Below are 115,343 nucleotides of genomic sequence, written 5' to 3'. Positions count from 1 at the left end.
ATTAATTTGAACTAAGCTTGCGTTGTTTTCGAAAGTTAATGTACCACCAGAAACTTTTAATTCATTAGTCAAGGTCAAGGTCTTATCAGACCTAACAATTACATTTCCCAAAGTCACCTCACATGAACATGCAACTAAATCTGTAGTCTGGCTATAATTTGCATTAAAAATAAGCTTTTTATCACTATTTGGCAATCCATTTGACCAAGCACCATTCCAAACAGTTTCTTGTAAAGAATCAATTTTTACTAATACTGGATTAGAAGCAGAACAACCATCAATTGATACCGAAAAAGTATATGTGCCCGGTGCCAGTCCTGAAACAGTTGCTGAAATCCCTGTACCAGTAATTGTTGCTGTAGAAGTACCACTTTGCATCAAAGTCCAAGTCCCTGCTGACGGTAAGTTATTTAAAATTACACTAGCTACAGGAACGTTGCACGTTACCGGCGTAATTGTTCCTCGTGTTGGTGCGGCTATAATTGTTGAACCAATGTTTATTGGAGAACTTAACGAACAACCTATTGCATCTGCATAATTCAAAATATATGTAGCCGAATCTAAACCGGTTCTATTTAAAGTGGTTGCACTATCTGTCCAAGAAACATCCAAAACGTTGACATTAACGGGTATATTTGCTCCTGATTGATACAAATCAATTGTTTTTGAATAGATTAAATTATCAGATGAGTCAAACAACTCCAATAGCATATTTTGCCCTCTTTGTGAACAACAATCAGTGCGATTGTAGATTCTTATATTATCTAAATTTTTTCCTGATTGCAAATCAACCTTAATCCATTCGTTTAAGTTTGGAGTTGCACTATGCCAAAAATTATTGTTCCCTGAATTATTTCCGTCGATTGCTATTGGAGCAGTATATTGAGAACTATAGTTCGATGAAGACGTTGCTGAAGTTCCATTAGTAGATTGAGCTACATTAGCGCCTGTAAAAATTTCAAAAGCTTCAATCTCTGCAACTTGTTGCCATGCATCTGCATTCACATATTTTTGGGTTAGTTTTATGTAGCGCACATTGGTTAATCCTCCGGAAAGTGTCGGTGAAATTGAACCATCATTAGCTGTGGCGCAGGTTTCGTCGACCTTATTTGGAGTGATTGTTGGAGCGCTATTTACCGTTATTGCTACCGGAACTGAATAAACTTCTGCACAAGAACCACTTTTGACAACTGCCCTAAAATAGGTAGTCGTACTTATGTTACCAATGGTAGCACTTGTCAATGTGCTACTGGTATTAGCAATAGTTTCTAAACCTGCAGTGAAGATACTATTCGTTGATTTTTCCCATCTCACAACTGCTCCAGTATTCCCACTTAGCACTAAGCTAGCAGGTTGATTTCCAGAACAAATAGTTTGCTCCTGAGTTATTACCCCACCTACTGTCCCTGTTGTGGAATAAATTATTGTATTAGAATAAGAAGATATAGCACAACTATTATAAGCTCTTAATCTATAATACAAAGTACCTCCGGGAAGTCCAGAAGCAAAAAAATTAGAAGTTTGATATCCAATATTATAATTATTATACCCTGAAACAAAAGCTGTAAAAGCAGAATCAGTAGCAATATCCAAAAAATATCCTGTTGCATTTGCAGCAGAATTAAGATTTACAGTGAAAAAATCACAACCAGGATTACTACCCGCTGTTGCTACTGGAATAGTTGGTACTTGATTAGTGGTAAAAGTCATCGTTCCTGAATTTGGACTAATCCCACAAACACCTGATGCGCGAACCCTGTAGTAATAAGAAGTATTTGGCACTAACCCTGTAATGGCATAGTGAAGAACATTACCAACATCCAAGTTTGAATAAGCACTTATCATAGAAGAAAACCCAGCATCTGTGGAAACATCTATAAAATAGTTTGTTGCATTATTTGAATAACCCCATTGTGCTGTATATCCAGTACACGTTGGTGAAAAACCAGAATTAGTTCCTGGAGTGGATGGAGTTGGGACTGTTTGAATATTTTTTCCTGATTGAGTATAACTTTCTCCACATCCGTTAACTGCTTTAACTTCTACATTACCCGAAGCGCCTACTGTAACTGTAATTGAATTGGTACCCATTCCTGATGTTATGACCCAGCCAGATGGAAGAGTCCAGTTATAAGAAATAGCATTATCGACAGCAGTAATACTATAAATTTCACCTGTAGCCCCTACACATGGAGTATTAGATCCTGATATTGCACCAGGAGTTCCTGGTCTCGATGGGCTAGTAGTAACTTTAATTACATTGGTATTAAAACTACAACTGGCTGCATTAGTTGCAAAAGCTTTTAACATTCTTCTATAATATCGAATAACGTTTACCGTACTTGTTGTTACTGTTGGGGGAGTATAATCTTCAGCTGTTGCCCCTGAAACATCAGTAAAGTTTACATTATCAGTTGAAACCTGCCACTGGTATGTTGTATTGGTCGCTCCACAACCTGAATAGGAAGAACCATTTAAAAGTCCTGAAGAAGATCCCGAACAAATATTGATTTCCGTGTTTCCTGCTATATTGTTATTAGAAGGGACAAAAGGAGTTAGAGAAAATCCTAATACATTACCTCCTCCATTTTCATAATAATCTAAAATAATATCACTATTACCATTCAGATAAATCAAGTTATTACAATACGTTGTGTTGCTTTGCTCTTTCCATTGATTAAATACCAAAACTCCGTCAACATAAACACGTATTCCGTCATCACCATTTACATTTAGAAAATAACAACCTGTCTTAGTTGATTTCATGCGATAACGTACGGCAAATTGTTCGGTTCTTACATTTACCCTATTCACTCCGTTAGAAAAAACAGGGAAACAAACATCATCCCCTCCAAAACCTTCATTAATACTCTCAGAGGCAACATTATAATACCCTACGTAATTTGAATTAGTAAAAGGAGTCGTTATAGCTGGAGCAGCAGGCGATGTTCCTCCAGGCGGTGTAGTTCCTGTCCAATTATAAACATGTCCTACCCAAGTATTTGTTCCAAATGCAGTTTGAGAATCTTGTGTATTACCAATAGAATTTAAAGTTAGAGTTAATCCACCTGAACCACTAACTGAACAATTACCAGTTAACAATACTCTTATAGCTCCTGAAACGGTAGCTGTCCAAGTAATGGAGGTCCCGTTATTACCAGAAGCGGTAATTGGTGGTGAAACATTATTATTAGAATCATCCAATATTGTCAAATTTTCCTGTGATGAAAAAGCATTACCAACTGAAAAAGTATAATTAAATCCTTTAACTACATTAACAGTTGCATATCTTCCTGAAGTTACGCTCGCAGTCGTTAACGTATTAGAATTATCTATACAAAAAGTATAAGTCCCCACAGAAGATGAAGCAATTGGTGGTGTAAATCGATAAATTTGACCTGTAGCAGGTCTTGAATTTATAGAAGTTGTAAAAGTAGAAGACGATGCTGTTGGCGTAGTGCCTGAATTGCTCAAAGTTAGATAGGTATCAGCTGCATCATAAATACCAATTGTTGCAGCACCAGATCCATTTATATTTGCAGTTCCTCGGTTATAAATATATTCAATAACATTACTTGTTTCATGCAGCCACACCTGAAATGAAACAACGTCCGCTAGTGATTGAAAATTCCATTTCTGTCCAGACCACTCTATTTTAAATATCCTGTTAGGGGCTGATCCGGTTACAACATATCTTGGTACATTAGTATTCGCTAAATCATCCCATAAAGGTACCAAAAAGGGTTTTCTGTCAGAAATATCCGCAGCTGTTTTACCATAAAAAGGCTCGCTTATAGCTGTATTTTTAAATGACATCAACCCATTACTTGAAACTTGTATTTGAGAATAATTTACTCCTCCAAAAACAAAATTAAATGGGGTTGTCGCATCTAATGGAAAAATTGAAGAAAAACCATCATCTTTAGTAGATGTTAATCCAAGTACATCTGTTGCTCCTGTTAATGGAACATAAGTTCCATTAACAGGAGCAAAACAATAACTACTTGCAACTTGTCCGTAACTCAAAAAAAAACTAAAAAAGAATGCAATTAGTAAAAGTAATTTTTTATTCATGTGGTATTATTTTATATATCTTAACACTAAATTCAAAAACTTCTTTTTGAATTTTTATCAAAAAAAATAAAGAAATTAGCTAACATGGCAATATCGTTCCGTATTTTAAATAAAGCCCAATTTAATCGACCAAATACAAAATAATCTGTCAAAACACACTTTTATAGCCAGGCGAAATCTTTTGAAACTCACCTTGAAAACAAATTATTTCTTAGCCTGAACTTCCTCTACGGCAAGCTCTTTTGCTGAAAACTTAATTTCCTTTTTTATCATAAGAAACAACAAAAAATAAATTCATGTTTACCGCTTGTATCACAATGGATTTAAAGCCTTATTTTTGAAATTGAATTCCGTATCTATTTTACAAATTGAAGCACAGAGAATCATTTTAAAATCAAAAAAATGAACCCAGTTTACTCCATAAAAGAAGCCATACATAAAATAGAACATTTTTGCGCCTATCAAGAACGCTGTCATGAAGAAGTTGTACAAAAATTAAGGAGCATGAAAATGGATCCTGATGAAATCGACACGATTTTAGTCCATCTTATAAGTGATAATTTTCTGAATGAAAGTAGGTTTGCCTGCAGTTTCGCACGAGGGAAACACCGCATCAAATTTTGGGGAAAAATCAGAATTGTAAACGAATTGAAATTTCGAAAAATTACACAATACAATATAAATCTGGCACTCAAAGAAATCTCAACAGAGGAGTATTTATCGACTTTTCATACCGTCGCGGAAAGACAATGGGAAACCATAAGCGAAACCAACAATCTGAAAAAACGAAAAAAATTCTGTGATTATCTATTGCGCAAAGGATTTGAGAGCAATTTGGTTTATGAAAAAATTAAAGAGCTGAAGAATTTGAACACAGATGACACGGATTTAACGGATTAGTACCCATTTTAAACTTTTTAATTCTTACAAACTTAAAAGAATACTCACCGCATTACCACCAAAACCAACTGCATTAATCAGTACTTTTTTAATAGGTTTTGTTTGTATTTGTGCTTCCGCAAAAGGAACTCCGATAAATCTATTGTGCTGCATCATTAGGATAGCGAGTTCCATGCTCAATATACCCGAAGCACCAAAAGTGTGACCAATTTTCCATTTATTAGTAGTCAACAAAGGAAGGCTTTCGCCAAAAACTTTCCGTATCGCTTTATACTCTGTCAAATCTCCTTTTATAGTTCCTGGAGCATGCATGACAATAACATCAACTGCAGCTAAATCTGTATTTTGCAACGCCATTTTCATGGATTTCTGAAAACAACTCGCTTCTGCCGAAATAGAAATATTATGTTCCAATATCTCTGTAGCATAACCGATTCCCTCGATGTAAGCTAATGCGTTTTCTTTTTTCCCTATTTCGAGACAGCACACTCCAGCGCCTTCGCCAAGAATCATGGTGTTTTGCTTTTTGTCTAAATCAAGTGCCCGATTCGGATATTCTTCTGCACTGTTCGAATAAATTTTCAAAGCGCGCATTTGGGCAATCGTAAAATCAGTTAAAGGTGCTTCACTACCACCAACAAGAAATTTATCCGCCATTCCTGCTCTGAGCCAAGCCACTCCGTTTAATACCGCGTGCAAAGCAGTAGAGCACGTGATAGAATGAGATATTTCAGGACCTGAGCTTTGCAAATCATGAGCAACCCAAGAAGAAATATTCCCCAAAGTAGTCGTTGGAGAAGCCAAAGTTTGTGCTTTTCCAGTTTTTAAATACTCCTGATAATGTTTTTCGAATAAATCTGTTGCGCCGCGAGAGGAACCAATATTGATTCCGAAAACGTCGTTTGAAGTCCAACCCGCATTTTGCATAGCTTTTCGCGAAGCCCCCATTGCATACAAAACTGATTTATCTAAGGATTTATATTTGGAATCTGACGCTCGGAAAGCGCCAACAACTTGCTCTGAATTAGCGTCTAAAGTCGCTACAAAGGTTTTTTTATGGTCTAAAATATGTTCCGAAAAACAATGATTTTCATTAAGATAATTTTCCCAAATAGCCTCATGCGCATTTCCTAAAGGGGAAATGGAAGCTATAGCAGTTATAGAGATTGTTTGTTGTTGCAAGTGGATAATTTTTTATTTTGTTTCACGAAAATTCAGAAAGAAAACTCGATGATGCGCTACGTTTTACTATTACTAAAGAAAATTTTTAATCCTCTTTCTTTGTGAATCTCTACATTTCTTTGCGAATCTTTGTATAATCACTTTGGAGGCAAAATTAAACTATTTCTAAAGCATTTTGGACTACTTGATATACTTTTTGTAGTTGCTCATCCGTAATAATGTAGGGAGGTAAAATGTAAACGATATTCCCAACAGGACGCAGAATCACTCCGTTTTCGATAAAAAAATCATACAGTTTATTACGCAAAGTTCCATAGTAACTGGCTGAACTTTCGGTTTTTATTTCTAAAGCAAAAATGACCCCCAGCACTCGTGTTGTAATAACTTTTGGGTGATTTTTAACGCGCTCCTGAAATTCCAAATGACTTTTATTTACTCGAAATATATTCGCTTGCATTTCATCGGTTTGCAACAATTCTAAACTTGCCAAAGCTGCTGCACAACCTGTAGGATTTGCTGTAAAAGTATGTCCATGAAACAAGGCTTTATTAATATCGTCATCATAAAAAGCATCGAATAAATCCTGTGTAAAAGTCGTAATCGCCATAGGAATAGTTCCTCCAGTCAAGGCTTTGGACAGACACATCATATCTGGTTTTTCTACCAAATAATCCGTTGCAAATGTTTTTCCCGTTTTCCCAAAGCCCGTCATCACTTCATCCGCAATGGTCCGCACATTATTATCCTGACAAATTCGCATTAATTCATCTAACGATTCCGGTTCATACATCACCATTCCCGCCGCTCCTTGAACCAAAGGCTCAAAAATAAAACCTGCACAATTGTTGTTTTCTATAACCGATTGTAACGCATCATAACTCTCTTGCTCCATTCCTTTAACCGGAACCGGAATCCGCACCACATCAATAAACATTCCTTGAAAAGCTTGCGTATAAAATGAAATTCCGCTCGCTGCCATGGCTGCAAAAGTATCGCCGTGAAAAGCATTTTCGAAAGCAATTATGGTAGTTCTCTTTTCTCCTTTATTGAAAAAATATTGTAACGCAACTTTAATCGCTACTTCAACAGCCGTAGACCCATTATCAGAAAAGAATATTTTTTGTTGGTTTTTCGGTAAAATTTCCATCAATTTCTCGGCTACCAAAATAGCGGGTTCATGTGTAAAACCCCCAAACAATACATGTTCTAATGTCGTGAGTTGTTTGTAAATGGCATCGGCAATAAATGTATTGGAATGTCCATAAGGATTGACCCACCAAGAGGCAATTGCATCAATATATTCTTTATTGTTTTCATCCCAAAGCAAAGTGCCTTTGCCTTTTTTTATGGCAATTGGTAACGCAGCGGTTTTATGTTGGGTATACGGATGCCAAAGATATTGGCTGTCTCTTTCTGTTAAAGTCATTTTAAATAATATATTTCACAAAGATACACAGAGAAAGCACAGAGTTTTACAAAGATTTTATAAACTCAATAGCAGTTTCCGAAACAAATCAGCATATTCTTTGATTACATTTTGATCAAAATAGGGTTCTTGTTCTATTCGCCCAATGCATTTTACACCCGTTTTACTCAGAATTATTTCTTCTGTAGCTTTATTTTCAGCACCCGAAAAAACTATTCCCGCAACTGCTATTTTTCTATTTTGTAAGGCTTCAATTGTGAGCAAAGTATGATTGATGCTTCCTAAATAATGCCTAGAAACCACAATTACTTTATAATCAGACTGAATCAAATCAACAACACAATCCTTTGAATTTAGCGGAACAAAAACACCTCCCGCACCTTCAATGACCAAATGATTCTCTGTTTTGGGTTCAGTCATTTTCTGTAAATCAATAGTAATTCCGTCTCGTTCAGCAGCGAGATGTGGACTTGCCGGCGTAATCAAAGCATAACTATTCGGATGAATTACCGTCTTTTTATTAGATAAAAAACATTTGATTTTATGACTGTCCGAATTATCTAAATCGCCGGCTTGGATTGGTTTCCAATAATCAGCTTCTAGTGCTTCGGTGATTATGGCAGATACAATGGTTTTGCCGACATCGGTTCCTATTCCGGTTACAAATATTTTCATAGTAATTAGATTTGACACAAAAGTAAAAAACCCATCGGTAAGATGGGTCATTTATTATTCTTCTTTTAGTTCGTCTAAAACTTTTCTAATTTCTTTTGCATACTTTCCGTAGAAAAAATGAACCCACCATTCTGCCATTAATCCCATAAACAAAATAAGAACGGAAATTATCACGAATATAGCAATCATTAAAGTATTACTTAAATCTGATATTTTCATTCCAGGTGTTGTGGAAGCCACATAAAAAGTAAATCCTACTAAAAAAAGAACTACAAACGGTGTAAGAGCAAACGTAAATGTTTTATACAATTCCATGTTTAATCTCACATCAAAATACGTTTCATACAAACTGTCTTTTGTTCTTAAAGTGATATTATTAAGTCTTTTATAAAACAAATACAACTTCACCAAATAGTAGACGCAAACTGCAAAAAACATACTATACAATAAGTAAAAAGGAGCCAACCATTTTTCAGGAAAATGATATATGATAGGTGCAAACCCACAAAGAATAACAGTTAGCGATTGATAAATGAGTTCTTTTTTAAGATTTTTTTTAATCTTATCCAAGGGCGTATTTGCCGTTTGAATTTTTTCTAAATTATTAGGGAGAACAACATTCTCATTGTTATCATTATCCCATGCTGATTGTATATCGTTAAAATCCATATCCCTGATTTTTAATTATTTCTCTTAATTTTTCTTTTGCTCTATTTAATTTCACTCTGGCATTCCCTTCTGAAATACCTAAATTGTCTCCTATTTCCTTATGCGAAAAACCCTCTAATTGATAAAAAATGATAGCCTTGTCTATTTTTTCTAATTTCTGAACTGCTTTGTAAAAATGTTCAATTTGGCTTTCCTTAATTTCTGAATCGTCAGTTTCTTCTTTAATATTTTCAGATGCTATTTCATATTTATCGACTTTCCTTTTTTCTTTCTTTAGAAAAACGATAGCTGTATTAATGGCCACCCGATACATCCAAGTCGAAAACTGGCTTTCGTTTCTAAACGAATCATACGATTTCCAAAGTTGACAGACAATCTCCTGAAACAAATCCTGTTGATCATCATGATTGTCCATATACATTTTAGAAACTTTATATAAAATCCCTTTGTGTTTTTCAATCCGGTTTAAAAATTCTGGTTCTTTCTCTTTCAAAATGGTATTAGTTCAGAATAGGTTTAACGATATACCCTTTTTTTCTCAATAAATTGATCACTCCTTGTTCATCTAATAAATGAGCGGCTCCTACTGCAAAAAAAGTGCTTTTATCTTTCATCATATCTGGCATTTTTACCACCCAGTTTTCATTTCTGACATCTAACAACCATTTTCTGGCTTTTTCATTCATCACTTTTGGAGCCGTAATATCTTTATATAATTCCGGAAGGTTTTCTTGAATGTAATTTTGAACCATCTTTTTTGTAGTATCGTCATTTGATTCCTGTAACATTGTTATCATCTCCGCATCAGAATAACCTTTGCTTAAGAAATCCATTTGTGCTTGAAGTGTTTCAAATCCAGTAACACTTTTATCAGATTCTTTAGCCATTGCAATAAATTCCATTTCATAACTTTTTATATCAACACACCCAAAAGATTTCATCGTAATTAAACTGATTACTGTCATTAAACTAAACTTGTCAACTTGTTTGACTGTCATTCCAGTTCGCTTTTGTAATAAAGCATCAAGGTCATTCAATTGTTCTGGGCTCAATGTTTTACTTAATGGTTCTTTCCCGTATGCCAGTTGTTGGGCAACGCTCAATTCCTTTGGGTCTGATAAATTAACCTCTAAGACTAAATTATCAGAAGCCGTAAAAGCTTTTTTGGTTTTATCAGACAGTAAATAATCATTCCCACAAATCATGTGAATCGTGCCATATAAATACGAAGATTTCGATAATCCATTTCCTGAAATTTCCCATAAAAGAGATTTATCGTTTGAATTTATTGATTCAACTTTTTTTGCTTGCGCAAAAACTCCACTGGACATTAACAATACTGCTACTATTGCAATTGATTTAAATAATTTTTTCATAATAATTTGATTTTTGATTGATTTAGATGATTGAAACTCGTTAGATTTACTTACTATATTTTGATCTTATGACCGAAAACACTCCCGCCAAAAAGAAGCATGACATCATCAATAGCATATCCAAATTTGGCTTTTCATAAACATATTGGTTTATTATAGCGTAGCCAAGTCCAATTGAACTGATAAAGATCATAACAGGTCCGAAATCATTTCTCTCGCTAAATTTTTTTGTGGTTTCTGTTTTCATAATGGTTTTATTTATTTGATTACCATTCGTAAGTAATTAAATAAGCAAAACGTTACAAAAAAAATTATTTTATTTAAAGAAGTGAGTAAATACAATGCATGACAGCCGAAATTTCTTCTGGCGAATTATAACTGTGTAAACAAAAGCGCAAACGTTCCTGGCCTTCTGAAACAGTTGGCGAAAGTATCGCTTTCACATCAAATCCTTTTTCTTGCAATTGATTGGCTATGGATTTAACCTTTTCATTTCCAGGAATAATGGCAGATTGTATCGCTGATTTGCTTCGGACAAAAAGTGGTTTTAAACTCAACAGATTTTTCTGCTGATTAAAAAAAACAATGTTTTCTCTTAATTTTAAAATTGAAGTAAAATCTTTTTTTAAATGCTGGTAAGCAATCAAAATCGTGGCAACAGAATGTGGCGAAAGCCCCGTGGTATAAATAAAACTTCGGGCGAAATTCACCAAATAATCCTTCAATTCAACCGAACCTAAAATCGCGGCTCCATGACAACCCAATCCTTTCCCGAAAGTCATAATACGGGCAAAAACGTGATCTTGCAAACCCAGCAGTTGAACGAATCCTTCTCCTGAAGAACCAAAAACTCCCAAAGCATGCGCTTCATCTACAACTAAATAGCAATGGTATTTATCTGAAAGCAAAACTAATTCTTCCAGATTTGGACAATCACCATCCATAGAAAAAACAGATTCGGTAACAATATAAGTAACGGTGTCTGGATTCCGTAAAATCAACTTTTCTAAATCTTCAAAATCATTGTGGTCGAATTTATAGGCTTTGGCATTCGACAGTTGAATTCCGTCCCGAATGGAAGCATGACACAATTCGTCGTATAAAATCAAATCGCCTTTTTGAGGAACTGCACTAAAAAAACCAACATTAGCATCGTAACCCGAATTAAAAATCAATGCCGCTTCTGATTGATGGAACTTAGCGATAAAGGCTTCTGTTTCTTGATACAGTTTATGGTTCCCGGATAATAATCTGGAACCTGTTGCTCCGTTATGAATAAAATTATTATCTATTAAATACTGATGCGTCTCATTAAAAATAATTTCTGATTGTGAGAAACCCAAGTAATCATTAGAAGAAAAATCAATCATTTTACTCGGCAAAGACAATTGTCGCAAAGCATTATTTTGCTTTCTGATCTCAAGTTTAGAGGATAGAGAAGATGGGAATCGTTTCATAGTTAACAAAAATACTAAAGTTGGATGAATTTAGCCCAGATTGCAATGGAAAGCCTCGCAGAAGGATACACTATTTTTTGTAGAAGTGACACAGCAACCGAAGGAAGCTCGTGGCGGTTATAACAAAAAAGTGTTTCCTTTAAGAGTTTGTAATGGAAAGCTGGATTAGCTCCAAAAAAAAAGCCTAACAGTTACGTTAGGCTCTATTTATATTCTGAATTGTCTTAGTCAACTAAAACAATAACTTTATTGTCTTTCATTTCAATTGTTCCTGAATTGATAGCAAGTGTATAGTTTTGAGCATCAAGTTTGGTGAATTTACTGGCTACTTCTTTTGCAAAAGCAAAGTTTGAAGCAGTAATTTTCACTACGCCTTTTTCTAAAATAGAAACAATTGGCGCGTGGTTATTCAAAATCTGAAAGCTTCCATCAACTCCTGGCAGTGTTACCGAAGTTACTTCTGCTGAAAACAATTTTGCTTCTGGTGAAACTATTTCTAATAACATATTTCTTTTTAGTTTAAAGTTTAAAGTTTAAAAGTTTAAAGTTACGAGTGAACCTTAAACTTTAAACTTATAAACTAATTTTAAGCTTCCGCTAACATTTTTTCTCCAGCTTCGATTGCTTCTTCAATAGTACCTTTAAGGTTAAAAGCAGATTCTGGCAAGTGATCTAATTCACCGTCAATAATCATGTTAAATCCTTTGATCGTATCTTTGATATCAACTAAAACTCCTTTTAACCCTGTAAATTGTTCAGCTACGTGGAAAGGTTGAGATAAGAAACGTTGCACACGACGTGCTCTTGAAACAGATAATTTATCTTCTTCAGATAATTCTTCCATACCAAGAATTGCGATAATATCTTGTAGTTGTTTGTATTTTTGTAAAATTTCTTTCACTCTTTGTGCACAGTCATAATGCTCATCACCTAAGATTTGAGGAGTAAGAATTCTTGAAGTTGAATCCAATGGATCCACCGCTGGATAAATACCTAACTCAGCAATTTTACGAGACAATACAGTTGTTGCATCAAGGTGAGCAAAAGTTGTAGCCGGAGCTGGATCCGTTAAATCATCCGCAGGTACGTAAACCGCTTGTACAGATGTAATAGAGCCTTTATTTGTTGAAGTAATACGCTCTTGCATAGCACCCATTTCAGTAGCCAATGTTGGTTGGTAACCTACCGCAGATGGCATACGACCTAAAAGTGCAGAAACCTCAGAACCTGCTTGTGTAAAACGGAAGATATTGTCAACGAAAAACAAAACGTCTTTCCCTTGATCAGTTCCTGCTCCATCACGGAAATATTCAGCGATAGATAATCCAGAAAGTGCTACACGAGCACGAGCTCCTGGAGGCTCATTCATTTGACCGAAAACGAAAGTAGCTTTAGACTCTCTCATTCCTGGCATATCTACTTTAGATAAATCCCATCCTCCATTTTCCATAGAGTGCATGAATTCATCCCCGTATTTTATAATTCCTGACTCTAACATCTCACGGAGTAAGTCATTCCCTTCACGTGTTCTTTCTCCTACTCCTGCGAATACTGAAAGTCCACCGTGACCTTTTGCGATATTATTAATCAACTCCTGAATCAATACTGTTTTACCAACTCCAGCACCACCGAACAATCCAATTTTACCCCCTTTTGAGTAAGGCTCAATCAAATCGATTACTTTAATACCTGTGAATAAAACTTCAGATGAAGTTGAAAGGTCTTCGAATTTTGGTGCTTGTCTGTGAATAGACATACCGTTTTCACCTGTTTTTGGCAAGTTTCCTAAACCATCAATGGCATCTCCAATTACGTTGAATAAACGACCGTAAACATCAGCTCCAATTGGCATTTGAATAGGATTCCCTGTTCCAACTACTTCATAACCTCTACTCAAACCATCTGTTGAGTCCATCGAAATGGTACGTACTGTGTTTTCACCAATGTGAGATTGCACTTCAAGTACTAGTAAAGTACCATCTTTTTTTGTGATTTCTAACGAATCATAAATTTTTGGAAGTTCAACATCCTTACCGTTGAAAACTACATCAACTACTGGTCCAATGATCTGGGCAACTTTTCCTATTACTTTCGACATTACTTATGTATTTATTAAATAGCTATTTAGGTTTATGAAATAGTACCAACCGAAACGTATCGATTAAATGCTTTTTTCAGTGTGCAAAGATAATTTTTTAAAATATAAAATCAATTATTTTTTATAAAAAATGGATATTTTTACTTCCTACCGAAGAAAAGACTTTAAAACAATCCAATACCAGCAATATCCTCAAAAAAATAACCACCTGCATAAGCAGATGGTTATTCGTTATTATTTACTTTTAAATCTTATAAAGTAGCTGGATACAGTATTCGATACAAGCTTACATCTTTATTTTTGAAATTAGCTCCAAATTTTGCATTTATAGCATCCGTAAACAGATTAGCTATAATTGCATATCCTCTTGGACTTGGATGCACGCCATCTAACGAGAACATTCCACCTGTTACAAAGGCCGAAGTTACTCTGTAGTTATTATAGATTATTCCACCATTTGCTAACTGATCCGTTACAGATTTCAATTCAACGAATGCCAACCCTTTTGTATCAGCTATGGATTTAATAGTAGCATTGTAAGCATCTGTAGCTACTTTAATTTCCAAAAACTCTGCAGCAGTCAAGGCTGTGCCATCACCCATTGGAAACGTTACACCAATAGTATTAAAACCAGCAGGCGCTCCAGCTTGAGTGGTACCAATAACTCCTCTTGCCGTTAATAGAATGAAGTCTTGTTTAGCGGCAGCACTACTTGCGTGTCTTGCTTGACCATAAAGACCTCCTAAAGCAGCAGCAGTTCCAGCTCCTAAAGTAGGAGTTAAAGCAACTGTAATTTGTGCAGATATATTGGGCAAAGATTCATCTAAAATAAGAAGCGGATTGCTTTCTGTCGTTCTCGGGTTTCCATCATCAGCAAGAATTGTCGCAAAACGAGCTGGCAAACTTGCTCCAGCCAATGCCGCGTTTATACCTCCAAATAACTGATTAAGCTGACCAGCTTGTGATGGGCTTAATCCAGGAATGGCATTTGTAGGTACCGTTGTAAAAAAAGGTAAAGCCGTTACATACGGTAAATTTGCTACTACTCCTTTGGCACCTTTGGCAGTCATTACATTAACAATATTGTTGTATGCACTTGCAAAAACAGTTGGATCCGTAATGTCATTACTGCCATAGGTTGCAGGATTCATATTACCTGTTTGGTTTCTTCCCGCTCCACCAGAGGTAGCATACCCAAGCACATCATTCCCTCCTATCCACAAAGAGAAAAAAGTAGGATCTTGAGCGACAGCATCAGCTACTACTGTTGTTGTAGTGGATGTTGCAAATCTCGCAAAGTAGGGATTAGCCTGACCAGTTGCTACACCAGCCGGATTCCCATAACCTGGAGCAAGTAAATGGTAACTTTTTGCCCCTGGAACTCCTAAATTACTAAAAGGTCCCGTAAGTTTTGTAGTAACTTCTGTAGAAGGCCTTCCTGATACTGGAACAGGTGCTGATCCATTAAAAAACAAGCGTTGTCCTAGAATTACATTACCACCTAATAAAAGTCCTCCAACATTATCAGCCATTAAAGGAGTCTTAAATTCTCCTCCACCCTTTAATGTAAATTGTTGTCCTATAATATTAGCATACGAACCTTTTTGCCCTTCAATAAACAAGGCATTATCACTAAAACCCGCTGCATAAGAATCTCCTAATGCTACATATTTTGTTACTACTGCCGATCCAGCAGTTAGAGGCTGCCCATCAGATGAGTTAGCATCAGCTATTACTTCATCTTCATTATTACACGCTACAAATGCCAGTGAAGCAAATAGTAGCCATTTGAAATTTTTTATCATTGTTCTTTGATTTTAGTTTTAATAAAGTCTTACGGGTTGATTGTCCAAGATGCAAAATATTGTTGACCAATTAGACCAGCTCCTAATACTTGACCATATTCCTTACCTCCAATATTTGACGCCCCTATTTTTAAAGTTGATTTTAAAGAAGGGAAGTTATAATTTAATTGTGCGTCTATAACTGTCGCCGCCTCAATGGTACCATCTGCGAAGGATGATTGCCACAAGTATTCACTGTTCCATCTACCACTTACATTAAATCCAAAATTTGGAAATAATTTTTCATTACCAAATGACGCTTTGATACGGTGTTTTGGAGTATTGAATCCAGCTTCAAAACTAGGATCTTTAGATTGATCAAACTTAAATTCAGCATAATTGTAATTAGCTCCTATTTCAAATTCTTTGTAGACTTTTCTTGACAAACCAATACCAAAACCGATAGATTCAATTTCAAGTGGTGTATTTGTGTACAATTGAAAAACTCTTGTGTTGCCATTTTGCAAAGCATGAACCGATTGTTGCCCTCCAGCCGTTGCTAAACCACCTTCGTCTGTAGCTGTTCCATAAAGCGGAGCAACAACATTAAGGTTACCAATAAAGTTGTTGTAAATATTATAGTACCCGTTAATATCAATAGAAGTTCTATTGATAAATGAACGGTATCCAAGTTCAATAGCTTTCACTTCCTCAGGCTTCACTAATCCAGCATTTGTTTTTCTTAGCAATGCTGGATTGGCTGCCGCTGCAAAAGACGCTACTGAAGACGCTGTATAAGAATTGTCATAAGCGTTCAAACCATTTATAGTCACCGTGCTTCCACCAGCAAAAGCTTGACCTACTGCACCATTTATTGGTAAAGTTTCTACAAATCGAGTTAGGTTGTCTGGTGCTGAACCTAATAAGATAGCACTACCAACATTGAAACCTATGTATTGATCCTGTGTAGTTGGGTTTCTAAAACCAGTTTGGAAAGAACCTCTAAAATTATGGTTCTTATTTTGACCGCCTGAATAAACAAGCGAAACCCTTGGAGAAATATTCCCATCAAAATTTTGCGCTTTATCATAACGAATAGATCCTGTAAATTTCAAACGATCGTCAATCATTTTTTTCATCACTTGCGTGTACGCTCCGTATTCATCGTATTTGATAGGCCCATTAGCATCTGTATAAATACGACCAAATGAATTTAACTCATATTGTCTGTAAGAACCTCCAACCTGAATTTCAGCAAATTTGATTAAATCTTTAAAATTATAATTTACATCTGAGTGATAAATTCTCGAATTGTCCACTAATTTAGAACCTGTTAACACACTTGCTTCGTTTGTAACTTGGTTAAAAGCATTTCTAAACTCAGGAGTTCCTGGTAAGAACCTTCCTTGATCTGCTCTTGCTCTAGCCGCTCTGTGCGCATCTGCTGGCAACATACCACCCAATGTTGATTGAGCAAATGTAGTTCCATATTCTGTAAACCATTGTTGATCTGACTTCCATTTACGATTTATATTGATACCTGTAAACAACATGTCATAAGATTGCCCACCATCCTCAGTAGTAGTATATCCCCTCAAGAAGAAGTTTTTTCCTTTGAATTCGATTTTATGTTGCTGCATAAAAAAGTTGTTCAAATAGTAACGATTGGCACCTTGATATACCGTATTACCATAACCAAATTTACTTTGCCAAATAACTTCTAATCTTTCGTCACCGAAAGGACGAACATGCAATGACAAGTCAATTTTTGTGTTTGAAACTTTATTATCAGTTAAATCCACCTCATTATACCCTGTTCTTGAAACTTTATCACTAGGTAAAGTAGGTGCGGGAATAACTGTGGACACTTCGTCACCATAAACATTGATACCATCATACCCATAATGAGTTCTATCTCGACCTGCTACAGTTTTATCATCATAATTCACAGCATGCCATTCTGTACCTCTCATATAAGCAAAATTAGCTTTACCTGCTATATACTTGTTGAATGCTTTAGCCATACGGACTCCATAATCTAAATAATCATTTGTACCTGCAGCCTTTTGAGTGGTTTGCCCAAATTTTGCGTAAGCTCTTATTCCTTGGCTAGTAAACGGACTCTTACTAGTCATAAACAAAATTCCATTGAAAGCATTTGCACCATATAAAGCTGAAGAAGCTCCTGGTAATAATTCTACACTTTGAACATCTATTTCAGACACCCCAATTAAATTTCCAAGCACAAAGTTCAACAATGGCGAGGAGTTATCCATACCATCAACTAATTGCATAAAACGAGTATTTGCAACTGTTGCGAATCCACGCGTATTAATCGATTTGAAAGACATACTTGAAGTATTCATTTGTACTTCTTTCATGTTTTCTAATCCATCATAAAAAGAAGGAGAAGCTGTTTTCTTAATTTCAACTATTCCCATTCTTTCAATAGTCACGGGAGACTCCAAAACCCTTTCAGGTGTTCTTGAGGCAGAAACTACTATTTCATTTAATTTTGTCTCTTCCCCTTCAAGTTGCACAAGAACTTTTTGAGTACTGGACGAAACACTTACTTTTTGAGATTCAAACCCAACACTCGTGACTTCTATCACGTAAGGGGGCTTTCTTGATGATTGCAAGGTAAAAGAACCATCAAAATCGGTAGTTGTTCCAGAGCTTTCGCCAACAATCTTAATATTGGCACCCGGAACCGGTTGATTGTTACGGTCTGTAACTGAACCTGAAATTGTATTTTGAGCGAAAGATATGCCGCAAAAAAACAATGTCATAAAAAGTAAATACATTCTCATTTGGTTGATTTTTATTAGTTAATGATGCCAAAGTACAAATATTTTTGATATCAATAAAAAATCACTGAAAAAATTTAATATTTATCATTTATTTTGCCTCTTTTACACTTATTATACATTTTGTATTTCATTTATTTATGTTAAAAAACAGAGTCAAAAAAATGAATATCATTATGCATGCATATAAAAAATACATATATCTTAAAATAATTATTAATTTTTAGATATTTGATAAAAGTGATGTAAATGGCGAAATTTATTCTTTTTTTAGGCTTTTTATAAGAATAAGAGAGTCTTTATGAACTAAAAAAGCCTCGAAAGAAAACTTTCGAGGCTGATTATTAAACGATGTGGTTCCGTAAAAATCTCTTTAACAGAAAACTAGACCATAAACTCAAATTATTCTACGGTAACTGATTTTGCCAAATTACGAGGTTGATCAACATTACAACCGCGCATAACAGCAATATGATAAGACAACAACTGCAATGGAATAGTGGTTATCAATGGAGATAAAGCATCTGAAGTTTCCGGAATTTCAATCACATAATCGGCTAATTCACGTACTTGAGTATCACCTTTAGTTACAACTGCAATAATTTTTCCACTTCTCGATTTGATCTCTTGAATATTACTTACGATCTTATCATAATGCCCTTGTTTTGGAGCAATAACCACTACAGGCATATGCTCATCAATCAATGCAATCGGACCGTGTTTCATTTCCGCTGCAGGATAACCTTCAGCATGAATATAGGAGATCTCTTTAAGTTTTAAAGCCCCCTCAAGAGCTACTGGAAAATTATAACCTCTTCCTAAATACAAACAATTAGGAGCATCTTTGAATACCGAAGCAATTTCTTTTGCTCTTTGGTTTGTCTCTAAAGCCTCTTTCACTTTTTCAGGAATTATTTCTAACTCTTGTAAATACATATGAAAGTCTGACACAGACATTGTACCTTTTGCTTTCGCTAAACGCAAAGCAATCATTGTCAGAACAGTGATTTGAGTAGTAAACGCTTTTGTAGAAGCCACACCAATTTCAGGTCCCGCGTGAGTATATGCTCCTGCATGAGTTTCTCTGGAAATAGAAGAACCCACTACATTACAAACACCAAACACAAAGGCTCCATTTTCCTTGGCCAATTTTATTGCGGCCATCGTATCAGCTGTTTCGCCCGATTGTGATATTGCAATGACAATATCCTTACTGTTTATTATCGGATTTCTATATCTAAATTCTGACGCGTACTCCACTTCAACTGGGATTCGAGCAAACTCTTCAAATATATATTCTGCTACTAAACCTGCATGCCATGACGTACCACAAGCTACAATTATTATTCTGTCAGCATTTAAGAATTTTTCCAGATTATCTTCTACACCTGCCATTTGAATGATACCGTCATTTGCATGAAGTCTTCCACGATAAGTGTCTTTGATAACATCTGGCTGTTCGTAAATTTCTTTCAGCATGAAATGATCATATCCGCCTTTTTCAATTTGTTCCAGATTCATTTTAAGCTCTTGAATGTAAGGATCAACTAAAGTATCATCTTTAATCTTTCTAACCTTCATTGCTTTATGCAATCTTATATTTGCCATTTCACCATCTTCCAGATAAATAGCATTCGAAGTATATTCAATAAATGGAGAAGCATCTGAAGCAATAAAATATTCTCCTTCTCCAACACCTATTGCTAATGGGCTTCCTAAACGAGCCGCTACAATTTCATTTGGTGTTTTTTTATCAAAAACAGCAATAGCATAAGCTCCAACAACCTGGTTTAAAGCCACCTGCACAGCTTTTCCAAGCTTTAAATTATCTTTTTTCTGAACTTCTTCAATAAGATTTACCAGTACCTCAGTATCTGTATCAGAATGAAAAATGTATCCTCTTTTTATCAACTCCGCTTTCAACGGTGCATAATTTTCAATAATTCCATTATGAATTATTGCTAAATCCCCTGAATTTGAAAGATGTGGATGAGAATTCACATCATTAGGAACACCATGAGTAGCCCAACGTGTATGACCTATTCCAATTGTTCCGTTTGTTGTAATTTCTTCAGAGGCTCTAAGCTCAAGGTCTGAAACTTTTCCTTTAGTCTTACAAAGTTTTAGATTTTCACCGTCAAATAACATGACACCCGCACTATCATAACCTCTATATTCAAGTCTTTTTAATCCTTTAATTACTATAGGATAAGCTTCTCTATAACCGATATATCCAACGATTCCACACATAGTTTTGCCTTAATTAGGTTTTGTATAATAGATTTCTAATTTCAATCTTTTGTCATAATTAGCTGTACCAATAGGAATATTAGTACCAAACAAAATAGTTCCTAATGGATTCATGACTGATGCTTTTGGCGCTTGAGAAGTAAAAGCGTTTGCGGTTTTTAATTTATACGAAATCATTTTATTTATATCTTCAGTTACAACAACTCCTAATTTTACATTAGTTGAATCAGCATTTCTTATCAGATTTCGTACTTGATTTGTAATTCTGATTTTATAAGTCAAACCTCTGCCATTGGCACCAGTGGCTTTGTTTAAAACTCCATCAAATATTAATTTGGATTTTTTCGTATCTAAACTTTCTGTTTGATCATTAAAATAATCTACAACAGGTCGGTTATTATTTAAATCATACAAATAGATTCTATTAGGCTCGTAACTACCCGCCATTGCACTGGCATCAACATGAAAAACCAAATTAGCCTCATTAATCAACCAACCATTATTTCTAATTGTTTCTAATTCGCCTGCAGTACTGAAAAGGTCAAGTATAACCATTGAACCTTCACCACCTTTTACATACAATTTTTCATCTCCTAATGTTACATTTGGACTATTTGTAGCATTTGTATAAGCCGTATTTACATTACTTTGATCCAGCAAACTCACTGTATTTCCAGACATATTAAGCAGTATAGATTTCTCTACTCGGCTAACAGTGGTAACTCCTGAGGTCGTAGTAGACAAATCTTCTTTGTACTTTATAGTAATTTGTCCAGATGCAAAATTCAACACTGCTAAATTACTTGGACTGCTCCCTGACTTCTCTACTTTAAAATATAACCCTCTGAAATAATCTTTAAAAACATCGTTGGTCGCTAATTTACCGGACGCAACAGCATCAATAATTTTTGTTTTGAAAAAAGCTTTATTCAAATTCAAACGCATTCCAGGAACCTTTCTTGTCTTTGTAACCTTGCCATCCGCATCGGTTGTTGACTCAACATATTCAGCTTTATCAAAGAAAAAAGCATCATTTTGAATGGCATCAGCAGCATCATTCAAACGATTTCCAACTTTACGATCGTTAAAATCACTATTCTGATCGGTAAAATATTTTTGAGCTTGTTGAAATCCACCTACGGGATCCAAATCTCTCATAAAATAACCGGATTCATAAACACTAAGTTTGATTTTAGCATCGCTTGGTCCATAAATAGAATCTAATTCATATACATTATTCCCATCAGTGTCTGTTGATTTCAAAGTACTAAAATACGGGATGGTCAACACTACACTTTCAATTTCGGGATTTGCTCCGATAGTTGGATTAACACTTGGCAACACTAATTGTGTTGCAAAATTCGCAGTCGTAGTTCCAAAGGCGGCATCATCCAGTATTCCCAATGCATTTACTTCAAGACCATTGGACTGAATAGGATCAATCTTCTGATTATAGGCAATTACGTTTGAAGTATATTTATTAAAATCAAAATGATTTTCACCGATTAATTCATCTCCAATGCCATTATATTCTTTGTCACATGAACAAAGAAGAACAATACAGGATAAGACCAGTGTGCTTTTTAAAAAAAAATTATTGTGCATATTTAAAATAAAAGTTTAATTTACAGAACCTCGTTTTTATAGAAATTAGTGTACGCCTCAGCGAATCTATCTTTTGGGGTGAAAGGTAAAAAAGGTTTACCCGAAGACTCTATAAATTTTGTTAAACTTGGAGATAGGTTTTCTGAAGCAATAATAACCGCGTCAGAATGCATTACCGTTGTTCTGATGATATTTTCGTAATCTGGAATAGCCAGGTCTACAATTGCTTCATCCGGCACGCCGTCAAATTTAACTTTATTAATCATTTCGACATCCAAAGTCCCTTCGAAAGACTGACTGTAAACAGAAGTAACAATTTTAGTTTCTGAGAATAAGGCTTCATTTTTATAAAAATGTTTCATGTAAATAGGCAACATAGCCGCCATCCAACCATGTACATGAATAATATCAGGAACCCAATTCAATTTTTTTACAGTTTCTACAACTCCTTTTGCAAAAAAGATAGCTCTTTCATCATTATCCGGATACATAACGCCCTCTTCATCCGCGAATGTAGCCTTTCTTTTAAAATATTCTTCGTTGTCAATAAAGTAAACCTGAATCCTTTCTTTAGGAATCGATGCTACTTTTATTATCAAAGGCATATCTAAATCATTTACCACCAAATTCATCCCAGAAAGCCTAATTACCTCGTGCAACTGGTGTCTTCTCTCGTTAATATTTCCATACCTTGGCATAAAAATTCTTATCTGTCCACCTTGATCATTAATCATTTTTGGCACGTCATAAGACATTAAAGAGACCTCATTTTCAGCGAGATAAGGCACCACTTCAGATGATACATATAATATCCTCTTATCTTTCATATTGTAATTTACTTAATTTATTGGCAATAAAAACCAAGCAAAATTACAAAAATTTATGCAGTTATTAACTAAAATATTAAGTTTGCATCTAATTTAAACAATACCACCATGAATATTTTCTATGGAAAAGCGGCTTTGAGAGAGTATTTGAAATCGATCAAAACTTCAAATTCCACCATTGGATTTGTTCCAACTATGGGTGCTTTACATCAAGGACATTTGGCTTTAATGCAAAAATCCCTTTCGGAAAACGAATATACTGCTGTGAGTATTTTTGTAAATCCAACTCAATTCAACAATCCCGAAGATTTGGCAAAATATCCAAGGACATTAGCCGAAGATGTAGAAAAACTTACTGCTTTAAACCCAAAGATCATTTTATATGCTCCAACTGTTGAAGATATTTATGACGGTACACCACAATCTCAATCTTTCAATTTTGATGGACTTGAAAATCAGATGGAAGGAAAATTCAGGCCGGGTCATTTTGACGGAGTTGGCACTATAGTAAAACGCCTTTTTGAAATTATTGAACCTACAAGAGCCTATTTTGGCGAAAAAGACTTTCAACAATTACAAATTGTCAAAAAAATGGTGGCAAAGAACAAGTTGAAAGTAACTATAATTGGCTGTCCCATTTTCAGAGAATCCAACCAGCTTGCAATGAGTTCCAGAAACGAACGTTTATCAGCATTAGAAAGAGATGAAGCAGCAATTATCTATAAAATCCTCACCCAAGTAAAAGAAAAATTCGCATCTGATAGTCCTTTGACAATTTCAGAATGGGTCCAAAAAGAATTTGAGAATAACCCTAACTTTGCACTGGAATATTTCGTAATTGCTGATGAGGAAACGCTCTTAGAATGTACACTAAAAAATAAAAATAAAAAATACCGTGCTTTTATTGCCGTATTAGTCAACAATATTCGTTTGATTGACACCATTTCATTAAATTAATTTACTTTTGTAGCATGCAAATTCAAGTATTAAAATCAAAAATTCACCGAGTAAAAGTAACAGGCGCCGATTTAAATTATATCGGAAGCATTACCATTGACGAATCATTACTAGACGCTTCTAACATTATTGAAGGCGAAAAAGTCTCTATTGTTAACATCAATAATGGCGAGCGTTTTGAAACCTACGCTATTAAAGGCGAAAGGAATTCAGGCACCATAACGCTTAATGGACCCGCAGCAAGAAAAGTACAAAAAGATGATATTATCATTATCATTTCTTACGCCACAATAGAATTTGAAGAGGCTAAAACATTTAAACCTTGGGTTATTTTCCCAAATGAAAATGACAATTCTTTGACGTAATTTTAATAATTACGATAGAATTCATATCGAAAATCAATGTTGCGATAATCAAAAAAGTACAAGCTTATATCTAAAGCTTGTACTTTTTTGATTATATAATAAAGGGAACTCTGGAAAAATAAATATGAATCCTACATAATTTTCAATGTATAAATTTTAATTAATTCGTTTATGTAAAGAAAAAGAGATTCATCTGTAGAAAAAATTATTTACTATATTGGTCATCTATTTAACAACCTAAATTATTAAAAAATATTCATTTCACATGAAAAAATTCCTCCTCATTCTATCATTATTATTCTGCGTAACCACATTTTCTCAAATAAGTACAGACACTATAGCATCACAGAGTTTAGGTGAAAATCGGATAATCACAGTTTCATTACCAGCTTCTTACCAAAAAAATAAAGAGAAAAAATACCCCTTACTTGTTTTACTCGATGGCGATTATCTTTTTGATGCCTTTAACGGGGCACTTTCCTATGGGAATTATTGGGATGAAATGCCCGAAACCATTATTGTGGGAATTCATCAAAATAAAAACAAGGAACGGGAATCTGATTGCGAAATTGACGATGCAACTGGATATCCCATAGAAAAAGGCACTAAATTTTTTGATTTTATTTCTACCGAACTATTGCCTAATTTAGAAAAAAAATACAGAATCACCCCCTTTAAAACCATAGCTGGGCATGACCTCACTGCCAGCTATTTAAATTTTTTTTTATACAAAGAAACCTCTCCCTTCAGAGCATATATATCATTAAGTCCAGAACTGGCAACCGGAATGGAAGTGCAAATTGCAAAACAATTATCTAAAGTAAGTTCCCCAGTCTTTTATTACCAGTCCTACTCTGACAAAGATTTAAAAGAATACCAAGAAGGAATTAAAATACTACATTCCAATATATTAACTATAAAAAATGAAAATTTACATTATAAACAGGATCAATTTATTGGCGCCTCCCACTACTCTTTAGTACTGCATTCCATACCAAATGCCTTATACCATTTATTTGAAACCTACAAAGCAATTTCTACCTTGGAATACAATGAAAAAATCGTAGTGTTGCCAAGTGATTATGTTTCTTATTTGACAAAAAAATATGATGACATGGAGAAATATTATGGCGTAAGAACTCCTGTTAGAATTTCAGATTTTAATGCTATAGAATCCGCAATTTTAAAGAACAAAATGTACAATGAACTTGAAGAATTGTCTATTTTAGCCAGAAAAAATTACCCAAAAACAATGCTTGCTGATTATGAATTGGCACTGATGTTTGAACAAAAAGGCGACTTAAAAAGAGCCGCAAAATACTATCAAGACGCTTTTTTGAAAAATGAAATTGGACAGCTTACCAAAGATATGATGTTTGAAAAAACGGATTCTTTAAAGAAATCCTTTGCCAAAAAAGGAAAAGAAACAGAGCAATCCGAAATAACAGATGCCGTAGAAGAAAAAAAATAAGACAATGTCAAAAGTAAAAACAACTTTTTTTTGCCAAAACTGTGGCGCACAATATGCAAAATGGCAAGGACAATGCAATTCTTGTAAAGAATGGAACACCATAGCTGAGGAAATCATCCAAAAACAGGAAAAAATAGCTTGGAAAAGCGAAACTACCTCAAGCAGTAAAGCACCAAAACCGTTACGAATAAACGAAATCGATTCTGCTCAGGAAATCCGAATGGACACCACAGATGCGGAGCTTAATCGCGTGTTGGGTGGCGGAATCGTTCCTGGCTCCTTGATTCTTTTGGGCGGTGAACCCGGCATTGGAAAAAGTACGCTTTTACTTCAAATTTCTTTAAAGTTACCGTATAAGACCCTTTATGTTTCAGGCGAAGAAAGTCAAAAGCAGATAAAAATGCGTGCAGAAAGAATCACGCCAAGCGGAGACAATTGCTATATCCTGACTGAAACCAAAACACAAAATATCTTCAAGCAAATTGAAGCCATCGAACCAGAAATCGTGATTATCGATTCCATTCAAACCTTGCATACGGATTATATTGAATCCACTCCCGGAAGTATTTCTCAAATTAGGGAAACCACCGCCGAACTAATCAAATTTGCCAAAGAAACCAATATTCCGGTAATCCTGATTGGTCATATCACCAAAGACGGAAACATTGCCGGACCAAAAATATTGGAGCACATGGTTGATACCGTTTTACAGTTTGAAGGCGATAGAAACCACGTGTATCGCATTTTACGTTCGTTAAAAAACCGTTTCGGTTCCACTGCCGAAATTGGTATTTATGAAATGCTGGGCAATGGCTTACGCGAAGTTTCAAATCCTTCGGAAATATTGATTTCACACAAAGACGAGGAATTATCTGGAACCGCAATTGCCTCAACTTTAGAAGGCATGCGTCCTTTGATGATTGAAATCCAAGCATTGGTAAGCACTGCAGTATATGGAACACCACAACGCAGCACCACGGGTTATAATGCCAAAAGACTCAATATGATTCTGGCCGTTTTAGAGAAAAGAGCCGGTTTTAGGCTTGGCGCCAAAGATGTTTTCCTCAACATAACCGGAGGAATTTCAGTAGATGATCCGGCGATAGATTTGGCTGTTGTAGCCGCCATTTTATCTTCTAATGAAGATATTGCAGTCAATAAAGATTTTTGCTTTGCCGGTGAAGTGGGACTTTCGGGCGAAATACGTCCTGTAAACCGCGTGGACCAACGCATTCAGGAAGCGGAGAAATTAGGTTTTTCGACCATTTTTGTATCCAAATACAATAAAATTGCGCTGAAAAATACCGGAATCAAAATTCGATTGGTAGCCAAAATTGAAGATGTGGCGAGTGAGTTGTTTGGGTAATTTTAAAAACACAACGAAAAATGAAATCGTATCCAGAACTCTTACAAATCGTCAATACCTATCATGAACTTGGAGGAACCATTGCTGCTGCCCAGTTTTTAATACAAGAATATGGTTTAGAAAACCCCAATTTCAAAGGTTTCGAATTAAGGGAAAAAGCCAAACCGGAATTTATCCTGATGACAACTGAAGGCGCGTTTGGCGAACCTCAAATCATCCGTATTCCTGAAAACACTTTCGAATATCCGCTACACTTAATGCTCAATCTACTGATGCATGAAATGATTCACGTGAGTCAAAAAACACAGGAAAATTGGATTGAAGACAAAAACGAAAGAGAATGGCAAGCGTATTATGAAATGCTTTTTCATAAAAAATTTCCTCAAATTCCTGAACTTCCAGATTTCCATAAACGCTTCTTTGCAAAAAAAGCGTTGGAATACTGCAACAGAATGAGCGAAAGTTCAGAACTTCAATTAAAATACGCCAATCAAAAACTGGAAACAGACAATCTGCTTTCTTTACTGGAGGCAAAAATAAAATAACACTTTTCTTATTTCCAAGATTGCACTCCTGTGTTTCTTATTTTAAATAAAAACAACAAATCAGGAAAGGAAATCATTATTTTTTGTAACTTTATGTTTTACAATACTTTACGAAAATAAAATGAAACCCTCTCACCAAACTATGACTCATTTATACGAACACTTAGGCAAAGTGTTCTACTCTATTGCGGCCATAGACAAAACAATTCGCGAAGAGGAAATCGAAAAACTGAAACAAATCATAAAAACGGAATGGCTTCCGCTTGAAAAGAGCTTCAATGAATTTGGGGATGACACTGCTTATGAAATCGAAATTGTTTTTGACTGGCTTGTCGCCAATGAATGGGAATTGGAACAAGTGATTCCCGACTTTAAAATTTTCAGAGAAGAACATCAACACTTGTTCACTCCAGAAATTAATGTCCTAATTCTAAAAACTGCCAATGCCATAGCTTCTTCATTTTCAGGAAAAAACAAATCAGAACACGTTTTAATAAGTCAACTAAGCGCGATTCTTTTGCAATAAAACAGTAAAAAATAATCTACTTTAATTTAAATAGCAAAGACATGAAAAGACAAACTGGCATTTGGATAGACTCCTCAAAAGCAATAATAGTTGCTCTTGATGGTGATACAGAAAAAATTACCGAAATAGATTCTGAGGTTGAAAACAGCGTACATCATAATGACGAAGGTAATAAAGGAACTTTCTCAGGAGTTCATCATGGCAATAGCGACAAAAAATTCGACGACCGAAAAAAACAAGAGCTGGATTATTTTATAAAATCAGTTCTTTCGTACGTAAAAAAATCAGATGAACTTATTGTTTTTGGCCCGGCACAAACCAAAACTAAACTGGAACAAAAATTAATGACGGATCATTTGATTGAACCGGGAAAACTAAAAGCAGTAGAAACAGCTGATAAAATGACCTTAAACCAAATTGTGGAAAAAGTAAGACGGTTTTATAATCCGTTTGAGTATAAAGAACCAAAGCCATAAAACTAATTTAGCTGCTATACCATAATTTAGAAACTACAACGCTTTACAGGTTGTAGTTTTTTTATTTAAAAAAATCATTTCCCACAATCAAAATGCTAAAGAAAACCATAAAAATCTTTCCTTTAGTAATATTTTCCTTTTCTTTATGGCCGAGATTCCAAACGCATTGTATTTTAGATTGTATTACTTATTAAACTGTTTATGAAAACCGGAAAACAAAAACTAATTCTAGCGGCAAAAATACTTTTTGTATTATTTGTAACTATAATTATTGCTTTTTATATATTTCGAGATGCCGTTTTACAACAAACGATAGCGAAAGTTTCCAATGAAATGCAAGTGGATTACAACAGTACTTTTACGATAAAAAAAGCTTCTTTTAACGGATTATCCGGACTGAATCTTACTGAAATAATACTGGTTCCAAAAAATGCAGACACTCTTTTTAAAATACAAAAATTAAAAACCAGCGTTAATTTATGGCATCTCATAACGGGCGATGTCCAGCTTGGAACTTTGGAAGTCCAGAATGGTTTTGTCCAGTTAGTAAAAAAAGGAAAGGTGAGAAATTTTGATGCTTTTCTAAAAAAAGACAATCAAACAGAAATACGAGACGAGAAAAGAGATTACGCCCAGTTTGCCTACAGAATAATCTCAAAAGCACTGAATTTAGTACCTACGGATATGATTTTAGACAATCTGTCTTTTCGACTTAATGATAACGGGAAAAAAGCAACCATCAACTTCCAAAAACTGCGATTGGTCAATAAACAACTCGAAACTTCAATAAAAGTTCAAACCAATACCATTTCACAACGATGGAGAATCAAAGGATTTGCCGATCCAAGAAATAAAAAAGCCGATATCCGTTTTGTTAATATTGATACTGGCGCAATCAAAATACCCTATTTAGACGAGCGTTTCAACCTGAAATCAAGCTTTGACTCCATTCGATTAAATATTCAAAACATAGATAAAGACGGTGGCGAATTGCATATTGATGGTTTTATGGCTATTGCCAATTTAAAAATCAACCACCCAAAAATTGCCAGTAAAGATGTCATCCTCAAGAATGCCAAATTTGATTACCGATTCTTATTGGGTTCTGATTTTATTTCGATTGACAGTAGCTCAACGGTTCAGTTGAATAAAATAAAATTTCATCCCTACTTGGCTTACGAAACGGAAAAAGATACGATTTACAAGCTCAAAGTAAACATCACAAAAATGAAAGCGCAGGACTTTATTACTTCGCTTCCAGACGGTTTATTTACCCACTTTCAAGGAATGGAAGCTACTGGTACTTTTGATTACAAATTGGATTTTGCCTTCAACCAAAACAGACCCAATCAGTTGGTTTTTGACAGTAAATTGAAGAAAGAAAATCTAAAAATCACAAAATACGGCGAAGCCAATCTCAACAAACTTAATGGCGAATTTGTCTATCGGGCACTTATAAAAAATGTGTTGCAACGTCCGATTTTGGTTGGTTCTGCCAATCCAAATTATACGCCGTTAGACCAAATCTCACCATATTTAAGAAAATCGGTTTTGACTACAGAAGATCCATCTTTCTTTTCGCACCGTGGTTTTATCACCGAAGCATTCAAACAATCCATCGTGAAAAACATAAGAACCAAAAAATTCTCCCGCGGTGCCAGTACCATCAGCATGCAACTAGTAAAGAATGCTTTTCTGAGTCGGGAAAAAACAGTTTCGCGCAAACTGGAAGAAATTTTACTGGTTTACATTCTGGAAAACAATCGGATTGTGAGCAAAGAACGCATGCTTGAAGTTTATTTTAATATTATTGAATGGGGTCCAAATGTATATGGAATTGGCGAAGCAAGTCAGTTTTACTTCCAAAAAACACCTTCGGAATTATCGCTGAATGAATGCTTGTATCTCGCCCGAATTATTCCAAGTCCTAAAAAATTCATGTATCAGTTCAACGATCAAGGAATGTTGAAAGATTTTGCTGTAAAACAAGAATCTTTTCTAACGAATATTATGTTTCGAAGAGGGCTTTTGACTCCTGAAGACACTATTTACAAGTCCTTACCAATATTGATTTCAGGACCTGCAAAATCTTTTATCAAATTCAAAGTGCAAGATTCAACACAAATAAAAGTGGATTCCTTAGCCGTTGATGATGAATTTGATCTTTAATTAAAAACAACCCTATCAGAGTTTTGAACTCTGATAGGGTTTATTACTTTACGGAGCCGGATCAGGAATTATAGCCTGAACTTCATCAATTGCTTTTAGAATTTCATCCGAAAGTGTAACCTGAATCGTATCAATATTTTCCTTTAATTGTTCCAAAGTGGTAGCGCCAATAATCGTGCTCGTTACAAACGGTTGTTGATTTATAAATGCTAAAGACAATTCCGTCAAGGTCAGTCCGTTTTTCTTGGCTATTTCTTGATACAATCGAGTGGCTTCGGTACTTTGTGCGCTGTTGTATCTGGAATACTGCGGAAACAACTTGATTCTGGCATTTGGATGAGCTTTACCAGTAAGGAATTTCCCGGATAAAACCCCAAAAGCCATAGGCGAATACGCCAATAGACCTACATTTTCTCTCAGGCAAATTTCAGCGGAACCGTTTTCAAAAAGTCGGTTCAATAACGAATATGGATTTTGAATCGTTTTTACTCTTGGCAGATTATTGTATTTGCTTTCTTCCAGAAAACGCATGATTCCCCAAGGATTTTCATTTGAAAGTCCGATGTGGTTTATTTTTCCTTCTTTGACAAAACCACCTAATGTTTCCAATACATTGTGAATGTTATCTTCCCAAGCATCATCCTGGACTTTAAAACCTCGTTGTCCAAAATAATTGGTTTTGCGTTCCGGCCAATGCAATTGGTACACATCAATATAATCCGTTTGTAAGCGTTGTAAACTTTGATCCAATGCAAACTTGATACTGGCTGGTGAGAAATCTAATTTCTCCCTCATATAACCAAAATTAGGATTGGGTCCTGCAATTTTGGATGCCAAAACTATTTCTTCTCTTTTTCCTGTTTTTTTGAACCAGGTTCCAAGTATTTTCTCTGTACTTCCGTAGGTTTCCTGACGCGATGGAATCGAATACATCTCAGCGGTATCAAAGAAATTGACTCCGTTTTCTAAAGCATAATCCATTTGGGCATGACCATCAGCTTCTGTGTTTTGTTGCCCAAAAGTCATGGTTCCAAGGCAAATTTTGCTGACTTTTACATCAGTATTTGGTAAAGTAGTGTATTTCATATTTACGGAAATTGTATTTTATTTTCGAAAACAAAGATAAAATTAGTTTGTTGTTTAAATTTACCGTTAACAGAAAATTGAGAAACGTTTATTTAAGACTAAACGAGATATTTAAAAAAATAAAACCGCTAATTCGCCAATTAAAAGCCCTCAATCGAAAGATAAAATTAGCGAATTAGCGGTTAAAATTTATTCTTACCAAAAAAGGTCCAAAGTAAAACTTTGAACCTTTCTATCTTTGAAACTTTGAACCTTAATTAATCTCATTCAGCATTTTAGAAATTTCGTCTAATCTTGGTGTAAGGATTATTTCGATTCTACGGTTTTTTGCTTTTCCTTCTGCGGTTGAATTGCTAGCTAAAGGAGAAAATTCTCCTCTTCCGGCGGCCGTTAAATTTTGTTTACTGATTTTCTTGTTTTCGCTCAAAATAGCTACAATTGCTGTCGCTCTTTTGGTTGATAAATCCCAGTTATCGGCAATTGGTCCTGAAGCTGTAAAAGCATCATCATCCGTATGACCTTCAATCAGAACTGATATGTCTGGGTTGTCACCCAAAACTTTACCAACTTCAATTACTGCTTTTTTCCCTTCGGAACCTACAGCCCAACTTCCCGAATTGAAAAGTAATTTGTTCTCCATAGAAACATACACTTTCCCGTTTTTTTGTTCTACCGTCAACCCTTTGCCTTCAAAACTGTTCAAGGCTTTAGATAAGGTTTCTTTTAGTTTTTTCATGCTCGCTTCTTTGGCGGCAATCAAATCTTCCAATTCTTGCAGACGTTGCGCGCTTTTGCTCAATCGGTCTTGTTCTAATGCCAATACTTTTCCTTTCTCGTCTAATTGCTCCAGTAAATCACGATTTTTCTTCATGTTACTTTGTAAAGCATCTCCGCTGTTTTTTTCTAAAGCAGCATACGAATCCTGTAAAACTCTAAATTTATTTTGAGCCGCGGCGTAATCTGCTTTCAATTTTTCCAGTTCTGCTTTGAATTTACTCAAATCAGTTTTTAAACCGTCGCGATCTAATTCTAATTGGTTTTTAGCTTTTAGCAAATCGGCATTTTCATCTGCTAAACTTCTGTTTTCTTTTTTGGAATCGGCGTACTTATTTTCTAAGTCGTTGTATATTTTCTTGGATACACAGGAGGTTGAAAGTACTAGCACTAATAATCCGATGGAAACTCTTTTAATCATTTTGATAGTATTTATGTTGTTTCTAATGTTGTTTTGAAAGCAAAAAATCAAATAGTATTCGAATGCCCTAGCCCCGATTGAAACGAAAATCCTTGTTGTCTTTTGTTTAAAAACAACAAGATTGCAGTGCAAAGCGGGAAATAGCTCCTGAAAATGTTATTCGATTTCTACCAAAATTGGGCAATGATCCGAATGCACGGCATCTGATAAAATAACGGCTCTTTTCAATTTATGTTTTAAAGAATCGGCAACTAAATTGTAATCGATGCGCCAACCCTTGTTGTTTCCTCTGGCTCCGGCGCGGTAACTCCACCACGAATATTGGTGCGGTTCATTGTTGAAATGGCGAAAACTATCTACAAATCCAGACTTCATGAATCCATCAAGCCAAGCTCTTTCTTGTGGCAAAAATCCAGAAACATTTTTGTTTCGGATGGGATCATGAATATCGATTGCCTCGTGGCAAATGTTATAATCCCCGCAAATAATGAGGTTTTGCGTTACTTTTTTGAGTTCGTCAATGTAGGTTTGAAAATCATCCATGAATGTGAATTTATGGTCCAATCGATCGATATTTGTCCCCGATGGCAGGTACAAACTCATCACTGAAAAGTCATCAAAATCAGCACGAAGGTTTCTTCCTTCGAAATCCATGTGGTGAATTCCAGTTCCATGAACGACATTATTGGGTTTGATTTTAGAAAGAATAGCCACGCCGCTATATCCTTTTTTAGTCGCGGAATAGTAATATTGGTACGGATAACCCGCTTTTGCAATATCCTCGACTGGGATTTGATCTTCGGTTGCCTTAATTTCCTGAAGACAAATAATATCCGGATTTGCGTGTTGCAACCAGTCAATAAATCCTTTTGAAATGGCTGCTCTGATTCCGTTAACGTTGTATGAAATAATTCTCATTAAATTTTTTTTTAAATTTCAAATGTAACAAAAAAGTAGAAGTTTGATAGAGAAAAATAGAGAAAATGGAGTTTTTTGCTATCTTTGTTTCTTGCTCTAAAAAAACAAAAAATACATGGGTTTAGTAACCGCGAAAGAAGTTGCAAAAGCAATAAATGCAGACAAGTACGGAGTTCTGGGAACTTTTTCCGGATGGATGCTGATGAAGGTGCTAAAAATATCGACGTTAAACAAAGTATACAACAGAAACAAACATTTGAAAGATGTTTCGTTTTTGAATGGAATATTGGATGATTTACAAATAAAATTCGAAATTCCGGAAGAAGATTTAAAACGATTGCCAAAAGAAGGTGCTTATATCACGATTTCTAATCATCCGCTAGGAGGAATTGACGGTGTTTTATTGTTGAAATTAATGCTCGAAAGAGAGCCTAATTTCAAAATTATCGCAAATTTCCTTTTGCATCGCATTGCCCCTCTTAAGAAATACATCATGCCGGTGAATCCTTTTGAAAATCACAAGGATGCTAAATCAAGCGTGGTGGGAATAAAAGAAACATTACGCCATTTAAGTGATGGAAAACCATTAGGAATGTTTCCTGCTGGAGAAGTTTCCACGTATAAAGATGGGAAATTAATGGTGGACAAACCATGGGAAGAAGGGGCTATAAAAGTAATTAGAAAAGCACAAGTGCCTGTTGTCCCTATTTATTTTCATGCTAAAAATAGTCGATTATTCTATTTGCTTTCTAAAATAAGCGGTACTTTCAGAACGGCAAAACTGCCTTCAGAAGTATTTAGCCAGAAACGTCGCGTGATTAAAGTGCGTATTGGAAAACCTATTTCAGTAAATGAGCAAAACGAACACACTACGATTGAGGAATACTCTGAGTTTTTGAGAAAGAAAACGTACATGTTGGCGAATCCTTTTGAAAAAGAAAGCAACTTTTTACCGACACCTACATTAAAAATTCCTAAAAGTCCAAAGACAATTGTCACTGCCGCAAATCAGGACAAAATGATCAAGGAAGTAGATGCGTTACGCAGCACCGATTACCGACTTTTACAAAGTAAAAACTATGAAGTATTTCTGGCAGGAGCAAAAAAAATACCTAATATTCTTCATGAAATAGGACGCCTTCGAGAAATTACTTTTAGGGAAGTAGGCGAAGGAACAAACGAATCCATTGATTTAGACAAGCACGATCAATATTACCATCATCTTTTTTTATGGGATAATGAAGCCAATAAAATTGCTGGTGCATACCGAATGGGATTGGGTTCCGAAATTTATCCGAAGTATGGAATAAATGGTTTCTACCTCAACGACTTGTTCCGATTTGAGCCTGAATTGCATGATATGATGCACAAGTCTATCGAAATGGGTAGAGCTTTCATCATCAAGGAATACCAACAAAAACCCATGCCTCTTTTCCTGCTTTGGAAAGGAATTATGCATACGACATTGCGTTACCCGGAACATAAATTTTTATTGGGAGGCGTGAGTATCAGCAATCAATTTTCTGATTTTTCTAAATCACTGATGATTGAATTCATGAAGTCCAATTATTATGACCCGTATATTGCGCAATACATTCACCCGAAGAAAGCGTATAAAGTAAAACTAAAAGATGCCGATAAGGATTTCATTTTTGACGAAGCCGAATCCGATTTGAATAAGTTTGATAAAATTATTGATGAACTGGAGCCAGGAAGTTTACGTTTGCCGGTTTTGATTAAAAAATACATTAAACAAAATGCAAAAGTGGTAGCCTTTAATGTAGATCCGCTTTTTAATAATGCCGTTGACGGATTAATGTACATCCGAATTGCAGATATTCCGGAAAGCACAATGAAACCAGTAATGGAAGAGTTCCAGAAAGAATTGGAACGAAAATTAGCAGATAAAGAAGATTAAATGCAGATGCCTTTATAAAAAAATCCCGTCTCGTCCTAAAAAGACGAGACGGGATTTTTTATGTTTTCTAATTACCTCCAAATTGATTCTTTCAAAATGTAATCTAAAGAATTGTTTTTTATAAAGAAAATCAACCTTATGATATGATATCCAACAAGGAAAAAACCCAAACCATACGCCAGTCTTTTATTATACATAACAGTATTGAAATACTCCTTTTTAGTAATCAACTCCATGATCAATACAACAATACTCACAACACTAAATGCAATTACAAAAGGACCCAATATATGATAGCTAACGCTCTTGTAAAAATCTCCATGATAAAAATAAACCAATGATTTTGTAATCCCACAACCAGGACATGGAAACCCAGTAATCATTTTAAAAGGACACAAAGATTGATCGGTCTCAAGATGATTGTCCCCATTAAAAAACATTAAAAAAAACGGAATCATCAGCGTAAGAAAAGCACCTATAATTCCGTAAATTTTACGTTTATCTTTAGTATTACTTATATAATTTATTGATTTCATTTTGAACTATCATTGCAGCAATCATTGGAAAGAAAAGCCCTAAAATAAGCAACAAAACTGTATCGTCTTTTTGGACTGAACCAGATCTATGATATACATCCGGAAGTCCATCTCTACCTGCTAAATAAAAGAAATAAATATTTACAGGATAGCAACAACCTGCAAATATGGCAATAGGTTGTGAGATAACTTCTCGCTCCGAAACTGCATTAAAAACTTCTGCAACTTTAATATTCCAATAGATTAAATACAATCCACAGGTTAAAAACCCAAAAATTAATACTAATACTGGATCTACTTTAAATACTGGAATAGGTTTCCTTGGAGTGTTCCAAGTTTCTTGTACGATTTCTTCCATTTTGGTTTGGTTTGGTTAAATTTAAGTTAGTGATTATTAAAAAATTATTGAAATGCTTTATCGATTGGTTCCCAAAGTTCTATCTTATTTCCTTCGTTATCCAGAACCCATCCAAATTTTCCATACTCATAAGTCTGCACATCACCCACAATTGTTACACCTTCATCCGATAATTTTTGTAATAAAATTTCTAAATCATCAACTCTGAAGTTTTGCATGAACTGTTTTTCGCTTGGCGCAAAATAAGCAGTGTCATTGGCAAATGGTGACCACTGAGTGGAACAATCATTACCCTGTTTGTCTTTCCACCAAAAAGTGGAACCATAATCATCGGTTTTTAAACCCAAATGTTTTCCGTACCAAGCCACCAGTTCTTTCGGATTTTTTGATTTAAAAAAGAAACCGCCAATTCCCGTAACGCGTTTCTCGGGCTCCGCAACTTTGGCTTGACCAAAATACTTTGCTTTTATTTTATCAACTATGACTTGCGCTAAGCGTTCATGGCTTTCAAATGTCCAGCCGGCAATATGTGGACTCAAAATAACATTCTTGGCTTTCAGCAAATATTGAAAAGCCTCCGGTGTGTTTTTATCGTGAAAAAGGGTTTCAAAAGACAATTTTTCATATTCCAAAACATCCAAACCTGCTCCAAGAATTTTACCGGATTGCATGGCCGTAACCATATCAGCAGTGACAATATTCTTGCCCCGAGACGTATTGATAATCCAAAAAGGTTTGGCAAATCCATTGATAAAATCACTGTCAACCATTTTATCCGTTTCGGGAGTCCACGGAATATGCAAACTTATTACATCTACTTTTTGCTGAAATTCATGTAAAGAAACCTGTTTTGCGTTAGCGTCACCCACATTTTCCTGAATATCGTAACAAAGTACTTCCGCATCAAAACCACGCATTTTTTTGGCAAATGTTTTCCCCATGTTTCCGTAACCGATGATCCCTACCGTTTTTCCGTCGAGTTCATGGCCACGGTTGCTTTCCCGGTTCCAGTGTCCGGAACGTATCTCACGATCAGCTTCATTCAATTTATTAAAAAGGGATAAAATCATCCCTAAAGTATGTTCGGCAACTGCATTCCTATTTCCTTCGGGAGCAGCTATGAGCGTAATGTTTTTGGATGCGGCATAATCGCAATCAATACTTTCTAATCCGGCTCCAACACGCGCAATGAATTGCAAATTAGTGGCTTTGTCCAAAAATTCTTTATCAATCTTGAAACGGCTTCGAATCACAATTCCTTGGTAATCCTGAATTTTGGCTTCGATTTCTTCTTTAGAAGAGGAAAAATCACTATGATTTATAAACCCGGAATGCTGCAACTGATCCCAAAGTACAGGATGATTGCTATCTATGTGAAGGATTTTGATGTCCATAATTGTTCGGTTTTTGATCCTTCAAATTAACAAAAAAATTACGGTTTATTGATTTATCGGAGGAAATTAAGTCGTAAAATCGTAAATTAGCGATTAATAAATTTTTATTATAAATCTTATGTTTTGTAATAAAGGAAAGCAAAAAAATGAAATTAACAAAAACCTTCAAAGCTTTTTTTGAAAGCGAAAAATCAGGCGGACTCCTATTACTATTCGTTACCATAGTTTCCATGCTATTGGCTAATTCATCTTTTCAAACCGAATATATTGCTTTTTGGGGAACTGAAATCGGAAACCATTCCATTACGCACTGGATTAATGACGGCTTAATGGCTATTTTCTTCCTACTCATTGGTTTAGAATTAGAACGCGAAATGTATCAAGGAGAATTATCCAGTATAAAAAACGCGGCATTGCCTATTTTTGGTGCCTTTGGAGGAATGATTGTTCCGGCAGGAATCTTTTTATTATTAAATTTTGGAACTATTACACAAAACGGAGCTGGAATTCCTATGGCGACAGATATTGCTTTTGCGATTGGTATTTTGTCTCTTTTAGGAAACCGTGTTCCTACCTCCTTAAAAGTATTTTTGACTGCACTTGCGGTTATTGATGATTTAGGTGCCATCTTGGTGATTGCCATATTTTATACAGACACTATTGCTTATCTGAATTTGTTCATTGCTTTTGCCATTATGGGTGGTTTGTTTATCTTGAACCGAAGAAAAGTACACAGTCTTATTCCTTATTTAATTGGTGGTGCTGCAATGTGGTATTTCATGCTAAATTCAGGAGTTCACGCTACTATAACCGGAGTATTATTAGCCTTTGTAATACCATTTGGTGACGGAGGGAAGAAGACATCTTCCTATCGTTTACAGCATTTTTTACACTATCCGGTCGCGTTTTTTATCCTTCCGTTATTTGCCATAGCCAATACCTGTATTGCCATAAACTCCGATTGGCATGAAGGATTGAATCATCCTAACACGATTGGAATTATGTTAGGTCTTGTCGTAGGAAAGCCATTAGGGATCTGGCTATTTTCATTCCTTGCAGTGAGTTTAGGAATTGGTACACTGCCAAGAGATTTAAAATGGAGCACTATTCTAGGCGCAGGAATGCTGGGTGGAATAGGGTTTACAATGTCTATTTTTATAACATTACTTGCCTTCAAAAACGACGGAGAAGAAGTCATTACTTATTCAAAAATTGCGATTCTGGTTGCTTCTTTTATTGCGGGAACTATTGGCTTCTTATGGTTAAAATTTAATTTGAAACCCGCTAAAGCAAAAAAACAATCCAAGAAAGTTTAGCTACAATCTATTTCATAAAAAAGCTTCGTTTAAGTGATTAAACGAAGCTTTTTTATGTTCAATAACTGCTTTTATTTTGAATAACTTATTGCAAAACTATTAGAGAAATTTTTTTTTCTAATGAGTAAAAAAGAAAACAATGGAATTATCATTACAGGCGAAAATCTTTGAAGTACCGCAAATTGAATAATCAAACCAGTCACTACCATTCCTATCATTATCCCTAATCCGAGATTGTACGTAAGACTGGGATTTATAGTCAGCAGTTTAGTTTCTCCAGCTTTAAGGATGATTAGTTCTGTTTGAAAAAAAGTTCCTCGGTCTTATCTATATTATAATGTCTCATCCTAATGCCGCTTATCCTTTGATTTGTTTCAATGACGTTTTGATTCCTCGTATCAAGGACGAACTGAATCCGTGCATTTCCATTTCGTTCAATCCCGCAATCGTACAGCCTTGTGGCGTGGTCACACGGTCAATTAATTGTTCTGGGTGTACTTTTTCTTCCAGCAGCATTTCGGCAGCACCTTTTACGGTTTGTGCAGAAATAGCCAAAGCAGTTTGCCAGTCAAATCCTATTTCAATTCCGGCTTGCATCGAAGCGCGAATGTAACGCAACGCAAAAGCAGTTCCGCTGGCCGCAAGAACGGTTGCTGCATCCATTAATTTTTCGTCAATAATAGGAGCGGTTCCCAAACTCTGAAAAAGAGAAACTATGTCTTGCGCCTTCTCTTTGTCTTTTTCATGGAACGCAATACAGGTGGCTGATGCGCCAAACTGAGCCGCAATATTGGGCATGATTCGGATTGCACTATTCGAATCACCGATTTTATTTTGCAAATTTTCTATAGACAATCCACTCACTGCCGAAGCGATGATTTTATTAGAAATTACAGAAAGAATTTCGGCTAAAACAGTATCTACTTGGTATGGTTTGATAGTCAAAATAATGACATCGGCTTCCTGAATCTGATGGGTATTATTTGTGGAAACTGTTGCGCCTAATTTTTCAAGATACAGAATGCTGGAGGTATTTCTTCTGGTTATCGTGACTTGGTTTTCTGGTGAAAATTTTGATAGTCCTAATGCGATAGAAACACCTAGGTTTCCTCCGCCGATGATGTGTACTTTCATGCTAGTTATGGTTTTCCTCTCCCCTCCCGAAGCTTCTGAACCTCTCCAAAAGAGAAGGAGCTGTAAGGGAAAAGTGTTGGTTGTGTAGTTATAGTTGTATTATTTCGTTGTTGAATTTCCTCTCAATATTCTATTATCTTTCTTAAAACCCCAAAATCATTTTTGCTATCGAAAAATAAATCAGAATTCCGCAAATGTCATTGCTCGTTGTGATGAACGGTCCGGTAGCCAAAGCTGGGTCAATACCAAATTTGTCCAATAATAACGGAACAAAAGTTCCTATTAACGAAGCAATAATAATTACCGACATCAATGCTACAGTAACAATAATTCCAATGATGAATTCTACATTCAAAAGAAAATGACTTCCTAAAAATAATATCGTAGCCAAAATCAGTCCGTTTAATAAACTTAGTGACACTTCTTTGACCAATCTATTAAACAAGGAGCCACTCAACGTATTGTTAGCCAATCCCTGCACTATAATTGCCGATGATTGTACACCAACATTTCCTGCCATGGCGGCAATAAGTGGCGTGAAAAAGAATAAATTCCCATGTTCCAGCATCGCTCCTTCAAATAATCCGAGCACTTTTACGGAGACAAAACCACCCAAAAGAGCCAAAACTAGCCAAGGCAATCGTGCTTTTGTATGTTCAAATATACTGTCATCCGCTTCAACGTCCTGCGAAATACCTGCTGCCAACTGGTAATCCTCATCCGCTTCGTCTTTTATTACGTCTACAATGTCATCAATAGTAATTCTTCCTACTAATCGTCCCATTTCGTCTACGACAGGAATGGCTTCTAAATCGTATTTTTGCATGATCCGGGCCACCTCAACATCTTCGGTATCTACTTTTACGGAGTTTAATTTCCGAATGTAAACATCATTAATTGGTGTTCTGGAAGAAGTGGTCAATAAATCCTTGAGTGACAAACGTCCTTTCAGTCGGTCTTCATCATCCACGACATAAATCGAATGGACTCTGGAAATATTTTCGGCCTGAATGCGCATTTCTTTTACACAGGTCAGGACATTCCAATTTTCATTTACTTTAACCAATTCCTTGTGCATGATTCCTCCTGCGGTATCTTCGTCATAACGCAACAAGTCAACAATATCTTTAGCGTGCTCAACATCCTGAAGTTCTGATATTACTTCGGCTTTCAAATCTTTGGAAAGCTCCGCGATAATATCGGCGGCATCATTGGTTTCCAGCTCATCTAATTCTTCCGCGATCTCTTTTGGCGAAAGCCTGCTTAATATATTTTCCCGCAAATCATCTTCTAGTTCCAGAAGGATTTCGGCGGTTTTTTCACTGTCTAAAACTTTAAAAATATAGGTCGCTTCATTAAAATCAAGCTCATCAAGAATTTCAGCAATATCAGCATGGTGCATGTCATTCAATAATACTTCCAGTTGCTGGTCGTTTTTATTTTGAATGAGTTGCTCTAATTCCTGAATTAATTCTTTGCTGATTTTAAACTCCATCGGCTTCTATTTTTTGGGTGAGTGCTATGAACTGTTCTACATTTAATTGTTCTGGTCGAAGGTTAAAGATTTCATCCTCTCTCAAACTATCCGACAAATTTAAGGTTTTTAAACTGTTTCGTAACGTTTTGCGTCGTTGCTGAAAAGCCGTTTTCACTACGGTAAAAAACAATTTTTCACCGCAAGGCAAACTGTAATCTTTCTTCCTGCGCAAACGTAAAACTCCTGATTTCACTTTTGGTGGCGGAATAAATACATTTTCATCTACCGTAAATAAATATTCGGCATCATAAAAAGCCTGAACTAAAACCGATAGAATTCCATACGCTTTTGTTCCCTTTTTTTCACAAATACGTTGCGCCACTTCTTTCTGGAACATCCCTGCAAATTCCGGAATCTGATCGCGGTATTCCAAAGTTCTGAACACAATTTGTGTCGAAATATTATACGGAAAATTACCAATTATAGCAAATTGTTTTCCTTCAAAAGTTTCATTAATATCATACCTCAAAAAATCTTTAGAAATGATTCTGTCTTTTAATTTTGGATAATTTTGGTCCAAATACGTCACTGATTCCGTATCGATTTCAATAACGTAGGTGTTAACCGGCTTGTCCAACAAATATTTTGTCAAAACTCCCATTCCCGGACCTATCTCTAATACATCATCATATCCTTCTAAGTTTAACGTGTCGGCAATATCTTTAGCAATGCTTTCGTCTTTAAGAAAGTGCTGTCCGAGGTGTTTTTTGGCTGTTACTTTTTCCATGTTTTTTGTTTTGCCACGAAGGCACTGAGGCACAAAGCGTAGTTATATTTTTTTTATAATTGAAGGTCACAAATTGCGACTTCAAGATTGTGATTCAAAACGACAATCTGAATGTGATTGCTTCGTTCCTCGCAATGACTCTAATAATCTGCAATCAATTCTAATTCTGTTCTAAACGCCAGCATTTTATCTCCAAATAATTTCGCTCCTTCTTCGCGAAAACCAGGCGCATCTTCCTGATAATATTTCTCCAAAGTTTCTTTGCTGTCCGTCGCATATTGAACTGAATACGTTACACCGCCCATTTCTTCTTCAATTAAAACCCGTACCATTCTTGCCGAAGAGAATTTTCCCGTAGCCAAAATTTCAGGAATATGCTTGTGTTGCATCCAGATCATCCATTGATCGTGAACGCTTTCATGTATGTTTGTAGTGACGTTGTATAGTATCATTTTTTTTGATTATTAGATTATTAGATTATTAGACTTTTTCAAAAAATCCAAGAATCTAAATAATCTGTTTTTATAAATTAGTATCTCCCCGCAATTGTCTAAATTTCTTTCTGGCTTCCACAAAATAAATACTGTCCTGATGATTGAACAATAGCTTTTCATATAATGGTTTTGCTTTTTCAGGCAACAATTGCTTGTTATATATTTCTGCCGAAAAATACAACGCTTCGTCTATGTAAATTCCGTCGCTATGCTGATCTATAATCATTTGGTATTGGCTTAAAGCCAAAGCAAAATCGCCTTTCTTTTCATATATTTTTCCTAATCGCAACAAAGTCACGTCCTCTATTTCCTGTCCTTTGTGGTTTTTCAAAATCAATTCAAACTGCGTTACCGCTTCCTGATTCCTGTTTTGATACAAGAGATAATCTCCTTTGGCAAACTGTTTCAAAGCCGTTTGTGTCGAATCGGCAACCGTATTATCATTAATTAACAGAAAATATTCCAAAGCATCATTGGCAATCAACTGCGTGTTGGCTGATTTCAGTTCCTTAAATTGTTTCAACGCCCACGCAAAATCAGTTTTGAAATAACTGGTTTTTGCGGCTTTCAAACTGGCTTCATGCGCTAATACATCATTCTTCAAATCCAATTCAATCTGCGAATAATAGATCAAAGCCTGATTGAATTTTTCTTCGTACAGCAAAATATCTGCCAGTTCCATTTTGGCATTAGCCATTTCATAATCATTCAATTGCAATTCCAGCGCTCTCTTGACTATTGCCTTTCCTTCTTCTGGTTTTTTCAAATTAAATGCCGTGAAATGTGCCTGAATCAGCTGCAAAGATAAGGTAAAAGGACTTATTTCAAATTGTTTCAACAAACCGTCTAATTCTGCACTGATGGCTGCAAGGTCATTTTCGGATGCTTTTTCAATTCTCATGGTTATTAAATACGAATTCGCTTGGATAAGCAATTCTAAATCTTGTGTATTTTCCAATACAAATCCCAAAATTTCTTTAGCCCCTTCCTCATTCCCCTCGTCTATGGCCAATTGTCCTAAATTTACAATATTGACAAGCGATTCAGGATTGCGTTTGTAAATAGCTTTTTCCTGAATAAATGCCTTTCCGAACTCTTTCTGCTGTACATAAAACCAACTCAAATAATGATTCCAAAAAATATCTTGATTTTTCTGGGTTCTTATAATTAATGCCTTACGAAGCATTTCACTAAAGGCAGCATCGCCCTCGTCAACCATAAAACGAACCAATTGATTTTGAATTAATATTGAATTTTGAGGATTCGCATACGCTTCGTCCAGAAAGGTGGAAATCATCATTTCCATATTAGATAATTGGCCGTAAAGTAATCCTATTTGGTACTTGAAATTAAAATTCGGTTCCAATTCTGCAGCGGTTTGATAGGATTTTAGCGCATATTCCAACAGTACTTTCCTTTCAAAAGCATTTGAAATACCATAGACATCATTTGGATTTTTTCTGATTCGGTCTAATGCTTGCTCGTAGTAAACCGTGGCTTTGGCATTATTCTTTTGCAACTGAAAATTATACCCCAATTCTACCAAAAGATTCCCTTGATTGTATTTTTCAAGTCGTTGCTGAAGGGCTTTCTCGGCGCTATCAAATTGTTGCAATTGCTGAGAACAATCAATAGTTCTAAGAAAATATTGTGAGTTTTGAGGAATATCTTGCAGTAACTCTTCGTAGCTGATTTTTGCTTTTTCAAAATCACCTCTATCATAATAATACTGCGCTAATTGTTCGTTTTGCGAAAAACAAACCAATGAAAAAAATAGGGTAATATGTAGAAATAGCTTTTTCATTGTTAAGTGCAGTTTGTTTCTTCAAACATCTATTTTTTTTAAACATATTAGTCATATAAGACTTGCATCGCTTTAAATTTAAAACTTTGCAAAAACTGACATGACTTATATGTTAAAATTTTTAGTTTATAATATCAAATCCGCAGTACGGACGCAACACTTCTGGAATTATGATTCCTTCCGGAGTTTGGTAATTTTCTAAAATTCCAGCCAAAACTCTTGGCAAAGCCAATGAACTTCCGTTTAAGGTGTGTGCTAATTGGTTTTTTCCGTCTTTGTCTTTGAAACGCAATTTCAAACGATTAGATTGGAAAGTCTCAAAGTTAGAAACCGAACTGATTTCTAACCAACGATCTTGCGCTGTAGAAAACACTTCAAAATCATATGTCAAAGCTGATGTGAAACCCATATCACCGCCGCAAAGACGCAATATTCGGTAAGGTAATTTCAATTCTTGTAAAATACTTTTTACATGTTCTACCATTCCGTCCAAAGCTTCGTATGATTTATCCGGATGTTCTACACGAACGATTTCTACTTTGTCAAATTGATGCAAACGGTTCAATCCACGTACATGCGCACCATAAGAACCTGCTTCACGACGGAAACATGGCGTATAAGCCGTAGTTAAAACCGGCAATTCACTTTCGTTAAGGATTACATCACGAAACAAATTCGTCACCGGAACCTCAGCCGTTGGAATCAAGTACAAATCATCTGTTTTATCGTGATACATTTGCCCTTCTTTGTCCGGTAATTGTCCCGTTCCATATGCCGACGCTTCATTGACCATGTGTGGCACTTGAACTTCATTATATCCTGCAGCGGTATTTTTGTCCAAGAAATAATTGATTAAAGCACGTTGTAATCGAGCTCCTTTTCCTTTATACACCGGAAATCCTGCACCAGTTATTTTTACTCCAAGTTCAAAATCAATGATGTCGTATTTTTTTACCAATTCCCAATGCGGTTGCGCTCCTTCATGCAAAACTGGAATTTTACCTTCTTCAAAAACGTTTAGGTTTTCCTCCGGCGTTTTTCCAACAGGAACAATATCAGCAGGAAGATTGGGTAACGTGTATAATTTCTCTAAAAGTTCAGCGGCAAGCGCATCAGCCATTTCCGCTAAAGCTTTGCTTTTCTCTTTGTTTAAAACGGTTTTTTCTTTTAGAATTGCGGCTTTTGCTTTCTCTCCGCCTTTCATCAATTCGCCAATATCTTTGGATAATTTATTAGATTCGGATAAAATGTTGTCTAGCTCCACTTGCGTAGCGCGGCGTTTTTCATCCAGTTGTACCACTTCTTCAACAACACTTGTGGCATCGATGTTTCTCTTTGCCAAAGCGGTGATTACTTTTTCTTGATTCTCTCTAATAAATGCGATTTGTAACATAGCTTGATTTTTTTAACGCTAACTTTTATAATAATGGAAGCAAATTTAAGGAAATGTTTGATAGAAATGGGACAAAAAATTAGTCAAAAGTCCAAAGTCATAAAGTCCAATACTAATGTATGATTCAAATGCCCTAATGTTTAATTTACATTGACAACAGAACTTCAAAAAAACAAATAAAAACAGGACTTTAAAAACTTTATGACATTGGACTTTTGACTTACTTTAGTCTCTTTTAATTTCGTGCCCCACAAATTCTTCTAAGGTTGCAAACATGTCGTCTACAGAAAGGACTTCAAAATCTGGGTGGGTTTTTAAGAAAGCAGCATTCAAAGTAATTAGATTTTCTTCTATTTCAAAAAAAGTGTCGTTGTTAAGCAAATCTCGGATAGGATTTACGCCTTCTAATTTCCCTTTTAGGAATTTATTCAGCTTCACACTGCTCATCAGTTTTACTTTTTTGGATTGCTGTTGGAACAATTCCAAATGCTTTTCGGCACCAATTAATCCCAAACCTTCTTCGATTAATTCGTTTAATTCTTTATCCCAACCGGAATTGTATACAAACTGAGCAAAATTTCCTTCGGTATATTGTGATGTATAATAATCTAAATAATAACTCATTATCGCATCTTCGTGAATCAAATCATCATTCACGCCTTCCTCACGCATTAAGTTGATTACCGAAATATTAGAGTGAATTACATCTTGGAGATTTTCACTGTTCATTGCAGTTTCTGAAATAATTATTCTACCGAATTCCATAGGTTTTATATTTGAATATGTGATGCAAATTTCGGGTAAATAAAAACAGAAATGAAATACAATGCGATTTATATGCTATCAGATTCATTACTATTCTTTTTCTGATTCATTTTTGTAACCAAAGCTTTCAAACGTGCTGCTTTTTCTTTTTTTTCTTCTTGAAGTTTAATCTTTTTCCGATTTAGCAATTTGGTATGCAACGCCTTATTCTTAGTGTTTTTTTCGGGTCCTTTTGCCATAATGTAGAATATAATTTAATTACGTTTGCAAATATAAATAAACGGATAGTTAGGATTGTAGGAACAGATTACAAATCCAACCGATAGTACGGATTTGCAATGCGAGCTGACAAACTAAGATAAAAAGACAGGCAACATTTATTTTAATTCATTGATTCAAGAAATTCAAAATCTCTTCAATATTTGTTGAAATAGCACCTAACACGAAACTTATTACAGAATACAAAATATACCTTTTCAATTGTTTGTTTTGTAAATTAAGATTAATTGCTGTCAATTCCTTAATTTTTAAATCAAGTTCTTCAACTCGATTTTCTTCTTTTAAATACTTTTCAATTCCTACTTTTTTAATTTCATACACTTCAGAAGTTGGATTATATTGTACTCTTTTACAGTTCGAAATTAAAAGGCCTTTTGTTTTTAAAAAACGAATAGAATTTCCTCTTATTTCAGAATTACATTTATTTTCAGAAACAACTCCTACTTCTATTAATTCGTCAATTAATAAATCTATTTCTAATATCAATTCTTTTGTTAGCTTCATGGAATATTATGTACAACTTATTTTAGCCCTTATAGTCAGCTTCTTTTTAGTTTTCCAAATATAATCTTTTCTTACAGAAAATTATTCTTTCTTACTTTGTCATTCCGACGAAGGAAGAATCCCATCAAAGTGCTCACATAACGAAGATTCCTCCTTCGTCGGAATGACAAGATTGCAGATAAATAAAATGCAATTTTAAAATGACAAATTTTATCGAAAACCCAAATTCCCTAGCCCCGATAGCAGTGAAAATCCTTTTACTTTTTTCTTTAAAAAGTAAAAGATTGCAATCTCGTCTTTAAAACGAGACGGGAAATAGCTTCAAAAAAATCATTTATTCTTAAACAATTCAATCCACAAAAAAAACGGAAACAACTTTAAAAGTTATTTCCGTTTTATACTGCGTCTCACTAAGATTTATAATCTATCGTTATAGCAAATGAATTATCTATTATACAATGAGATAACTCCATTGGCATCTTTCAATTTTAATTCAGAAAGCGTAAGATTAACTATATCCTGAGTTGTAGTCACCCCATCGATAACAAGTGTTAAGTTATTATGTGATCTAGAATAAATTCCCGTTTTTGTTGTTATCGCACAAGGACTAACGATAGAACTATAATCTCCTTCAATTGCTGTATTGTCAATTTTAAGATTAAGATAATTTTTTTCGCAACCGTTTTGGTTTTGTGGCGCATCAATCAAGGTTTCTTGGCCTCCAATAGTTGTACCCACTTTGGTAATGTTCCATTTTCCTACTAAAGGAGCTAGCGTTTCTCCCTCATTATCATCACTACAAGACACTGTAAATAATCCAATACTTAATACTAAGGCAACTAATATGCTTTTCGTTTTCATAATTTTATTTTTTAAATTAACATCGACAAAATTAGCTGTATCGCTCTCGATTAATGTTATATAATTATTGCTATAAGTTGCAATATGTTTTTTGATGCAAAAGGATTTCCAGCTTCGATAATATTGGAAATTCTTATAGTTGTTGTTGGCAAAACAATAAGATTACAACGTATAAAGGGAGATCGAAGATTCAGCGAAGCTAAATAGCTGCAAATAAAATTGGATTCCTTATTTTTGCAGCTCGTTCTGAATTAATTTCAGAATCTAAAAATAATTTTATGATACAGAATCCAAAAAGATATACGATTACAGCGGCATTGCCGTATACGAACGGACCGATTCACATTGGCCATTTGGCGGGTGTTTATGTGCCTTCGGACATATATTCCCGATATTTAAGATTGCAGGGAAGAGACGTTTTGTTCGTTTGCGGAAGTGACGAGCATGGCGTGGCAATTTCGATGAAAGCCAAAAAAGAAAGCATTACGCCACAAGAAGTAATCGATAAATATGATGGAATCATTCGTAAATCGTTCTCTGATTTTGGAATTTCGTTTGATAATTATTCCAGAACTTCGGCTAAAATTCATCATGATACGGCTTCGGAATTTTTTAGAAAACTGTATGATCAAGGCGATTTTATCGAAGAAGTGACCGAGCAATTGTATGATGCAAAAGCAGATCAGTTTTTGGCAGACCGTTTTGTGGTTGGGACTTGCCCAAAATGTGGTAACGAAGAAGCGTATGGTGATCAATGCGAAAAATGTGGTTCGACGCTGAATGCTACTGATTTGATTAATCCAAAATCGACAATAACTGGTGAAACTCCTATTTTGAAATCTACGAAACACTGGTTTTTGCCTTTGGACCGTTATGAAGATTTCTTGAAAGAATGGATTCTCGTTGGACATAAAAATGACTGGAAACCGAATGTTTACGGCCAAGTAAAATCATGGATTGATGGTGGACTAGAACCTCGTGCGGTAACTCGTGACTTGGACTGGGGAATTGACGTTCCAGTTGAAGGTGCCGAAGGAAAAAAATTATACGTGTGGTTTGATGCGCCGATTGGCTACATTTCGTCTACGAAAGAATGGGCGTTGCGCGAAGGAAAGGATTGGGAACCGTACTGGAAAGATCAGGATACAAAACTGGTTCACTTCATTGGGAAAGACAATATTGTTTTCCATTGCATCATTTTCCCTGCGATGTTGAAAGCCGAAGGAAGTTATATTTTGCCAGACAATGTTCCTGCAAACGAGTTCTTGAACTTGGAAGGAAATAAATTATCTACGTCTAAAAACTGGGCGGTTTGGTTGCACGAATATTTAGAAGAATTTCCAAATCAACAAGATGTTTTGCGTTATGCTTTGACATCGAATGCGCCGGAAACAAAGGATAATGACTTTACCTGGAAAGATTTTCAGGCGAGAAATAACAATGAATTGGTAGCGATTTACGGGAATTTCATTAATCGTGTCGTGGTTTTAACCAATAAATATTACAACGGAATTGTTCCACAACCAAACGAACTTTCGGAAGTGGACGAACAAACCCTGGCTGAATTGAAAGCGTATCCGGCGGTTATTTCAAGTTCTTTGGAGCGTTACCGATTCCGTGAAGCTTTGAGCGAATTGATGAATGTGGCTCGTTTAGGAAATAAATATTTGGCTGACGAAGAGCCTTGGAAAGTGATAAAAGACAATCCGGAGCGCGTACAAACGCAAATGTATGTTGCCTTACAAATTGCTGCCGCATTAAGTTCACTTTGCGAACCATTCCTACCATTTACAGCAAAAAAATTATCAAGAATTCTAAAAATAGAAAGTCCGTTGAATTGGAATACTATTGCTCAAAATTCTGATTTGATTCCGGCTGGACACCAAATTGGAGAAGCAGAATTATTGTTTGCAAAAATTGAAGACGAGGAAATCCAAAAACAAATAGACAAACTGGAAGCGACTAAAACTGCGAACAAAGCGGAGAATAAAGTTGCAGAACCACAAAAAGAAGCGATTCAATTTGAGGATTTTGCCAAAATGGATATCCGTACAGGAACAATCTTGGAAGCCGAAAAAATGCCGAAAGCCAACAAGCTTTTGATTTTGAAAGTAGACACCGGAATTGACATTCGCACGATAGTTTCTGGAATTGCCGAGAGTTTTAAACCAGAAGATATTATTGGAAAAAAAGTTACTGTTTTAGTGAATTTGGCTCCCAGAAACCTTCGTGGCGTAGAAAGTCAAGGAATGATTTTGATGACTACAAACGCTGAAGGGAAATTGGTTTTTGTAAATCCGGATACCGATGGTGTTGCTAATGGAGAGACAATCAATTAAGGAAATTATAAAATGAAAATAAAAAAGCCGCAATTAGCTTTAATTGTTGGGATACTCTGCATTTCGATTTTTCCAATATTAATAAAACTTCGGTTAACTCCCGGGCTAATTTCGGCTTTTTATAGAATGGCAATTGCAGCAACCTTGCTATTGCCTTATGTCATTATTACAAAAAAATTCAAGCTTCCAACTTTCAAGGTATTAATTCCCGCCATAATTTGCGGAATTTTATTTGCCTCAGATGTTGCCGTTTGGAATATTGCCATTCAAGAATCTAGCGCTACTCAGGCTTCACTGCTTACTAATTTATCCCCACTTTGGTTGGGCATTGGTTCCTTTCTATTTTTAAAAACAAAACCCGCCACTAATTTCTGGATTGGAACTCTAGTATCATTATTCGGAATGATTATGCTGGTTGGTTTCCAGTTTTTTATCGAACTGAATTTTGACACCGCTTTTCTTTTAGCCGTATTATCGGGTATTTTATATGCTATTTACTTACTGGTCAGCAAAAAAGTGCTTTCTAAAGTGGATGTCCTTTCGTTCATGACCATCAGCTTAATTTCTTCAAGTATATATTTAGGATTTCTCTGTTTAATCCTAGACGAACCTTTTTTCGGATTTTCTGATGCTGGCTGGTTGGTCTTGTTAATCCAGGCAATAGTTTGCCAATTATTAGCATGGTTATCGCTCAGTTATGCCACACAACACATGCGGGCCACAAGAGTGTCATTGAGTTTGCTCGGTCAAGCCGTTTTGACTTCTATTTTAGCCTGGTTGTTTTTAGATGAAATAATCACACTGCAAATGATTATCGGAGGAATTATTTTACTTTTGGGAATCCGAATTACCTTTTATTCGAAAACAATTTCAATGAAGAAAGTCTTTTCCAAAGCAGGGGACAGTTAAAAGGAAAACCTCAATTATTATCAAAATAAAATAAAAATGGAACTAAAAGTAATTGCTTTCGACGCCGATGATACCTTATGGATCAACGAAACGTATTTTGATGAAACCGAGAAGAAATTCTGTGGTTTAATGGAAGATTATTTATCCCATCAAGGAATATCCAAAGAACTTTTTAAGGTCGAAATTGATAATTTAAAACTATACGGTTACGGAATCAAAGGCTACATTTTATCGATGATTGAAGCGGCGATGACTATTTCGAATAATACGCTTCCTATAGAAATAATCGAAAAAATCATCCAATATGGGAAAGAATTGCTGGAGAAACCAATTGTTTTATTGGAAGGTGTGGAAGAAACTTTAGACGCATTACACGGAAAATATAAATTGGTGGTTGCTACCAAAGGCGATTTATTAGACCAACGTCGAAAATTACACAATTCGGGTTTAGGTCATTATTTTCATCATATCGAAGTGATGTCAGACAAGCAAGAAATTGATTATTCTGATTTAATAAAACGATTGGAAATACAACCTTCCGAATTTTTTATGATTGGAAATTCTTTAAAATCGGATGTTTTACCCGTTTTAGCAATTGGCGGACATGCCGTACATATTCCGTTTCATACGACTTGGGCACACGAAAAAATCGATCATAAAGTGGAACATGAAAACTTCAGTTCTTTCGAAAAAATAACAGAAGTTTTGAAAAAATTGGAGGAAAAAGCCAGTTTTAAACCTCTTTGATCAGTAATCAAAGTATTTTCAATAAAAAAAACCTACATTTAAAGTTAATATTTTTATTTAATCTATAAAAAAAGTACAAAATATTGCTAAAAGCACCGTTCCATACTTAGTTTATAGAATTAAAACTAATTCTTACATAATTAACTGTTTAAAATTTCTTATCCTTCATTATGTTGTACTTTTGCATGGAATTTAAAAAAAACAATGATGAAAAAAATCGTTCTTACGTTAGTTTTTGCTTCTGCAATGACAACTTTAAGTGCTCAAACTGAGACTAAAAAAACTACAGAAAACGACTATAACAAATGGTCTATTGAATTAGCAGGTGGTGTTAACAAAACACAAAGACCAATGACTGCTGGTTACTTTACATCTACACCAAGTCCTTATGTTGCTGATTTAGGAGTTAGATATATGTTTAACAATAAATTCGGTTTGAAAGCGGATTTTGGATACAACAGTTTTGAAGGAAAAAACAATTCAGTTGATTTTGACACTAAATATTACAGAGCAGACATTCAAGCTGTGGCTAACTTAGGTAGAATCATGAATTTTGAAACTTGGACAAATACACTTGGTTTATTGGGTCATGCTGGTTTTGGTTTAGCTCAATTAGAAGATCAAAATTCTGCTTTGAAAGACAGAATGGGTAATTTCATGGCGGGTGTAACTGGTCAAATTAAATTATCTAACAGAATTGCTTTAACTGGAGATTTTACAACAATCTTAAATGCATCTCAAGATGCCGCTTTTGATGCTGCAAGTATTCCTGGTTCAAGAGGTTTTTCAGGAATTCTTTTTAATGGTACTGTAGGTGTAACGGTTTACTTAGGTAAAAACGAAAAACATGCTGACTGGGTTATTGATAATGGAAACGAAATCGATGAGTTGAAAAAACAAATCGCTGATATCGAAACTTCAATGTTAGATACTGATAAAGATGGTGTTGCTGATTATTTAGATCAAGAACCAAACACTATTTCTGGTGTAATGGTTGACACTAAAGGAAAATCAATTGATTTAAACAACAATAATGTTCCTGATGAATTAGAAAGTTATTTATTGAAAACTTACGGAAGTAATACTGATAAATCTGCTATCTTAAGTAACAATGAATTGATTAGAAACTTAATCAATGGTGGTTATGTTGCTACTTATTTTGATTTCAACAAATCAACTCCAACAAATGTTTCTACTGAAGGTACTGATTTTATCTTAACGTATTTAAGAAACAATCCTACTGCTTCAGTTGATATTATTGGTCATGCTGACGAATTAGGAAGATCAGAATACAATGATAAATTGTCTACTGCTAGAGCAAACAGCGTTAAAAATGTATTAGTGAAAGCTAACGTTGACGCTTCAAGATTAAATGTAGTTGCAGCAGGTGAAGATACTTCAGTTGAAAAAGATTCAGATGCAGCAAGAAAATTAGTTAGAAGAGTTACTTTCAGAGTAAAATAATTCTTTCTCAATATTCTCTAAAAACCCTAAAGGAAATTTCTTTTAGGGTTTTTTTTATGTCTTTTTATTTCTGCATGAAAATTGAATTTACGATTTAAAAGATTAGCAGTACTTTTGAAAAATAATTAAAATTATACAACTTTGAAAACCCTTTTAAACATAGAGAACTGGTCCAGAAAAGAACATTTTCATTTTTTTAGACAATTTGAAGAACCATTCTTTGGTGCCACTGTCGAGATTGATTGTACCAAAGCCTATGCCACTGCAAAAGCACTGAAAGCCACTTTTTTCAGTTACTATTTACACAAAACATTAGTAGCAGTAAATACGATTGAATCCTTTCGGTATCGAATTTCTGATGACCAAATATATATTTGTGACCAAATAAATGCTTCGGCTACTATTGGTCGTGAAGACGGCACGTTTGGATTCTCTTTGATTAAATACAATCCTAATTTTTCCGTTTTTAAAACAAACACTTCAAAAGAAATTGAGCGGATTCAAACCACAACCGGACTTTTTACCCGAGCATTTGACGATAATAATGTTATTCACTTTTCGGCAGTTCCGTGGCTGGATTTTACCTCTTTATCGCATGCCAGAAGTTATACTTTTCCAGACAGTTGCCCGAAAATTTCCTTTGGAAAAATGAAGATTGCTGACAACGGCAAAAGAACCATGGCGATGTCAGTTCATGTCCATCACGGATTGATGGATGGTTTTCATGTGGGACAATTTGTAGATTGTTTCCAAGAGTTGATGAATCAGTAATCGATTATTTTTTTTTAACTTTACTAAAAACTCATTATTATGCTATCAAAAAATATTGAAATTGCTTTAAACAAACAGATTCGCATCGAAGCGGAATCTTCACAAACCTATCTTTCTATGGCTTGCTGGGCTGAAGTGAGCGGACTGGAAGGAATTGCACAATTCATGTTTGCACAATCTGATGAAGAGCGCTTGCACATGCTCAAATTAATCAAATATGTAAATGAACGCGGCGGTCATGCACAAATTACAGATTTAAAAGCGCCAAAAACTACTTATGAAACCTTCAAAGGAATGTTTGAGGAACTTTATAAACATGAAATTTTTGTTTCGGATTCAATAAATGAATTGGTACACATTACTTTTTCAGAAAAAGATTATGCCACACACAACTTTTTGCAATGGTATGTTGCCGAACAAATTGAAGAAGAAGCAACCGCAAAATCTATTTTAGACAAAATCAACTTAATTGGTGATGACAAAGGTGGTTTATACCTATTTGACAGGGACTTACAACAAGTTGCGGTTGTAAAACCTGCTATTTAAATGTTAAATTTTATTTAGAATAGATAAAAACAACATACATTTGCCTTAGTTTTTAATTCTTTATAAAATTGGAAAAGAAAAAAAAGGAAAAGAAAAAGGATAAAAAAGAAATCCTTAAAACCATTAAGATTGCAGAAAACTGTAAATCTAAATGCTGCAAAAAATTCAAAAAAGGGGAAGACAAACGTTGCAAAAGATGTCCTCTGTTTGATTTATTGAAAAAAAAATCTTAATTCAAAATATAAATGCCCTCTATCTCAGAGGGCATTATTTTTTTAGTTTGATGTGACTGACTATTTCCCTAAAAGCATTACTTCGGTAACTACTACTTCAGTAACATAGCGTTTTTCTCCGTTCTTATCATCATAACTTCTATGAGTCAATTTTCCTTCAATCGCTACTTCCTTACCTTTTGTAACGTATTTTTCTATAATTCCAGCAGTTTTCCCCCATGCTACTAATTTATGCCATTGGGTTTCTTCTACTTTTTCTCCTTTATCGTTTTTGTAACTTTCGTTTGTTGCTAACGTGAAATTGGCTAGTTTTTTCCCACCATCAAATGATTTGATTTCCGGATCATTCCCTACGTGTCCAATTAATTGTACCTTGTTTCTTAATGTGCTCATGGCTTGTAAAATTTAAATGTTAGTGTATATTTTGTTGAATTGGTCTTTCAAATCAACATTGCAAAGATGCGATGACAGTCAAAAAGTATTCGGTTGCTAACTATTTACTTTCGGTTGTAACTATTTGTAAACGTTTGTAAATGGTAAAATTTCGCTATATTTGATAAAAATCAAATTCTTATGCAAGCCAAAATAAACAAAGTAGAGTTACGAAATCTGAAATTTGATGACTACAAAGAACTTAAAAAATCTATGGTAGAATCATATCCGGAAATGGTAGGTTCCTACTGGAGAGAACATCATATCGAAAAATTGTTGAGTATTTTTCCCGAAGGTCAATTGGTGATTTTAGTGGATGGCAAAGTAGTTGGTTCGGCATTATCATTAATTGTTGATGAAAACTTAGTCGATAAAAACCATAATTATTCAGATATAACAGGAAACTATACCTTTTCGACTCATAATCCAAAAGGGGATGTCTTGTATGGAATAGATGTTTTCATACATCCAAGTTACAGAGGATTGCGTCTGGGAAGACGTTTGTATGATGCACGCAAAGAACTATGCGAACAATTGAATTTGAAAGCCATTGTTTTTGCCGGAAGGATTCCAAATTATGGACAACACGCCAAAACACTCACCCCAAAAAACTACATAGAAAAAGTAAAAAGAAAAGAACTACACGATCCAGTACTTTCTTTTCAGTTAAGCAATGATTTCCACGTAATTCGGGTAATGAAAAATTATCTGGAAGGCGATACCGATTCTAAGGAATTTGCCGTTCTATTAGAATGGAACAATATTTATTATGATGAAAGTCCGAAACTAATTAATCTCGAAAAAAGCGTCATCCGTCTAGGACTCGTTCAATGGCAGATGCGTCAACTGAATAACCTGGAGGCTTTATTTGAACAATGCGAATTTTTTGTTGATGTAGTTTCTGGTTACGGAAGCGATTTTGCACTATTTCCAGAACTATTCACCGCACCTTTGATGGCGGATTACAATCATTTGTCAGAGGCAGAAGCAATTCGAGAATTAGCTAAACATGCAGAACCTGTTCGCAAACGCTTTCAGGAATTGGCCATTTCTTATAATATCAACATCATCACGGGAAGCATGCCTTACCTAGAAAATGGCACGTTATACAATGTTGGTTTTCTCTGTAAAAGAGACGGAACTTCTGAGATGTATGCTAAAATTCATGTCACTCCAAACGAAGTACAGCATTGGGGAATGACAGGTGGATCACAAATTAAGACTTTTGATACCGATTGCGGAAAAATTGGCATCATGATTTGTTATGATGTTGAATTTCCGGAACTTTCCAGATTAATGGCAGATGAGGGAATGAACATTTTATTTGTTCCGTTCTTGACTGATACTCAAAATGCCTACACCAGAGTCAAACATTGCGCACAGGCCAGAGCAATTGAAAACGAGTGTTATGTGGCAATAGCTGGCTGTGTGGGAAATCTCCCAAAGGTGAATAACATGGACATTCAATATGCGCAATCCGCAGTATTTACACCTTCTGATTTTGCCTTTCCAAGTAACGGAATCAAAGCAGAAGCAACACCAAATACCGAGATGACTCTTATTGTAGACGTTGACTTGAATTTATTGAAAGAACTTCACGAGCATGGAAGTGTTCGAATTCTAAAAGACCGTAGAACTGATTTATACGATATCAAAAAAATAAATCCATGAACAAAACCTGCTTAGAATGTGGAGAAAAGATTGTAGGCCGAGAAGACAAAAAGTTTTGCAGCGACGGCTGCCGTAACGCCTATAATAACAAAATAAACAAAGACAGTACTAATTTTATGCGCAACATAAACAATAAGTTACGCAAGAATTACCGCATTCTATCCGAAATTAATACCGAAGGCAAATCAAAAACCACACGGGCAAAATTGTTGAGTAAAGGCTTTGATTTCGAATTTTTCACAAACATACTTCAAACCAAAACAGGAAATACCTACTATTTTTTGTACGACCAAGGTTATATGGTTTTAGACAATGATTTTTATATGTTAGTCAAAAAAGACATTTAATTCCGCATCCCAAAATCTACTTACCTATCATGAAAAAAGATTATTACTCAATTTTTGCCGGTTTATTTATCTCAGTAATTCTGGGGTTAATTTACTTTACGATGATGCCGCAATGGACTTCGTATGACGAAGGTCTACTTACTGAATTTTCGGCCAAAAGAGCTTTGACCCAAGTGGAAAACATTTCAAAAAACCCCCATTATGTAGGCTCTGAAAATCATGAAGTGGTTGCTAATTATCTCGTAAAAGAGCTAAACAAGTTAGGATTACAAACTTCTATTCAGGAAGGTTATACGCTCAGCGACTGGGGAAATCTGGTACAATCAAAAAATATCTTGGCCCGAATAAAAGGTTCCAATAGCTCCAAAGCCTTGTTGTTACTTTCGCACTATGACAGCGCACCCCATTCCTACTCTCTTGGCGCAAGTGATGCGGGTTCCGGTGTAGCAACAATCTTAGAAAGTGTTCGTGCTTTTTTGCACAATAAAACTCCGCATAAAAATGACATTATTATTCTGTTTTCGGATGCAGAAGAGTTAGGATTAAATGGCGCTGCGCTTTTTGTAACCCAACACCAATGGGCAAAGGAAGTGGGCTTGGTTCTTAATTTCGAAGCACGAGGTTCTTCCGGACCCAGCTACATGCTGATGGAAACCAGCAAAGGAAATGCAGGATTAGTAAAAGAGTTTGCTGCCGCAAAAGCGACTTTTCCAGTATCCAATTCTTTGATGTACAGCATTTATAAAATGTTACCCAACGATACCGATTTGACCGTTTTCAGGGAACAAGGCAATATTCAAGGGTATAATTTTGCGTTTATTGACGATCATTTTAACTATCATACCGCCCAAGATGACATCAATCATTTGAATGAGAATACACTGGCGCATCAAGGTTCCTATTTGATGCCGTTATTAAATTATTTTTCAAATACCAATTTAAATGCGACACAAGCCAGCGAAGATTATGTGTATTTTACCCTTCCGTACACCTTTATAAGCTATCCTTTCAGTTGGGTTTTACCCATGGTAGTACTTGCAATAGCATTGCTTATTTTCCTGTTATTTTTAGGAAAAGCGAAACGCCTTTTGTCATTTCGGGAAATTGGAAAGGGATTTATTCCGTTATTGAGTTCCCTAATTGCATCCGGATTACTTACTTTTTTTGGATGGAAAGCATTACTGGTTACCTATCCACAATACAACGATTTACTCAACGGGTTTACGTATAACGGGCATGCCTACATTGCCGCTTTTGTGTTATTGACTTTAGCGATAAGCATGGCATTTTATCATTTATTTTCAGACAGCAAAGTCACCATCAATCATTATGTAGCACCATTATTTATTTGGATTGTGGTTAATGGAGCTCTTGCTTTTCTTTTACCGGGAGCAGGATTTTTGATTATTCCGGTGTACTTTGGTCTGTTGATTTTTGGTGTTTTTATTGTGACTCAACAATCGAACAGAACATTAAATCTTTTTTTAAGTATTCCTGCTTTACTAATCATAGCGCCTTTTATCCAAATGTTCCCTATTGGTTTGGGACTAAAAGTGCTTTTTGGAAGTGCTATTCTTACTGTTTTAACCTTTGGATTATTGTTGCCAATTTTCGGGGCTTTCGCCAAAAAGGGAATGTGGTCCATAATCCTTCTTTTGCTTTCCATTGGCTTTTTTGCGAAAGCACATTCTGAATCCGGTTATGAATTTGGCAGAGCTAAATCAAACAGCTTGTTATACATTTATAATGCGGATACAGACCAAGCCGATTGGACAACGTATGACACCAATCTCGATTCCTGGACCAAAAGCTATTTGGGTGAAAACCCGAAAATCGCAACGAATTTGAACGAAATTCCTTTGTTCAGCAAATACAATTCTGGTTTTACATACGCTGCGAATGCGCCTAAAAAAGACCTTCAGAAACCAAGTATTGAATTTCTGGAAGACCGAATCGTAGGCAATCAAAGGCATTTGAAAATAAAAATTTCCCCAAATCGAAACGTTAACCGCTATGATATTTTTGCCAATGAAAAAATGGAAATTCACAATTTCAAAGCTAACGGTGTGACTACATTAGGTCAGAAAAATTCACTTTACCAGCGAAAAGGAAAAAAGATATTGAGCTATTATGTGGTAGGAAATGCACCATTAGAAATGCAATTTAGTTTTAATGTTTCAACTGCATTTGACATGGAACTGTTAGAAAGCTCTTTTGATTTGCTTTCCAATCCGCTATTTGAAATTACGAAAAGGGACAACTGGATGATGCCAACACCTTTTGTTTTGAATGATGCTGTGGTCATTCGACAAAAAATAAAGCCAACTCCGGTAATGGTTGTAAATGCTTTGGATAGTCTTACTAATCCTGTAATAAATGATAGTTTGACTGTTGTGAAAGACAGTTTGAAAAAGCCATAAAAAAACTAACTCACTACAAATTATATGCAGATACATACATTGCAATCTAAAATACATGATGTTCAAGGACAAAAAGTGATACTTGATTTTGACCTTGCTGTACTTTATGAAGTAGAAACCAAAGTCCTAAATCAAGCCGTAAAAAGAAATATAAAAAGATTTCCCGTCGACTTTATGTTTCGACTAAATATTGAAGAATGGGAAAGTATGCGGTCACAAATTGTGACCGCATACCAAAATAAAAGAAACGTAACTGTAACCCCTTTTGCTTTCACGGAACAAGGAATAGCAATGCTTAGTGGCATTTTAAATTCGGATGTAGCGATACATGTAAATATTGCTATCATGCGTACTTTCGTCATTATTCGTAAATATGCTTTGGAACACAAAGAATTCAACGAAAAATTGCTTGAAATAGAGACCAAATACGACAAGAAATTCAATGATATATATGAAGCTTTGAATTACCTCATCAAAAAAGACGAGAAAGACAACACACAAAAAGATCGTAAACAAATTGGCTACAAAAAATAAAAATGACAAAAATTAGTATTCTAGGTTGTGGTTGGTTGGGTTTGCCTTTGGCGAAAGCATTATTGAAAAACGATTATTTAGTAAATGGCTCGACGACATCTGCAGAAAAATTAAATGTATTGAAAAATGCAGGAATCGCACCTTTCTTAATTGCGCTTTCAGAAAATAAAACCACTGGAAACCTAACTGAATTTCTAGAAAATTGTGAAATTCTGATTATCGATGTTCCGCCGAAACTTCGCGGTTCAGGCACAGAAAATTTTGTATCCAAAATTAGAAATATAATTCCTTTTATAGAACAATCTTCTGTTGAAAATGTGCTTTTCATCAGTTCGACATCAGTTTATAATGATGATGAGATTTTTGTTACTGAAGAAACTATTGCAAAACCGGATACGGAAAGCGGGAAACAATTACTGGAAACAGAACAGCTTTTGCAAAATAACAGCCATTTCAAAACAACGATTTTACGTTTTGGTGGTTTAATTGGCGAAGACCGTCATCCTGTAAAATTTCTGGCTGGTCGTGAGAATTTAGATAATCCTAATGCACCAATTAATTTAATTCATCAGGAAGATTGTATGGGTATAATTCTAAAAATTATAGCAAATGATGCTTGGAATGAAACCTTCAATGCGGTGGCTCCGTCTCATCCTTCCCGAGAAATATATTATACGCAAAAAGCTCTGGAATTGAATTTGGCTTTGCCAAGATTTAATCCTAAAAATAATGCTGGCGGAAAAATAATTTTGAGCACTCGCTTAGAAAAGGTTTTAAATTATACTTTTACGAAACCAAATTTGTAACGTGAGAACTAAAATTAAGAATGCTGTTTCATCTAAAGTGAATACTATTGGGCTGCCTATTTTGGCTTTGTGCTGGGTCAGTTTTTTCTGGGGAACAACCTGGATTGCTTCCAAAGAAGGTGTAAAACACATGCCCGCCTTACAGCTTGTCGCCATCAGACAATTCTTAGGGGGTTTCCTTTATATTTCCTTTTTTTTGTTTAAAAAAGCACCTTGGCCAAAGGGAAAACAATGGAAAACGATTATCATTTTAAGTATCCTTAATTTTGTGTTAAGCAACGGATTAAGCACTTGGGGCGTAAAATACATCAGTAGCGGACTTGGCGCGATCATTGGCGCAATTGTACCTTTATGGATCGTTATTATTACTTTTTTTAGAGGAGAACGTTTGTCCAGATTATCAGTTATTGGTTTGATTATCAGTTTTAGTGGCGTTTGTGTTATTTTTTACGACCACCTGAGTGATTTCTTAATTCCAAATTTCAGATTCGGGATAATAATTTCCATAATTTCTACTTTAACCTGGGCTTTTGGGACTTTGTACACCAAGAAAAAAGCAGCTACTTTTAATCCATATTTTAGTTTGGGACTGCAAATGTTTATCTCCAGTATTTTAATTTTTGCATACAATGGAGCAACAGGAACTTCCGTTAGTTTGAGTGCTATCCCGGCGATTTCGTGGTGGTCGATTGCCTATTTAGTTATAGTGGGTTCTATTCTTACCTTCATTGCCTTTATTTATGCGCTTCAAAATCTTCCTGCGGAGATTAGTACTGTCTATTCATACATTAACCCCATCGTTGCTGTGATTTTAGGAGCGCTGATTTTTAGTGAAACTTTTAACGCTGCCATTGCAATAGGTGGAGGAGTTACATTAAGCGGATTGTATCTGGTCAATTATTCATTGAGAAAAACACGAAAATGAGACGATTCTCTCAGAACTGATAGCAACAAATAAAAAACTAAAATTCATTTTTATAAATAGATAGCACCTAATTTTAGCCCCCTAAATCAAATTATATGTCTCTAGAAATTTTATTGGTAGATGACCACATTATGATTACTGACTGTTACAAAATGGCTTTAACAGATTTAGAAATAAGCACACGAATTACATCTACTAATTCGTTAGAAAACGCTTATAAATTCATTTTTGATAAAGCCCCAGATGTACGCATCGATTTAGTAATACTAGATTTAAGCATGCCTGAATACCCAGAAAAAAACATAAAAAATGGAGAAGATTTAGCAAAATTAATTCGAGTAAAATATCCTAAAACTAAAATTATTTTTATCACAGGTTATTGCAACATTATAAGATTAAACAGCATCATACATGATATAAATCCAGAAGGTTTGATTGAAAAATCAGATCTTGATTTTAGTTCAATCAGTATTATTTGCAATAAAATTATAGCTGGAGAAATCTATAAGAGTGAAAGAGTAAAAAAAACAATTGAAGATTTTTCAACCAAAGAAATGTTTTTAGATACTATTGACAGACAGATTATAATTCTTATCAGTCAAAACACCAAAACCGTAAATATGCCAGAGCTATTGAACTTGAGCTTGAGTGCTATTGAAAAAAGAAAAGCAAAAATAAAAATATATTTTGGTGTAGAAAAAGGAAGCGACGACGCTATTATTAAGAAAGCCAAAGAAATAGGATTTGTTTAAGGGATCTTTTTCCAAAACAATTTAGTCTTTAGATTGTAAAAAAAATATCCCATTCGACTGAACGAATGGGATATTTTTAGTTTTTTTTAAACTGATTACCAGATTCTCACACGCTTTTCAGGTGCAATGTACATTCCGTCAGTTGCTTTAATATCGAACGCTTTATAGAACGTATCTATATTTTGCAAAGGAACATAAGCACGGTACATTCCTGGCGAATGCGGGTCTGTTTTCACTTGATTTTTCAAGGCTTCATCACGCATTTTTGAACGCCAGATAGTTGACCAAGAAATAAAGAAACGTTGTTCCGGAGTATATCCGTCAATTAATCCCGGATTTCCGTTTTCTTTCAAATACAATTGTAAACCATCATAAGCGGCATTTACTCCACCTAAATCTCCAATGTTCTCTCCCAATGTAAATTTACCATCTACGAAAGTTCCTGGAATTGGTTCCAAAGCGCTGTATTGAGCAGCAAGTGCTCCAGTTAAAGCAGAGAATTGTTTCAAATCTTCAGCCGTCCACCAGTCTACTAAGTTTCCATCAGCGTTGTAACGGGAACCTGAATCATCAAAACCATGTGAAATTTCATGTCCAATAACCCCTCCTATTCCACCATAATTTACCGCTTCATCCGCTTGGTAATTGTAAAAAGGCGGTTGCAAAATAGCTGCCGGAAATACAATTTCATTGTTTGATGGATTGTAATACGCATTTACCGTTTGCGGAGACATTCCCCATCTTTCTTTATCAACAGGCTTGTTCAGCTCGGCTAAGTTTTCTTCAAAACGCCATTTCGCCATGTTTTTTGAGTTTTCAAAATAAGTCCCACCTTCTTCTGGACTTTTAATCGTCAAGGCTGAATAATCTTTCCATTTGTCAGGGTATCCAATTTTAATTCTTGATTTATGCAGTTTAGCAAGCGCGCTTACTTTTGTTTCTGCAGACATCCAAGACAAATTATTGATTCTGTTTTCGAAAGCCAAGAAGATATTTTTAATCATTTTCTCCGCTTTTACTTTGGCTTCAGCCGGAAATTTTTTCTCAACATATAATTTCCCTAATGCTTCACCAACCGCGCCGTTAATTGTTTGAAGTGCTCTTTCGTCACGTGGTCTTTGACTTACTGCACCAGTCAAAGTTTTTCCGTAAAACTCCCAGTTTGCATTTTCAATTTCAGTAGACAATTGACTTGAAGCTCTGTTCAACAAACTCCAACGCATGTATGCTTTCCAATCTTCTACTTTATTTTCTTTGAAAATAGTTTCTAGCGCCGTCATGTATTTAGGTTGTGATACAATTACGGTATCCACTTTTGCCAATCCAATTTTTGTGAAATAATTATTCCAATTGATTGACGGAGTTAGTTTAGTCAATTCACTCAATGTCATTGGATTGTATGACTTACGACGGTCTCTGCGTTCTACTCTGTCTAATCTTGGTTTTGACATCGCAGTTTCAAGCGCCAGAATTTTTTCGGCATTCATTTTAGCTACGGCAGGTTTATCACCTAGATATTGTAACATTTTAGTAACGTGTAAAACATATTTCGCACGTTTCTCTTTGGAATCTGCATCGTCAGAAACATAATAATCTCTGTCTGGCAAACCTACGCCGCCCGGGCCTAAATTAATCACGTTTCTACTGCTGTTTTTCGCATCAGTTCCTACGCCAGCACCCATAAATCCGATGCCTCCGATAGGTTCCATTTCAATCAATAAAGCCTCTAAATCTTTGGCATTTTTAACAGCATCGATTTTCTTTAAGTACGGTTTCAAAGGTGCTATTCCTAATTTATTTCTTCCTACAGTATCTAAAATAGATTTGTATAAATTAATGGCTTTACCTTGATCTGTATTTGATTTATAGATCGGATTTGTCGTGGCTTCTTTTAAAATTGCCAAAGCATCCGCGTCAGTTCGTTGACGCAATTCGTCAAAACTACCCCAACGGGTTCTGTCACCTGGAATCTCCGTATTATCCAACCAAGTTCCATTCACATAACGAAAGAAATCGTTACTTGGTTTCACTTTTTTATCCATGTAATTCACATTAATTCCCGGTTCTTTAGCTGCCGGAATATTCTGTGCTTGACCCACCGCAAAACCCATGATTGCGGGAATCACAAAAAGCAATTGCTTATTGCTGGTTTTTTTCATTTTTTTTAGTTTTTTTAGTTATATTAACAAAGCTATTAATAAATAATGTGATTTTTAGTTAAAATCAATTATTTACGAAAACATCTTTATTTGACTTCAAAATTTTCAAAAGGTTTAATCAAAAAACACATTAATTTTAAATCCTTTATTTCCAAAGAGTCTATCCAAAATAAGATTTGTTAATTTGAATCAAAACAATTTCTCTTTTCGTATTTTTGCATCAAAATAGCACTATGTCAGAATTTTTAAAAAAATACCGACTCTTTTTTGGGGTTTTCATTGTTCTTTCGGCAATCATTTTATCCTTATTTTATTCGGCTTTAAAGCCCAAAAAAACACTTCCGATTTTTAATCCCGCAGATGTAAATCCGGAATTAGTAGACAGCACCGTTCAATACAAAAGCAAGTACCACACGATTGCTGATTTTTCATTCATCAACCAAAACGGAAAAACCATCACCCAAAAAGATTATGAGGGCAAAATATATGTTGCTGATTTCTTCTTTACCACTTGCGGCTCTATTTGCCCAAAAATGACCACCAATTTATCCGATATCCAAAAAGCTTTTGCCAATAATCCAAAAGTGAAATTGCTGTCCCACACCGTTTTTCCGGAAACTGACAGCGTTCCTGTTTTGAAGGCTTACGCCAAAAAACACCATGTTGATGACAACAAATGGAACTTAGTCACCGGAGATAAAAAAGAAATTTATACGATGGCCAGAAAATCCTATTTAGCCGTAAAACTGGGAAAACCAAGTGAATTATACGATATGGTTCACACCGAAAATTTTGTTCTGGTGGATACCAAAAAAAGAGTTCGTGGGTTCTATGACGGAACCAATAAAGAAGACATGAAACGATTAATCGAAGACATTACTTTTTTGAGTAACGAATAAGAAACATTCAAACGAATTCCTGTTTTTACCAAGACAACCGTTGCATTATCTGCTGGATTGATTTGTTTTAATTACCGTATAAATGTGATATTTATCATTTGTGTTTGTATTAAAATGTGTATTTTTGCAATCTTAATTCAATCTAAATAAGTTTTGCAAACAACGATACATTCTCTCAAAAAAGGCGAAAAAGCCATTATAAAAGACTTTGACATCGATACCGTTCCATTAAAATTATTGGAAATGGGTTGCTTGCCCGGCAATATGGTTGAATTGCTTCAAATTGCTCCTTTTGGAGATCCTTTGTACCTGAATATTAATGGTTCGCATGTAGCAATTCGGGTGGAAACTGCAAAAGAAATTGAGGTTGATATTATAAAAACCAACTTATGGTAAGCAAACAAAACATCAATGTCGCTTTGATCGGGAATCCGAATGTGGGCAAAACTTCCGTTTTCAATCAGCTGACCGGCTTGAATCAACAAGTAGGGAATTATCCCGGAATTACCGTTGAAAAAAAAATAGGATTTTGCAAATTACCCAATAATATCAAGGCAAATATTCTGGATTTACCCGGAACGTACAGCCTGAATGCGAGTTCTATTGATGAAAATGTGGTCATTGAATTATTACTCAACAAAAATGACAAATTATATCCTGATGTAGCGCTTGTCGTTACCGATGTGGAAAATTTAAAACGAAACTTACTTCTTTTTACCCAAATAAAAGATTTAGAAATTCCTACTATTTTAGTCATCAATATGGCTGACAGAATGAAATTCAAAGGGATTACGCTGGATATTCCGTATCTTGAAGAGCACTTAAAAACTAAAATTGCATTAATCAGTTCCAGAAAAGGGTATGGAATTGATGAGTTGAAAAATTTGATTGTCAGCTACCGAACCATTTCAAGCGAACCTTGCCTAAATGCCTCCGTAATTGATCCAGACTATTTCAACAGTTTGCGCAAAGCATTCCCCAATCAATTGCTCTATAAATTGTGGTTGGTAATCACGCAAGACGTAAATTTCCTTAATTTAGAACGAAATGAAATCCGAAGCTCATTTACAAAATCGCACTCTGATTTAAAACGCCTTCAGCAAAAAGAAACTATAAAACGCTACCAATTCATCAATGATGTTTTGAAAGTGGGACTACAAATTGATTCCTCAGTTGCAAGAGATTACCGTAGTAAACTCGACCGCGTGCTAACACATAAAGTTTGGGGATATGTGATCTTCTTTTTGATTTTGTTTGTTATTTTCCAATCTATTTTCGAATGGTCTAAAATTCCAATGGATTTCATCGATGCTTCTTTTGCCTCGTTGAGCACGCTTGCTGCCGAAGAATTGCCAGCCGGAGTTTTAACCAACTTAATTTCGCAGGGAATCATCCCAGGAATTGGAGGAATTTTGATATTCATTCCGCAAATCGCCTTCTTGTTTATGTTTATTTCAATACTGGAAGAAAGCGGTTACATGAGCCGAGTAGTTTTCCTGATGGATAAAATCATGCGTAAATTTGGTTTATCGGGCAAAAGTGTGGTACCCCTTATTTCTGGGACAGCCTGTGCTATTCCAGCAATTATGGCTACCCGAAATATCGAAAACTGGAAAGAAAGATTGATTACCATCCTGGTAACTCCCTTTACAACCTGTTCCGCAAGATTACCGGTCTACGCCATCATTATCGCTTTAGTAATTCCGGATAATCGTGTTTTTGGTTTTATGAACATGCAAGGAATGACCTTGATGTTATTATACCTTCTAGGTTTTGGAATGGCTATTTTCTCCGCTTACATTTTAAATAAAATTCTGAAAATCAAAGGAAAAACATATTTCGTAGTAGAAATGCCGAATTATAAATTACCTCTTTTCAAGAATGTGGGAATCAATGTGATCGAAAAAACAAAGGCTTTTATTTTTGGAGCCGGTAAAATAATTCTGGCTATTTCCATCGTTTTATGGTTTTTAGCTTCTTACGGACCCGGAGAAAAATTCAATAATGCTGAAAAAATTGTAGCTGAGAATACAATAAATAACCCGTTGCCGGAAGCCGAATTTGAAAATGCTGTGGCTTCGCAAAAACTGGAAAATTCCTATATTGGAATCATGGGAAAAGCAATTGAACCTGCCATATCACCTTTGGGTTACGACTGGAAAATAGGAATTGCCATCATCAGTTCGTTTGCTGCCAGAGAAGTTTTTGTGGGAACATTAGCCACAATTTACAGCGTTGGCGGAAGCGACAATGAGGTTACTATCAAAAATAAAATGGCCGCCGAAATCAATCCGGTAACCGGAGAAAAGATTTTCAACTTTGCCTCTGGAATATCATTGCTGTTATTTTATGCTTTTGCTATGCAATGTGCGAGTACGCTTGCAGTTACAAAAAAAGAAACCAATTCCTGGAAATGGCCTGCCGGACAATTAATCTTTATGTCTGGGTTTGCTTATGTAGTAGCACTTATTGCTTACCAAATTCTAAAATAAAACACTATGCTTCAAGAAATAATTGCTTTCGTTGCCTTGGCAATTGCCGTTGCTTTCTTAATTAAAAAATTCTTTTTCAAAAAGAAAAAATCCGACAAAGATTGCGGTAGCGGCGACTGTGGCTGTAGCTAACCCTATTTCAAATAACCAATTTTCAGATAGTATTCTTCTGGATTAATCTTGCTTCCTTCTTTTGGATACGGCAACACGCGAATGCTTTTTATCTTCTTTTGTTTTTCTGATAAATAGGTTGCAAACCATTTTTTATTGTCTTCTTCATTTTTCATCGAAAACACCAAAGTCGTATCTTCAATTAATTTTGAATCTTTGTGCACCGAAACAACAGCACTAACTTCTCCCGCCCAAATACAAGTCACACCTTCAGGGCAACGAGAATCAGAAACAATTGCTTTCAAAACCAACTGAAATCCTTTTTGATTGGGACATACTTTTTGCTTTATAGTTGTGTATTTAACTTTTTGTGATTTTGGGTTTTGCGCCAAAGCTACACTGCTGATCATCATAAAAAGGAATAGAAGTGACTTTTTCATACGCTATGTTTAAGGATTACTATATTGTTTTTAAAACTACTAAATTCCTAACTTAAAGCAACATCTAAAACCATCATCACAATAAATCCTCCAACGAATCCAAGCGTTGCTATATCGGTATTTTTATCCTGTTGTGTTTCCGGAATCACTTCCTCGACCACTACAAAGATCATCGCTCCTGCGGCAAAAGCCAAAGCGTACGGTAAAATTGGAGTAAAAAATGTCACTGCAAAAGCGCCTAAAACTGCAGCAACCGGCTCTACTAATGCTGAAGATTGTCCGTACATAAAACTTTTCCATCTGCTCATTCCCATTCTGCGTAACGGCATAGCAACAGCAATTCCTTCCGGAAAATTCTGAATTCCAATACCAATTGCTAACGTAACAGCACCCGCGATGGAAGCTTCTGGAATCCCGGCAGCAACACCACCAAACAGAACTCCAACCGCCAATCCTTCCGGAATATTATGCAGTGTAATTGCCGAAACTAATAATGTAGTACGTTGCCAAGGCGATTTGATTCCTTCGGTAACTTTAAAATTGATATGCAAATGCGGCAACACTTTATCGATTCCGAAAATGAAGAGCGCACCAAGGAAAAAACCAAAAGCTGCAGGAATCACTTTTGCAAATCCTTCACCACCCGTCATTTCAATGGCAGGAGCCAATAAACTCCAAAAACTGGCCGCAACCATAACACCTCCCGTAAACCCGAGCATTCCGTCAAGAACCGTACGATTCATGGTTTTAAACATAAAAACAAACGAAGCTCCTAACGCGGTCAGAAACCAAGTGAACAAACTCGCATATAAAGCGGCTAATATTGGGTCGATACTCGTGAAATAATCTACTATAGATTGAAACATAATTATTTGATATATATATTACTGGCTATTTTATTTGAAATGGTTATTTCTTTGGTTCCAACCCGAATTCTGAAAGAGGAATCAAAACTTTCCTTTTCGATAATTTCAATTTGGGAACCCAAGGCAATTTCCTGTTTGTCTAAATATTTTAAAAAATCAGAAGAAGTATCTTTGACACCCACACAAATCCCGATTTGGTTTTTTTCGAATTCAGAAAGCAGTTCCTTTTCAACTTTTATAATTCGTCCATTAGCATCCGGAATAGGATCTCCGTGCGGATCTTCGGTAGGATTTCCCAAAAAATCATCGAGTTTATTGATCAGTTTTTCGGATTTGATATGTTCCAATTGCTCGGCGATATCGTGTACCTCATCCCAAGAAAAATCTAGTTTCTCCACTAGAAAACATTCCCAAAGTCGGTGTTTTCTAACAATCATTTTCGCCGCTAATTTCCCTTTATCCGTAAGGGAAACACCTTGGTACTTTACGTAGTTCACCAAGTCTTTTTCGGAGAGTTTCTTAAGCATATCGGTAACGGATGATGCTTTGGTTTCCATTTTTTCAGCAATAGCATTGGTACTGATATCAGCATCCGAAACGGAAGTAAGGTGGTAAATGGTCTTGAGATAATTTTCTTCTGAAAAGGTCATTTAATTTAAGATTGAAGATTAACGTTTTTTGATTTCATATTTCAGACTTCTCGCTAAATCAATTAAGTTATTGATACAAATGTAATTAAAAAATTTGTTTTGCAAAATATAATTTTTAGCTTTGTCTAAATTTAATTTAAGTATAGTGAAAAAATTATATGTGTTATTTATTTTTCTGATGTTTCACTTTGGCTACAGCCAAGAAAAAACGAATCTTTCGGGATTTGTTTCATCAGAAAAAAAAGGAGTTTCGGAGGCTCTTGTATCTTTGATTGGAACAAAATACACCGCCCAAACGGATAGTTTAGGAAAGTACAACATCGAAAATATTGCTGAGGGAAATTATAAAGTACAAATTGTTGCAGATGGTTTTCAAACTTTAAAAAAGAACATAACGGTCAAAAGTAATGAAAACAACATTCTGGATTTTGAACTTTCAAATACTGAAAACCAACTTAACGAAGTCGTAGTTTCGGGAACATTAAAAGCGGTAAAAAGATTAGAAAGTGCCGTTCCAGTAGAAGTTTATTCTCCAATATTTTTCAAGAAAAACCCAACAGCCAGTATTTATGAAGCATTACAGAATGTAAATGGCGTAAGGCCGCAACTCAATTGTGGAGTTTGCAATACGGGAGACATCCATATTAACGGGCTCGAAGGTCCGTATACTTTAGTTCTAATTGACGGAATGCCTATCGTGAGTAGTTTATCAACGGTGTATGGATTATCAGGAATTCCAAATTCACTGGTGGAACGCATTGAAATTGTAAAAGGTCCCGCTTCCTCATTATACGGCAGCGAAGCCGTGGGCGGTTTGATCAATATCATTACTAAAAATCCAACAAACGCTCCCCTTTTCTCCGCTGATGTTTTTTCTACTTCTTGGTTGGAAACCAATGTTGATTTAGGAGTGAAACTCAATGTTGGCAAGAAAGCAACTGCGCTTTTAGGTATAAATTATTTCAGATACAATCAAAAAATAGATAACGATAACGACAATTTTACAGATGTTACCCTTTCGGATCGAATTTCCCTATTTCAAAAATGGACTTTCGACAGAAAAGAAAATCGATTGTTTACCATTGCCGCGCGGGGAGTTTATGAAGACCGTTTTGGTGGCGATGTGCGTTGGGAGAAAAAACACCGAGGCGGTGACGAAATTTACGGCGAAAGCATTTACACCAAACGAGCAGAATTGATTGGAAGTTACCAACTGCCTTTTCAGGAAAAACTAATGCTATCCTTTTCAGGAAACGTACATTTTCAGGACAGCCGATATGGCACAACGAGTTATATTGCGAATCAAAAAATTGGTTTTCTACAATTGACTTGGGATAAAAAAATAGGAAAAAATGATTTGCTTACCGGAATTGCCACCCGATACAATTATTACGATGACAATACACCTGCAACTTCAAAACTGGGAAATAACAACCCCGAGAAAACCTGGTTACCAGGGATTTTTGTTCAAAACGAAATCACGTTCACTAAAAAACACAAGCTGTTACTGGGAATGCGTTACGATTACAACTCGTTTCACGGAAGCATCTTGACTCCAAGAATCGCCTACAAATGGAAATTGAATGACAATAATATCATACGTTTGAATGCCGGAACAGGTTTTAGAGTAGTCAATCTATTTACCGAAGATCATGCTGCTTTGACTGGCGCTCGCGAAATTGTCATCGCAAATAACCTGAAACCGGAACAATCCATAAATGCCAATTTGAATTATATCAAGAAAATAAATTTCGCTAACGGAACCTTTATCGGCATCGAAACTTCCTTTTTCCATACGCGATTCAGTAATAAAATTGTGTCGGATTATGACACTGATGCAAATCAAATTATCTATGACAACATCAACGGTTATGCTATAAGCCAAGGAATTAGTACGAACATCGATTTCAATTTTCCGAATGGACTAAAAATTATCACTGGCGCCTCTTTGCTTGACAATAAAAACGTTGAAAATGGCCGAAAAGAAACACCTTTTCTAACCGAAAAATTTACGGCAACTTGGAGTGTTTCGTATAAAATTCAAGCTATCGATTTAAATGTAGATTATACCGGAAATGTGTACAGCCCGATGCATTTACCTCTTTTAAGCGCTTTAGATCCTCGTGCTCCGGAATCGCCTTGGTACAGTTTGCAAAACATTCAATTTACGTATTCTGGCTTGAAAAACTTTGAATTCTATGCCGGAATTAAAAACCTTTTGAACTTTTTGCCTAAACAAAACAATCCATTTTTGATTGCAAGAACCAATGATCCTTTTGATAAAAATGTAACCTACGATGCGAACGGTCAAGTGCTAGCAACACCTGAAAATCCTTATGGATTAACATTTGACACGACTTATGTCTATGGACCGAACCAAGGAATCAGAAGCTTTTTTGGACTTCGCTATATCTTAAAATAATGAAAAAGAATCTTTATGTACTATTGCTTTTATGTTGTGCGATCCCGGCTGGATTTGCGCAGTTGCATTCGGTTTCATTCGAACAAGTTGACAGTTTACAACGTATCGAAAAGAGAAAAACGATTGTTTTCATTCAAACCGATTGGTGCCAATTTTGTCACGCGATGAAAAAAACCACTTTCAAAAACGAGGAAATCATCAAGGAGCTTAACACTGCTTTCTATTTTGTTAATTTCAATGCCGAAGAAAAACGAACGGTAATTTTCAATAAAACCACTTTTCAATTCAAACCCACAGGAAACAACTTCGGAACACATGAATTAGCCATTGCATTAGGAACAATAAATAAGCAACTGAACTTTCCTGTTTTGTGTGTTTTGAACAGTGAAAATGAGATTATTTTTCAGCACAGCGGCTACTTAAAACCAAAAGAATTAAAGCTGATTTTAGCCAAACTAAAAGAATAAAATTGACTATTTTTGGGGGGAAATGTTAAATTCCCAAATGAAACACTACGATTATATTTTTACCGGCGCAGGATTATCGGCTTTGATGACCGTTTATAAAATGGTACAATCCGGTAAATTTAAGGATAAAAGTATTTTATTATTGGATGAAAAGACCAAAAAAACCAACGATAGAACGTGGTGTTTTTGGAAAACAAACGATTCACTTTGGGAACAATCCATTTCTAAGAAATGGGATTCGGCTTTGTTTGCCAATGAAAACTTTCGCAGGGATTTAGACTTGCAACCGTACGACTACAATATGGTGAAAGGGCTGGATTTTTACACGCAGGTATTTGATTTGCTTTCGAAACAAGAAAACATCACATTCGTGAACCAGAAAGTTTTGGAAATCGAAGAATCCGAAACTATAATTCTGGTACAAACCGAAAGTGAATCCTTTTCTTGCTCCAAATTATTCAACAGTATTTACAACAAACATAAAGCAGAAAGTCAGGCGAAATATCCTGTTTTACAACAGCATTTTATTGGTTGGTTTATCAAAAGCGAGCAGCCTGTTTTCAATTCGGAACAAGCTACTTTCATGGATTTTTCGGTGGAACAAAGAGGAAATACCCGTTTTATGTACGTGTTACCCACATCAAAAACCGAGGCTTTACTGGAATACACCTTGTTTTCGCACCAGCATTTAAAGACGGAGGAATACGAAAACGAAATCAAAAAGTATCTCAAAAACCTTGGGATTACGAACTATGAAATCGTCGAAAAAGAGCAAGGCAGTATTCCTATGACGTGTTATCCTTTTTGGAAAGCAAATACTAAAAACGTACTCAATATAGGAACTTCCGGCGGTTGGACAAAAGCCAGTACGGGTTATACTTTCAAAAATTCCGATAAAAAATCAAGTGAATTGGTTGCCTTTCTGCAAAGGAAAACTGACTTCACAAAATTTCATAGAAAGACAAAATTCTGGTTTTACGATTTACTTTTGTTAGACATTTTGGACCGAAAAAACGAATTGGGTTCCCACATTTTTTCTTCGATGTTCAAAAAAGGAAATCCAACCTTGATTTTTAAATTTCTAGACGAGGAAACTACTTTATACGAAGATATTCAAGTGATTTTAAAATGTCCAAAAATGCTATTTATAAAAGCTATTTTCCATGTGGCTTCCAAAGCAATAAAATAACAATCAAACTATAACAAAACTTTATAATTGAACTTCAATTCTTGATTGTAAACTTTGTAACTTTGCAACTCAAAATTAATATTGATTTAAAATAAAAAGATATGTATCCAGAAGAAATGGTAAAACCAATGCAAGCGGAATTAACAGCTGCAGGTTTTCAAGATTTACATAGTGCTGAAGCAGTAGAAAACGCAATGAAATTAGAAGGAACAACACTTGTCGTTGTAAATTCGGTTTGTGGTTGTGCTGCAAGAAACGCGCGTCCGGGAGCAAAAATGAGTTTAGATGGCGCTAAAAAACCAGACCATTTAATCACCGTTTTTGCAGGAGTTGACAAAGATGCGGTTGATGCTGCAAGACAACACATGTTCCCTTTTCCTCCATCATCGCCAAGTATGGCTTTGTTCAAAAACGGAGAATTAGTGCACATGCTAGAGCGTCACCACATTGAAGGTCGCCCAGCGGAACTAATTGCTGAAAACTTGAAAGACGCTTTCAACGAGTATTGCTAGTTTTTAAAAAAGGCACAAAGAAACAAAGGTGTTTAGGCACAAAGTTTACAAAAGCACTATTAATTTAGTGCTTTTTTATTTTTACCTCTAGCCTTTGCCTCCTCCTACTTTGCACCTTTGTCCCTAAAGATTTTTGCTCCTCTGAACCTTTTTACCTACTTTTGCAAAAAATATATTTCTCAACTTAAAACTGTTTATAGCATGCAACTGTATAACACATTAAGCGCAGAGGAAAGAGCCATCATGATTGATGATGCCGGAAAACAACGTCTTACGCTGTCTTTCTATGCTTATGCGCAAATCTCAAATCCAACACAATTTCGTAACGAATTATTTCTGGCGTGGAACTCACTTGAAGTTCTGGGCAGAATTTATGTAGCCAGTGAGGGAATCAACGCCCAATTATCACTTCCTGCCGATAATTTCTACGCATTCAAAGATTCTATTGAAGTCTATGATTTCATGAAAGGAATCCGATTGAATATAGCCGTAGAGCAAGACGATCATTCGTTTTTGAAACTGACTGTAAAAGTCCGTGATAAGATTGTGGCAGATGGTTTGGTTGATGAAACTTTTGATGTAACTAATATAGGAATCCATTTAAAAGCCAAGGAATTCAACGATTTACTTGAAGATCCAAACACGATTGTGGTCGATATGAGAAATCATTACGAAAGTGAAATTGGACATTTTACCAAAGCTATAAAACCAGATGTTGATACTTTTCGTGAAAGTTTACCAATCATAGAAGAACAACTTGCTGAACACAAACAAGACAAAAAACTATTGATGTATTGCACCGGAGGAATCCGCTGCGAGAAAGCCAGCGCTTATTTCAAACACAAAGGTTTTGAAAACGTGTACCAACTTGAAGGCGGAATTATAGAATACACCCGTCAAGTAAAAGCCGAAGGTTTAGAAAGTAAATTCATTGGAAAAAACTTCGTATTTGATCACCGCTTGGGCGAAAGAATCACAGACGATATTGTTTCCCAATGCCATCAATGTGGCGAACCTTGTGATGTGCATACGAATTGCGTGAACGAAGGCTGTCATTTACTTTTCATCCAATGTGACTCCTGCAAGGAAAAAATGGAAGGTTGCTGTTCTGCTGAATGTGTGAGTGTAATTCACATGCCGGAAGAAGAACAAAAAGCCATTCGCAGAGGAATAAAAAACGGAAATAAGATTTTCAAAAAAGGAAAATCAGATGTTTTGACTTTCAAAAACAACGAAGAAACGCATGGTGTTTTTGTTGCCGAAAAACCATCCCGAAGCGTCGGGACTGCCATCAAAAAAGAGCCAAAAATTAAGAAAGTTTATATTGGAAAAGGAACTCATTTCTTCCCAAAACCAAGTATTGGTCAGTTTTTAATTGAAGAAAACGAAATCAAAATTGGCGATACTATTTTAATCAAAGGTTCCACAACCGGCGAACAAAAAGTAGTAATCGAAGAAATGCTGGTGAACGATTTAGCACAAGAAAAAGCAGTTTCGGGAGATACTTGTACCTTCAAATTGCCATTCCGAATTCGATTATCTGATAAATTATATAAAGTTTTAGACTAATTTATCATGACATCGAATAACAAAATAGAACTTATGGCTCCCGCCGGGAACTTTGAGTCTCTTCAAGCCGGATTAGATAATGGTGCGGATTCTATTTACTTTGGCGTAGAGCAATTGAACATGCGCGCCAGAGCCACCGTGAATTTCACCATGGACGATTTACCGGAAATTGCCAAACGTTGCGAAACTAAAAATGTTCGAAGTTATTTGACCTTGAACACTATAATTTACGACCACGATTTATCCGTCGTAAAAACACTATTAAACAAAGCCAAAGAAGCGAATATCACTGCAGTTATCGCTTCTGATCAAGCGGTTATCGCTATGGCGAGAGGCATTGGGATGGAAATTCATATTTCGACTCAACTGAATGTGACCAACATTGAAACCATAAAATTCTACAGTTTATTTGCAGACACGATGGTTTTAAGTCGGGAATTGAGTTTACGCCAAGTAAAAAGCATCACCGCTCAAATCGAAAAAGAACAAATTAAAGGTCCAAACGGAAACTTAGTGGAAATCGAAATTTTTGGTCATGGTGCTTTGTGTATGGCAGTTTCAGGAAAATGTTATTTGAGTTTACACTCCAATAATTCCTCGGCAAATCGTGGTGCATGTAAACAAAATTGCCGCAAGAAATACACTGTTATAGATCAGGAAACCGGTTTTGAAATCGAAGTCGACAACGAATATTTAATGTCTCCAAAAGATTTATGCACCTTAGATTTTCTGGACCAAGTCATTGATTCAGGCATTCAGGTGCTGAAAATTGAGGGTCGTGGCCGTGCTCCTGAATATGTCGCCACCGTTATCAAAACGTATCGGGAAGCGATTGACAGTTATTATGAAGGTTCCTTTTCCAAAGAAAAAGTAGCGGATTGGATGGAAGCGTTAAACACGGTTTATAATCGTGGTTTTTGGTCCGGTTATTATCTCGGACAAGAATTGGGAGAATGGAGTGATGTTTCTGGATCGATGGCTACACAGAAAAAAGTCTATGTGGGAAAAGGAACCCATTATTTCCCGAAAGCCAACATTGGTAAATTCAAAATTGAAGCTTACGACATCAAAATTGGAGATAAAATTCTGGTAACAGGACCAAGCACCGGAGCGCAGGAAATGATTATCAACGAAATGTTTGTCAATGATATTACGGCTGACAAAGCGACCAAAGGCGATGACTGTACTTTAAAATTACCTTTCAGAATCCGAATGTCCGACAAATTATATAAAATAGTGGAAGCCTAATGGTTATTGTTACTTTACAAAGAGACAAATGCATTGGCTGTAATTATTGCGTTGAAATGGCGCCGGTTCAATTTCAAATGTCCAAGAAAGACGGGAAATCAGTTTTGATTCATTCGCAAAATGCCAAAGGTTTTTTTACTTTAAAATCACACGACCACACGATTGTTGAAAGTTGTGAATTGGCGGCAAAAGCATGTCCGGTGAAAATAATTTCGGTGAAAGAAACCTAAGCTTTTTATTAAAGATAGATATATATTCAACCCATTACAGCTGCAATTGTAATGGGTTTTTTTATTAAAAATTTATGATTTATTGGCGCAAATAGGCGTTGTTCCATAAAATTAAAAAATACTATCTTTACACATTAAACGTTTTAAGAACTTAAGTTGTGCTCGTCGCAACACTACATATAAGATTATGGCATGTACAAGTTGTTCAACTTCTGATGGTGGCGCACCTAAGGGTTGTAAAAATAATGGGACTTGCGGCACCGATAGCTGCAATAAATTAACGGTTTTCGATTGGCTTTCTAATATGAGTTTGCCTAATGGCGACGCCCCTTTTGACTGTGTTGAAGTACGTTTCAAAAACGGAAGAAAAGAATTTTACCGCAATACCGAGAAATTAACGTTAAGCATGGGCGACATTGTTGCTACTGTTGCTTCTCCGGGTCACGATATAGGAATCGTAACTTTGACAGGAGAGTTAGTTAAAATTCAAATGAAGAAAAAAGGAGCCAATTACCTGGGTAATGAAATTCCAAAAATTTACAGAAAAGCATCTCAAAAAGATATTGACATTTGGTCAGCAGCAAGAGATCGTGAAGAGCCGATGAAGGTTCGCGCTCGTGAACTGGCGATTGCTCAAAAACTGGAAATGAAAATTTCGGATATTGAATTTCAAGGTGATGGATCAAAAGCTACGTTTTATTACACGGCAAATGACCGTATTGACTTTCGTGCTTTAATTAAGGATTTCGCTAAAGAATTCAGTACTCGAATTGAGATGAAACAAGTAGGTTTCCGTCAGGAAGCAGCTCGTTTAGGAGGAATTGGTTCTTGTGGAAGAGAATTGTGTTGTTCTACCTGGTTAACGGATTTTAGAAGTGTAAATACTTCTGCGGCTCGATACCAACAACTGTCTTTGAATCCACAAAAACTGGCTGGACAATGCGGAAAATTAAAATGCTGCTTGAACTATGAGCTGGATACGTACATGGATGCGTTGAAAGATTTTCCGGATTTCGAGACAAAATTGGTGACTGAAAAAGGAGATGCCATTTGCCAAAAACAAGATATTTTCAAAGGTCTGATGTGGTTTGCGTATACCAATAATTTTGCCAATTGGCATGTGTTGAAAATTGACCAAGTCAAAGAAATTGTTGCTGAAAACAAACTAAAAAACAAAGTTTCTTCACTCGAAGATTATGCTATCGAGCTAATTGTTGAGCCAGAAAAAAACTTCAATAATGCGATGGGGCAGGAAAGTCTGACTCGTTTTGATCAGCCAAAACCAAAGAAAAAACAGAATAAAAAACGCAAACCGGCTGGTGAAAATGCAATTGTAGCCAATAATAACAAGCCTGCAAGCAACAATAAAATTACAAACAATAACAAACCTGTAAACAATAACCGCCAAGCCCCTGCTGATAAAAAACCTGCAGAGCCGAGAAAACCAATAATTATTACTAAAAATGTGGATAAAAAATAGCGCTGTACTTCTTTTGATTGTAACCCTTTTTATTTCATGTGATGAAAAAAGGGTTTTTGATGAGTATAAATCTGTTGGAGACGCATGGCATAAAGACAGCATTGTAACGTTCAATTTACCGGAATTAGACTCTACAAAACGATATAATTTGTTTATCAATTTAAGAGACAACAATAAGTATCAATACAACAATCTCTTTCTAATCGTTGCAATGGAATTGCCGAATGGTTTTACAAAAGTAGACACTCTTGAATACCAAATGGCAAATCCCGATGGAACATTGCTTGGTGATGGATTCTCGGATATAAAAGAAAGTAAATTATATTTTAAAGAAAACGTAAAATTCAGAGGAAAATACAAAGTACACATCAAACAAGCGGTTAGGGAAACTGGAAAGATTCCTGGCGTAGTCCTTTTAGATGGAATTACAGAAGTGGGCTTCAGAATAGAAAAAAAAGATTAAGAAAGTATTATGGCTATCAAAAAAAACAATAATCAGGCAAAGAACATTGATAAAGACATCAATTACTACAAAAATAAATTTTGGAAAATCTTCTTTATCGGCTTAGGTGGCATCGGTTTGTTTTTCTTATTTGCTTCGTGGGGAATCTTCGGTTCGATGCCTTCTTTTGAAGACTTAGAAAATCCTGATTCTAATTTAGCAACCGAAATTATTTCGGCTGACGGAGTAGTTTTGGGTAAGTATTTTGAAAAAAACAGATCTCAATTAAAGTATTCTGACTTACCTAAAAATCTGATAGAAGCTCTAATCGCTACTGAAGATGCTCGTTTTTATGAGCATTCCGGTATTGATGGTAGAGGAACTTTGAGAGCGATTTCCAGTTTTGGAACCAGCGGTGGAGCGAGTACATTAACACAGCAATTGGCCAAACAATTGTTTCACGGGGAGGGCTCAAAATTTTTACCCTTTAGAATCGTTCAAAAAATCAAAGAATGGATTATCGCCATTCGATTAGAAAGACAATACACTAAAAATGAAATCATTGCCATGTATTGCAACGTATATGATTTTGGAAATAATTCTGTTGGAGTAAGTTCAGCTGCTAAAACTTATTTTTCTAAAGAACCAAAGGATTTAACCATCAGCGAGTCGGCAATATTAGTTGGAATGTTTAAAAATTCTGGTTTATACAACCCGATACGAAACCCACAAGGCGTGAAAAATCGCAGAAATGTGGTGCTTTCGCAAATGGAAAAAGGAAAAATTATTTCAAAAGAAGAGAAAGAAAGATTACAAAGTTTACCGATCAAATTAAATTTTAAATTAGAAACACATAAAGAAGGAACGGCTACTTATTTCAGGGAATATTTACGCGATTACATGAAAAAATGGGTCGAAGAAAATAAAAAACCCGATGGATCAGATTATGACATCTACAAGGACGGTCTAAAAATTTACACCACGATTGATTCCAGAATGCAATTGCATGCTGAAGAAGCGGTTACAGCCCATATGGCTAATCTTCAAGAAGAGTTTTTTAATCAATCTAAGGGTAACAAAAATGCCCCATTTGTCAATATTTCGTCTGTAGAAACACAACGCATTCTGAATCAGGCCATGAAATCATCTAACCGATGGGCTGTGATGAAATCCATGGATAAAAGCGATGAAGAAATTATAAAATCGTTCAGCGAAAAAACAGAAATGACTGTCTTTTCTTGGAAAGGAGAAAAAGATACCATCATGACCCCATTAGACTCTATCCGGTATTACAAACACTTTTTACAATCCGGATTGATGGCAATGGAACCACAAACCGGTAATATCAAAGCTTGGGTTGGCGGTATCAACTACAAATATTTTCAATACGATCACGTAGGACAAGGCGCCAGACAAGTAGGTTCAACTTTCAAACCATTTGTTTATGCCACTGCTATCGAACAATTGAACATGTCCCCATGTGACTCGATTGTTGATGGACCATTTGTAATCCGAAAAGGACGCCATAACGTAACCGAAGATTGGGAACCTAGAAATTCAGACAACAAATACCGTGGAATGGTTACCTTGAAAAGAGGCTTGGCGAATTCCATAAATACGATATCCGCAAAATTAATTGACAAAGTGGGTCCGGAAGCAGTAATCGATTTAACCCATAAATTAGGCGTGAAATCCGAAATTGTAAACCAACCTTCCATTGCGTTAGGAGCAGTTGAAATCACAGTAGAAGACATGGTTGCCGCATACAGTACTTTTGCCAATCAAGGTGTTTATATGAAACCTCAATTTATATCTAAAATTGAAGATAAAAGTGGCGTTATCATCTACGAACCAATCCCTGAATCGCATGATGTTTTAAATAAAGATATCGCTTATGCAATTATCAAATTACTGGAAGGTGTAACCGAAGGTGGTTCTGGAGACCGTTTGCGCACCACTGGCGGCGGTAACGGAGACAACCGCTGGACGGGTTATCCATATCAATTTAAAAATCCTATTGCAGGAAAAACAGGTACTACTCAAAACCAGTCTGACGGTTGGTTTATGGGAATGGTTCCTAATCTGGTAACCGGAGTTTGGGTAGGTTGTGAGGATCGTTCGGCCCGTTTCAAAAGCATTACTTATGGTCAGGGAGCCACAGCGGCATTACCAGTTTGGGGTTATTTCATGAAATTGTGTTATGCTGATCCAGCCCTTAAAGTTTCTAAAGAAGGCTTTGAAAGACCTGCAAATCTTTCCATAAAAGTAGACTGTTACGTTCCTAAAAAAGTAATAGATACGACAGCCGTAGAACAAGATACCGAAGAGTTTGAATTGTAAAATTTTCGTGTGGAGCTAATCCAGCTATACGTTGTAATCTTTTTTTCGGTAAAAACCTCAAAAAAGGATTTCCACTACTATCTGGGCTAAGGTATTCGTACTTAAAACTTAATTCATCAATAGATTAAAATTCGACAAATAGCAACTCATTTTTATGATTAACAAAAAAGTAAACAACGTTCAGGACGCCCTTCAAGGAATTGAAAACGGGATGACTATCATGTTAGGCGGTTTCGGATTATGCGGTATTCCAGAAAATTCCATCGCCGAATTAGTAAAAAAAGAAACTACGGATTTAACCTGTATTTCAAACAATGCGGGTGTCGATGATTTTGGTCTTGGATTGCTTTTGCAAAAGCGTCAAATCAAAAAAATGATTTCTTCCTATGTAGGTGAAAATGCCGAATTTGAACGCCAAATGCTTTCTGGAGAACTTGAAGTGGATCTTATCCCTCAAGGAACTTTAGCAGAACGTTGTCGTGCGGCACAAGCAGGAATTCCTGCTTTTTTTACACCAGCCGGTTATGGAACTGAAGTAGCCGAAGGAAAAGAAGTTCGTGAATTCAATGGGAAAATGCATGTTATGGAACACGCTTTCAACGCTGATTTTGCCATCGTAAAAGCATGGAAAGGTGACGAAGCCGGAAACCTAGTTTTCAAAGGAACCGCAAGAAACTTCAACCCTTGCATGGCCGGAGCAGCAAAAATAACCATAGCCGAAGTAGAAGAATTATTGCCTGCAGGAAGTTTAGATCCAAACGAAATTCATATTCCTGGAATACTTGTAAATAGAATTTTTCAAGGTGTGAAATATGAAAAAAGAATTGAACAAAGAACCGTGAGAAAAATTTTCTAATTATGGCTTTAGATAAAAATCAAATTGCAAAACGTATTGCGAAAGAGTTAAAACACAACTATTACGTGAATCTCGGAATCGGGATTCCAACATTAGTAGCTAATTATATCCCCGAAGGAATTGACGTTGAATTTCAAAGTGAAAATGGAATTCTCGGTATGGGTCCATTCCCTTTTGAAGGCGATGAAGACGCTGATTTAATCAACGCAGGAAAACAAACCATCACTACTTTGCCCGGAGCCAGTTTCTTTGACTCCGCATTCAGTTTTGGAATGATTCGCGGACAACATGTTGACTTAACAATCCTTGGCGCGATGGAAGTTGCCGAAAATGGTGATATTGCCAACTGGAAAATCCCAGGAAAAATGGTCAAAGGAATGGGAGGCGCAATGGATTTAGTTGCTTCGGCTGAGAATATTATTGTAGCCATGATGCACGTTAATAAAGCTGGAGAATCTAAGATACTTAAAAAATGTACGTTACCATTAACCGGCGTAGGCTGCGTTAAAAAAGTAGTCACTGAGTTAGCCGTTTTAGAAGTAACGCCGCAAGGTTTCAAATTATTAGAACGTGCTCCAGGAGTAACCGTTGAACATATCATCGCTTCTACTGAAGCAAATTTAATTATTGAAGGCGAAATTCCGGAGATGGTTATTGATTAAAAATCATATATCAATAGTAAAGGCGACTCTTTTGAGTTGCCTTTTTTTGTTTGTATTGGTAATAAAAAAGAATATAATGATTGATTTTAACAAGAAATAAACGTTTTTAAAAAAAAGTGTGGTAAAACCGTAAAATTAAACTCCAATAAATAAATAATTTTACAATCTGAAATTAACCAAAACTATACCACATGAAAACAAAATTACTCGGAAAGATTGTGCTCTTTGCTTCCGTTTCTTTTCTCGCATTGGAAACAAATGCCCAAGAAACTGACAAAAATGTAAAGCAAAAAATCACAGATGAAAAAGGAGAACCTACTTTAATCCTTTTTAGCGAAAAGTCTATATACAAGACTTCAGATTCTCAAAAAGTACTAAAAGAGCAATTAGGACTGAAAGAAAATTCAAATTTTTCAAAAGTCAAAACTGAAACAGACGACTTGGGTTTTCTGCATGAAAAATTTCAACTATTCCATAAAGGATTAAAAGTAGAATTTTCAACGTATTCATTGCATTCGAAAAAGTCAAAATTAGAATCGATGAATGGAGAGTTTTACCAACTGGAAGACATCAGCACCACTCCAGTTTTAACAAAAGAGCAAGCTCTTACTAAAGCAATTTCTCAAATTGGAGCAAAAGAATATCTTTGGGAAAAACCATTAGAAGCGGCTGCTTTTGATTACACAAAACCTTCTGGTGAATTGGTTTTACTTCCAATGATGGATGACGACAAGTCTAGTAAAAAAAACAACGACATTCGATTAGTCTATAAATTTGACATTTATGCCACTAATCCGGTAAGTCGTGGCGATGTATATGTTGACGCTTTAACTGGAGAAATAGTATTCTATAATGCAACCATTAAACACTTAGGCGAATACAGCCATGGAAACCATAACCTTGCTGAAAAATCAGATGAAAGAATAGAAAAGTCACTATTTGTTGCCGCAAATGCCGCAACTCGTTATAGCAGCGCACAAACCATTCAAACGGTATTGAGCGGTTCGTCTTATATTCTTTCTGATAATACGCGTGGTAACGGAATAAACACTTTCAACATGAAAAAAGGAACTAGCTACACAGCAGCGGTTAACTTTACAGATGTTGATAATAACTGGACTGCCGCTGAATTTAACAATACAAACAAAGACAACGGTGCTCTTGATGCGCATTGGGGTGCAGAAAAAACATACGACTACTTTTCAACCAAACATGCCAGAAACAGTTATGACAATGCAGGAGCCATCATAAAAAGTTATGTTCATTTTGATAATGCCTATGATAATGCATACTGGAATGGAAGTGTAATGACGTATGGTGACGGAAGCGGAACTTACTTTGACATTCTAACTTCTCTGGACGTAGCAGCACATGAAATAGGACACGCAGTGTGTGAAAAAACAGCAAATCTGGCTTATCAAAGAGAATCAGGAGCCATGAATGAAGGGTTTTCTGATATCTGGGGCGCTTGTGTTGAATATTTTGCAGCACCTACAAAATCAACATGGTTAATTGGTGAAGATATCGAAAGAAGATCCGGTAAAACAGCTTTGCGTTCGATGAGTAATCCAAAATTAGAAGGACAACCTGACACCTATGGCGGAACAAACTGGAAAGTAATTAATTGTGGCACACCAACTCAAACAAATGATTATTGTGGTGTTCATACCAATAGCGGTGTTTTAAACCATTGGTTTTATATTTTATCCGTTGGAAAAACAGGAACAAATGACATTGGAAGTTCATACAATGTTACCGGAATTACAATCGATAAAGCAGCAAAAATTGCTTACAGACTAGAAAGCATTTACCTATCGGCCAACTCCACTTTTGCGAATGCAAGAACATTTGGAATTCAATCAGCAGTGGAGCTATATGGAGCAGGTTCTGCCGAAGTAATTGCCACTACAAATGCATTTTATGCAGTAGGTGTTGGAGCCGCTTATTCTGGTTCCACCGATACAGTTGCACCAACAGCCCCAGCTAGTTTAGCAGCTGCAGGAACAACTGCATCTTCTACAAATTTATCATGGACTGCTGCTACAGATAATGTTGCAGTTACCGGATATTCAATTTATAACGGAGCAACTTTGGTGACAACCGTAACAGGATTAACTTATTCTGCAACAGGATTATCAGCCAGCACCGCTTATACTTTCACCGTAAAAGCAAAAGATGCTGCCGGAAATTTATCTGTTGCAAGTAATGCCGTTGCCGTAACTACCACTGCAGCTACAGCAACGTATTGTGCTTCAAAAGGAAATAGTGTAGCGGATGAATATATCAGCAGAGTACAATTGGGAACTATCAATAACGCTTCAACAGGAGGAACGGGCTATAGCGATTTCACAGCAATTACAACGAATCTAACTAAAGGAAGCGCTTCCACTATTACTATTACACCAACATGGACAGGAACCGCTTATGCAGAAGGATATGCCGTATGGATTGATTTAAACGGAGATAAAGATTTTGCAGATGCAGGCGAATTAGTTTGGAGCAAAACTGCTGCCACCACTACTCCGGCCACTAGTTCATTTACAGTTCCAACAACAGCTCTTACAGGTTCTACTAGAATGAGAGTTTCTATGAAATACAACGGAGTTCCTACTTCTTGTGAAGCGATATCTTATGGAGAAGTAGAAGATTACGCCGTTAATCTTATTACCGCAACTGCAGATACGCAAGCACCAACTACGCCAACAAGCCTTGCTGCTTCTGGAACTTCATCTACAGCAACGACTCTTTCTTGGACTGCTTCTACAGATAATGTAGGTGTAACAGGATACGATGTGTACCAAGGAGCTACATTAAAAGCATCTCTGACAGGGACGACTTACGCAGTTTCAGGATTAACAGCCAGTACAGCTTATACTTTTTCAGTAAAAGCGAAAGATGCAGCGGGAAACACCTCTGCTACAAGTAATGTAGTAAATGTAACCACATCAGGAACTACACTTACCTATTGTACATCTAAAGGAAACAGCGTAGCTGATGAGTATATCGATTATGTTTCTATTGGAGGAATTGCAAATACAACAGCCGGGAATGCAGGATATGGCAACTTTACCTCTCAAGTTGGCAATCTACCTTATGGATCGAATACAATCCTATTTAGTGCCGGATTTAGTGGTACCGCTTACACTGAATTCTGGAAAGTTTGGATTGATTACAATCAAAATGGTACTTTTGAAACTACTGAAGAAGTAGTTTCTGGATCTTCTTCCAGCAGTACAAATCTATCGGGTACTTTTACAGTTCCAACATCAGCTTTGGCGGGACCAACTCGCATGAGAGTTTCAATGAAATACAATGCTGCACAAACAGCTTGTGAAACATTCTCTTACGGTGAAGTAGAAGATTATACCGTGACTATTGGTGGAACTGCTATTACAAGTTTTACAACGACTAAAACTGCGAATGAATTAGGAAATGAAAATTCAATTTCTGATTTCTCAATGTATCCAAACCCTACCAACAATATTCTAAATGTTAGAATGGCTGACGGCAGAAATAGTTCTTATAAAGTGTATAACTTCCTTGGTCAACAAGTTGATGCAGGTAAGGTTTCTGAAAACGGAATAAATGTTAGTCAATTAATATCAGGGGTTTATATTCTTGAAGTTAGTGATGGACAAAAAACTGAAGCGAAGAAATTCATTAAAAACTAAAACGTTTCTAACCAAAATAAAAGCCTCACAATATTAAACATTGTGAGGCTTTTTCATATATCTTAATTCCTATTCCTAAAAGAACCAAGTCGCCACAAAAATCGCAGTAATCACACAGATTAAATCTACGACAAGCATCGTTCCTAGTGCATAGCGCGTGTTTTTAATATTTACAGAACCGAAATAAACGGCTATCACATAAAAAGTACTTTCGGCACTACATTGAAAAATACTGCTCAATCTTGCCGTTAAAGAATCCGCTCCAAAAGTATTCATCGAATCAATCAAAAACCCTCTTGATCCTGCAGAACTAAAGGGACGAAGCAACGCAACCGGTAAAGCATCCGTGATTTCTTTACTAACTCCCATATTAGAAAAAATGAAAGCAATCCAATTGCTGATAATTTCAAATAAACCACTGTTTCTAAATAAAGAAATAGCAACCAGCATTCCCAAAACATAAGGAAAAATAGTCACTCCGGTTTTCACACCATTATTGGCTCCCACTACAAAACTTTCGAAAACGGTAGTCGATGCTTCTGTAAATTTCTTCTCATTTATAAATGAAAAAATCAACGTAAAAGCAATGATTCCGATTAATATTAAAGCAGAAAGATTAGAGGTGAAATAGTTTTTTCCAATTAAATCCAAATGATTTACATACATCAACAAACCAACAATAGCAGCTATTAATGTCATCAATACGATAACTAAAGAAGCACTTTTAAAATTGATTCTTTGTTTGATTCCAACAATTAAAAAGGCTGCAATAGTACCAATAAAAGAAGTGATAATACAAGGCAACATCACATCCGCAGGATTGCTGGCATTTGCCGCAGCACGATACCCTATAATAGATGTAGCGATTAAAGTAAGTCCCGAAGCATGCAAACACATAAACATAATTTGCGCATCACTGGCTTTGTCTTTCTCTGGATTTATTTCTTGTAAACTCTCCATAGCTTTTAGACCAAAAGGAGTTGCAGCAGAATCTAAACCCAAAAAATTAGCAGCAAAGTTTAAGGTCATATAAGAAATGGAAGGATGGTTTTTAGGAATACTCGGAAACACTTTTACAAAAACAGGACTTAATGCTTTCGCCAATTTTCCAGAGGCTCCAGAAATGATTAACAATTCCATTAATCCACAGAAAAAGGCCAAATAAGCCATCAGCGGAAGGACTAAATCTAGCAAAGTACTTTTACATGTTGGCAATAAACCATCTGATTTTTGAACACCACTGTAGATTTTTACCGTTTTGTTTTTAAAAACATAAGTTGTGTCCGCATTTAGCGTATCACGATTGATAATCATGGTTTGTTCTGGTGCTTTTTTAATACTGTCTTTAATAAAAGCAGGAAGTTCTTCGGCAAATTTCTCCGAAACCAGAATTGGATCATCTTTCTTTCCGTTCAAAACGTGATCAATGGTATAACTTTCTCCAGAAAACAAACTAAATACTACAAATACAATTGCTGAAATAAAAATGACCAACCAAAATCTACTCAATACCATAATCTATAATTTTTGTAAATGTAATAAATCAATTGTAATGACAATGAAAGAATGCTTACACATGAATAATCTCGTCTTCAATCAACAATTCTTCCCTACGTAATCTCAGGAAAATTTGAGCCACGGCAATGGTGTCTTTCTCGCAATAGGTTACGATTCTATCAATATCCTTGTCTACATAAAATACATGTCCTACCTGACTGCCGTCGATATCGCCTTTTGGAGAAGGGATTCTAAGAACTTTACACATCAATTTTAAAGAAGTAAAATGTTTGTAATCCCCAAATTTCCATAATTCCAAAGTGTCTAAATGTGGCATTTCCCATGGTTTTTTTCCAAATAAATTCAGCTTGTTCGGAATGGCGATTTGGTTGATAATCATGCGTCGGGCAAGGAACGGAATATCAAATTCCTTGGCATTGTGCCCGCACAAAACATGTTGCGACTGATTGAAATGATTGTTCAGCAAATTATTAAAGTCCAACAATATTTTCTTTTCTTCTCCAAAGAAAGAAGTCACTCTAAAATTCCGAATATCGCCTTTGATAGTAAAATAACCCACCGAAATACAAACGATTTTCCCAAACTCGGCCCAAATTCCCGCACGGTCGTAAAAATCCTCCGGTGTGTATTGGTCTTTGCGCTGGTATTGGGTTTTGTGTTCCCAAAGATCTTTCATTTCAGCATCTAATGCATTGAAATCTTCGGCTTCGGGAACGGTTTCTATATCGAGAAACAGGATATTATTCAGGTTTATTTTTTCTATCATTTTATGGCACGCAGATGACGCGGATTTTAGAGATTTGCACGGATTTTCTTAAACGAATATAGGAAATTTATTGACAAACAACTAAAAAAGAGTTTGTTGAGTAGTTGGATTCTCATGTTCTAATAACCATTTCTTTCGCCATAATCCACCTGCATATCCTGTTAATGAACCATCTGTCCCAATGACTCTGTGACACGGAACGACAATCCAAAGCGGATTTTTCCCATTAGCAGATGCAACGGCTCGAATGGCTTTGACATCACCAAGTTTTTTGGATAAATCCATATAGCTACAGGTTTTTCCAAATGGGATTTCCAGTAATCCTTTCCAGACTTTTTGTTGGAATTCAGTACCTTTTGGATTCAGCGCAAAGTCAAAATCGGTTCGTTTTCCTTTGAAATAATCATTGAGTTGATTCACCGCTTCTTGCAAAACAGCTGGAATTATTTTAGAAATTTCACCTTCATCAGCAACTGATATTACTGATATTCCGTTTTCATCGCCTATGATTTTGGTGATTCCTAAAGGTGTTTTGATGTAGGCTGTTTCCATTTTTTAAAGATAAAAAAATTAACCACATTGTTCTTAAAGAAGTAACAAAGTTCAGAAAGAAATAAAAATCAGAACGTTTTGAACATAAAAAAACCACTCGCAGAGACGAATGGTTCTTGTATTTTAGCCCTGATAGCAGCGGCATCTCCCGATTTAGAAAAACAAGGCTTTTTTGCCGTAGTTTTTATTTATCGGGAATACAGCGAATAGCAGGATTAGCTCCTGATACTGAAACAAGTTCAATGTGAATTATTTCAAATGTGAGTAAACGTAGGCTTCTAAGGCTTTTAATTCGTCATCAGACATCGCTTTGGTGACAGCGAAGTTTGTTTTCATAACTTCATACTGGCTTGGGTCAACAATAGGCTCGCCTTCCCCTTTAAGAAACACTACCATATCAGCATTTTTATCTTTGTAAATCTTAGCAATATCCTGCAGGCTTGGCCCTATCACTTTCTTATCAACTTGATGACAGGCCACGCAATTTCCTTTTCCTTTGAAAATTTCCTCCCCGAATTCCTCTGGAGTTTGGGCAACTTCTTCGGTAGTGGTTGGGTATAAAGATTCTTTTTTTACTTCTTCTTTTTTACAAGAAGCTAATGCTAAAACGGCAAATAAAAATAACGTCTTTCTCATGTTAATTTCTTTAATTATTGATGTCTAAAGCAGTAAAAATTACCAACCCACATATTTGGGTGGCTGAATTTGATTCAGGTTCAAATATACTAAAATTTGCGCTCTGTGATGAGTAACATGATCTTGCATCAAATTAAGTATCTGCAATTTTGATTTTGGACCTGCAAAAAAAACTACTTTTTGGGATAATTCAGCATCATTGGTTGTTTGTACAAAAGCCTTTGCTTTATCAAAAGAGGCTTTTATTTCTTGGATTATTTGCGCTTTCGAAAATCCTTTTACCGCTTCTTTTTTCACATATTTCTCTTCCGAAAAATGCGTTGTGCTCAACCAATTCATATTCTCTTGTATGTGAAATAATTGTTCTCTAAAAGACATTTCACGTTCAGCAGGCTTATAATCATATTTATCTTCTGGCATAGCTTCTGCAACGGCTACTAAATAATCTTTGGAATTATCCCATTTCTCGATGAAAGTGGAAACCACCTCAACTTGTGCAAAAATGCTATTGGATAGCAATAAAACAGCTATTATTAAACATTTTTTCATTTCACTTTATTTAAAAGTATCGCAGCTTCTTTGGCAAAATAAGTCGAAATTAAACTTGCTCCGGCGCGTTTGATACACATTAATTGTTCCATCATAATTTTATCGTGGTCTAACCAACCTCTTTCGGCAGCGGCTTTGATCATCGCATATTCTCCCGAAACGTGGTATACCGTTACCGGAACATTTACGGCATTTTTGACTTCACGAACGATATCTAAATACGCAATTCCAGGTTTTACCATGACCATATCTGCGCCTTCTTCCACATCCCATAACGCTTCTTTGATGGCTTCGATGCGATTGGCATAATCCATTTGGTATGTTTTTTTGTCTTTTGGAATTTCAGTGGCGTCAACAGGAGCGCTGTCTAATGCATCACGGAACGGCCCGTAAAATGCAGAAGCATATTTTGCAGAATAACTCATGATACCCACGTTATGAAAACCGGCAGCATCCAGGCCTTCGCGCAAACGCAACACGCGTCCGTCCATCATGTCTGATGGAGCTACAAAATCGGCACCGGCTTGTGCATGGGAAACAGCCATTTTTACCAAAGCTGTGTTCGTCGAATCGTTTTCTACATCGCCGTTTGCAATGATTCCGTCATGGCCATAAATAGAATACGGATCCAAAGCTACGTCAGGCATTACAATCATTTCCGGACAAGCGGCTTTGATGGCACGAATGGCATTTTGCATTAATCCGTTTGGATTCCAAGCCTCATTTCCTTCGTTATCTTTTAAATTTTCACTGACTTTTACATAAATATTCACGGCACGAATTCCCAATGCAAATATTTCTTTGACTTCTTCTACCGTTAAATCAATAGAACGACGAAATATTCCTGGCATGGAGGAAATTTCTACTTGATAATTTTCTCCCTCAGCAATAAACATAGGAAACATAAAATCCGCTGGACTCAAACTGGTTTCACGAACTAAACTTCTAATCGATTCGCTTGTTCTTAATCTTCTGCCTCTGTGTAATGGGAACATATGATTTATGATTTTAGATTAGCGATTGCTGATTTATGATTTAAAACTAAATATTGATAACAGAAAATCTGAAATCAAAAATCGTTAATCATCAATCTACAATCCAATTTTTAGGATTTTCTAATACGTTTACTAACTTTTCTTCTTCGCTTCCAGCTTCTGCATGATGGTCATATACCCATTGTACATGTGGCGGCAAACTCATCAGAATACTTTCGATTCTTCCGTTGGTTTTTAGACCAAATAAAGTGCCTTTGTCGTGCACCAAATTAAACTCCACATAACGACCACGGCGGATTTCCTGCCACGTTCTTTGTTCTGGAGTATACGGTAAATCTTTTCTTTTTTCTACGATGGGAACATACGCTTCGAGAAAACTATTTCCGACTTCAGATACGAAATCAAACCAGTTTTGCATACTCATGTCACCTGTTGCTTTACAATAATCGAAAAACAATCCGCCAATTCCACGTGCTTCATTTCTGTGAGCATTCCAGAAATAGGCATCGCATTGTTTCTTATATTTTGGATAAAAATCCGGGTTGTGTTTGTCGCAGGCCGTTTTACAAGTTTGATGAAAATGAATCGCATCTTCTTCAAACAGATAATATGGGGTTAAATCCTGTCCGCCACCAAACCATTGCTGGATTACATTTCCATTGTCATCGTACATTTCGAAATAACGCCAGTTCGCGTGAACGGTTGGTACCATTGGATTTTTGGGATGCAATACCAAACTCAGTCCGCAGGCAAAAAAATCAGCTTCGCCTACATTGAACATTTTTTGCATGGCTTCCGGTAATTTCCCGTGTACTGCCGAAATATTGACACCGCCTTTTTCGAAAACTTGTCCGTTTTCAATTACACGGGTTCTTCCGCCACCACCTTCCGGACGTTCCCAAAGGTCTTCACGGAATTTGGCTTGACCTTCAACTGCTTCCAATCCTTTACAGATTTGGTCTTGAAGGTTTTGTATGTAAGAATAAAATTGTTCTTTCATTATAAATTAGTTTTCAGTAACGATTTTCAGCTACAAAAATGGAAACTGAAAACTGTGACTGTGACTGACTACTGATTGTATTCCTTCACTGCATCAATAAACGCTTTTGCGTGATCAACAGGAATATTTGGTAAAATTCCGTGACCTAAATTCACGATGTATTTATCTTTTCCGAATTCGTCAATCATTTCGTGTACCATTTTCTTAATCACCGGAATTGGAGATAATAATCTTGATGGATCAAAATTTCCTTGTAATGTTATATTTCCACCAGACAAGTATCTCGCGTTTCTTGGAGAACAAGTCCAGTCAACTCCTAATGCTGAAGCTCTACTTTTTCCCATTTCGCCTAATGCGAACCAACATCCTTTTCCGAAAACAATTACCGGTGCATCATCAGCTAATGCTTCAATGATTTGGTTGATATATTTCCAAGAGAATTCCTGATAATCAACTGGAGAAAGCATTCCGCCCCAAGAGTCAAAAATTTGCACGGCGTTTACTCCTGCTTTTACTTTTTCTTTCAAATATAAAATAGTGGTATCGGTTATTTTTTGCAATAAAACATGCGCCGCTTCTGGATGTTGGAAACAAAATCCTTTAGCCATATCAAAACTTTTAGAACCTTTCCCTTCCACTGCGTAACACATAATTGTCCAAGGAGAACCTGCAAAACCAATTAACGGCACCTCATCATTCAACATTTCCTTGGTCAATTTGATAGCTTCAAAAACATACCCCAAAGTTTCGTGAACGTCTGGAACAATTACCTTTTCCACATCCTGAATCGTGCGAATTGGATTTGGTAAATACGGACCAAAATTAGGTTTCATCTCTACATCAATTCCCATTGCTTGCGGAATTACTAATATATCCGAAAACAAAATCGCGGCATCTGGAGCGATTCTTCTTATCGGTTGTACGGTGATTTCAGCAGCTAATTCTGGAGTTTGACAACGGGTAAAAAAATCATATTTATCACGCAAAGCGATGAATTCCGGCAAATATCTTCCCGCTTGACGCATCATCCAAACTGGTGGACGTTGTACTGTTTCTCCTTTTAGTGCTCTTAAAAATAGGTCGTTCTTAATCATGTATTTAAATTTTAGCAGATTGCTAGATGCTTTCCGTTGTATAATATTCAATAACTTCCTCTATCACCTCTTCAATAGTTGGCGTTTCGGCTATTACTATGTTTTTAATTTTCTTTGATTCTAATGCTGATGCTGTAGTAGTGCCTATGCAAAAACAAACTTCATTCTTTATTTTATTATTTGTCAAATAACTTTCAACACCAGATGGACTAAAAAATAAAATTCCGTCAAACTTTTCCTGGTCTGATATTTTAAAAGGCGCAAGCGTTGTTTGATACACTTCGATTTCGTTAAAAGTTATTCCTGCACTTTTTAATGCTTCTGGCAACGTTTCTTTACGCAAATTTCCGCTCAAAAAAGTATAGCTTTCTTTGTTGTAAATTAAAGTGATTATTTCGGCTAATTCAGATGCGTAATCCAAATAAACATCGACTGTAAAGCCATGCGACTCGAGTAATTCCTTGGTTTTTATACCGACACAAAAAACTGGTTTAGTCTTTAAAACTTCCCAACCGTTTTGTTCTATCAAACTTAAAACAGCATTTTGACTGCTAAAAATCAAGTTATTGTTGATTGTTTTCAGTTCAAAAAGGTTGTTTTTAATTTCGATGAAATCTTGTTCTAAAAGATCAAAATTAGCATCAAGAAATACTTGCCTTTGTTCTGCCGACAATGTTTTGGTGGATAAAATGCTCGTTTGTCCCATTATTTCTTCAAATTATTTTTAATTTCTGTCATCAATTCTACTCCGCCATTTTCTAGAATTTCTTTGGCACAATAAAAACCTAATTTCTTCCATTCTTGCATCGGAACGGTTTTTTCAATTTCGATTTTTTGTTTCCCATCGATAGAAAACAGAACGCCTTTAAACAAAATATCATCTTCTACAAAAACTGCTAAAGCGCCAATTGGTGCCGTACAACCGCCTTCGAGTGTTTTTAAAAACTGTCTTTCGATATGTGTACATACTTCGGTATCAATATCGTTAAGTTCGTTTAGCGCTTGTCTGGAGAATTCATCATCAGCCATTGCAACAACAACCATAGCACCTTGAGCCGGCGCTGGAATCATCCAATCCAAATCGATATAATTAGAAGGTTTCAAGTTGATTCTTTCTAATCCTGCTGCTGCAAAAACAGCTCCGTTCCAATCGCTTTCCTGCAATTTCTTCATTCTTGTATTGACGTTTCCACGCAAATCCACTACTTTGTGATTGGGATATTTGTTCAACCATTGTGCCTGACGACGCAAACTTCCTGTGGCAATTGTACCTTCTCCATTAAGAAAATCAAGGTTTCCTTTGTGTACCAAAATATCCAACGTATTGGCTCTTTCCAGAACAGCTGCCTGAACAATTCCTATTGGCAAAGCCGTAGGAACATCTTTCATGGAATGCACCGCAATATCTACATCACCATTTATCATGGCAATATCTAGCGTTTTAGTAAAAATCCCTGTGATTCCTAATTCGTAAAGTGGTTTGTCAAGGATGATATCTCCTTGTGATTTTACCGCTAAAATTTCGGTTTTATAGCCTAAATCATTTAGCTTTTTTTCGACCGTATGGGCTTGCCAAAGCGCGAGTTCGCTATCGCGAGTTCCTATTCGTATTGTTTTGCTCATTATTTTGTAGTCGCTCCTATTTTGAAAACTTTTTCAATCCATTCAATACTTTCATCTACCATGGTATCATCATCTTTCAAATGATTAGCGAAATGAGTTGTTATTTTTTGGATAATTCTGTTGCTGATAATCTCCGCTTGCTCTTCATTAAAATTTGAAATCTTTCTACTTTGGAAATCTAATTCAGATGTTTTTATCGCATTCAATTTTGCTTTCAAAGCATTGATTGTCGGTGCAAATTTTCTGCCTTTGGTCCAAGTTATAAATTCTTCTTTGATTTCTTCAATGATCGCTTCAGCAGCAGGAATATGTTTTTTTCTATTTTCTAAAGTTTCGTCTGTTAGTTGTGACAAATAATCCATGTGAATCAACGTAACGCCTTCAATTTCTTCGACATTTTCATTCACATTTTTCGGAATTGATAAATCCAAAATCAACATTGGTTTTTTCAAATTCAGAATTGCTTTGTCAATAGTTGGATTTTGTGCACCGGTTGCTACCACAACAACATCTGCTTTTTGTAGTTCCAAATGCAGTTCAGAATAATCTTTAACGATTAAATTCAATTTTCCGGCTAATTTCTCTGCTTTCTCTTTGGTTCTGTTGATTAAAGTAATATGTTCGTTTTTAGTATGTTTTACTAAATTTTCACACGTATTTCTACCAATTTTTCCGGTACCAAACAAGAGAATGTTTTTGTTCCCAATGTCTTGCACATTGTTGATAATATAACGAACTGCGGCAAAAGAAACCGAAGTAGCGCCAGAACTAATTTCTGTATCTGTTTTTATTTTTTTACTAGCTTGGATAACGGCATTCACCAATCTTTCCATAAAAGCATTGGCTAAACCCAACGATTTTGACTGTGAAAAGGAATTTCTTATTTGTGCGATAATTTCAAAATCACCCAGAATCTGACTGTCTAAACCAGTTCCTACACGAAACATATGACTGATCGCTTCTTGATTTTTATAGACAAAACCTACCTTTTGAAATGATTCAACAGAGCCTTGACTGTTCTCGCAAATTAATTTGATTAATTGAAAGGGATGTTCCGCATAACCGTAAATTTCAGTACGGTTGCAGGTAGAAGTGACTATTAAACTCTCTATTCCTTCATTCTTAGCTTGTTCTAGCAAACGCGTTTTTGCAGCAGCGTCTAAACTAAACTTACCTCTAATCTCAGCATCTGCTTTTTTATAGCTCAATCCAACTGCGTAAAAATAGTGATGCTTTGATGTGTTATTGTTTTCCATATTTGCACTTTTCCAGAAAGTGAAACAAAATTAGAACTATAGTGTTTATAAAAGTAACGCTAGAAGTACTTTTTGTATCGCTATGTGATTTATTAGTTTTAAATCGTTGTTTTATTATAAAAACCCTTATTTTTGTAGCAAAAACAGGTTCTTTTAGCTACTTTATTTAGAGTCTTTCTAAATAAAGTAATCTGATAATTATCATTTTCATATTAAAAAAACATCGCTATGGGTTCTCAGGAAATTATAAAAATTGAAGATGACTTTACGCTCATTCGCTTTCAGAATGATAGTACCGATGCCTTTCAAGCCCAACGTGAAGTGAGCAGCGGATTGATTCAGTTTCATTTTGGATTAAAAGGAAATGCAAAATTTATCTTTAATCAAGGAAACTATGCATTGGAACTGAAAGAGGAGAAATCATTGCTTTTGTACAATCCACAAAAGGAATTGCCTTTAAATCTGGAATTAGCACCAAATTCTTGGGTGATTTCTGTGATTATTTCTATAAAGAAGTTTCATGCTTTATTTTCGACAGAAGCGGATTATATTACTTTTTTAAGCGCCGATAATAAAGACAAAAAATATTATAACGAAGGAAATATAAGTCCATCGATGGCAATTGTTTTGTCGCAACTATTCCATTACAGCTTGCATCCGTCGATAAAAAACCTGTATTACAAAGGAAAAGGATACGAATTATTGAGTTTGTATTTCAATCGAACCGAAGATCCAAATGCAGAGCAATGTCCGTTTTTAATAGACGAAGACAATGTAATGAAGATTAGAAAAGCCAAAGAAATCATTATTGCCAACATGGCCGAACCGCCCGGACTACAAGAATTAGCCGATGAAATAGGTTTGAATTTAAAGAAACTAAAAATGGGTTTCAAACAAATTTATGGAGATACCGTTTATGGCTTTCTATTTGACTACAAAATGGATTTTGCCCGAAAATTACTCGATAGCGGTTCCTATAATGTAAATGAAGTAGGATTGAAAATTGGATACAGTACAGGAAGTCATTTCATAGCGGCATTCAAAAAGAAATTTGCCACTACTCCAAAAAAATATTTGATGTCAATCAACCCGAATATGTCGTAAACAATTGATTTCTTATATTAAACAATAAATAAAAAATAGTTAATCGCAATTTATAAAAAAGTAAGTTTATTTACTTTTGTGCCAACAAAAAAAGACAACATGAAAGGTGTATTATTAGTTAATTTAGGTTCTCCGGAAAGTCCAACTGCTAAAGATGTAAAACCATATTTAGATGAATTCTTAATGGACAAATACGTAATTGACGTTCCGTTTTTGTTGCGAGCATTATTAGTTCGTGGAATAATTTTACAAACAAGACCTAAAAAATCAGCAGCCGCTTACGCAAAAATATGGTGGGACGAAGGTTCTCCGCTTGTCGTTATTTCCAAAAGAATGCACGCCAAAGTAAAGCAATTAGTTGATATTCCCGTTTCCTTAGCCATGCGTTACGGAAACCCATCTTTATTGTCTGGTTTACAAGAACTGCATGACAAAGGCGTGAATGAAGTACTGCTTTTCCCTTTGTATCCACAACATGCAATGGCATCTACGACTACAATATTAGAACTGGCCGAAGAATTGCGTAAAAAGCACTTTCCGGAAATGAAATTTACGATTGTTCCTGCATTTTATAACAAACCTGATTACTTACAAAATCTGGCCGATTCTATCAAAGGACATTTAGAAGGTTTTGATTATGATCATTTATTATTCTCGTACCACGGAATTCCGGAGCGTCACATTCGCAAGACAGATATCACCAAATCCCATTGTAAAATAGACGGTTCTTGTTGCAACACGCCTTCGCCGGCACATGAATTTTGCTACCGTCACCAATGTTACGAAACCACCAAACAAGTGGTGAAATTATTGGGAATCCCAGAAGGAAAATACAGCCAGACCTTTCAATCGCGCTTAGCGGGGGACAAATGGTTGACACCTTACACGGATGTTGAAGTAAACAAAATGCCTGAAAAAGGAATTAAAAATCTTGCTGTTGTAACGCCTGCTTTTGTATCGGATTGTTTGGAAACTTTGGAAGAAATTGCCATGGAAGCCAATCATGAATTTAAAGTTCACGGAGGAGAAAACTTCAAAGCAATTCCGTGTTTGAATGACAGTGACGATTGGTGTAAAACCGTGAGTAACTGGATTACAAATTGGTCAAATACCTCCTCATCCATCAAAAAAGAAGTTAATTCCGAAAAAACAATTGCCTAAATGGCTGTTTCCGCCGATGAGTTAGGAACTCAGGACATCAAAAAACTCTTGATAAAACAAGCAGTCCCGTCGTCTATTGGGATTTTATTCATGTCGGTTAATATTTTAATTGACACCATTTTTGTCGGACAATGGATTGGTTCTTTGGCCATTGCGGCGGTAACGGTAGTTTTGCCCATCACCTTTTTGATTTCTTCTTTGGGAATGGCAATTGGTGTGGGCGGAGGCTCAGTACTTTCCCGAGCATTGGGAGCCAATCACAAGGAAAAAGCATTGCATACCTTTGGCAATCAAATCATGATGACTTTTTTATTAGCATCCGTTTTTGTGGTTTTTGGTCTTTTTTTTAGTGATGAAATGCTAATGCTTTTTGGTGCTAAAGGAGCTATTGTGGAACCCGCGAAAGAGTTTTTTATTCCCATAATTATTAGTGTTCCATTTTTAGCGCTTTGCATGATGGGTAACAACGTGATTCGTGCCGAAGGCAAGGCTAAGTTTGCCATGGTCGCCATGATTATCCCTGCATTTATAAACATTTTACTAGACATTATTTTTATAAAATACCTCAATTTAGGAATGTTTGGCGCTGCTTTGGCTACAGCCATATCCTATTTCACGTGCTTTTTATTCGTGTTTTGGTTTTTTTATTTCAAAAGTGAACTACAACTAAAAGCCAGGCATTTCAAATTCAACATTCCTATTGTAAAGGAAATAACCGAATTGAGTTTTGTGACTTTTTCAAGACAAGGAGTCGTGAGTATTTTAGCGATAATCCTAAATCATACTTTGTACACCTATGGCGGCGAACATTCCGTTGCTATATATGGAATTATCAGCCGAATGTTGATGTTTGCTTTGTTTCCCATTCTGGGAATTACACAAGGATTTCTGCCAATTGCCGGATTCAATTACGGTGCGGGAAATTATGAAAGAGTGAAAGAAAGTGTACAACTGTCGATAAAATATGCCGCCATTCTAGCCTCGCTGATTTTTGTGGTAATTCTAATTTTTGCCAAACCTATCGTCGCCGTTTTCACTACAGACCTTAAAGTAATTACAGAAACCCCCGAAGCGTTGCGTTGGGTTTTTGCGGCTTCGCCAATCATAGCGGTACAGTTAATTGGTGCAGCTTATTTTCAAGCGGCGGGAAAGGCAAAAAAAGCTTTGCTTTTGACGCTAAGCAAACAAGGATTTTTCCTGATTCCGTTAGTGCTGATACTACCAAATTTTTTAGGTATTTTTGGCGTGTGGATTGCATTCCCAATCGCGGATATTTTATCAACGATATTGACTGGCTATTTTCTAAAAAAAGAAATGAATACAAAACTGATTCAAACTAACGATGGAATACTATAATTACCTTAAATCCCTGCACCTCATCTTTGTAATCACATGGTTTGCAGGATTATTTTACATTGTGCGCTTATTCGTTTACCAAATTGAAGTGGCTGATAAACCTTCCCCAGAGAAAGAAATTTTACAGAAACAGTACAAAATAATGACCTATCGCTTGTGGTACATTATCACTTGGCCATCAGCAGTTTTAGCCAGTATTTTTGCTTTTTGGATGTTGTTTTTTACTGATTTAGGCCAAGCGTGGTTAAAAATGCCATGGATGCACGTAAAGCTTGGCTTTGTATTTGTGTTGTATTTGTACCATGCAAAATGCCAACAAATATTCAAGCAATTGCAAAATGACGAAGTGAAATATTCCACAAATTTCATGCGTTTGTGGAACGAAGGAGCAACCATTATCCTGTTTGCTGTGGTATTTTTAGTAATTTTAAAAAATGCGGTTAACTGGATTTATGGTGTGATTGGGATTTTCATATTCTCCATTTTGATTATGCTTGGGTTTAAATTTTACAAAAGAATTAGAGAGAAAAAATAGTTTTCAGTCCCAGTTTTCGGTCGCAGTTTCCAACTGTAACTGTAAACCGGGACTGAGACTGTAAACTAAAAAAAAAATGTTTAAAAGCTTCAAAATAGCAATGCTTTCGTTACGAATCAGGATTTTCCTTTCGATGATTGTATTGATAATAATGGCTTCTGTAATATTAGCTTCCATTTCTATTTTCCAATTTAAAAATGAAGCTAAAGAATACCACCAAGAGCGTTTGGAACGAAATGAAAATGCAGTAAAACAACACATTAACTTCATTCTTTCCACCACTACCTATCCGTTGACTTCTGGTAATCTGGATTTAATTTTTAAAGATAAAATTCACGAATTAGCCCACATTCACAACATCGAAATCAACATATACAGTCTGGACGGCAAATTGCTAAAATCCTCTAAGGAATCCTTTTCTGTTGATAAAGTGGCACCGCCAATTCCCAAATATATTTTAAAACTGGTTCGTTCCTCTATCGAAAAAAGATACGTGGACATTAAAACCATTGATGGTAAAAAAAACCGTTCTGCTTTCAGCCAGATTAAAGATGATAAATTCAAACCATTGGGAATCTTAAATTTACCTTATGTAGAAGATGACGGCTATTATGAAAATGAACTCAAAAGTTTTCTAATTCGTCTGGGGCAGGTTTATGCCTTCATGCTTATTATAGCTTTCGCCTTTGCTTATTTTCTATCGTCCTACATCACTAAATCCTTGAAAACCATTTCAGATAAGCTGAGTGAAACGAGTTTGAACCAAAAAAACGAGAAAATTGTTCTGGAAGCCAATAGCAAGGAAATAAATCTTTTGATAAAAGCATACAACGGGATGGTGGATGAACTGGAAAAAAGTGCCATCAAATTAGCACAAAGCGAACGTGAGGAAGCTTGGCGCGAAATGGCGAAACAAGTGGCGCATGAAATCAAGAATCCGCTTACGCCAATGCGCTTAACGGTACAAAGTTTTCAACGAAAATTTGACCCGACAGATCCCAATGTAAAACAGAAAATGAACGATTACTCGGAAACTTTGATTCAACAAATTGATACTATGAGTGCGGTGGCTTCGGCTTTTTCAAATTTCGCATCGATGCCGGCTCAGCAAAATGAAACCTTGAATGTTGTGGCTGTTGTAGAGCTGGCCATGGATATTTTCAACGAGGATTACATTGTTTTCCAAAGTGATTCTCCAGAAATTATTTCGAAAATTGACAGAACGCAACTCATACGGATTATCACGAATCTGGCTAAAAATGCCATTCAGTCCATTCCGGAACAACAAGAACATAAATCTGTTGTGGTTCGCATCAAAAAAGAAGCAAACAATGTATTAATTACGGTTTCTGATAACGGAATTGGTATTCAGCCCAAAGATATCAACCGCATATTCGAACCAAAATTTACCACCAAAAGCAGCGGAATGGGTCTTGGTCTTGGAATTATAAAAAACATAATCGAAAATTATAAAGGAACGATTACCTTTGAAACTGAATTTGGAAAAGGAACTACTTTTATTGTATCACTTCCAATAATTAACACCTAAAAATACAATTATGAACTACGAAAATCTTTTAATTACAACCGAAAATAACATTGCTACGATTACCATCAATCGTCCTACAAAACTAAATGCGTTGAATGTTGCTACGATTTCAGATTTGAATAAAGCATTCAAAACATTAGGGAAAAATGATGAAATTCGTGCTATTATTTTAACGGGAAGCGGTGAAAAAGCGTTTGTAGCCGGAGCTGACATCTCTGAATTTGCTCATTTTTCGATTGAAGAAGGAACGCAATTAGCGGCAGAAGGACAAGAAAAATTATTTGATTTTATAGAGAATTTAAAAACTCCGGTAATTGCAGCCGTAAATGGTTTTGCATTGGGTGGCGGATTAGAATTAGCGATGGCGTGTCATTTCAGAGTCGCTTCGGAAAATGCAAAAATGGGATTGCCTGAAGTTTCATTGGGCGTAATTCCGGGTTATGGAGGAACACAACGTTTGCCACAATTGATAGGAAAAGGACGCGCCATGGAAATGATTATGACCGCAGGAATGGTAACCGCTCAGGATGCCTACAGAACTGGACTGGTAAATCACGTAGTCCCTGAAGCAGAACTTTTAGACTACTGCATAAGTGTGGCCAATAAAATAATCAAGAACTCTCCTTACGCTATTGGCAAAGCCATAAAAGCGGTAAATGCTAATTTCAAAGAAGGAAAAAATGGCTATGAAGCCGAAATAAAAGCCTTTGGAAAATGTTTTGGGACGGAAGATTTTAAAGAAGGAACAACGGCTTTCTTAGAGAAAAGAAAAGCAGTTTTTACTGGGAAATAATAACAAAAGAGAGCCACATTGGTTCTCTTTTTGATTTACAAGTGAATATCCTTTAAAATAATCTTTCCTCAAAAAGAGATTGTTTGATTTACAACACTTAATTTTGCAGACCCGTTTCGGAATATAACACATCATCTAAAATTAAACTTATGTCCTTCCAACCTGTATTTGCACTTTTCTGGGAAAAAGTAAAAGAAAGCATCCAAAATGGAACTTACGCCAAATTAACACTTGCCAAAACCATTGGTGATACCGAACTGAAAAATATTTATGTGCGTCCCGTTTTACTGGAGAATGACATATTTAGTCTTTCGCTTACGGCGCGTTACAAAACTGAAGAAATAGAAAGTTTTCATACACTTGATGAAGCTTTCATGATTTTAGCCCCTTTTATGAATAACCCGTTTTTAACCGCGTTACTGTTTACAACGGAGAATGATATCACCTTTAAACTTAACAAAAAAAGAGTGGGAACCATTATTGAGCAAGCCCCCACTTTTAAAAATGCTTCGGATGTGATTCTGGAAATGAAAGCAAAAGGGATTTCAATTTAAGATTTTTGATTAATCCCGATAGCTATCGGGACTGATTTTTGATTTAAAAAACCAGCAATCGGAAAACATCTGCAATCAAAAATATTACTTTTCCCCTTCCCATTCCGCATAAAACTGCGATAGAAATCCTTCCATGTAACGGTGTCTTTCTTGTGCGATTTGTTTTCCGGTCTCTGTATTCATCTTATCTTTCAAAAGCAATAACTTTTCATAAAAATGATTGAGCGTTGGAGAATCATTCTTCTTGTATTCCTCCTTGGTCATACTAGAATTTGGAGCAATTTTAGGGTCGTAGAGCGCTCTATTTTTAAATCCGCCATAATTGAATGTTCTGGCGATTCCAATGGCGCCAATCGCATCTAAACGGTCTGCATCCTGAACCACATCTAATTCTATGGAGGAGAATTTCTTTTCGAAACTACCGCCTTTGTAGGAGATGTTTTCAATGATATTCACCACATGAGCGATGATTTCTTCATCAACATTTTCTGATTCTAAAAAATCTCTAGCTATTCTTGGACCAACGGTTTCATCTCCATCGTGAAACTTACTGTCGGCAATATCATGAAGCAAAGCCCCAAGTTTGACAACAGTGACATCACAAACTTCATTTTTTGAAATCAGAACGGAATTTTTAAACACTCTTTCGATATGAAACCAGTCGTGTCCGCCTTCGGCATTTTCTAGTTTTTCTTTTACAAAAAGAATCGTTTTGCTTATTAAATCAGGGTTTATCATTGTTTATTTACTTTTAAAAAAAATGTTGAATTTCAAAGTTCTCCAACTTCAAAATCCAACATTTTTATTCTTTATTTAGAACTCAAAAATCTATCTTACTAAAGCTGGCTCTACCCATTTGAAGATATGCGACTCTTTTGGAATCACTAATCTTTCTGATATTTTTGCCATTCTTCCAGGTAATTTCATCAAGTAATCACGAGCCTTTTCTGCTTCATCTGTCAAACCGGAAATTTTGTCAATTTCCCATTTTTCAATTAATTTTTGCATAATATCTACATAATCCGCTGCGGTATAAACCCCAATTCGTTGTGCAGAATCAGAAAACTGTTCGAAAGCAGTGCTGATTTTTTCACCGGATTCTCTCAAGAAATGCGCAGGCATAACAATTTTTGCTTTCATCATGTATTGAAACGCAAGCATCATTTCACTTGGATCAACTTGAAAAATACGGTTTACAAATTCGCTGTACGCATGATGATGACGCATCTCGTCACCAGCAATCATTTTGCACATTTTAGACAATTTGTTATCACCATATTTTTTAGCCATTTGTGCTACTCTGTTGTGAGAAACGTACGTTGCTAATTCTTGAAAACTGGTATATACAAAGTTTTTGTATGGATCCCTTCCGGTTCCAATATCAAAACCGTCGTTTATCAAATGTTGCGTTGTGATTTCTACTTCACGCATGTTTACACGACCAGATAAATACAAGTATTTGTTCAGTAAATCACCGTGACGATTTTCCTCACCAGTCCATTGTCTGATCCATTTAGACCATCCATTTCTTTCTACGTTATCAATTCCTTCTACGTCCATTAACCAGGATTCGTAGGTTGGTAAAGCTTCCTCAGTAATGGTATCCCCTACTAAAGTTACCCAGAAATCATAAGGTAATTCTTTTGCAATTTCACGTAATTCTTTGACCTCATCAAAAAAAGTATCACTTTGGGAATTAGGCAAAAAATCTGTTGGTTGCCATATTTTCTCCACTGGAATTAGATACTGATCGACAAAGCTATCTACGTTTTTTTCCAAAAACTGCATTACTTCTAATCGAATGTTTTTTATTGACATTATATATAAATTAAATTTTTATTCCTTGAACTACTGCTGCTTCTGTTTTTTCCATTAATTCAGCAAAATCATATTCTTTAACCGCTAACGGTTTATGTACTACAAAGGTAAGGCGATTTCCTAAACCTAGCGGGAAAAATCCGTATTTAACTATTTTCCAAGAATTATTTATACTCACTGGAACCACATAAGCCGAAGGCGCATGTTTACATAAAATTTTCAAACCGCTTTGCGCAAACTCTTTTGGCTTCCCAGTCTTGCTTCGTGTTCCTTCCGGAAAAATAACTGCCGAACGGTTGTGTTTTTCAATATATTCTGCCAATCCTTTGATGGCCGGAATAGCTTGTTTGGGATCTTTTCGATCAATAAGAACTGAACCTCCGTGACGTAAATTAAATGACACACTTGGAATACCGCTTCCTAATTCTTTCTTACTGACAAATTTACAATGAAAACGGCGGAAAAACCAAATCATCGCAATAATATCGTACATACTTTGATGATTGGACACAAAAATTAAAGGAACATTTTCAGGAATGCTTTCTATGTTTTCAAATTTGTAGGTTGTCCCCAAAAGGTTCGTGCATCTCAACAAGAAAAAATTCAAGTAATCGACACTTATTTTATGGGCTTGATAGCCAAAAACATGGAAACAAACCCACTGAATTGGATGAAAAATAACCAAAGTAAGACCGAAACACAAATAATAAATTACGGAAATGGGATACGAAATCAGTTTTTGCATGCTTTAAAAATTTGCCGTAAAAGTAAGAAATATATTTTTAGTGGTATTTAAAACCGAAACAATATACAGGCTCAACGTTTAATCGTAACTTTGCACGTCAAAATCCATGACTTTTTTATATTAAAATGAACTTCACTTACCCAAAAAACGAAAAGCTAAAAAGCAAAATAACCATTGGATTATTATTTACCGAAGGAAAATCAGTATCTAAATATCCGTTGCGATTGGTGTATAAAGCCGGTTCTTTTGACGAAAGTGAAAAAATAAAAATGGGCGTATCGGTTTCCAAAAAGAATTTTAAGAAAGCCGTAGACCGCAATTATTTCAAACGGGTGCTGCGTGAAACCTATCGTCTGAACAAACACCTTTTGATTGACAATCTGGACCAACCGTATTCCTTTATGTTTTTTTACCAAACGAAAGATCGCTTGACATACGATGAAATTAATACGAAAACCATTCAATTGTTTGAGAAGTTTTTGCTCCAAATAAAAAAAGAAGAGTAGCAATTCTATTTTTTGTATTTTTAGCATTAAAATTTTAATGTTTATGAAGTCAATAGCCCTATTCTTTCTACTATTATTTTCTTTTTCCAGTTGTAAAAAAAGTGATTCTTCTTCGGAGAATGTTGTAAGTGACGAGACTGTGCAGGCTATCGCAGTTCCTGTAAAAAATGCTTCGACTGGCAATGCACTTTATAACAGAACCGATTTAAATTCATCGACAAAGGAAACTCAGCAAAACATTGAACAAAAAATTATCAAACAAGGCGATCTTCGTTTTGAAACCAATGATTTACAGTCTACCTATACTCAAATACAAAATGCGGTAAAGAGCCATAATGCAATCATCCAAAATGATACGGAAGGTAAGAATTACGAGTCTGTTTTTAGAAAATTAATCATTCGTGTTCCAAGTAAAAATTTCGATTCGTTTTTAAAAGACATTTCAAAAGGAGTCGCTTATTTTGACAATAAAGAAATATCTTCTCAGGATGTAACCGCTGAATATATTGATATTGATGCGAGATTAAAAGCTAAAAAAGTCCTTGAAAATCGTTATCTCGAACTTTTGAAAAAAGCAAATAAGGTAACAGAAATGCTGGAAATCGAAAAACAACTTTCCGCTATTCGAGAAGAAATCGAAGCAAAAGAAGGTCAGTTGAACTACATGCAAAACCAAGTTTCGTTCAGCACCGTTACTATAGAATTCTACAAATCTATCGCCGAAGAAAGTGGTGTAACTACCTCTTACGGAATGAAAATTTGGACTGCTATCAAATCAGGATTCAATAGCCTTTCGAGTTTTTTTATAAATCTACTCAGCATTTGGCCGTTTATCATAATTCTGTTTGCTGCAGGTTACTTTATTAGAAAAAAATTTAAGTCAAAAAAAATATAAAACAATGTATTCTTTCTTCAAAAAAAAATTCATAATTCCAGTTGTCGCATCGGCATTTCTGTTTATTGGAACCAGTTTCAAAGATGATTTTTTCGAAATCGCTAAGCAAATCGAGATATTCACCACACTTTTCAAGGAATTGAACCGCAATTATGTCGATGAAACCAATCCTGGGGAACTAATGGACAAGGCCATCAAAGGAATGCTGGCTAATTTAGATCCGTACACCGTGTATTTCAACGAGCAGGATGTGGTGCGATTCAAGATAAACAATACCGGAGAATATACCGGAATAGGCGCTTTATTGACTCGAAAAGAAGACAAATTAATTGTCAAGGAACCTTATAAAGATTTCCCTGCCGATAAAGCGGGTTTAAAGGCCGGAGATGAAATTATTCAGGTTGGTGATGTACTTTTATCTGATTTTAAAGATGAAGCTTCTCAGCTTTTCAAAGGCACCAAAAACACGAAGATTGATGTCAAATACATCCGTCAGGGAAAAATGAACACTACCCAAATAATTTTGGACGAAGTCGAAATCAAATCGGTTCCCTTTTTCGCAAAAATAGATGACAAAACGGGTTATATTGTGCTGTCGCATTTTAACAAAAAAGCATCCTTGGAAACCAAAGAAGCTTTGGAACAACTCAAAAAAGAAGGTGCGGAACGCATTATATTGGATGTACGAGATAATCCGGGTGGACTCTTGAATGAAGCCGTTAATATTTGTAATTTATTTGTTCCAAAAAATAAGATTATCGTTACTACAAAATCAAAAATAGAGAAACACAACAGCACCTACAAAACGACCAAAGATCCTGTAGATACTGAAATTCCTTTGATTATTCTTGTTAACGGCCGGAGTGCATCGGCATCAGAAATTGTCGCTGGCGCACTACAGGATTTAGATCGCGCTGTGGTGGTGGGAAGCCGCAGTTTTGGAAAAGGACTGGTGCAAAGACCGGTAGATTTGACTTTTGGAACGCAGCTAAAAGTAACTATTTCCCGTTATTATACGCCATCCGGAAGATGTATACAAGCTTTGGATTACTCTCGAAAAGACAAAAATGGAATGGCGATAAAAACAGAAGAGAAAAACTTCAATGCTTTTAAAACCCGAAAAGGCAGAACCGTTTATGATGGCGGAGGAATCCAACCAGATGTGGAACTGGAAGAAACAAAATCTAGTCCAATAACGAATGCTTTGCTTCGAAACGACGGAATTTTCAACTATGCCACCGCTTATTATTATAAAAATCCTAATTTAGGAAATCAAATTCCGGTCATTTCTGATGCAGATTATTTAGATTTCAAACAATTCTTGAAAGTGCAGAAATTCTCTTTTGACACGGAAACGGAATTGGCTTTGAAAAACACTTTGGCTGTAGCCAAAAAAGAAAAACTGGACGAATCTATTCTCGCCGAATATCAACAATTGCTGGCAGCACTTCAGAAAAGCGAAAATGCTTTATTGGATAAAAACCACAAGGAAATCAAAAACCTGATGGTCGATGAAATCATCAAACGCTATCAATATCAGGAAGGATTGTATCAATATTACACCAAAAACAACTCAGAAATTAAGAGATCAGTAAGTATTTTGAACAACGTGGAGTATAAAACAATTTTGAAAATGTAAATTAATTACGTTGCATTTCAATATGCGGAATATCATCTTCCAGATACATTTCGCTCGTTTGCACGAAACCATGACTTTCATAGAATTTTTTGAGGTACAACTGTGCTCCGATAGTGATTTTGCTTTCGCCAAAATGATGTGCAATTCCTGCAATTGATTCCCGCATCAAGTCATGCCCCCATTTCCTGTCTCTATAATTGGCATCGACCGTTACTCTGCCAATAGATGCATTATCAAAACTGATTCCTGCTTTGAAAAGTCGGGCATGTGCGACTATTTTACCTTCAAATTCACCCAAAAGATGCAAAGCCACCTTATCTTTTCCATCTAAATCAAGATAAACGCAGTTTTGCTCCACTACGAAAATTTCGCTTCTTAATCGCAGTAAATCATAAAGTTCGTGAACCGAAAGTGCGTCAAACGCCTTTATTTTCCATTGTATTGCCATGCTTTGAGTATTTTTTATAGAATGCAAATAAAAGAAAATAAAAATTATCTTTTTACAACAACAACTGATTTTATAATAGCTTCCAGTTCATGCATTAAATCTCGTTTATCTTTTGATGGAGCATAACAAAATCCTTCTAAAACCAAAATTCGATTATAATCGGCATCAATAATAGCATAATTGATAAAAGGTCCGGACATGAAATCATTGTTTAGCTGCCAGGTTCCCTTAGTTTCAAAGGTTTCCTTCCCGTCCAGATTGATCTTAAAAAGATACGGCGCATACGCTTCTTCAGTAATCATATTGGTATCGGGTTCCTTTCCACTAATGTATAATTTCCCTATAGAATCCCGCATTTTTATGATATCAGTAATCAAATTGGAGCCTTTTTTGATGGTGTTTATAGGCACCTGATACAGTAAAATACTGGTATTCCCGCCTATGATTTCCTTTTTTAGCCACAAAAAATTACTTTTTTGAAGTACATAGGCATAACCGGAAGGAATCTGTAATGAAACATGGAATTTATTTTCAATTACTTTTGGATCAATTAATGACTGGCTGTTGATTTTTTGACTCTCAGCGATTTCGGAATCTTTGATTATCTGAATCATTTTCGGGGCATTTTTCTCAATACAAGCTATAATATCAGCGGCAGTTTTGCCTGAAATATGAAATACGTTTTGAGGTGATGCGTATTGGTTCTTTTTGATTTCGAACTTGTTTTCTTCTGCTTTTTTGACCACTATGATCGCTCGGGTATCGGTCATAAACCCTTCTAAAAGCTTGACTGGATATTGATTGATGTTGAATAAAGGTTCTTCCTGTGGCAACCCAATTACTGGCGATGCAAACTTGTTTCGGATGCTGTCTCCTATCTCCCCATTCCATAACTGGTCATCAATAATAACTGAAATCGTATTGATCTTGCCCGTTGTCTTACGAGGCACATGATCATTCTCCTTTTTACAGGAAAACAACAGCAGAGAAACAAACAGAACTAAAAACTGGGCTTTATTCATTACTATTCAATTATAAAATGAAACCCAAATTTATAGAAGTTTATTGTATTATCCGTTTATTTTTAACTTCATTCCAGGTTTGACATCTTCACTGCGAATACCGTTCCATTTTTTTAAGTCCGAAATGGTTACACTAGGATATTTTTTGGCAATGCTAAATAAAGAGCCACCTTTTTTTTACATCATAATCGGCCCTTATATTTTGGTTGCTGAAGTAAAGTCTGGTTTTAAATAAAAAAACCTTGATTACAAAAAATTGTTACCAAGGTTTTACACTACAATAATTTATCACTTTCTTAAAAATAAATTTTTATAAAAAGCAACCTTCAATACACCTGCGCTTGCATTTAATCTAAAATAGCTGCAATTCCAGGTAATATTCTGCCTTCAAGCATTTCTAACATAGCGCCACCGCCAGTAGAAACGTAACTCACTTTATCTTCTAATCCAAATTGTTTCACTGCAGCAACAGAATCGCCTCCGCCTACAAGTGAAAATGCACCGTTTGCAGTTGATGCAGCGATAGAATTTCCAAGGGTAATAGTTCCTTTTGCAAAATTTTCCATTTCAAAAACACCCAATGGACCATTCCAAAGTATTGTTTTGGATTCCATGATTACTTTATGGAAGTTTTCCAATGATTTTGGACCTGCATCCAATCCTTGCCAACCGTCAGGAATTTTATTAACATCAACAATTTGAGTTTCGGCATCATTTGCAAAAGCATTTGCTGCCACAACATCAACCGGAATATGAATTTGAACTCCTTTTTCTTTAGCTAAACGCATAATTTCCAATGCTAATTCTTGTTTGTCATCTTCACAAATAGAATCCCCAATTTTACCTCCTAATGCTTTCACAAAAGTAAAAGTCATTCCGCCACCTATGATCATGTGGTCTACTTTATCCAAAATATTCTCGATAACAGTAATTTTAGAAGACACTTTAGATCCTCCAAGAACTGCCGTCACCGGTTTTTCACTGTTTTTCAAAACCTTGTTTAAACTTTCAATTTCTTTAGCCAATAACAATCCAAAACATTTTTCAGCTGGGAAAAATTGTGCAATAATGGTAGTTGAAGCATGTGCTCTGTGTGCCGTTCCAAAAGCATCATTTACATAAATATCTCCAAGTGACGCCAGTTCTTTTGCAAAAGCAATATCACCTGCTTCTTCTTCGCTATGAAAACGCAAATTTTCTAACAATAAAACTTCCCCTGCTTGTAGCTTTTCAGCAGCATTTTTAGCTGTTGAACCAATACAATCTGTGGCGAACTGAACAGAAACTCCAAGAATAGCTGATGCCGTTTTCAAAATATGTTTCAAAGAGTATTTTTCTTCTACTCCTTTTGGACGGCCCAAATGTGACATCAAAATTACGCTTCCACCTTGTGCTAAAATAGCATCTATAGTTGGTTTTGCTGCTTCTATACGTGTAGCATCTGTTACATTGAAATTCTCGTCCAAGGGAACATTAAAATCTACACGAATTAATGCTTTTTTATTTTTGAAATTAAAGTCTTTTAAGGTCTTCATTAGTTTATTGTTTTTAGAAAGAATAACAAATATAGAACTTTTAAAGGAGTAACAAATTGGAAAAAAACCTATAAATTCATTTTTTACTAACGAAATCGTTGTAATCTACCAAAAAAGATGCCTAAAATTTTCTGAATGTCTCCAATACGTTTCAACAGTCAAAAACATTCCATAAACGTTTATAGATGCTTTGTAAGGGACAAAAAACGCAAAACAAAAGGATTTGAAGTTACTTTCAATTTGACTAAAATAACACCCAATATGGACTGAAAACGGTTTTAAATAACAAATCCGATACGCTGTAAAAACGTATCGGATTTGTTGTTAAAAAAAGAAGGTTCTTAGTCGTGAACCGGACTTTGGGTACAAGGGCAATTACTGATTCCCTGAAGAAAATCCAATCCTATCGTAACCACGTGAGTTCCTGAATTGTATGCCGAAAGCTCGTTAAGCGTCACCTGATACGAATACCCAAAATAGAAATTAGACTTCTTGAAACCAACCATTGGTCCTAAATTTAATGGCTTTCCTATTTGATCATTCAAAAAACGATACGATATCCCACCCCAGTAGTAATCGTCATAGCGGTTGTATTTTCGGTACTTGATGTTGATATCGGTACTTGAACGTCTGTCACTGGCAAACAATTGATAGTATACTGATGGTTCAATCTCTGCCCTGTTATTGCTGTTGTTTTTAAAAACGTATCCGGAATACACCTGATAATTTCTCAAAAGACTCGGTTCTATACCGCTAAAATTGTCAATGTCTTTATCCAGAATATTACTGGCATTGAAACTCAAATAGAAACTTTTGTTTCTATAGAGTAATCCCACATCAAAGTTATTGTTCGAAATAAACCTGTTGTT

General features: G+C 35.8%; 106 protein-coding genes and 1 pseudogene (1 of these 107 running past the window's edge). 52 read left to right on the top strand and 55 right to left on the bottom strand.

All coding sequences use genetic code 11. The features are described from left to right. A protein-coding gene (locus tag BMX64_RS12605; RefSeq protein ID WP_091172402.1) for a T9SS sorting signal type C domain-containing protein crosses the window boundary here: on the bottom strand, nucleotides 1–4,074 show its 5' portion. Its footprint begins 1,404 nt before the window's first position; only the first 4,074 of its 5,478 coding nucleotides appear in the window; it begins with the start codon at nucleotides 4,072–4,074; its stop codon lies beyond the left edge, outside the window. Between the two features lie 402 nt (nucleotides 4,075–4,476). Between BMX64_RS12605 and BMX64_RS12600 the strand changes: the two genes are divergently transcribed. Continuing rightward, nucleotides 4,477–4,974, top strand: coding sequence for a regulatory protein RecX (locus tag BMX64_RS12600; protein WP_091172400.1), 498 nt, complete (start codon nucleotides 4,477–4,479; stop codon nucleotides 4,972–4,974). A gap of 24 nt (nucleotides 4,975–4,998) precedes the next feature. Here the strand turns inward: BMX64_RS12600 and BMX64_RS12595 are convergent, their stop codons facing one another. The 14 genes from BMX64_RS12595 to BMX64_RS12530 all read right to left on the bottom strand — a co-directional run bounded on the left by BMX64_RS12595 (nucleotide 4,999) and on the right by BMX64_RS12530 (nucleotide 23,130). Further along, complete coding sequence (locus BMX64_RS12595) at nucleotides 4,999–6,156, bottom strand: beta-ketoacyl synthase N-terminal-like domain-containing protein (RefSeq protein WP_091172398.1); 1,158 nt, start codon at nucleotides 6,154–6,156, stop codon at nucleotides 4,999–5,001. A 154-nt stretch (nucleotides 6,157–6,310) separates the two neighbouring features. Further along, nucleotides 6,311–7,582, bottom strand: coding sequence for an adenosylmethionine--8-amino-7-oxononanoate transaminase (gene bioA, locus BMX64_RS12590; protein WP_091172397.1), 1,272 nt, complete (start codon nucleotides 7,580–7,582; stop codon nucleotides 6,311–6,313). A 57-nt stretch (nucleotides 7,583–7,639) separates the two neighbouring features. Beyond that, nucleotides 7,640–8,257 (bottom strand): dethiobiotin synthase, encoded by a 618-nt coding sequence (bioD, locus tag BMX64_RS12585; RefSeq protein WP_091172395.1) that lies wholly within the window; start codon nucleotides 8,255–8,257, stop codon nucleotides 7,640–7,642. Nucleotides 8,258–8,311: 54 nt separating this feature from the next. Further along, nucleotides 8,312–8,926: a hypothetical protein gene (locus BMX64_RS12580; protein WP_091172393.1), complete on the bottom strand. Its 615-nt coding sequence runs from the start codon at nucleotides 8,924–8,926 to the stop codon at nucleotides 8,312–8,314. Continuing rightward, complete coding sequence (locus BMX64_RS12575; protein WP_091172391.1) at nucleotides 8,916–9,419, bottom strand: RNA polymerase sigma factor; 504 nt, start codon at nucleotides 9,417–9,419, stop codon at nucleotides 8,916–8,918. The genes BMX64_RS12580 and BMX64_RS12575 overlap by 11 nt, the downstream gene beginning before the upstream one ends. A 7-nt stretch (nucleotides 9,420–9,426) precedes the next feature. Beyond that, nucleotides 9,427–10,302 (bottom strand): TraB/GumN family protein, encoded by an 876-nt coding sequence (locus BMX64_RS12570; RefSeq protein WP_091172389.1) that lies wholly within the window; start codon nucleotides 10,300–10,302, stop codon nucleotides 9,427–9,429. Between the two features lie 320 nt (nucleotides 10,303–10,622). Then, the gene (locus BMX64_RS12565; RefSeq protein WP_091172387.1) at nucleotides 10,623–11,759 is read right to left on the bottom strand and encodes an aminotransferase class I/II-fold pyridoxal phosphate-dependent enzyme; all 1,137 of its coding nucleotides are present in this window, start codon (nucleotides 11,757–11,759) and stop codon (nucleotides 10,623–10,625) included. A gap of 224 nt (nucleotides 11,760–11,983) precedes the next feature. Continuing rightward, the gene (locus tag BMX64_RS12560) at nucleotides 11,984–12,265 is read right to left on the bottom strand and encodes a FoF1 ATP synthase subunit delta/epsilon (protein WP_091172385.1); all 282 of its coding nucleotides are present in this window, start codon (nucleotides 12,263–12,265) and stop codon (nucleotides 11,984–11,986) included. Nucleotides 12,266–12,345: 80 nt separating this feature from the next. Further along, nucleotides 12,346–13,857, bottom strand: a complete 1,512-nt coding sequence (gene atpD / locus BMX64_RS12555) for a F0F1 ATP synthase subunit beta (protein WP_073352327.1) — start codon at nucleotides 13,855–13,857, stop codon at nucleotides 12,346–12,348. 251 nt (nucleotides 13,858–14,108) lie between these two features. Next, nucleotides 14,109–15,662 carry an SGNH/GDSL hydrolase family protein gene (locus BMX64_RS12550; RefSeq protein ID WP_091172383.1) on the bottom strand — a complete coding sequence of 518 codons (1,554 nt, stop codon included), beginning with the start codon at nucleotides 15,660–15,662 and terminating at the stop codon, nucleotides 14,109–14,111. 29 nt (nucleotides 15,663–15,691) lie between these two features. After that, nucleotides 15,692–18,451 carry a TonB-dependent receptor domain-containing protein gene (locus BMX64_RS12545; RefSeq protein WP_091172381.1) on the bottom strand — a complete coding sequence of 920 codons (2,760 nt, stop codon included), beginning with the start codon at nucleotides 18,449–18,451 and terminating at the stop codon, nucleotides 15,692–15,694. A gap of 399 nt (nucleotides 18,452–18,850) precedes the next feature. Further along, nucleotides 18,851–20,698, bottom strand: a complete 1,848-nt coding sequence (gene glmS / locus BMX64_RS12540; RefSeq protein ID WP_091172379.1) for a glutamine--fructose-6-phosphate transaminase (isomerizing) — start codon at nucleotides 20,696–20,698, stop codon at nucleotides 18,851–18,853. A gap of 9 nt (nucleotides 20,699–20,707) precedes the next feature. Further along, nucleotides 20,708–22,303: a BamH family beta-barrel-assembly machinery protein gene (locus tag BMX64_RS12535; protein ID WP_091172378.1), complete on the bottom strand. Its 1,596-nt coding sequence runs from the start codon at nucleotides 22,301–22,303 to the stop codon at nucleotides 20,708–20,710. A gap of 20 nt (nucleotides 22,304–22,323) precedes the next feature. Continuing rightward, nucleotides 22,324–23,130 carry a glycogen/starch synthase gene (locus tag BMX64_RS12530; protein ID WP_091172376.1) on the bottom strand — a complete coding sequence of 269 codons (807 nt, stop codon included), beginning with the start codon at nucleotides 23,128–23,130 and terminating at the stop codon, nucleotides 22,324–22,326. 108 nt (nucleotides 23,131–23,238) lie between these two features. On the opposite strand from BMX64_RS12530, the gene panC reads away from it, so the two are divergent. The 8 genes from panC to BMX64_RS12490 all read left to right on the top strand — a co-directional run bounded on the left by panC (nucleotide 23,239) and on the right by BMX64_RS12490 (nucleotide 31,005). Continuing rightward, nucleotides 23,239–24,087, top strand: a complete 849-nt coding sequence (gene panC, locus BMX64_RS12525; RefSeq protein ID WP_091172374.1) for a pantoate--beta-alanine ligase — start codon at nucleotides 23,239–23,241, stop codon at nucleotides 24,085–24,087. A gap of 14 nt (nucleotides 24,088–24,101) precedes the next feature. Beyond that, on the top strand, nucleotides 24,102–24,452 hold the full coding sequence (gene panD / locus BMX64_RS12520) for an aspartate 1-decarboxylase (RefSeq protein ID WP_091172371.1): 351 nt from the start codon (nucleotides 24,102–24,104) through the stop codon (nucleotides 24,450–24,452). A 265-nt stretch (nucleotides 24,453–24,717) separates the two neighbouring features. Continuing rightward, the gene (locus tag BMX64_RS12515) at nucleotides 24,718–25,923 is read left to right on the top strand and encodes an alpha/beta hydrolase (protein ID WP_091172369.1); all 1,206 of its coding nucleotides are present in this window, start codon (nucleotides 24,718–24,720) and stop codon (nucleotides 25,921–25,923) included. Between the two features lie 4 nt (nucleotides 25,924–25,927). After that, complete coding sequence (radA, locus tag BMX64_RS12510; protein ID WP_091172367.1) at nucleotides 25,928–27,289, top strand: DNA repair protein RadA; 1,362 nt, start codon at nucleotides 25,928–25,930, stop codon at nucleotides 27,287–27,289. Nucleotides 27,290–27,309: 20 nt separating this feature from the next. Continuing rightward, nucleotides 27,310–27,834, top strand: coding sequence for a hypothetical protein (locus BMX64_RS12505; protein WP_091172366.1), 525 nt, complete (start codon nucleotides 27,310–27,312; stop codon nucleotides 27,832–27,834). Nucleotides 27,835–27,976: 142 nt separating this feature from the next. After that, on the top strand, nucleotides 27,977–28,360 hold the full coding sequence (locus tag BMX64_RS12500) for a hypothetical protein (protein WP_091172840.1): 384 nt from the start codon (nucleotides 27,977–27,979) through the stop codon (nucleotides 28,358–28,360). Between the two features lie 41 nt (nucleotides 28,361–28,401). Further along, on the top strand, nucleotides 28,402–28,836 hold the full coding sequence (locus BMX64_RS12495) for a hypothetical protein (protein WP_091172364.1): 435 nt from the start codon (nucleotides 28,402–28,404) through the stop codon (nucleotides 28,834–28,836). 201 nt (nucleotides 28,837–29,037) lie between these two features. Then, complete coding sequence (locus tag BMX64_RS12490) at nucleotides 29,038–31,005, top strand: transglycosylase domain-containing protein (RefSeq protein ID WP_091172362.1); 1,968 nt, start codon at nucleotides 29,038–29,040, stop codon at nucleotides 31,003–31,005. Nucleotides 31,006–31,053: 48 nt separating this feature from the next. Here BMX64_RS12490 and BMX64_RS12485 read toward each other — a convergent pair whose 3' ends face one another. The 3 genes from BMX64_RS12485 to BMX64_RS12475 form a co-directional block, all read right to left on the bottom strand. Further along, nucleotides 31,054–32,091 carry an aldo/keto reductase gene (locus BMX64_RS12485; protein WP_091172360.1) on the bottom strand — a complete coding sequence of 346 codons (1,038 nt, stop codon included), beginning with the start codon at nucleotides 32,089–32,091 and terminating at the stop codon, nucleotides 31,054–31,056. Between the two features lie 253 nt (nucleotides 32,092–32,344). Next, the gene (locus BMX64_RS12480) at nucleotides 32,345–33,286 is read right to left on the bottom strand and encodes an OmpA/MotB family protein (RefSeq protein ID WP_091172837.1); all 942 of its coding nucleotides are present in this window, start codon (nucleotides 33,284–33,286) and stop codon (nucleotides 32,345–32,347) included. Nucleotides 33,287–33,442: 156 nt separating this feature from the next. Continuing rightward, nucleotides 33,443–34,204, bottom strand: coding sequence for an exodeoxyribonuclease III (locus BMX64_RS12475; RefSeq protein ID WP_091172359.1), 762 nt, complete (start codon nucleotides 34,202–34,204; stop codon nucleotides 33,443–33,445). Between the two features lie 115 nt (nucleotides 34,205–34,319). On the opposite strand from BMX64_RS12475, the gene BMX64_RS12470 reads away from it, so the two are divergent. Further along, nucleotides 34,320–36,122, top strand: a complete 1,803-nt coding sequence (locus BMX64_RS12470; RefSeq protein WP_091172357.1) for a GNAT family N-acyltransferase — start codon at nucleotides 34,320–34,322, stop codon at nucleotides 36,120–36,122. Between the two features lie 71 nt (nucleotides 36,123–36,193). On the opposite strand, the gene BMX64_RS12465 is transcribed toward BMX64_RS12470, so the two are convergent. From BMX64_RS12465 to BMX64_RS12455, 4 genes and pseudogenes are all read right to left on the bottom strand, one after another. After that, nucleotides 36,194–36,658 (bottom strand): DUF2752 domain-containing protein, encoded by a 465-nt coding sequence (locus BMX64_RS12465; protein WP_091172355.1) that lies wholly within the window; start codon nucleotides 36,656–36,658, stop codon nucleotides 36,194–36,196. Continuing rightward, nucleotides 36,633–37,016 (bottom strand): DUF4234 domain-containing protein, encoded by a 384-nt coding sequence (locus BMX64_RS12460; RefSeq protein ID WP_091172353.1) that lies wholly within the window; start codon nucleotides 37,014–37,016, stop codon nucleotides 36,633–36,635. The genes BMX64_RS12465 and BMX64_RS12460 overlap by 26 nt, the downstream gene beginning before the upstream one ends. Nucleotides 37,017–37,060: 44 nt before the next feature. Next, the gene (locus BMX64_RS16005; RefSeq protein WP_396180377.1) at nucleotides 37,061–37,426 is read right to left on the bottom strand and encodes a VOC family protein; all 366 of its coding nucleotides are present in this window, start codon (nucleotides 37,424–37,426) and stop codon (nucleotides 37,061–37,063) included. Nucleotides 37,427–37,471: 45 nt separating this feature from the next. Then, nucleotides 37,472–38,410 (bottom strand): annotated as a pseudogene (locus BMX64_RS12455) (2-hydroxyacid dehydrogenase); the annotation flags it as partial. A gap of 146 nt (nucleotides 38,411–38,556) precedes the next feature. Here BMX64_RS12455 and nhaA point away from each other — a divergent pair. Continuing rightward, a complete protein-coding gene (nhaA, locus tag BMX64_RS12450; protein ID WP_091172351.1) occupies nucleotides 38,557–39,726 on the top strand; it encodes a Na+/H+ antiporter NhaA in 1,170 nt (389 codons plus the stop codon). 357 nt (nucleotides 39,727–40,083) lie between these two features. Here the strand turns inward: nhaA and proC are convergent, their stop codons facing one another. From proC to BMX64_RS12405, 10 genes are all read right to left on the bottom strand, one after another. Continuing rightward, nucleotides 40,084–40,860 (bottom strand): pyrroline-5-carboxylate reductase, encoded by a 777-nt coding sequence (gene proC, locus BMX64_RS12445; RefSeq protein WP_091172349.1) that lies wholly within the window; start codon nucleotides 40,858–40,860, stop codon nucleotides 40,084–40,086. Between the two features lie 142 nt (nucleotides 40,861–41,002). Continuing rightward, complete coding sequence (gene mgtE, locus BMX64_RS12440; protein ID WP_091172347.1) at nucleotides 41,003–42,355, bottom strand: magnesium transporter; 1,353 nt, start codon at nucleotides 42,353–42,355, stop codon at nucleotides 41,003–41,005. Further along, nucleotides 42,345–43,124 carry a 16S rRNA (adenine(1518)-N(6)/adenine(1519)-N(6))-dimethyltransferase RsmA gene (rsmA, locus tag BMX64_RS12435; protein ID WP_091172345.1) on the bottom strand — a complete coding sequence of 260 codons (780 nt, stop codon included), beginning with the start codon at nucleotides 43,122–43,124 and terminating at the stop codon, nucleotides 42,345–42,347. Before rsmA ends, mgtE begins: the two co-directional genes overlap by 11 nt. Nucleotides 43,125–43,264: 140 nt before the next feature. After that, complete coding sequence (locus tag BMX64_RS12430) at nucleotides 43,265–43,576, bottom strand: DUF4286 family protein (RefSeq protein ID WP_091172342.1); 312 nt, start codon at nucleotides 43,574–43,576, stop codon at nucleotides 43,265–43,267. A 70-nt stretch (nucleotides 43,577–43,646) separates the two neighbouring features. After that, a complete protein-coding gene (locus BMX64_RS12425; protein ID WP_091172341.1) occupies nucleotides 43,647–45,422 on the bottom strand; it encodes a tetratricopeptide repeat protein in 1,776 nt (591 codons plus the stop codon). A gap of 121 nt (nucleotides 45,423–45,543) precedes the next feature. Further along, nucleotides 45,544–46,815 (bottom strand): serine--tRNA ligase, encoded by a 1,272-nt coding sequence (gene serS, locus BMX64_RS12420; RefSeq protein ID WP_091172339.1) that lies wholly within the window; start codon nucleotides 46,813–46,815, stop codon nucleotides 45,544–45,546. 225 nt (nucleotides 46,816–47,040) lie between these two features. Beyond that, nucleotides 47,041–47,580 carry a DMP19 family protein gene (locus BMX64_RS12415; protein WP_091172337.1) on the bottom strand — a complete coding sequence of 180 codons (540 nt, stop codon included), beginning with the start codon at nucleotides 47,578–47,580 and terminating at the stop codon, nucleotides 47,041–47,043. 68 nt (nucleotides 47,581–47,648) lie between these two features. Next, nucleotides 47,649–47,819, bottom strand: coding sequence for a hypothetical protein (locus BMX64_RS15740; RefSeq protein ID WP_167543065.1), 171 nt, complete (start codon nucleotides 47,817–47,819; stop codon nucleotides 47,649–47,651). Nucleotides 47,820–47,967: 148 nt separating this feature from the next. Next, nucleotides 47,968–48,363 (bottom strand): hypothetical protein, encoded by a 396-nt coding sequence (locus BMX64_RS12410; RefSeq protein WP_091172335.1) that lies wholly within the window; start codon nucleotides 48,361–48,363, stop codon nucleotides 47,968–47,970. 444 nt (nucleotides 48,364–48,807) lie between these two features. Beyond that, entirely contained in the window at nucleotides 48,808–49,224 is a 417-nt protein-coding gene (locus tag BMX64_RS12405; protein WP_091172332.1) for a lipocalin family protein, read from the bottom strand. Between the two features lie 278 nt (nucleotides 49,225–49,502). On the opposite strand from BMX64_RS12405, the gene metG reads away from it, so the two are divergent. The 7 genes from metG to BMX64_RS15735 all read left to right on the top strand — a co-directional run bounded on the left by metG (nucleotide 49,503) and on the right by BMX64_RS15735 (nucleotide 56,233). Then, complete coding sequence (metG, locus tag BMX64_RS12400) at nucleotides 49,503–51,563, top strand: methionine--tRNA ligase (RefSeq protein ID WP_091172330.1); 2,061 nt, start codon at nucleotides 49,503–49,505, stop codon at nucleotides 51,561–51,563. A gap of 12 nt (nucleotides 51,564–51,575) precedes the next feature. Further along, nucleotides 51,576–52,472 carry a DMT family transporter gene (locus BMX64_RS12395; RefSeq protein WP_091172328.1) on the top strand — a complete coding sequence of 299 codons (897 nt, stop codon included), beginning with the start codon at nucleotides 51,576–51,578 and terminating at the stop codon, nucleotides 52,470–52,472. A gap of 36 nt (nucleotides 52,473–52,508) precedes the next feature. Then, nucleotides 52,509–53,219: an HAD family hydrolase gene (locus tag BMX64_RS12390; RefSeq protein ID WP_091172326.1), complete on the top strand. Its 711-nt coding sequence runs from the start codon at nucleotides 52,509–52,511 to the stop codon at nucleotides 53,217–53,219. Between the two features lie 207 nt (nucleotides 53,220–53,426). Then, nucleotides 53,427–54,683, top strand: coding sequence for an OmpA family protein (locus BMX64_RS12385; RefSeq protein WP_091172833.1), 1,257 nt, complete (start codon nucleotides 53,427–53,429; stop codon nucleotides 54,681–54,683). A 141-nt stretch (nucleotides 54,684–54,824) separates the two neighbouring features. Then, a complete protein-coding gene (locus tag BMX64_RS12380; RefSeq protein WP_091172324.1) occupies nucleotides 54,825–55,454 on the top strand; it encodes a chloramphenicol acetyltransferase in 630 nt (209 codons plus the stop codon). 39 nt (nucleotides 55,455–55,493) lie between these two features. Next, nucleotides 55,494–56,000, top strand: a complete 507-nt coding sequence (locus BMX64_RS12375) for a ferritin (RefSeq protein WP_091172322.1) — start codon at nucleotides 55,494–55,496, stop codon at nucleotides 55,998–56,000. Between the two features lie 68 nt (nucleotides 56,001–56,068). After that, nucleotides 56,069–56,233 carry a hypothetical protein gene (locus BMX64_RS15735; RefSeq protein WP_167543064.1) on the top strand — a complete coding sequence of 55 codons (165 nt, stop codon included), beginning with the start codon at nucleotides 56,069–56,071 and terminating at the stop codon, nucleotides 56,231–56,233. 60 nt (nucleotides 56,234–56,293) lie between these two features. On the opposite strand, the gene BMX64_RS12370 is transcribed toward BMX64_RS15735, so the two are convergent. Next, the gene (locus tag BMX64_RS12370) at nucleotides 56,294–56,626 is read right to left on the bottom strand and encodes a single-stranded DNA-binding protein (RefSeq protein ID WP_091172320.1); all 333 of its coding nucleotides are present in this window, start codon (nucleotides 56,624–56,626) and stop codon (nucleotides 56,294–56,296) included. A 180-nt stretch (nucleotides 56,627–56,806) separates the two neighbouring features. On the opposite strand from BMX64_RS12370, the gene BMX64_RS12365 reads away from it, so the two are divergent. The 7 genes from BMX64_RS12365 (at nucleotide 56,807) to BMX64_RS12335 (ending at nucleotide 64,120) form a co-directional block, all read left to right on the top strand. After that, nucleotides 56,807–58,336: a bifunctional GNAT family N-acetyltransferase/carbon-nitrogen hydrolase family protein gene (locus tag BMX64_RS12365; protein ID WP_091172318.1), complete on the top strand. Its 1,530-nt coding sequence runs from the start codon at nucleotides 56,807–56,809 to the stop codon at nucleotides 58,334–58,336. Continuing rightward, a complete protein-coding gene (locus tag BMX64_RS12360; RefSeq protein WP_091172316.1) occupies nucleotides 58,333–58,683 on the top strand; it encodes a hypothetical protein in 351 nt (116 codons plus the stop codon). The genes BMX64_RS12365 and BMX64_RS12360 overlap by 4 nt, the downstream gene beginning before the upstream one ends. A 101-nt stretch (nucleotides 58,684–58,784) precedes the next feature. Then, nucleotides 58,785–61,103: a M28 family peptidase gene (locus BMX64_RS12355; protein WP_091172830.1), complete on the top strand. Its 2,319-nt coding sequence runs from the start codon at nucleotides 58,785–58,787 to the stop codon at nucleotides 61,101–61,103. 24 nt (nucleotides 61,104–61,127) lie between these two features. Next, entirely contained in the window at nucleotides 61,128–61,637 is a 510-nt protein-coding gene (locus BMX64_RS12350; protein ID WP_091172314.1) for an ORF6N domain-containing protein, read from the top strand. Nucleotides 61,638–61,639: 2 nt separating this feature from the next. Next, nucleotides 61,640–62,443, top strand: a complete 804-nt coding sequence (locus BMX64_RS12345; RefSeq protein ID WP_091172312.1) for an SDR family oxidoreductase — start codon at nucleotides 61,640–61,642, stop codon at nucleotides 62,441–62,443. 1 nt (nucleotide 62,444) lies between these two features. After that, a complete protein-coding gene (locus BMX64_RS12340; RefSeq protein ID WP_244273294.1) occupies nucleotides 62,445–63,368 on the top strand; it encodes a DMT family transporter in 924 nt (307 codons plus the stop codon). Nucleotides 63,369–63,463: 95 nt separating this feature from the next. Continuing rightward, nucleotides 63,464–64,120, top strand: a complete 657-nt coding sequence (locus tag BMX64_RS12335) for a response regulator (protein WP_091172309.1) — start codon at nucleotides 63,464–63,466, stop codon at nucleotides 64,118–64,120. A 95-nt stretch (nucleotides 64,121–64,215) separates the two neighbouring features. On the opposite strand, the gene BMX64_RS12330 is transcribed toward BMX64_RS12335, so the two are convergent. Beyond that, complete coding sequence (locus BMX64_RS12330; RefSeq protein WP_091172307.1) at nucleotides 64,216–66,279, bottom strand: M13 family metallopeptidase; 2,064 nt, start codon at nucleotides 66,277–66,279, stop codon at nucleotides 64,216–64,218. A gap of 233 nt (nucleotides 66,280–66,512) precedes the next feature. Here BMX64_RS12330 and BMX64_RS12325 point away from each other — a divergent pair, with 233 nt between their 5' ends. The 4 genes from BMX64_RS12325 to BMX64_RS12310 all read left to right on the top strand — a co-directional run bounded on the left by BMX64_RS12325 (nucleotide 66,513) and on the right by BMX64_RS12310 (nucleotide 69,802). Then, entirely contained in the window at nucleotides 66,513–67,178 is a 666-nt protein-coding gene (locus tag BMX64_RS12325; protein ID WP_091172305.1) for an SCO family protein, read from the top strand. 153 nt (nucleotides 67,179–67,331) lie between these two features. Continuing rightward, nucleotides 67,332–67,574: a FeoA family protein gene (locus tag BMX64_RS12320; protein ID WP_091172304.1), complete on the top strand. Its 243-nt coding sequence runs from the start codon at nucleotides 67,332–67,334 to the stop codon at nucleotides 67,572–67,574. Next, on the top strand, nucleotides 67,568–69,670 hold the full coding sequence (feoB, locus tag BMX64_RS12315) for a ferrous iron transport protein B (RefSeq protein WP_091172301.1): 2,103 nt from the start codon (nucleotides 67,568–67,570) through the stop codon (nucleotides 69,668–69,670). Before BMX64_RS12320 ends, feoB begins: the two co-directional genes overlap by 7 nt. A gap of 6 nt (nucleotides 69,671–69,676) precedes the next feature. Then, entirely contained in the window at nucleotides 69,677–69,802 is a 126-nt protein-coding gene (locus tag BMX64_RS12310) for a FeoB-associated Cys-rich membrane protein (RefSeq protein WP_091172300.1), read from the top strand. Nucleotides 69,803–69,804: 2 nt separating this feature from the next. Here BMX64_RS12310 and BMX64_RS12305 read toward each other — a convergent pair whose 3' ends face one another. Genes BMX64_RS12305 through BMX64_RS12295 form a run of 3 tightly spaced genes read right to left on the bottom strand, consistent with a single transcriptional unit; the run spans nucleotide 69,805 to nucleotide 71,737 of the window. Beyond that, nucleotides 69,805–70,221 (bottom strand): hypothetical protein, encoded by a 417-nt coding sequence (locus BMX64_RS12305; RefSeq protein ID WP_143056080.1) that lies wholly within the window; start codon nucleotides 70,219–70,221, stop codon nucleotides 69,805–69,807. A 47-nt stretch (nucleotides 70,222–70,268) separates the two neighbouring features. After that, nucleotides 70,269–71,087, bottom strand: a complete 819-nt coding sequence (locus BMX64_RS12300) for a ZIP family metal transporter (protein ID WP_091172296.1) — start codon at nucleotides 71,085–71,087, stop codon at nucleotides 70,269–70,271. 2 nt (nucleotides 71,088–71,089) lie between these two features. Next, entirely contained in the window at nucleotides 71,090–71,737 is a 648-nt protein-coding gene (locus tag BMX64_RS12295; RefSeq protein WP_091172294.1) for a metal-dependent transcriptional regulator, read from the bottom strand. A 178-nt stretch (nucleotides 71,738–71,915) separates the two neighbouring features. Between BMX64_RS12295 and BMX64_RS12290 the strand changes: the two genes are divergently transcribed. The 13 genes from BMX64_RS12290 to BMX64_RS12230 all read left to right on the top strand — a co-directional run bounded on the left by BMX64_RS12290 (nucleotide 71,916) and on the right by BMX64_RS12230 (nucleotide 88,825). Then, on the top strand, nucleotides 71,916–74,159 hold the full coding sequence (locus tag BMX64_RS12290; protein ID WP_091172825.1) for a TonB-dependent receptor: 2,244 nt from the start codon (nucleotides 71,916–71,918) through the stop codon (nucleotides 74,157–74,159). Continuing rightward, nucleotides 74,159–74,626, top strand: coding sequence for a thioredoxin family protein (locus BMX64_RS12285; protein WP_091172292.1), 468 nt, complete (start codon nucleotides 74,159–74,161; stop codon nucleotides 74,624–74,626). Before BMX64_RS12290 ends, BMX64_RS12285 begins: the two co-directional genes overlap by 1 nt. A 37-nt stretch (nucleotides 74,627–74,663) precedes the next feature. Beyond that, the gene (locus BMX64_RS12280; protein ID WP_091172290.1) at nucleotides 74,664–75,815 is read left to right on the top strand and encodes a lycopene cyclase family protein; all 1,152 of its coding nucleotides are present in this window, start codon (nucleotides 74,664–74,666) and stop codon (nucleotides 75,813–75,815) included. A gap of 101 nt (nucleotides 75,816–75,916) precedes the next feature. Continuing rightward, complete coding sequence (locus BMX64_RS12275; RefSeq protein WP_091172289.1) at nucleotides 75,917–76,327, top strand: BrxA/BrxB family bacilliredoxin; 411 nt, start codon at nucleotides 75,917–75,919, stop codon at nucleotides 76,325–76,327. A 201-nt stretch (nucleotides 76,328–76,528) separates the two neighbouring features. Further along, nucleotides 76,529–77,896, top strand: a complete 1,368-nt coding sequence (gene trhO, locus BMX64_RS12270) for an oxygen-dependent tRNA uridine(34) hydroxylase TrhO (RefSeq protein WP_091172287.1) — start codon at nucleotides 76,529–76,531, stop codon at nucleotides 77,894–77,896. A 6-nt stretch (nucleotides 77,897–77,902) separates the two neighbouring features. Continuing rightward, nucleotides 77,903–79,144, top strand: a complete 1,242-nt coding sequence (locus tag BMX64_RS12265; protein ID WP_091172286.1) for a peptidase U32 family protein — start codon at nucleotides 77,903–77,905, stop codon at nucleotides 79,142–79,144. After that, complete coding sequence (locus BMX64_RS12260) at nucleotides 79,144–79,374, top strand: ferredoxin (RefSeq protein ID WP_091172284.1); 231 nt, start codon at nucleotides 79,144–79,146, stop codon at nucleotides 79,372–79,374. The genes BMX64_RS12265 and BMX64_RS12260 overlap by 1 nt, the downstream gene beginning before the upstream one ends. Before the next feature lie 187 nt (nucleotides 79,375–79,561). Continuing rightward, complete coding sequence (locus tag BMX64_RS12255; RefSeq protein WP_091172282.1) at nucleotides 79,562–80,854, top strand: PSP1 domain-containing protein; 1,293 nt, start codon at nucleotides 79,562–79,564, stop codon at nucleotides 80,852–80,854. Further along, nucleotides 80,838–81,317 (top strand): gliding motility lipoprotein GldH, encoded by a 480-nt coding sequence (locus BMX64_RS12250; RefSeq protein WP_091172281.1) that lies wholly within the window; start codon nucleotides 80,838–80,840, stop codon nucleotides 81,315–81,317. Before BMX64_RS12255 ends, BMX64_RS12250 begins: the two co-directional genes overlap by 17 nt. 9 nt (nucleotides 81,318–81,326) lie before the next feature. After that, nucleotides 81,327–83,636: a penicillin-binding protein 1A gene (locus BMX64_RS12245; RefSeq protein WP_091172278.1), complete on the top strand. Its 2,310-nt coding sequence runs from the start codon at nucleotides 81,327–81,329 to the stop codon at nucleotides 83,634–83,636. A gap of 154 nt (nucleotides 83,637–83,790) precedes the next feature. Beyond that, on the top strand, nucleotides 83,791–84,492 hold the full coding sequence (locus BMX64_RS12240; protein WP_091172276.1) for a CoA transferase subunit A: 702 nt from the start codon (nucleotides 83,791–83,793) through the stop codon (nucleotides 84,490–84,492). A gap of 2 nt (nucleotides 84,493–84,494) precedes the next feature. Next, nucleotides 84,495–85,154 (top strand): CoA transferase subunit B, encoded by a 660-nt coding sequence (locus BMX64_RS12235; RefSeq protein ID WP_091172273.1) that lies wholly within the window; start codon nucleotides 84,495–84,497, stop codon nucleotides 85,152–85,154. A 191-nt stretch (nucleotides 85,155–85,345) separates the two neighbouring features. Continuing rightward, complete coding sequence (locus BMX64_RS12230; RefSeq protein WP_091172271.1) at nucleotides 85,346–88,825, top strand: M4 family metallopeptidase; 3,480 nt, start codon at nucleotides 85,346–85,348, stop codon at nucleotides 88,823–88,825. Nucleotides 88,826–88,900: 75 nt separating this feature from the next. Here the strand turns inward: BMX64_RS12230 and BMX64_RS12225 are convergent, their stop codons facing one another. From BMX64_RS12225 to hemA, 11 genes are all read right to left on the bottom strand, one after another. Beyond that, complete coding sequence (locus BMX64_RS12225) at nucleotides 88,901–90,340, bottom strand: nucleoside recognition domain-containing protein (protein WP_091172269.1); 1,440 nt, start codon at nucleotides 90,338–90,340, stop codon at nucleotides 88,901–88,903. Between the two features lie 55 nt (nucleotides 90,341–90,395). Continuing rightward, complete coding sequence (locus BMX64_RS12220) at nucleotides 90,396–91,109, bottom strand: 3'-5' exonuclease (protein ID WP_091172267.1); 714 nt, start codon at nucleotides 91,107–91,109, stop codon at nucleotides 90,396–90,398. Nucleotides 91,110–91,190: 81 nt separating this feature from the next. Beyond that, nucleotides 91,191–91,661 (bottom strand): methylated-DNA--[protein]-cysteine S-methyltransferase, encoded by a 471-nt coding sequence (locus BMX64_RS12215; RefSeq protein WP_091172265.1) that lies wholly within the window; start codon nucleotides 91,659–91,661, stop codon nucleotides 91,191–91,193. Between the two features lie 249 nt (nucleotides 91,662–91,910). Further along, nucleotides 91,911–92,297: a c-type cytochrome gene (locus BMX64_RS12210; protein WP_091172263.1), complete on the bottom strand. Its 387-nt coding sequence runs from the start codon at nucleotides 92,295–92,297 to the stop codon at nucleotides 91,911–91,913. A 39-nt stretch (nucleotides 92,298–92,336) separates the two neighbouring features. Continuing rightward, the gene (locus tag BMX64_RS12205) at nucleotides 92,337–92,846 is read right to left on the bottom strand and encodes a DinB family protein (RefSeq protein WP_091172261.1); all 510 of its coding nucleotides are present in this window, start codon (nucleotides 92,844–92,846) and stop codon (nucleotides 92,337–92,339) included. Next, complete coding sequence (gene hemB, locus BMX64_RS12200; RefSeq protein WP_091172260.1) at nucleotides 92,843–93,841, bottom strand: porphobilinogen synthase; 999 nt, start codon at nucleotides 93,839–93,841, stop codon at nucleotides 92,843–92,845. Before hemB ends, BMX64_RS12205 begins: the two co-directional genes overlap by 4 nt. A 91-nt stretch (nucleotides 93,842–93,932) precedes the next feature. After that, a complete protein-coding gene (gene hemF, locus BMX64_RS12195; protein ID WP_091172257.1) occupies nucleotides 93,933–94,841 on the bottom strand; it encodes an oxygen-dependent coproporphyrinogen oxidase in 909 nt (302 codons plus the stop codon). Nucleotides 94,842–94,909: 68 nt separating this feature from the next. Further along, nucleotides 94,910–95,935 (bottom strand): uroporphyrinogen decarboxylase, encoded by a 1,026-nt coding sequence (hemE, locus tag BMX64_RS12190; protein WP_091172255.1) that lies wholly within the window; start codon nucleotides 95,933–95,935, stop codon nucleotides 94,910–94,912. Nucleotides 95,936–95,957: 22 nt separating this feature from the next. Then, the gene (locus BMX64_RS12185) at nucleotides 95,958–96,641 is read right to left on the bottom strand and encodes a uroporphyrinogen-III synthase (protein ID WP_091172253.1); all 684 of its coding nucleotides are present in this window, start codon (nucleotides 96,639–96,641) and stop codon (nucleotides 95,958–95,960) included. After that, on the bottom strand, nucleotides 96,641–97,561 hold the full coding sequence (hemC, locus tag BMX64_RS12180; RefSeq protein WP_091172251.1) for a hydroxymethylbilane synthase: 921 nt from the start codon (nucleotides 97,559–97,561) through the stop codon (nucleotides 96,641–96,643). The genes BMX64_RS12185 and hemC overlap by 1 nt, the downstream gene beginning before the upstream one ends. Then, nucleotides 97,558–98,814 carry a glutamyl-tRNA reductase gene (gene hemA, locus BMX64_RS12175; RefSeq protein WP_091172249.1) on the bottom strand — a complete coding sequence of 419 codons (1,257 nt, stop codon included), beginning with the start codon at nucleotides 98,812–98,814 and terminating at the stop codon, nucleotides 97,558–97,560. Before hemA ends, hemC begins: the two co-directional genes overlap by 4 nt. 228 nt (nucleotides 98,815–99,042) lie before the next feature. Between hemA and BMX64_RS12170 the strand changes: the two genes are divergently transcribed. From BMX64_RS12170 to BMX64_RS12140, 7 genes are all read left to right on the top strand, one after another. Further along, nucleotides 99,043–99,918: a helix-turn-helix domain-containing protein gene (locus BMX64_RS12170; protein ID WP_091172247.1), complete on the top strand. Its 876-nt coding sequence runs from the start codon at nucleotides 99,043–99,045 to the stop codon at nucleotides 99,916–99,918. A 99-nt stretch (nucleotides 99,919–100,017) separates the two neighbouring features. After that, nucleotides 100,018–101,079: a ferrochelatase gene (gene hemH / locus BMX64_RS12165; protein ID WP_091172245.1), complete on the top strand. Its 1,062-nt coding sequence runs from the start codon at nucleotides 100,018–100,020 to the stop codon at nucleotides 101,077–101,079. Beyond that, complete coding sequence (locus BMX64_RS12160; RefSeq protein WP_091172243.1) at nucleotides 101,080–102,435, top strand: MATE family efflux transporter; 1,356 nt, start codon at nucleotides 101,080–101,082, stop codon at nucleotides 102,433–102,435. It begins immediately after the preceding gene. Beyond that, a complete protein-coding gene (locus BMX64_RS12155; protein WP_091172241.1) occupies nucleotides 102,422–102,970 on the top strand; it encodes a CopD family protein in 549 nt (182 codons plus the stop codon). The genes BMX64_RS12160 and BMX64_RS12155 overlap by 14 nt, the downstream gene beginning before the upstream one ends. Before the next feature lie 76 nt (nucleotides 102,971–103,046). Next, nucleotides 103,047–104,519 (top strand): sensor histidine kinase, encoded by a 1,473-nt coding sequence (locus tag BMX64_RS12150; RefSeq protein WP_396180376.1) that lies wholly within the window; start codon nucleotides 103,047–103,049, stop codon nucleotides 104,517–104,519. A 10-nt stretch (nucleotides 104,520–104,529) separates the two neighbouring features. Beyond that, nucleotides 104,530–105,312 (top strand): enoyl-CoA hydratase/isomerase family protein, encoded by a 783-nt coding sequence (locus BMX64_RS12145; RefSeq protein WP_091172237.1) that lies wholly within the window; start codon nucleotides 104,530–104,532, stop codon nucleotides 105,310–105,312. 149 nt (nucleotides 105,313–105,461) lie between these two features. Continuing rightward, the gene (locus BMX64_RS12140) at nucleotides 105,462–105,866 is read left to right on the top strand and encodes a hypothetical protein (RefSeq protein WP_091172235.1); all 405 of its coding nucleotides are present in this window, start codon (nucleotides 105,462–105,464) and stop codon (nucleotides 105,864–105,866) included. An 84-nt stretch (nucleotides 105,867–105,950) separates the two neighbouring features. Here the strand turns inward: BMX64_RS12140 and BMX64_RS12135 are convergent, their stop codons facing one another. The 3 genes from BMX64_RS12135 to BMX64_RS12125 all read right to left on the bottom strand — a co-directional run bounded on the left by BMX64_RS12135 (nucleotide 105,951) and on the right by BMX64_RS12125 (nucleotide 108,429). After that, on the bottom strand, nucleotides 105,951–106,604 hold the full coding sequence (locus BMX64_RS12135) for an HD domain-containing protein (RefSeq protein WP_091172233.1): 654 nt from the start codon (nucleotides 106,602–106,604) through the stop codon (nucleotides 105,951–105,953). Between the two features lie 90 nt (nucleotides 106,605–106,694). Beyond that, the gene (locus tag BMX64_RS12130) at nucleotides 106,695–107,684 is read right to left on the bottom strand and encodes an acyl-ACP desaturase (protein ID WP_091172231.1); all 990 of its coding nucleotides are present in this window, start codon (nucleotides 107,682–107,684) and stop codon (nucleotides 106,695–106,697) included. Nucleotides 107,685–107,694: 10 nt separating this feature from the next. Next, entirely contained in the window at nucleotides 107,695–108,429 is a 735-nt protein-coding gene (locus BMX64_RS12125) for a lysophospholipid acyltransferase family protein (protein WP_091172229.1), read from the bottom strand. Between the two features lie 125 nt (nucleotides 108,430–108,554). Between BMX64_RS12125 and rnpA the strand changes: the two genes are divergently transcribed. The 3 genes from rnpA to BMX64_RS12110 are packed head-to-tail and all read left to right on the top strand — an operon-like array spanning nucleotide 108,555 to nucleotide 111,469. Further along, nucleotides 108,555–108,935 (top strand): ribonuclease P protein component, encoded by a 381-nt coding sequence (rnpA, locus tag BMX64_RS12120; RefSeq protein WP_091172227.1) that lies wholly within the window; start codon nucleotides 108,555–108,557, stop codon nucleotides 108,933–108,935. A gap of 43 nt (nucleotides 108,936–108,978) precedes the next feature. Then, nucleotides 108,979–109,830, top strand: coding sequence for a DUF4349 domain-containing protein (locus BMX64_RS12115; protein ID WP_091172821.1), 852 nt, complete (start codon nucleotides 108,979–108,981; stop codon nucleotides 109,828–109,830). Nucleotides 109,831–109,834: 4 nt separating this feature from the next. Then, on the top strand, nucleotides 109,835–111,469 hold the full coding sequence (locus BMX64_RS12110; RefSeq protein ID WP_091172816.1) for a S41 family peptidase: 1,635 nt from the start codon (nucleotides 109,835–109,837) through the stop codon (nucleotides 111,467–111,469). Between the two features lies 1 nt (nucleotide 111,470). Here BMX64_RS12110 and BMX64_RS12105 read toward each other — a convergent pair whose 3' ends face one another. The 4 genes from BMX64_RS12105 to BMX64_RS12085 form a co-directional block, all read right to left on the bottom strand. Then, complete coding sequence (locus BMX64_RS12105) at nucleotides 111,471–111,917, bottom strand: GNAT family N-acetyltransferase (protein ID WP_091172225.1); 447 nt, start codon at nucleotides 111,915–111,917, stop codon at nucleotides 111,471–111,473. A gap of 44 nt (nucleotides 111,918–111,961) precedes the next feature. Then, complete coding sequence (locus tag BMX64_RS12100) at nucleotides 111,962–112,939, bottom strand: DUF4837 family protein (protein ID WP_091172223.1); 978 nt, start codon at nucleotides 112,937–112,939, stop codon at nucleotides 111,962–111,964. 347 nt (nucleotides 112,940–113,286) lie between these two features. Beyond that, nucleotides 113,287–114,474 carry a phosphoglycerate kinase gene (locus tag BMX64_RS12090; RefSeq protein WP_091172221.1) on the bottom strand — a complete coding sequence of 396 codons (1,188 nt, stop codon included), beginning with the start codon at nucleotides 114,472–114,474 and terminating at the stop codon, nucleotides 113,287–113,289. Nucleotides 114,475–114,815: 341 nt separating this feature from the next. After that, the coding region (locus tag BMX64_RS12085) for a PorP/SprF family type IX secretion system membrane protein (protein WP_143056079.1) at nucleotides 114,816–115,343 on the bottom strand (528 nt) is incomplete at its 5' end.

It is taken from the genome of Flavobacterium sinopsychrotolerans, assembly GCF_900110375.1.
Classification (GTDB): Bacteria; Bacteroidota; Bacteroidia; order Flavobacteriales; family Flavobacteriaceae; genus Flavobacterium; species Flavobacterium sinopsychrotolerans.
Note: the sequence above shows the minus strand (reverse complement) of the source record. Positions and strands in the feature narration are given on the sequence as shown.

Bases quoted from the DNA above. Each gene is read 5' to 3' on its own strand.
- BMX64_RS12600 (WP_091172400.1), top strand. From the start codon at position 4,477: ATGAACCCAGTTTACTCCATAAAAGAAGCCATACATAAAATAGAACAT.
- bioA (WP_091172397.1), bottom strand. From the start codon at position 7,582: ATGACTTTAACAGAAAGAGACAGCCAATATCTTTGGCATCCGTATACC.
- bioD (WP_091172395.1), bottom strand. From the start codon at position 8,257: ATGAAAATATTTGTAACCGGAATAGGAACCGATGTCGGCAAAACCATT.
- BMX64_RS12580 (WP_091172393.1), bottom strand. From the start codon at position 8,926: ATGGATTTTAACGATATACAATCAGCATGGGATAATGATAACAATGAG.
- BMX64_RS12570 (WP_091172389.1), bottom strand. From the start codon at position 10,302: ATGAAAAAATTATTTAAATCAATTGCAATAGTAGCAGTATTGTTAATG.
- BMX64_RS12565 (WP_091172387.1), bottom strand. From the start codon at position 11,759: ATGAAACGATTCCCATCTTCTCTATCCTCTAAACTTGAGATCAGAAAG.
- BMX64_RS12560 (WP_091172385.1), bottom strand. From the start codon at position 12,265: ATGTTATTAGAAATAGTTTCACCAGAAGCAAAATTGTTTTCAGCAGAA.
- atpD (WP_073352327.1), bottom strand. From the start codon at position 13,857: ATGTCGAAAGTAATAGGAAAAGTTGCCCAGATCATTGGACCAGTAGTT.
- BMX64_RS12550 (WP_091172383.1), bottom strand. From the start codon at position 15,662: ATGATAAAAAATTTCAAATGGCTACTATTTGCTTCACTGGCATTTGTA.
- BMX64_RS12545 (WP_091172381.1), bottom strand. From the start codon at position 18,451: ATGAGAATGTATTTACTTTTTATGACATTGTTTTTTTGCGGCATATCT.
- glmS (WP_091172379.1), bottom strand. From the start codon at position 20,698: ATGTGTGGAATCGTTGGATATATCGGTTATAGAGAAGCTTATCCTATA.
- BMX64_RS12535 (WP_091172378.1), bottom strand. From the start codon at position 22,303: ATGCACAATAATTTTTTTTTAAAAAGCACACTGGTCTTATCCTGTATT.
- BMX64_RS12530 (WP_091172376.1), bottom strand. From the start codon at position 23,130: ATGAAAGATAAGAGGATATTATATGTATCATCTGAAGTGGTGCCTTAT.
- panC (WP_091172374.1), top strand. From the start codon at position 23,239: ATGAATATTTTCTATGGAAAAGCGGCTTTGAGAGAGTATTTGAAATCG.
- panD (WP_091172371.1), top strand. From the start codon at position 24,102: ATGCAAATTCAAGTATTAAAATCAAAAATTCACCGAGTAAAAGTAACA.
- BMX64_RS12515 (WP_091172369.1), top strand. From the start codon at position 24,718: ATGAAAAAATTCCTCCTCATTCTATCATTATTATTCTGCGTAACCACA.
- radA (WP_091172367.1), top strand. From the start codon at position 25,928: ATGTCAAAAGTAAAAACAACTTTTTTTTGCCAAAACTGTGGCGCACAA.
- BMX64_RS12505 (WP_091172366.1), top strand. From the start codon at position 27,310: ATGAAATCGTATCCAGAACTCTTACAAATCGTCAATACCTATCATGAA.
- BMX64_RS12500 (WP_091172840.1), top strand. From the start codon at position 27,977: ATGACTCATTTATACGAACACTTAGGCAAAGTGTTCTACTCTATTGCG.
- BMX64_RS12495 (WP_091172364.1), top strand. From the start codon at position 28,402: ATGAAAAGACAAACTGGCATTTGGATAGACTCCTCAAAAGCAATAATA.
- BMX64_RS12490 (WP_091172362.1), top strand. From the start codon at position 29,038: ATGAAAACCGGAAAACAAAAACTAATTCTAGCGGCAAAAATACTTTTT.
- BMX64_RS12485 (WP_091172360.1), bottom strand. From the start codon at position 32,091: ATGAAATACACTACTTTACCAAATACTGATGTAAAAGTCAGCAAAATT.
- BMX64_RS12480 (WP_091172837.1), bottom strand. From the start codon at position 33,286: ATGATTAAAAGAGTTTCCATCGGATTATTAGTGCTAGTACTTTCAACC.
- BMX64_RS12475 (WP_091172359.1), bottom strand. From the start codon at position 34,204: ATGAGAATTATTTCATACAACGTTAACGGAATCAGAGCAGCCATTTCA.
- BMX64_RS12470 (WP_091172357.1), top strand. From the start codon at position 34,320: ATGGGTTTAGTAACCGCGAAAGAAGTTGCAAAAGCAATAAATGCAGAC.
- BMX64_RS12465 (WP_091172355.1), bottom strand. From the start codon at position 36,658: ATGAAATCAATAAATTATATAAGTAATACTAAAGATAAACGTAAAATT.
- BMX64_RS12460 (WP_091172353.1), bottom strand. From the start codon at position 37,016: ATGGAAGAAATCGTACAAGAAACTTGGAACACTCCAAGGAAACCTATT.
- nhaA (WP_091172351.1), top strand. From the start codon at position 38,557: ATGAAATTAACAAAAACCTTCAAAGCTTTTTTTGAAAGCGAAAAATCA.
- proC (WP_091172349.1), bottom strand. From the start codon at position 40,860: ATGAAAGTACACATCATCGGCGGAGGAAACCTAGGTGTTTCTATCGCA.
- mgtE (WP_091172347.1), bottom strand. From the start codon at position 42,355: ATGGAGTTTAAAATCAGCAAAGAATTAATTCAGGAATTAGAGCAACTC.
- rsmA (WP_091172345.1), bottom strand. From the start codon at position 43,124: ATGGAAAAAGTAACAGCCAAAAAACACCTCGGACAGCACTTTCTTAAA.
- BMX64_RS12430 (WP_091172342.1), bottom strand. From the start codon at position 43,576: ATGATACTATACAACGTCACTACAAACATACATGAAAGCGTTCACGAT.
- BMX64_RS12425 (WP_091172341.1), bottom strand. From the start codon at position 45,422: ATGAAAAAGCTATTTCTACATATTACCCTATTTTTTTCATTGGTTTGT.
- serS (WP_091172339.1), bottom strand. From the start codon at position 46,815: ATGTTACAAATCGCATTTATTAGAGAGAATCAAGAAAAAGTAATCACC.
- BMX64_RS12415 (WP_091172337.1), bottom strand. From the start codon at position 47,580: ATGGAATTCGGTAGAATAATTATTTCAGAAACTGCAATGAACAGTGAA.
- BMX64_RS15740 (WP_167543065.1), bottom strand. From the start codon at position 47,819: ATGGCAAAAGGACCCGAAAAAAACACTAAGAATAAGGCGTTGCATACC.
- BMX64_RS12410 (WP_091172335.1), bottom strand. From the start codon at position 48,363: ATGAAGCTAACAAAAGAATTGATATTAGAAATAGATTTATTAATTGAC.
- BMX64_RS12405 (WP_091172332.1), bottom strand. From the start codon at position 49,224: ATGAAAACGAAAAGCATATTAGTTGCCTTAGTATTAAGTATTGGATTA.
- metG (WP_091172330.1), top strand. From the start codon at position 49,503: ATGATACAGAATCCAAAAAGATATACGATTACAGCGGCATTGCCGTAT.
- BMX64_RS12395 (WP_091172328.1), top strand. From the start codon at position 51,576: ATGAAAATAAAAAAGCCGCAATTAGCTTTAATTGTTGGGATACTCTGC.
- BMX64_RS12390 (WP_091172326.1), top strand. From the start codon at position 52,509: ATGGAACTAAAAGTAATTGCTTTCGACGCCGATGATACCTTATGGATC.
- BMX64_RS12385 (WP_091172833.1), top strand. From the start codon at position 53,427: ATGAAAAAAATCGTTCTTACGTTAGTTTTTGCTTCTGCAATGACAACT.
- BMX64_RS12375 (WP_091172322.1), top strand. From the start codon at position 55,494: ATGCTATCAAAAAATATTGAAATTGCTTTAAACAAACAGATTCGCATC.
- BMX64_RS12370 (WP_091172320.1), bottom strand. From the start codon at position 56,626: ATGAGCACATTAAGAAACAAGGTACAATTAATTGGACACGTAGGGAAT.
- BMX64_RS12365 (WP_091172318.1), top strand. From the start codon at position 56,807: ATGCAAGCCAAAATAAACAAAGTAGAGTTACGAAATCTGAAATTTGAT.
- BMX64_RS12360 (WP_091172316.1), top strand. From the start codon at position 58,333: ATGAACAAAACCTGCTTAGAATGTGGAGAAAAGATTGTAGGCCGAGAA.
- BMX64_RS12355 (WP_091172830.1), top strand. From the start codon at position 58,785: ATGATGCCGCAATGGACTTCGTATGACGAAGGTCTACTTACTGAATTT.
- BMX64_RS12350 (WP_091172314.1), top strand. From the start codon at position 61,128: ATGCAGATACATACATTGCAATCTAAAATACATGATGTTCAAGGACAA.
- BMX64_RS12345 (WP_091172312.1), top strand. From the start codon at position 61,640: ATGACAAAAATTAGTATTCTAGGTTGTGGTTGGTTGGGTTTGCCTTTG.
- BMX64_RS12335 (WP_091172309.1), top strand. From the start codon at position 63,464: ATGTCTCTAGAAATTTTATTGGTAGATGACCACATTATGATTACTGAC.
- BMX64_RS12330 (WP_091172307.1), bottom strand. From the start codon at position 66,279: ATGAAAAAAACCAGCAATAAGCAATTGCTTTTTGTGATTCCCGCAATC.
- BMX64_RS12325 (WP_091172305.1), top strand. From the start codon at position 66,513: ATGTCAGAATTTTTAAAAAAATACCGACTCTTTTTTGGGGTTTTCATT.
- feoB (WP_091172301.1), top strand. From the start codon at position 67,568: ATGGTAAGCAAACAAAACATCAATGTCGCTTTGATCGGGAATCCGAAT.
- BMX64_RS12310 (WP_091172300.1), top strand. From the start codon at position 69,677: ATGCTTCAAGAAATAATTGCTTTCGTTGCCTTGGCAATTGCCGTTGCT.
- BMX64_RS12305 (WP_143056080.1), bottom strand. From the start codon at position 70,221: ATGAAAAAGTCACTTCTATTCCTTTTTATGATGATCAGCAGTGTAGCT.
- BMX64_RS12300 (WP_091172296.1), bottom strand. From the start codon at position 71,087: ATGTTTCAATCTATAGTAGATTATTTCACGAGTATCGACCCAATATTA.
- BMX64_RS12295 (WP_091172294.1), bottom strand. From the start codon at position 71,737: ATGACCTTTTCAGAAGAAAATTATCTCAAGACCATTTACCACCTTACT.
- BMX64_RS12290 (WP_091172825.1), top strand. From the start codon at position 71,916: ATGTTTCACTTTGGCTACAGCCAAGAAAAAACGAATCTTTCGGGATTT.
- BMX64_RS12285 (WP_091172292.1), top strand. From the start codon at position 74,159: ATGAAAAAGAATCTTTATGTACTATTGCTTTTATGTTGTGCGATCCCG.
- BMX64_RS12280 (WP_091172290.1), top strand. From the start codon at position 74,664: ATGAAACACTACGATTATATTTTTACCGGCGCAGGATTATCGGCTTTG.
- BMX64_RS12275 (WP_091172289.1), top strand. From the start codon at position 75,917: ATGTATCCAGAAGAAATGGTAAAACCAATGCAAGCGGAATTAACAGCT.
- trhO (WP_091172287.1), top strand. From the start codon at position 76,529: ATGCAACTGTATAACACATTAAGCGCAGAGGAAAGAGCCATCATGATT.
- BMX64_RS12265 (WP_091172286.1), top strand. From the start codon at position 77,903: ATGACATCGAATAACAAAATAGAACTTATGGCTCCCGCCGGGAACTTT.
- BMX64_RS12260 (WP_091172284.1), top strand. From the start codon at position 79,144: ATGGTTATTGTTACTTTACAAAGAGACAAATGCATTGGCTGTAATTAT.
- BMX64_RS12255 (WP_091172282.1), top strand. From the start codon at position 79,562: ATGGCATGTACAAGTTGTTCAACTTCTGATGGTGGCGCACCTAAGGGT.
- BMX64_RS12250 (WP_091172281.1), top strand. From the start codon at position 80,838: ATGTGGATAAAAAATAGCGCTGTACTTCTTTTGATTGTAACCCTTTTT.
- BMX64_RS12245 (WP_091172278.1), top strand. From the start codon at position 81,327: ATGGCTATCAAAAAAAACAATAATCAGGCAAAGAACATTGATAAAGAC.
- BMX64_RS12240 (WP_091172276.1), top strand. From the start codon at position 83,791: ATGATTAACAAAAAAGTAAACAACGTTCAGGACGCCCTTCAAGGAATT.
- BMX64_RS12235 (WP_091172273.1), top strand. From the start codon at position 84,495: ATGGCTTTAGATAAAAATCAAATTGCAAAACGTATTGCGAAAGAGTTA.
- BMX64_RS12230 (WP_091172271.1), top strand. From the start codon at position 85,346: ATGAAAACAAAATTACTCGGAAAGATTGTGCTCTTTGCTTCCGTTTCT.
- BMX64_RS12225 (WP_091172269.1), bottom strand. From the start codon at position 90,340: ATGGTATTGAGTAGATTTTGGTTGGTCATTTTTATTTCAGCAATTGTA.
- BMX64_RS12220 (WP_091172267.1), bottom strand. From the start codon at position 91,109: ATGATAGAAAAAATAAACCTGAATAATATCCTGTTTCTCGATATAGAA.
- BMX64_RS12215 (WP_091172265.1), bottom strand. From the start codon at position 91,661: ATGGAAACAGCCTACATCAAAACACCTTTAGGAATCACCAAAATCATA.
- BMX64_RS12210 (WP_091172263.1), bottom strand. From the start codon at position 92,297: ATGAGAAAGACGTTATTTTTATTTGCCGTTTTAGCATTAGCTTCTTGT.
- BMX64_RS12205 (WP_091172261.1), bottom strand. From the start codon at position 92,846: ATGAAAAAATGTTTAATAATAGCTGTTTTATTGCTATCCAATAGCATT.
- hemB (WP_091172260.1), bottom strand. From the start codon at position 93,841: ATGTTCCCATTACACAGAGGCAGAAGATTAAGAACAAGCGAATCGATT.
- hemF (WP_091172257.1), bottom strand. From the start codon at position 94,841: ATGAAAGAACAATTTTATTCTTACATACAAAACCTTCAAGACCAAATC.
- hemE (WP_091172255.1), bottom strand. From the start codon at position 95,935: ATGATTAAGAACGACCTATTTTTAAGAGCACTAAAAGGAGAAACAGTA.
- BMX64_RS12185 (WP_091172253.1), bottom strand. From the start codon at position 96,641: ATGGGACAAACGAGCATTTTATCCACCAAAACATTGTCGGCAGAACAA.
- hemA (WP_091172249.1), bottom strand. From the start codon at position 98,814: ATGGAAAACAATAACACATCAAAGCATCACTATTTTTACGCAGTTGGA.
- BMX64_RS12170 (WP_091172247.1), top strand. From the start codon at position 99,043: ATGGGTTCTCAGGAAATTATAAAAATTGAAGATGACTTTACGCTCATT.
- hemH (WP_091172245.1), top strand. From the start codon at position 100,018: ATGAAAGGTGTATTATTAGTTAATTTAGGTTCTCCGGAAAGTCCAACT.
- BMX64_RS12160 (WP_091172243.1), top strand. From the start codon at position 101,080: ATGGCTGTTTCCGCCGATGAGTTAGGAACTCAGGACATCAAAAAACTC.
- BMX64_RS12155 (WP_091172241.1), top strand. From the start codon at position 102,422: ATGGAATACTATAATTACCTTAAATCCCTGCACCTCATCTTTGTAATC.
- BMX64_RS12150 (WP_396180376.1), top strand. From the start codon at position 103,047: ATGTTTAAAAGCTTCAAAATAGCAATGCTTTCGTTACGAATCAGGATT.
- BMX64_RS12145 (WP_091172237.1), top strand. From the start codon at position 104,530: ATGAACTACGAAAATCTTTTAATTACAACCGAAAATAACATTGCTACG.
- BMX64_RS12140 (WP_091172235.1), top strand. From the start codon at position 105,462: ATGTCCTTCCAACCTGTATTTGCACTTTTCTGGGAAAAAGTAAAAGAA.
- BMX64_RS12135 (WP_091172233.1), bottom strand. From the start codon at position 106,604: ATGATAAACCCTGATTTAATAAGCAAAACGATTCTTTTTGTAAAAGAA.
- BMX64_RS12130 (WP_091172231.1), bottom strand. From the start codon at position 107,684: ATGTCAATAAAAAACATTCGATTAGAAGTAATGCAGTTTTTGGAAAAA.
- BMX64_RS12125 (WP_091172229.1), bottom strand. From the start codon at position 108,429: ATGCAAAAACTGATTTCGTATCCCATTTCCGTAATTTATTATTTGTGT.
- rnpA (WP_091172227.1), top strand. From the start codon at position 108,555: ATGAACTTCACTTACCCAAAAAACGAAAAGCTAAAAAGCAAAATAACC.
- BMX64_RS12115 (WP_091172821.1), top strand. From the start codon at position 108,979: ATGAAGTCAATAGCCCTATTCTTTCTACTATTATTTTCTTTTTCCAGT.
- BMX64_RS12110 (WP_091172816.1), top strand. From the start codon at position 109,835: ATGTATTCTTTCTTCAAAAAAAAATTCATAATTCCAGTTGTCGCATCG.
- BMX64_RS12105 (WP_091172225.1), bottom strand. From the start codon at position 111,917: ATGGCAATACAATGGAAAATAAAGGCGTTTGACGCACTTTCGGTTCAC.
- BMX64_RS12100 (WP_091172223.1), bottom strand. From the start codon at position 112,939: ATGAATAAAGCCCAGTTTTTAGTTCTGTTTGTTTCTCTGCTGTTGTTT.
- BMX64_RS12090 (WP_091172221.1), bottom strand. From the start codon at position 114,474: ATGAAGACCTTAAAAGACTTTAATTTCAAAAATAAAAAAGCATTAATT.